The organism is Rhodococcus huquni (assembly GCF_055231055.1).
Genome location: NZ_JBUYWE010000001.1, coordinates 115,344 through 229,975 on the forward strand (window position 1 = coordinate 115,344; position 114,632 = coordinate 229,975).

Annotated in this window: 109 protein-coding genes and 2 tRNA genes (2 of these 111 cut by a window edge); 77 read left to right on the top strand and 34 right to left on the bottom strand. The window is 64.9% G+C overall.

The features are described from left to right. The 3 genes in view from ACZI8R_RS00540 to pcaD are tightly spaced (at most 47 nt apart) and all read right to left on the bottom strand, a layout consistent with a single transcriptional unit that may run on beyond the window. Nucleotides 1-1,124, bottom strand: partial view of an acetyl-CoA C-acetyltransferase gene (locus ACZI8R_RS00540; RefSeq protein ID WP_463377616.1) — the 5' portion only. It extends 88 nt beyond the left edge of the window; the window shows 1,124 of its 1,212 coding nt (coding positions 1-1,124); it begins with the start codon at nt 1,122-1,124; its stop codon lies beyond the left edge, outside the window. A 47-nt stretch (nt 1,125-1,171) separates the two neighbouring features. Beyond that, a complete protein-coding gene (locus tag ACZI8R_RS00545; protein ID WP_463378174.1) occupies nt 1,172-1,963 on the bottom strand; it encodes an IclR family transcriptional regulator in 792 nt (263 codons plus the stop codon). 29 nt (nt 1,964-1,992) lie between these two features. After that, entirely contained in the window at nt 1,993-2,799 is an 807-nt protein-coding gene (gene pcaD, locus ACZI8R_RS00550) for a 3-oxoadipate enol-lactonase (protein ID WP_463377617.1), read from the bottom strand. Nucleotides 2,800-2,892: 93 nt separating this feature from the next. On the opposite strand from pcaD, the gene ACZI8R_RS00555 reads away from it, so the two are divergent. Together ACZI8R_RS00555 and ACZI8R_RS00560 are read left to right on the top strand one after the other, a co-directional pair. Next, nucleotides 2,893-3,642 carry a CoA transferase subunit A gene (locus ACZI8R_RS00555; protein ID WP_463377618.1) on the top strand — a complete coding sequence of 250 codons (750 nt, stop codon included), beginning with the start codon at nt 2,893-2,895 and terminating at the stop codon, nt 3,640-3,642. Continuing rightward, complete coding sequence (locus tag ACZI8R_RS00560; RefSeq protein ID WP_463377619.1) at nt 3,639-4,280, top strand: CoA transferase subunit B; 642 nt, start codon at nt 3,639-3,641, stop codon at nt 4,278-4,280. The genes ACZI8R_RS00555 and ACZI8R_RS00560 overlap by 4 nt, the downstream gene beginning before the upstream one ends. A 7-nt stretch (nt 4,281-4,287) precedes the next feature. Here the strand turns inward: ACZI8R_RS00560 and fdhD are convergent, their stop codons facing one another. Beyond that, a complete protein-coding gene (gene fdhD, locus ACZI8R_RS00565) occupies nt 4,288-5,115 on the bottom strand; it encodes a formate dehydrogenase accessory sulfurtransferase FdhD (RefSeq protein ID WP_463377620.1) in 828 nt (275 codons plus the stop codon). After that, the gene (locus ACZI8R_RS00570) at nt 5,115-7,421 is read right to left on the bottom strand and encodes an FdhF/YdeP family oxidoreductase (RefSeq protein ID WP_463377621.1); all 2,307 of its coding nucleotides are present in this window, start codon (nt 7,419-7,421) and stop codon (nt 5,115-5,117) included. Before ACZI8R_RS00570 ends, fdhD begins: the two co-directional genes overlap by 1 nt. 123 nt (nt 7,422-7,544) lie before the next feature. On the opposite strand from ACZI8R_RS00570, the gene ACZI8R_RS00575 reads away from it, so the two are divergent. The 15 genes from ACZI8R_RS00575 (at nt 7,545) to proB (ending at nt 28,855) form a co-directional block, all read left to right on the top strand. Continuing rightward, a complete protein-coding gene (locus ACZI8R_RS00575) occupies nt 7,545-8,549 on the top strand; it encodes an iron-siderophore ABC transporter substrate-binding protein (protein WP_463377622.1) in 1,005 nt (334 codons plus the stop codon). A 94-nt stretch (nt 8,550-8,643) separates the two neighbouring features. Continuing rightward, nucleotides 8,644-9,252, top strand: coding sequence for a GNAT family N-acetyltransferase (locus tag ACZI8R_RS00580; protein WP_463377623.1), 609 nt, complete (start codon nt 8,644-8,646; stop codon nt 9,250-9,252). Between the two features lie 58 nt (nt 9,253-9,310). Then, a complete protein-coding gene (locus ACZI8R_RS00585; protein ID WP_463377624.1) occupies nt 9,311-11,356 on the top strand; it encodes a S9 family peptidase in 2,046 nt (681 codons plus the stop codon). Between the two features lie 87 nt (nt 11,357-11,443). After that, nucleotides 11,444-12,907 (top strand): wax ester/triacylglycerol synthase domain-containing protein, encoded by a 1,464-nt coding sequence (locus tag ACZI8R_RS00590; protein ID WP_463377625.1) that lies wholly within the window; start codon nt 11,444-11,446, stop codon nt 12,905-12,907. Continuing rightward, nucleotides 12,904-15,210, top strand: coding sequence for a glycerol-3-phosphate 1-O-acyltransferase (locus ACZI8R_RS00595; RefSeq protein ID WP_463377626.1), 2,307 nt, complete (start codon nt 12,904-12,906; stop codon nt 15,208-15,210). The genes ACZI8R_RS00590 and ACZI8R_RS00595 overlap by 4 nt, the downstream gene beginning before the upstream one ends. Then, a complete protein-coding gene (locus ACZI8R_RS00600) occupies nt 15,207-16,643 on the top strand; it encodes an HAD-IB family hydrolase (RefSeq protein ID WP_463377627.1) in 1,437 nt (478 codons plus the stop codon). The genes ACZI8R_RS00595 and ACZI8R_RS00600 overlap by 4 nt, the downstream gene beginning before the upstream one ends. Before the next feature lie 60 nt (nt 16,644-16,703). Continuing rightward, nucleotides 16,704-19,364, top strand: coding sequence for a valine--tRNA ligase (locus tag ACZI8R_RS00605; protein WP_463377628.1), 2,661 nt, complete (start codon nt 16,704-16,706; stop codon nt 19,362-19,364). Then, nucleotides 19,361-20,791: a bifunctional tetrahydrofolate synthase/dihydrofolate synthase gene (gene folC, locus ACZI8R_RS00610; protein WP_463377629.1), complete on the top strand. Its 1,431-nt coding sequence runs from the start codon at nt 19,361-19,363 to the stop codon at nt 20,789-20,791. The genes ACZI8R_RS00605 and folC overlap by 4 nt, the downstream gene beginning before the upstream one ends. Further along, on the top strand, nt 20,788-21,213 hold the full coding sequence (locus tag ACZI8R_RS00615; protein ID WP_463377630.1) for a DUF4233 domain-containing protein: 426 nt from the start codon (nt 20,788-20,790) through the stop codon (nt 21,211-21,213). The genes folC and ACZI8R_RS00615 overlap by 4 nt, the downstream gene beginning before the upstream one ends. A gap of 18 nt (nt 21,214-21,231) precedes the next feature. After that, a complete protein-coding gene (ndk, locus tag ACZI8R_RS00620; RefSeq protein WP_463377631.1) occupies nt 21,232-21,651 on the top strand; it encodes a nucleoside-diphosphate kinase in 420 nt (139 codons plus the stop codon). A gap of 481 nt (nt 21,652-22,132) precedes the next feature. Further along, nucleotides 22,133-25,291: a translation initiation factor IF-2 N-terminal domain-containing protein gene (locus ACZI8R_RS00625; RefSeq protein ID WP_463377632.1), complete on the top strand. Its 3,159-nt coding sequence runs from the start codon at nt 22,133-22,135 to the stop codon at nt 25,289-25,291. A 202-nt stretch (nt 25,292-25,493) separates the two neighbouring features. Beyond that, a complete protein-coding gene (rplU, locus tag ACZI8R_RS00630) occupies nt 25,494-25,805 on the top strand; it encodes a 50S ribosomal protein L21 (RefSeq protein WP_378577566.1) in 312 nt (103 codons plus the stop codon). Between the two features lie 43 nt (nt 25,806-25,848). Beyond that, nucleotides 25,849-26,112, top strand: coding sequence for a 50S ribosomal protein L27 (gene rpmA, locus ACZI8R_RS00635; RefSeq protein WP_463377633.1), 264 nt, complete (start codon nt 25,849-25,851; stop codon nt 26,110-26,112). Between the two features lie 185 nt (nt 26,113-26,297). Next, entirely contained in the window at nt 26,298-27,758 is a 1,461-nt protein-coding gene (gene obgE / locus ACZI8R_RS00640) for a GTPase ObgE (protein ID WP_463377634.1), read from the top strand. Beyond that, entirely contained in the window at nt 27,755-28,855 is a 1,101-nt protein-coding gene (proB, locus tag ACZI8R_RS00645) for a glutamate 5-kinase (RefSeq protein ID WP_463377635.1), read from the top strand. Before obgE ends, proB begins: the two co-directional genes overlap by 4 nt. Here proB and ACZI8R_RS00650 read toward each other — a convergent pair. From ACZI8R_RS00650 to ACZI8R_RS00685, 8 genes are all read right to left on the bottom strand, one after another. After that, the gene (locus tag ACZI8R_RS00650) at nt 28,828-29,643 is read right to left on the bottom strand and encodes a Sir2 family NAD-dependent protein deacetylase (RefSeq protein ID WP_463378175.1); all 816 of its coding nucleotides are present in this window, start codon (nt 29,641-29,643) and stop codon (nt 28,828-28,830) included. The genes proB and ACZI8R_RS00650 overlap by 28 nt on opposite strands. A 56-nt stretch (nt 29,644-29,699) precedes the next feature. Beyond that, nucleotides 29,700-30,626, bottom strand: coding sequence for a D-isomer specific 2-hydroxyacid dehydrogenase family protein (locus ACZI8R_RS00655; protein ID WP_463377636.1), 927 nt, complete (start codon nt 30,624-30,626; stop codon nt 29,700-29,702). A gap of 9 nt (nt 30,627-30,635) precedes the next feature. After that, nucleotides 30,636-31,034, bottom strand: a complete 399-nt coding sequence (locus ACZI8R_RS00660; RefSeq protein ID WP_463377637.1) for an ectoine synthase — start codon at nt 31,032-31,034, stop codon at nt 30,636-30,638. Nucleotides 31,035-31,047: 13 nt separating this feature from the next. Then, nucleotides 31,048-32,310: a diaminobutyrate--2-oxoglutarate transaminase gene (ectB, locus tag ACZI8R_RS00665; protein ID WP_463377638.1), complete on the bottom strand. Its 1,263-nt coding sequence runs from the start codon at nt 32,308-32,310 to the stop codon at nt 31,048-31,050. A gap of 23 nt (nt 32,311-32,333) precedes the next feature. After that, nucleotides 32,334-32,849 carry a diaminobutyrate acetyltransferase gene (gene ectA, locus ACZI8R_RS00670; RefSeq protein WP_463377639.1) on the bottom strand — a complete coding sequence of 172 codons (516 nt, stop codon included), beginning with the start codon at nt 32,847-32,849 and terminating at the stop codon, nt 32,334-32,336. A gap of 153 nt (nt 32,850-33,002) precedes the next feature. Next, complete coding sequence (locus ACZI8R_RS00675) at nt 33,003-35,105, bottom strand: RecQ family ATP-dependent DNA helicase (protein WP_463377640.1); 2,103 nt, start codon at nt 35,103-35,105, stop codon at nt 33,003-33,005. 61 nt (nt 35,106-35,166) lie between these two features. Then, nucleotides 35,167-36,051, bottom strand: coding sequence for a ribokinase (locus tag ACZI8R_RS00680; protein WP_463377641.1), 885 nt, complete (start codon nt 36,049-36,051; stop codon nt 35,167-35,169). Nucleotides 36,052-36,076: 25 nt separating this feature from the next. Continuing rightward, the gene (locus ACZI8R_RS00685) at nt 36,077-37,540 is read right to left on the bottom strand and encodes an MFS transporter (protein WP_463377642.1); all 1,464 of its coding nucleotides are present in this window, start codon (nt 37,538-37,540) and stop codon (nt 36,077-36,079) included. 213 nt (nt 37,541-37,753) lie between these two features. Between ACZI8R_RS00685 and ACZI8R_RS00690 the strand changes: the two genes are divergently transcribed. From ACZI8R_RS00690 to holA, 11 genes are all read left to right on the top strand, one after another. Beyond that, on the top strand, nt 37,754-39,043 hold the full coding sequence (locus ACZI8R_RS00690; protein WP_463377643.1) for a glutamate-5-semialdehyde dehydrogenase: 1,290 nt from the start codon (nt 37,754-37,756) through the stop codon (nt 39,041-39,043). A gap of 34 nt (nt 39,044-39,077) precedes the next feature. Beyond that, nucleotides 39,078-39,980: an AAA family ATPase gene (locus tag ACZI8R_RS00695; protein ID WP_463377644.1), complete on the top strand. Its 903-nt coding sequence runs from the start codon at nt 39,078-39,080 to the stop codon at nt 39,978-39,980. A gap of 11 nt (nt 39,981-39,991) precedes the next feature. Beyond that, nucleotides 39,992-41,452 carry a vWA domain-containing protein gene (locus ACZI8R_RS00700; protein ID WP_463377645.1) on the top strand — a complete coding sequence of 487 codons (1,461 nt, stop codon included), beginning with the start codon at nt 39,992-39,994 and terminating at the stop codon, nt 41,450-41,452. A 64-nt stretch (nt 41,453-41,516) separates the two neighbouring features. Further along, nucleotides 41,517-42,200, top strand: coding sequence for a nicotinate-nucleotide adenylyltransferase (nadD, locus tag ACZI8R_RS00705; protein ID WP_463378176.1), 684 nt, complete (start codon nt 41,517-41,519; stop codon nt 42,198-42,200). 31 nt (nt 42,201-42,231) lie between these two features. Next, nucleotides 42,232-42,639: a ribosome silencing factor gene (rsfS, locus tag ACZI8R_RS00710; RefSeq protein WP_463377646.1), complete on the top strand. Its 408-nt coding sequence runs from the start codon at nt 42,232-42,234 to the stop codon at nt 42,637-42,639. 68 nt (nt 42,640-42,707) lie between these two features. Continuing rightward, nucleotides 42,708-43,286 carry a histidine phosphatase family protein gene (locus ACZI8R_RS00715; protein WP_463378177.1) on the top strand — a complete coding sequence of 193 codons (579 nt, stop codon included), beginning with the start codon at nt 42,708-42,710 and terminating at the stop codon, nt 43,284-43,286. Beyond that, complete coding sequence (gene octT, locus ACZI8R_RS00720; protein ID WP_463377647.1) at nt 43,273-44,064, top strand: diglucosylglycerate octanoyltransferase; 792 nt, start codon at nt 43,273-43,275, stop codon at nt 44,062-44,064. The genes ACZI8R_RS00715 and octT overlap by 14 nt, the downstream gene beginning before the upstream one ends. Before the next feature lie 2 nt (nt 44,065-44,066). Continuing rightward, entirely contained in the window at nt 44,067-44,930 is an 864-nt protein-coding gene (locus ACZI8R_RS00725; RefSeq protein WP_463377648.1) for a DegV family protein, read from the top strand. 71 nt (nt 44,931-45,001) lie between these two features. Then, a complete protein-coding gene (locus tag ACZI8R_RS00730) occupies nt 45,002-45,817 on the top strand; it encodes a ComEA family DNA-binding protein (RefSeq protein ID WP_463377649.1) in 816 nt (271 codons plus the stop codon). Continuing rightward, on the top strand, nt 45,814-47,370 hold the full coding sequence (locus ACZI8R_RS00735) for a ComEC/Rec2 family competence protein (protein ID WP_463377650.1): 1,557 nt from the start codon (nt 45,814-45,816) through the stop codon (nt 47,368-47,370). The genes ACZI8R_RS00730 and ACZI8R_RS00735 overlap by 4 nt, the downstream gene beginning before the upstream one ends. Then, on the top strand, nt 47,324-48,298 hold the full coding sequence (gene holA, locus ACZI8R_RS00740) for a DNA polymerase III subunit delta (RefSeq protein ID WP_463377651.1): 975 nt from the start codon (nt 47,324-47,326) through the stop codon (nt 48,296-48,298). The genes ACZI8R_RS00735 and holA overlap by 47 nt, the downstream gene beginning before the upstream one ends. A gap of 143 nt (nt 48,299-48,441) precedes the next feature. Here holA and rpsT read toward each other — a convergent pair whose 3' ends face one another. Beyond that, on the bottom strand, nt 48,442-48,702 hold the full coding sequence (gene rpsT / locus ACZI8R_RS00745; protein WP_463377652.1) for a 30S ribosomal protein S20: 261 nt from the start codon (nt 48,700-48,702) through the stop codon (nt 48,442-48,444). A gap of 224 nt (nt 48,703-48,926) precedes the next feature. On the opposite strand from rpsT, the gene ACZI8R_RS00750 reads away from it, so the two are divergent. The 3 genes from ACZI8R_RS00750 to ACZI8R_RS00760 all read left to right on the top strand — a co-directional run bounded on the left by ACZI8R_RS00750 (nt 48,927) and on the right by ACZI8R_RS00760 (nt 51,819). After that, a complete protein-coding gene (locus tag ACZI8R_RS00750) occupies nt 48,927-49,700 on the top strand; it encodes an aquaporin (RefSeq protein WP_463377653.1) in 774 nt (257 codons plus the stop codon). 4 nt (nt 49,701-49,704) lie between these two features. After that, a complete protein-coding gene (locus ACZI8R_RS00755; RefSeq protein WP_463377654.1) occupies nt 49,705-50,859 on the top strand; it encodes an adenine nucleotide alpha hydrolase family protein in 1,155 nt (384 codons plus the stop codon). 72 nt (nt 50,860-50,931) lie between these two features. Next, complete coding sequence (locus ACZI8R_RS00760) at nt 50,932-51,819, top strand: SGNH/GDSL hydrolase family protein (protein WP_463377655.1); 888 nt, start codon at nt 50,932-50,934, stop codon at nt 51,817-51,819. A 30-nt stretch (nt 51,820-51,849) separates the two neighbouring features. Here ACZI8R_RS00760 and ACZI8R_RS00765 read toward each other — a convergent pair whose 3' ends face one another. After that, nucleotides 51,850-52,413, bottom strand: coding sequence for a type II toxin-antitoxin system PemK/MazF family toxin (locus tag ACZI8R_RS00765; RefSeq protein WP_463377656.1), 564 nt, complete (start codon nt 52,411-52,413; stop codon nt 51,850-51,852). Between the two features lie 104 nt (nt 52,414-52,517). On the opposite strand from ACZI8R_RS00765, the gene ACZI8R_RS00770 reads away from it, so the two are divergent. The 10 genes from ACZI8R_RS00770 to ygiD all read left to right on the top strand — a co-directional run bounded on the left by ACZI8R_RS00770 (nt 52,518) and on the right by ygiD (nt 61,617). Beyond that, complete coding sequence (locus tag ACZI8R_RS00770) at nt 52,518-53,393, top strand: SGNH/GDSL hydrolase family protein (protein ID WP_463377657.1); 876 nt, start codon at nt 52,518-52,520, stop codon at nt 53,391-53,393. Between the two features lie 87 nt (nt 53,394-53,480). After that, a complete protein-coding gene (gene lepA, locus ACZI8R_RS00775) occupies nt 53,481-55,364 on the top strand; it encodes a translation elongation factor 4 (protein WP_463377658.1) in 1,884 nt (627 codons plus the stop codon). Between the two features lie 21 nt (nt 55,365-55,385). After that, nucleotides 55,386-56,321: an NAD(P)H-dependent flavin oxidoreductase gene (locus ACZI8R_RS00780; protein ID WP_463377659.1), complete on the top strand. Its 936-nt coding sequence runs from the start codon at nt 55,386-55,388 to the stop codon at nt 56,319-56,321. A 9-nt stretch (nt 56,322-56,330) separates the two neighbouring features. Beyond that, a complete protein-coding gene (locus ACZI8R_RS00785) occupies nt 56,331-56,522 on the top strand; it encodes a hypothetical protein (protein WP_463377660.1) in 192 nt (63 codons plus the stop codon). 144 nt (nt 56,523-56,666) lie between these two features. Next, nucleotides 56,667-56,753: an Ms4533A family Cys-rich leader peptide gene (locus tag ACZI8R_RS00790; protein ID WP_463378178.1), complete on the top strand. Its 87-nt coding sequence runs from the start codon at nt 56,667-56,669 to the stop codon at nt 56,751-56,753. A gap of 196 nt (nt 56,754-56,949) precedes the next feature. Further along, the gene (locus tag ACZI8R_RS00795; protein ID WP_463377661.1) at nt 56,950-57,984 is read left to right on the top strand and encodes a sulfate ABC transporter substrate-binding protein; all 1,035 of its coding nucleotides are present in this window, start codon (nt 56,950-56,952) and stop codon (nt 57,982-57,984) included. 91 nt (nt 57,985-58,075) lie between these two features. Continuing rightward, entirely contained in the window at nt 58,076-58,858 is a 783-nt protein-coding gene (gene cysT / locus ACZI8R_RS00800; protein WP_463378179.1) for a sulfate ABC transporter permease subunit CysT, read from the top strand. Next, nucleotides 58,855-59,661 carry a sulfate ABC transporter permease subunit CysW gene (gene cysW / locus ACZI8R_RS00805; RefSeq protein WP_463377662.1) on the top strand — a complete coding sequence of 269 codons (807 nt, stop codon included), beginning with the start codon at nt 58,855-58,857 and terminating at the stop codon, nt 59,659-59,661. The genes cysT and cysW overlap by 4 nt, the downstream gene beginning before the upstream one ends. Then, nucleotides 59,658-60,671 carry a sulfate/molybdate ABC transporter ATP-binding protein gene (locus ACZI8R_RS00810; protein WP_463377663.1) on the top strand — a complete coding sequence of 338 codons (1,014 nt, stop codon included), beginning with the start codon at nt 59,658-59,660 and terminating at the stop codon, nt 60,669-60,671. Before cysW ends, ACZI8R_RS00810 begins: the two co-directional genes overlap by 4 nt. 70 nt (nt 60,672-60,741) lie before the next feature. Continuing rightward, on the top strand, nt 60,742-61,617 hold the full coding sequence (gene ygiD / locus ACZI8R_RS00815; RefSeq protein WP_463377664.1) for a 4,5-DOPA-extradiol-dioxygenase: 876 nt from the start codon (nt 60,742-60,744) through the stop codon (nt 61,615-61,617). Between the two features lie 42 nt (nt 61,618-61,659). On the opposite strand, the gene ACZI8R_RS00820 is transcribed toward ygiD, so the two are convergent. From ACZI8R_RS00820 to ACZI8R_RS00845, 6 genes are all read right to left on the bottom strand, one after another. Then, entirely contained in the window at nt 61,660-62,547 is an 888-nt protein-coding gene (locus ACZI8R_RS00820) for a universal stress protein (RefSeq protein WP_463377665.1), read from the bottom strand. 91 nt (nt 62,548-62,638) lie between these two features. Continuing rightward, complete coding sequence (locus tag ACZI8R_RS00825; RefSeq protein ID WP_463377666.1) at nt 62,639-63,394, bottom strand: sirohydrochlorin chelatase; 756 nt, start codon at nt 63,392-63,394, stop codon at nt 62,639-62,641. Nucleotides 63,395-63,410: 16 nt separating this feature from the next. Further along, the gene (locus ACZI8R_RS00830; protein WP_463377667.1) at nt 63,411-64,733 is read right to left on the bottom strand and encodes a sulfate adenylyltransferase subunit 1; all 1,323 of its coding nucleotides are present in this window, start codon (nt 64,731-64,733) and stop codon (nt 63,411-63,413) included. 2 nt (nt 64,734-64,735) lie between these two features. Next, the gene (cysD, locus tag ACZI8R_RS00835; RefSeq protein WP_463377668.1) at nt 64,736-65,683 is read right to left on the bottom strand and encodes a sulfate adenylyltransferase subunit CysD; all 948 of its coding nucleotides are present in this window, start codon (nt 65,681-65,683) and stop codon (nt 64,736-64,738) included. Beyond that, nucleotides 65,680-66,420: a phosphoadenylyl-sulfate reductase gene (locus tag ACZI8R_RS00840; protein WP_463377669.1), complete on the bottom strand. Its 741-nt coding sequence runs from the start codon at nt 66,418-66,420 to the stop codon at nt 65,680-65,682. Before ACZI8R_RS00840 ends, cysD begins: the two co-directional genes overlap by 4 nt. Continuing rightward, entirely contained in the window at nt 66,417-68,120 is a 1,704-nt protein-coding gene (locus ACZI8R_RS00845; RefSeq protein WP_463377670.1) for a nitrite/sulfite reductase, read from the bottom strand. The genes ACZI8R_RS00840 and ACZI8R_RS00845 overlap by 4 nt, the downstream gene beginning before the upstream one ends. A 386-nt stretch (nt 68,121-68,506) precedes the next feature. Between ACZI8R_RS00845 and hemW the strand changes: the two genes are divergently transcribed. Further along, a complete protein-coding gene (gene hemW, locus ACZI8R_RS00850; RefSeq protein WP_463377671.1) occupies nt 68,507-69,700 on the top strand; it encodes a radical SAM family heme chaperone HemW in 1,194 nt (397 codons plus the stop codon). Between the two features lie 3 nt (nt 69,701-69,703). On the opposite strand, the gene ACZI8R_RS00855 is transcribed toward hemW, so the two are convergent. Further along, complete coding sequence (locus tag ACZI8R_RS00855) at nt 69,704-70,021, bottom strand: type II toxin-antitoxin system VapB family antitoxin (protein ID WP_463377672.1); 318 nt, start codon at nt 70,019-70,021, stop codon at nt 69,704-69,706. Nucleotides 70,022-70,229: 208 nt separating this feature from the next. Here ACZI8R_RS00855 and hrcA point away from each other — a divergent pair, with 208 nt between their 5' ends. The 4 genes from hrcA (at nt 70,230) to ACZI8R_RS00875 (ending at nt 74,043) form a co-directional block, all read left to right on the top strand. Next, nucleotides 70,230-71,273, top strand: a complete 1,044-nt coding sequence (hrcA, locus tag ACZI8R_RS00860) for a heat-inducible transcriptional repressor HrcA (protein ID WP_463377673.1) — start codon at nt 70,230-70,232, stop codon at nt 71,271-71,273. An 83-nt stretch (nt 71,274-71,356) separates the two neighbouring features. Beyond that, nucleotides 71,357-72,511 (top strand): molecular chaperone DnaJ, encoded by a 1,155-nt coding sequence (gene dnaJ, locus ACZI8R_RS00865; protein WP_463377674.1) that lies wholly within the window; start codon nt 71,357-71,359, stop codon nt 72,509-72,511. Between the two features lie 4 nt (nt 72,512-72,515). Beyond that, a complete protein-coding gene (locus tag ACZI8R_RS00870; RefSeq protein ID WP_463377675.1) occupies nt 72,516-73,277 on the top strand; it encodes a 16S rRNA (uracil(1498)-N(3))-methyltransferase in 762 nt (253 codons plus the stop codon). A gap of 10 nt (nt 73,278-73,287) precedes the next feature. After that, entirely contained in the window at nt 73,288-74,043 is a 756-nt protein-coding gene (locus ACZI8R_RS00875; protein ID WP_463377676.1) for an alpha/beta hydrolase family protein, read from the top strand. On the opposite strand, the gene ACZI8R_RS00880 is transcribed toward ACZI8R_RS00875, so the two are convergent. Next, on the bottom strand, nt 74,008-75,624 hold the full coding sequence (locus ACZI8R_RS00880; RefSeq protein WP_463377677.1) for an MFS transporter: 1,617 nt from the start codon (nt 75,622-75,624) through the stop codon (nt 74,008-74,010). The two genes, ACZI8R_RS00875 and ACZI8R_RS00880, sit on opposite strands and share 36 nt — an antisense overlap. A 133-nt stretch (nt 75,625-75,757) precedes the next feature. On the opposite strand from ACZI8R_RS00880, the gene ACZI8R_RS00885 reads away from it, so the two are divergent. The 6 genes from ACZI8R_RS00885 (at nt 75,758) to ACZI8R_RS00910 (ending at nt 81,161) form a co-directional block, all read left to right on the top strand. After that, nucleotides 75,758-76,447: a TetR/AcrR family transcriptional regulator gene (locus ACZI8R_RS00885; protein WP_463377678.1), complete on the top strand. Its 690-nt coding sequence runs from the start codon at nt 75,758-75,760 to the stop codon at nt 76,445-76,447. 125 nt (nt 76,448-76,572) lie between these two features. Next, entirely contained in the window at nt 76,573-77,571 is a 999-nt protein-coding gene (locus ACZI8R_RS00890) for a PhoH family protein (RefSeq protein WP_463378180.1), read from the top strand. A gap of 36 nt (nt 77,572-77,607) precedes the next feature. Continuing rightward, nucleotides 77,608-78,153 carry an rRNA maturation RNase YbeY gene (gene ybeY / locus ACZI8R_RS00895; protein ID WP_463377679.1) on the top strand — a complete coding sequence of 182 codons (546 nt, stop codon included), beginning with the start codon at nt 77,608-77,610 and terminating at the stop codon, nt 78,151-78,153. Between the two features lie 23 nt (nt 78,154-78,176). Continuing rightward, a complete protein-coding gene (locus ACZI8R_RS00900) occupies nt 78,177-79,511 on the top strand; it encodes a hemolysin family protein (protein ID WP_463377680.1) in 1,335 nt (444 codons plus the stop codon). Between the two features lie 57 nt (nt 79,512-79,568). Continuing rightward, the gene (era, locus tag ACZI8R_RS00905) at nt 79,569-80,486 is read left to right on the top strand and encodes a GTPase Era (protein WP_463377681.1); all 918 of its coding nucleotides are present in this window, start codon (nt 79,569-79,571) and stop codon (nt 80,484-80,486) included. A 42-nt stretch (nt 80,487-80,528) separates the two neighbouring features. Further along, complete coding sequence (locus ACZI8R_RS00910) at nt 80,529-81,161, top strand: pyridoxamine 5'-phosphate oxidase family protein (RefSeq protein ID WP_463377682.1); 633 nt, start codon at nt 80,529-80,531, stop codon at nt 81,159-81,161. 31 nt (nt 81,162-81,192) lie between these two features. Here ACZI8R_RS00910 and ACZI8R_RS00915 read toward each other — a convergent pair whose 3' ends face one another. Together ACZI8R_RS00915 and ACZI8R_RS00920 are read right to left on the bottom strand one after the other, a co-directional pair. After that, nucleotides 81,193-81,777, bottom strand: a complete 585-nt coding sequence (locus ACZI8R_RS00915) for a TetR/AcrR family transcriptional regulator (RefSeq protein WP_463377683.1) — start codon at nt 81,775-81,777, stop codon at nt 81,193-81,195. Between the two features lie 19 nt (nt 81,778-81,796). After that, the gene (locus ACZI8R_RS00920) at nt 81,797-83,245 is read right to left on the bottom strand and encodes an amidase (RefSeq protein ID WP_463377684.1); all 1,449 of its coding nucleotides are present in this window, start codon (nt 83,243-83,245) and stop codon (nt 81,797-81,799) included. A 248-nt stretch (nt 83,246-83,493) separates the two neighbouring features. Here ACZI8R_RS00920 and ACZI8R_RS00925 point away from each other — a divergent pair, with 248 nt between their 5' ends. The 10 genes from ACZI8R_RS00925 to ACZI8R_RS00970 all read left to right on the top strand — a co-directional run bounded on the left by ACZI8R_RS00925 (nt 83,494) and on the right by ACZI8R_RS00970 (nt 94,341). Next, a complete protein-coding gene (locus tag ACZI8R_RS00925; RefSeq protein ID WP_463377685.1) occupies nt 83,494-84,276 on the top strand; it encodes a DUF998 domain-containing protein in 783 nt (260 codons plus the stop codon). A gap of 227 nt (nt 84,277-84,503) precedes the next feature. After that, on the top strand, nt 84,504-84,602 hold the full coding sequence (gene kdpF, locus ACZI8R_RS00930; protein WP_463377686.1) for a K(+)-transporting ATPase subunit F: 99 nt from the start codon (nt 84,504-84,506) through the stop codon (nt 84,600-84,602). After that, on the top strand, nt 84,602-86,317 hold the full coding sequence (kdpA, locus tag ACZI8R_RS00935; protein ID WP_463377687.1) for a potassium-transporting ATPase subunit KdpA: 1,716 nt from the start codon (nt 84,602-84,604) through the stop codon (nt 86,315-86,317). The genes kdpF and kdpA overlap by 1 nt, the downstream gene beginning before the upstream one ends. Then, nucleotides 86,314-88,416 carry a potassium-transporting ATPase subunit KdpB gene (kdpB, locus tag ACZI8R_RS00940; protein WP_463377688.1) on the top strand — a complete coding sequence of 701 codons (2,103 nt, stop codon included), beginning with the start codon at nt 86,314-86,316 and terminating at the stop codon, nt 88,414-88,416. The genes kdpA and kdpB overlap by 4 nt, the downstream gene beginning before the upstream one ends. A 4-nt stretch (nt 88,417-88,420) precedes the next feature. Further along, a complete protein-coding gene (locus ACZI8R_RS00945) occupies nt 88,421-89,071 on the top strand; it encodes a potassium-transporting ATPase subunit C (RefSeq protein ID WP_463377689.1) in 651 nt (216 codons plus the stop codon). Between the two features lie 7 nt (nt 89,072-89,078). Next, nucleotides 89,079-91,610: a DUF4118 domain-containing protein gene (locus ACZI8R_RS00950; RefSeq protein ID WP_463377690.1), complete on the top strand. Its 2,532-nt coding sequence runs from the start codon at nt 89,079-89,081 to the stop codon at nt 91,608-91,610. Next, nucleotides 91,607-92,287, top strand: coding sequence for a response regulator (locus ACZI8R_RS00955; protein WP_463377691.1), 681 nt, complete (start codon nt 91,607-91,609; stop codon nt 92,285-92,287). The genes ACZI8R_RS00950 and ACZI8R_RS00955 overlap by 4 nt, the downstream gene beginning before the upstream one ends. A 74-nt stretch (nt 92,288-92,361) precedes the next feature. Continuing rightward, on the top strand, nt 92,362-93,177 hold the full coding sequence (gene recO / locus ACZI8R_RS00960; protein WP_463377692.1) for a DNA repair protein RecO: 816 nt from the start codon (nt 92,362-92,364) through the stop codon (nt 93,175-93,177). Next, nucleotides 93,143-93,952, top strand: a complete 810-nt coding sequence (locus tag ACZI8R_RS00965) for an isoprenyl transferase (RefSeq protein WP_463377693.1) — start codon at nt 93,143-93,145, stop codon at nt 93,950-93,952. Before recO ends, ACZI8R_RS00965 begins: the two co-directional genes overlap by 35 nt. Then, nucleotides 93,949-94,341 (top strand): YbjN domain-containing protein, encoded by a 393-nt coding sequence (locus ACZI8R_RS00970; RefSeq protein ID WP_463377694.1) that lies wholly within the window; start codon nt 93,949-93,951, stop codon nt 94,339-94,341. The genes ACZI8R_RS00965 and ACZI8R_RS00970 overlap by 4 nt, the downstream gene beginning before the upstream one ends. 63 nt (nt 94,342-94,404) lie before the next feature. Here the strand turns inward: ACZI8R_RS00970 and ACZI8R_RS00975 are convergent, their stop codons facing one another. Further along, nucleotides 94,405-94,950, bottom strand: coding sequence for a TetR/AcrR family transcriptional regulator (locus ACZI8R_RS00975; RefSeq protein WP_463377695.1), 546 nt, complete (start codon nt 94,948-94,950; stop codon nt 94,405-94,407). A gap of 119 nt (nt 94,951-95,069) precedes the next feature. Here ACZI8R_RS00975 and ACZI8R_RS00980 point away from each other — a divergent pair, with 119 nt between their 5' ends. Further along, a complete protein-coding gene (locus tag ACZI8R_RS00980; protein ID WP_463377696.1) occupies nt 95,070-96,029 on the top strand; it encodes an alpha/beta hydrolase in 960 nt (319 codons plus the stop codon). Nucleotides 96,030-96,067: 38 nt separating this feature from the next. On the opposite strand, the gene ACZI8R_RS00985 is transcribed toward ACZI8R_RS00980, so the two are convergent. Together ACZI8R_RS00985 and ACZI8R_RS00990 are read right to left on the bottom strand one after the other, a co-directional pair. Then, complete coding sequence (locus ACZI8R_RS00985) at nt 96,068-96,487, bottom strand: Fur family transcriptional regulator (RefSeq protein ID WP_463377697.1); 420 nt, start codon at nt 96,485-96,487, stop codon at nt 96,068-96,070. A gap of 5 nt (nt 96,488-96,492) precedes the next feature. Next, nucleotides 96,493-96,858: an ArsR/SmtB family transcription factor gene (locus ACZI8R_RS00990; protein WP_463377698.1), complete on the bottom strand. Its 366-nt coding sequence runs from the start codon at nt 96,856-96,858 to the stop codon at nt 96,493-96,495. A gap of 196 nt (nt 96,859-97,054) precedes the next feature. Here ACZI8R_RS00990 and ACZI8R_RS00995 point away from each other — a divergent pair, with 196 nt between their 5' ends. Next, nucleotides 97,055-98,446, top strand: a complete 1,392-nt coding sequence (locus ACZI8R_RS00995; RefSeq protein WP_463378181.1) for a glycine--tRNA ligase — start codon at nt 97,055-97,057, stop codon at nt 98,444-98,446. A gap of 49 nt (nt 98,447-98,495) precedes the next feature. Here the strand turns inward: ACZI8R_RS00995 and ACZI8R_RS01000 are convergent, their stop codons facing one another. Together ACZI8R_RS01000 and ACZI8R_RS01005 are read right to left on the bottom strand one after the other, a co-directional pair. Next, nucleotides 98,496-98,822, bottom strand: coding sequence for a DUF1330 domain-containing protein (locus tag ACZI8R_RS01000; RefSeq protein ID WP_463377699.1), 327 nt, complete (start codon nt 98,820-98,822; stop codon nt 98,496-98,498). Continuing rightward, on the bottom strand, nt 98,819-99,181 hold the full coding sequence (locus tag ACZI8R_RS01005) for a nuclear transport factor 2 family protein (protein ID WP_463377700.1): 363 nt from the start codon (nt 99,179-99,181) through the stop codon (nt 98,819-98,821). Before ACZI8R_RS01005 ends, ACZI8R_RS01000 begins: the two co-directional genes overlap by 4 nt. Before the next feature lie 133 nt (nt 99,182-99,314). Here ACZI8R_RS01005 and ACZI8R_RS01010 point away from each other — a divergent pair, with 133 nt between their 5' ends. Beyond that, complete coding sequence (locus ACZI8R_RS01010) at nt 99,315-100,109, top strand: helix-turn-helix domain-containing protein (RefSeq protein ID WP_463377701.1); 795 nt, start codon at nt 99,315-99,317, stop codon at nt 100,107-100,109. On the opposite strand, the gene ACZI8R_RS01015 is transcribed toward ACZI8R_RS01010, so the two are convergent. Then, nucleotides 100,110-102,143, bottom strand: a complete 2,034-nt coding sequence (locus ACZI8R_RS01015; RefSeq protein ID WP_463377702.1) for a TPM domain-containing protein — start codon at nt 102,141-102,143, stop codon at nt 100,110-100,112. A gap of 69 nt (nt 102,144-102,212) precedes the next feature. Here ACZI8R_RS01015 and ACZI8R_RS01020 point away from each other — a divergent pair, with 69 nt between their 5' ends. Genes ACZI8R_RS01020 through dnaG form a run of 3 tightly spaced genes read left to right on the top strand, consistent with a single transcriptional unit; the run spans nt 102,213 to nt 106,144 of the window. Further along, nucleotides 102,213-102,899 carry a YdcF family protein gene (locus ACZI8R_RS01020; RefSeq protein WP_463377703.1) on the top strand — a complete coding sequence of 229 codons (687 nt, stop codon included), beginning with the start codon at nt 102,213-102,215 and terminating at the stop codon, nt 102,897-102,899. 7 nt (nt 102,900-102,906) lie between these two features. After that, the gene (locus ACZI8R_RS01025) at nt 102,907-104,202 is read left to right on the top strand and encodes a deoxyguanosinetriphosphate triphosphohydrolase (protein WP_463377704.1); all 1,296 of its coding nucleotides are present in this window, start codon (nt 102,907-102,909) and stop codon (nt 104,200-104,202) included. 19 nt (nt 104,203-104,221) lie between these two features. After that, the gene (dnaG, locus tag ACZI8R_RS01030; RefSeq protein WP_463377705.1) at nt 104,222-106,144 is read left to right on the top strand and encodes a DNA primase; all 1,923 of its coding nucleotides are present in this window, start codon (nt 104,222-104,224) and stop codon (nt 106,142-106,144) included. A 15-nt stretch (nt 106,145-106,159) separates the two neighbouring features. Here dnaG and ACZI8R_RS01035 read toward each other — a convergent pair whose 3' ends face one another. Then, nucleotides 106,160-106,408: a hypothetical protein gene (locus ACZI8R_RS01035; protein WP_463377706.1), complete on the bottom strand. Its 249-nt coding sequence runs from the start codon at nt 106,406-106,408 to the stop codon at nt 106,160-106,162. 137 nt (nt 106,409-106,545) lie between these two features. On the opposite strand from ACZI8R_RS01035, the gene ACZI8R_RS01040 reads away from it, so the two are divergent. Continuing rightward, a tRNA-Asn gene (locus ACZI8R_RS01040) sits at nt 106,546-106,618 on the top strand. Between the two features lie 71 nt (nt 106,619-106,689). On the opposite strand, the gene ACZI8R_RS01045 is transcribed toward ACZI8R_RS01040, so the two are convergent. Continuing rightward, entirely contained in the window at nt 106,690-107,313 is a 624-nt protein-coding gene (locus tag ACZI8R_RS01045) for a hypothetical protein (RefSeq protein WP_463377707.1), read from the bottom strand. Between the two features lie 199 nt (nt 107,314-107,512). On the opposite strand from ACZI8R_RS01045, the gene ACZI8R_RS01050 reads away from it, so the two are divergent. Together ACZI8R_RS01050 and ACZI8R_RS01055 are read left to right on the top strand one after the other, a co-directional pair. After that, nucleotides 107,513-108,082: a GIY-YIG nuclease family protein gene (locus tag ACZI8R_RS01050; protein WP_463378182.1), complete on the top strand. Its 570-nt coding sequence runs from the start codon at nt 107,513-107,515 to the stop codon at nt 108,080-108,082. A 138-nt stretch (nt 108,083-108,220) separates the two neighbouring features. Beyond that, nucleotides 108,221-108,297: transfer RNA gene (locus ACZI8R_RS01055), tRNA-Ile, on the top strand. 5 nt (nt 108,298-108,302) lie between these two features. Here the strand turns inward: ACZI8R_RS01055 and ACZI8R_RS01060 are convergent. After that, nucleotides 108,303-108,848 carry a YdeI/OmpD-associated family protein gene (locus ACZI8R_RS01060; RefSeq protein WP_463377708.1) on the bottom strand — a complete coding sequence of 182 codons (546 nt, stop codon included), beginning with the start codon at nt 108,846-108,848 and terminating at the stop codon, nt 108,303-108,305. A gap of 103 nt (nt 108,849-108,951) precedes the next feature. Between ACZI8R_RS01060 and ACZI8R_RS01065 the strand changes: the two genes are divergently transcribed. The 6 genes from ACZI8R_RS01065 to ACZI8R_RS01090 all read left to right on the top strand — a co-directional run. Further along, on the top strand, nt 108,952-111,213 hold the full coding sequence (locus tag ACZI8R_RS01065) for a glycoside hydrolase family 3 C-terminal domain-containing protein (RefSeq protein ID WP_463377709.1): 2,262 nt from the start codon (nt 108,952-108,954) through the stop codon (nt 111,211-111,213). Between the two features lie 25 nt (nt 111,214-111,238). Beyond that, nucleotides 111,239-111,757, top strand: coding sequence for a DinB family protein (locus tag ACZI8R_RS01070; protein WP_463377710.1), 519 nt, complete (start codon nt 111,239-111,241; stop codon nt 111,755-111,757). A 74-nt stretch (nt 111,758-111,831) separates the two neighbouring features. Continuing rightward, nucleotides 111,832-112,959 (top strand): NDMA-dependent alcohol dehydrogenase, encoded by a 1,128-nt coding sequence (locus ACZI8R_RS01075; RefSeq protein WP_463377711.1) that lies wholly within the window; start codon nt 111,832-111,834, stop codon nt 112,957-112,959. Nucleotides 112,960-112,980: 21 nt separating this feature from the next. Next, complete coding sequence (locus ACZI8R_RS01080; protein WP_463377712.1) at nt 112,981-113,823, top strand: serine hydrolase domain-containing protein; 843 nt, start codon at nt 112,981-112,983, stop codon at nt 113,821-113,823. Nucleotides 113,824-113,952: 129 nt separating this feature from the next. Continuing rightward, nucleotides 113,953-114,462 carry a DUF3145 domain-containing protein gene (locus ACZI8R_RS01085; protein ID WP_463377713.1) on the top strand — a complete coding sequence of 170 codons (510 nt, stop codon included), beginning with the start codon at nt 113,953-113,955 and terminating at the stop codon, nt 114,460-114,462. A gap of 55 nt (nt 114,463-114,517) precedes the next feature. Then, on the top strand, nt 114,518-114,632 hold the beginning of the coding sequence (locus tag ACZI8R_RS01090) for a hypothetical protein (protein WP_463377714.1). Its footprint extends 242 nt past the window's final position; the window shows 115 of its 357 coding nt (coding positions 1-115); the start codon lies at nt 114,518-114,520; its stop codon lies beyond the right edge, outside the window.

Consider the following 114,632-nt stretch of genomic DNA (forward strand, 5'->3'; position numbering starts at 1 on the left):
TCCCGGAGGAGAGTCGCCAAGATGCGGCCGCCGGTGGCGCCGACCGGGTGTCCCAGTGAGATTCCGGAGCCGTGTGGGTTGAGCCGCTCGTCGGTGGGTTCGATCTTCCACTCGCGCAGTACCGAAAGCGTCTGGGCGGCAAAGGCTTCGTTCAGCTCGATGATCCCCATGTCGTTCAAGGTCAGTCCGAGTCGGCCCAGCGCGGCCGCGGTGGCAGGAACCGGTCCGATGCCCATCGTGCGTGGTGCCACCCCGGCCACCGCCCACGACGCGAGTCGCGCCAACGGTGTGAGGCCGAGTTGCTCGGCCTTCTCCGCGGTCGTGACGATGCAGATCGCGGCGCCGTCGTTCTGACCGCTTGCGTTGCCGGCCGTCACGGTTGAATCGGGGTCGATCTTTCCGCGGATCGCCCGGAGTTGCGCGAGTGATTCGGCGGTGGTGTCGGCGCGGGGATGCTCATCCGTGTCGATCACCGTCGACGTGCCCTTTCGTCCGGGCACCGTGACCGGAACGATCTCCTCGGCAAAGACGCCGGAGTTCTGAGCCTTCACTGCGCGGGCATGTGACTGCGCGGCGAGCGCATCCTGGTCGACGCGGCCGATGGAGTACTCCGCACGCAGGTTCTCTGCGGTTTCGATCATTCCGCCGGGGACCGGAAAGTTCTCACCGCCTGCCGTCACTCGTGCGCGCGCGAGTCGATCTGCCAACTGGACTCCGTCTCCGCGGATTCCCCAACGAATAGTGGGATTCGCGTAGAACTCCGCCTGACTCATGGATTCGGCACCGCCCGCGAGAACCAGGTCGTTCGCGCCGGAGGCGACGTGCATGGCCGCGGTGATGACTGCTTGGAGTCCCGAACCGCATCTGCGATCCACCTGCATACCCGGCACGTCGATACCGAGGCCGGCGTCCAGGGCCGCGATCCGGCCGATCGCCGGAGCTTCGCCGCCGGGCGAGGCCTGACCCAGGATCACGTCGTCGATCTGGGCGCCGTCGATGCCTGTCTTCTCGACGAGGGCGGTGATGACGGCCCCGGCAAGCCGCTGGGGAGAAATATCCTTGAACACACCACCGAACCGTCCGACCGGGGTCCTGAGTGGTTCGCAGATGACGATGTCGCGCATGGGGTGCCTTTCCTGGTGCAGTGAGTGACGAGCCGGGCGGAGGGACGTCAGCGGTTGACGATGGCGAGATCCTGTCCGATTTCTGCGGCGGCGGACTGTACCGCTGGGACGAACTCGGAGTGCAGCCGATCCATCGTGTAGCGGGCCGCGTGTGTCGATATATTCACAGCCGCAACGGTATTCCCTGCCAAGTCGCGAATCGGTGCGGCCATCGATCGCAGTCCTGCCTCGAGTTCCTGGTCGAGGATGCAGTAGTCGTTTTCGCGTACCTCGAGGAGTGTGGACCGCAATCCTTCGCGGATCGTGACCGTGTGATCCGTGAGTGGCTGTAGTTCGAGACGGGTGAGGTACTCGTCGAGTTCGTCGTCGGGCAACCCGGCCAACAGCACCCGGCCCATCGAGGTGGCGTACGCCGGGAAGCGAGTCCCGATCGTGATGGCCACCGTCATGATTCGGCGGACCGGGACACGCGCGACGTAGACGATGTCGTCGCCGTCGAGGATCGACACCGACGAGGACTCGTCGACCTGGCGACTCAGCTTCTCGAGGATCGGCGTCGCGACTTCGGGAAGCGAGAGGCTCGACAAATAGGAGTAGCCCAGTTCGAGAACGCGTGGGGTCAGCCAGAACTGGGAGCCGTCGGTGTCGACGTACCCGAGTTCGGAAAGGGTCAGCAGGAACCGGCGAGCTGTCGCCCTGGTGAGTCCGGTGGATCGCGCGACCTCGCTGAGGGTCTGGCGTCGGCGGTCGGAATCGAAGCACCGCACGACGGCAAGACCCCGTGCCAACGACTGCACGTAGTCGGACGAGCCGGGGGCGCGTTCGACGCCTGCTTCGATTGTGGATTCGATCTTCTCGTCTGTGTTGTTCACGACTTCTCGCCGTCCCTGCTCGGCGTGCGCGCGTCGAAGTGAGCGCGGAGGAGTTCGGTGACGCGGGTCGGCTGCTCCAGATTCGGGAGATGGGCCGCGGGGGAGAGAACCTCGAAATGGGCGTCTGCGATTCCGTCGGCCAGCACCTGCATGACCGAAGGTGGTGTGGAGGGGTCTTCTTCGCCGGCGAGTACCAGCGTCGGCGCCGCGATCAGTCCGAGGTCGGCAGCGAAGTCCCAGTCCGAAAGCGCCTCGCAGCACGAGGCGTATCCCTCGTTGGACGTCGCGGCGATCATGGCGCGGTGGCGGGCCACGAATTCGGGGTTCTCGGCGGCGAATCCGTCGGTGAACCAGCGGTCCACGACCGCGTCCGCCAGCGATTCCGTGCCGTCGTTGCGCGCGACCGCTGCACGGTCGATCCACCCCTGCGGTTCGCCGAACTTCGCGGCCGTGCAGAGCAGGCTGAGGGTGCGGATGCGCGAGGGTGAGTGGGCGGCCAGCCACTGGGCGACGGCACCGCCGAGCGACAACCCGACGATGTGCGCTTCGTCGATGTCGAGCGAATCCAGGACGGCGAGGACGGCCTCGGCCAGCGTGGCGATCGTGCACCGACCCTCGGGGAGCGGTGACCCGCCGTGTCCTGGATGGTCGATCGCAACGACGCGAAAGCGGTCCGACAATCGCTCCACCTGTGGCGCCCACATGGAGAGGTCGGATCCGAGCGATCCGAGCAGGATCACCGCGGGTGCGTGTGCCGCTTCGTCGCGAGGGCCCGTCGCTTGGCTCGAGAGTGTCACCGTCATCGATCTGTCTCCTTCTGCCGGGTTCGGCAAGCCGATCGTGTTCGCAATGCGTAACTATGTTCATATCACGAACATCAGTGTATTCTGGCTCTCATGGTCAACAAAGTCTTCGCGTCCGCGGCGGAAGCGGTCGCCGATCTTCCCGACGGAGCCTCGCTCGCGGTCGGCGGATTCGGCCTGGTCGGGATCCCGTCCGTACTCATCGATGCGATCCTCGAACAGGGCGCCACCGATCTGGAAACGGTCAGCAACAACTGCGGAACCGACGGATTCGGCCTTGGCCGATTGCTCGAGAACCGTCGCATCCGTCGCACCATCAGCTCGTATGTCGGTGCGAACAAGGAGTTCGCACGTCAGTACCTCAGTGGTGAACTGGACGTGGAGCTGACCCCGCAGGGCACGCTGTCCGAGCGCATGCGCGCCGGCGGCGCCGGAATCCCCGCCTTCTACACGCCGGCAGGTGTCGGGACCCAGGTCGCCGAAGGCGGATTGCCCATTCGCTACGACGGCGACGGCGGAATCGCGCTCGCGAGCAAACCGAAGGAGACCCGCGAGTTCGACGGGCAGAGTTACGTCCTCGAACGTGCAATTCGTACCGATTTCGCCCTGGTACACGCCTGGAAGGGCGACCGCCACGGCAACCTCGTTTTTCGCGAGACCGCGCGCAACTTCAACCCGGATGCGGCAGGTGCCGGACGGATCACCATTGCTCAGGTCGAGCATCTCGTGGAGCCGGGAGAACTGGATCCGGCGCAGGTGCACACACCGGGGATCTTCGTTCAGCGAGTGGTCGAGGTCGGCCCCCAGGAAACCGGTATCGAGAACAGGACGGTGCGAGCATGAGCTGGACACGTGACGAGATGGCTGCGCGAGTAGCCGCCGAACTCGAGGACGGGCAGTACGTCAACCTGGGCATCGGCATGCCCACCCTCATCCCCGGTCACATCCCGGACGGTATGGACGTGATTCTGCACTCCGAGAACGGTGTGCTCGGCGTCGGGCCGTATCCCGCAGAGGACGAAGTGGATCCGGAGTTGATCAACGCAGGCAAGGAGACGATCACCGTACTGCCGGGCGGCGCCTTCTTTGCTTCCTCCGACTCGTTCGCGATGATCCGGGGCGGCGCGGTGGACGTCGCGGTCCTGGGTGCGATGCAGGTGAGCCGGCACGGCGACCTTTCGAACTGGATGGTCCCGGGCGCGATGGTCAAGGGCATGGGCGGCGCAATGGATCTCGTGCACGGCGCGGGCATGGTGATCGTGATGATGGATCACGTCACGAAGAAGGGCGAACCCAAGATCCTCGAGGAATGCACACTCCCGTACACGGGCAAGGGGTGCGTGCAGAAGATCGTGACCGACCTGGCGGTCATCGACGTGACGCCGGACGGCCTCGAACTGATCGAGACCGCGCCCGGCGTGAGTGTTGCGGAAGTTCAGGCGGCGACCGGCGCGACTCTGCGTGTATCCATAGCTGTCTGACCGACGGTCACACGGCGATCTCCAGTCGCTCGGTGTGGGTGTAGACGTTCATCGAGTCGCCGCGGAGAAACCCGACCAGCGTCAGGCCGCACTCGTCCGCGAGGTCCACGGCGAGCGAGGACGGTGCAGATACGGTGGCCAGGACAGGAATCCCGGCCATGGCCGCCTTCTGTACCAGCTCGAACGATGCCCGACTGGTCACGACGAGCACGGTGTCCGCGAGCGGTAGACGCCCTTCGCGTACGGCCCACCCGAGAACCTTGTCCACGGCGTTGTGCCGTCCCACGTCCTCGCGCAGCACCAGTAGCGCGCCGTCGGCAGTGAACAATCCGGCGGCGTGGAGGCCACCGGTGGAGTCGAAGCCGCGCTGGCCGCGGCGCAGCGTCACCGGCATCTCGGAGAGCGTGGTGGTGTCGACGGACAGGGTGGCATCGCGCGGTGGGAACGGCAGTCTCTGTCGAATTTCTTCGGCAGATGTCTTGCCACACACCCCACATGCCGAGTTGACGACCGATCGACGACGCTGTGATTCGGGCAACGACCTGCCGTCGGCAAAGTCGACGTCGACGACGTTGTAGGTGTTCATTCCGTCGGAATCGACGCCGTCGCAATAGCGAATCTCGGAGATGTCCGAGCGGTTGTGAACGAGACCCTCCGCGAACAACGATCCGTGCACCAGATCGATGTCCGCACCCGGTGTGCGCATCGTGACGGACAGGGAGCGCCCCCCGATCCTGACTTCGAACGGCTCCTCAACGGCCAAGGAATCGGGGCGAGCCGACGAGCCGTTCGCCGTCACCCTGACGATCCGGCGTCTGGCGGTGACCCGGCCCATCACGAACTCCTTTCCAGGCGCACGACGACTGCCTTCGAGACCGGAGTGTTCGAGTGCCGCGCCACATGATCGAGCGCCACGAGCGGGTTGGTCTCGGGGTAGTACGCCGCCGCGTTGCCGCGCGGTGTGTCGTAGTGGACGATGCGGAAGTCCGTCACTCGGCGTTCCTGAATCGAGCCGTCGTCGGCCGGCCACTCCGACACCACGTCCACGAGATCGCCGTCGTGGAAGCCGAGTTCGGCGATGTCCTCGCCGTTGACGAGAATGACACGCCGGCCACCCGAGATTCCGCGGTAACGATCGTCGAGTCCGTAGATGGTGGTGTTGTACTGGTCGTGGCTACGGATCGTCTGCAAGATCAGACGACCGGGGGGAGTGGGTATCCATTCGAGGTCGTGCACGCCGAATGCGGCCTTGCCGGTCGGAGTGTCGAACTCGCGGGCATCGCGTGGCGGGTGCGGGAGACCGAACCCGTCCGGTTCACGGACGCGGCTGTTGTAGTCGGAGCATCCGGGCACGACACGAGCAATCGAGTCGCGGACCCTGTCGTAGTCGTCCTCGAACGGCTGCCACGGTACGGGGTGATCGGCGCCGAGCAATACCCGCGCCAGCTGGCAGACGATGGCGACCTCGCTGCGCAGGTGGTCGCTCACCGGGTGTAGTCGACCGCGGGAGAGATGCACCATGGACATCGAATCCTCCACCGAGACCACTTGTTTGCCGCTCGCCTGCACGTCCAGATCTGTTCGGCCCAGCGTCGGAAGGATCAGTGCGGTGCGACCGTGGACCAGGTGGCTTCGGTTCGGTTTCGTCGAGATCTGCACCGTGAGTTCGCAACTCCGTAGGGCATCTTCCGTGAGGGCGGTGTCGGGGGTTGCCTCGACGAAATTGCCACCCATGGCCATGAAGACTTTTGCGCGGCCGTCACGCATCGCCCTGATGGCGTCGACAGTGTCGAATCCGTGACGGCGCGGGGTCGTGATGGAGAACTCGCGGTCGAGTGCCTCGTGGAAGCTCTCGGGCATCTGCTCCCAGATGCCCATCGTGCGATCGCCCTGAACGTTCGAATGTCCACGCACCGGGCATACACCGGCGCCGGGTTTTCCCATCATCCCGCGCATCAGCAGGATGTTCGTCGCTTCGCGGATCGTTGCCACGGCGTGGGTGTGCTGGGTCAAGCCCATGGCCCAGCAGATGACGGTTCGCTCGGAACGGGCAAGGTCGCGTGCGGTGTCGAGCAGTTGGTCGAGCGTGAGACCGGTTGCCTCCAGGACGGTGTCGAGGTCGACATCGCCGACCTGCGCCTCGTACTCGTCGAAGCCGGTGCAGTAGTCGTCGACGAACGTGCGATCGACCACCGTGCCAGGTGCAGATCTCTCCATGTCGAGGAGAAGTCGGCCGAGGCCCTGGAACAGGGCGAGGTCACCGCCGAGCCGGATCTGTAGGTATTCGTCGGCGATGTCGACGCCGTTGCCGACGACTCCCTTCACCTTCTGGGGATCCTTGAATCGCAGCAGGCCGGCCTCGCGAAGCGGGTTGATGGCGACGATTCGTGCGCCGCGCTCCTTCGCCTTCTCGAGTGTCGACAACATGCGTGGATGATTGGTCCCCGGATTCTGCCCGGCGATGAGAATCAGGTCGGCGTCCTCCAGATCGGGAACGGTGACCGACCCCTTCCCGATTCCGATGGCGTCGGTGAGAGCGGTGCCGGAAGACTCGTGGCACATGTTCGAGCAGTCCGGCAGATTGTTGGTTCCGAAGCTGCGAACCAGAAGCTGATATGCGAAGGCGGCCTCGTTGCTGGTGCGGCCCGACGTGTAGAACACGGCCTCGTCGGGATCGTTCAGCGACTTCAGGTGGTCGGTGATCAGGCGGTACGCGTCGTCCCATTCGATCGGCTCGTAGTGACTCGCGCCCGGCCGCAAGACCATCGGGTGGGTGATTCGGCCCTGTTGCCCCAGCCAGTAGCCGGTTCGCTCGGACAACTGCTGCACCGAGTGCTCTGCGAAGAACTGTGGATCGGCAGTGCGAAGTGTGGCTTCCTCCGCGACGGCCTTCGCTCCGTTCTCACAGAACTCGGCCGGCTTTCGGTGGCCGGGTGTCTCGGGCCACGCGCAGCCGGGACAGTCGAAGCCATGACGCTGATTGAGACGGACGAGCGTGCGGGAAGTGCGCACTGCGCCCATCTGCTCCAGTCCCCGTTTCAACGACACGAGGACCGCGGGTACGCCCGCCGCGTAGTCCTTCGGCGGTCGGACGACCAGCTCGGTTTCGTCGATGTCGTCGGTGGGGCCGTGATGTGACATGCCTCCATACTGCCTCCCGAACCGTGACGGGCCGCCCCCATCCCAGAGGTTTGTCGATTAGTGTCGCTCGACGTAGGCGTACCGGATTGCAGAGAGGCTCGTCGAATGGCTGGCGTGGGACACATGAACACCTCGAATCGGCAGAGTTCGTTGAGTCGGCGGGGGTTCCTCGTGGCTTCGGGTGGTGCCCTCCTCGCGTTCGCGGCGGCGTGCAGCAGTGACTCGGGCAACGGCGGTAGCGGGGCAACGGGTGCGACGATCGAGCACAAGTACGGCTCGACCGAGGTGCCTGCCGACCCGCAGCGGATCGTGAGTGTCGGCTACAACGATCAAGACACCGTTCTGGCGCTCGGCGGAACGCTGGTCGGCACGTTCGACTGGTACGGCGACTACCCGAACGGTCTGTGGCCTTGGGCGCAGGAGGCGGCCGAGGGGCAGAAGCCGGAGATCGTGGCGGCGGCGTCGGGTGGTATCGATTTCGAGAAGGTGGCCGTCGCCGCGCCGGATCTGATCGTCGCCACGTATTCGGGCCTCACCAAGGCCGAGTACGACAAGCTGAGCGCGATTGCGCCGACTGTCGCACAACCTGCTCAGTTCGCCGATTACGGCGTGCCGTGGCAGGACCAGACGTCGATTCTCGGTGACGCACTCGGGAAGAGCAGCGAGGCGGCGGAGCTTGTGGCCTCGGTCGACGGAGACTTCGAGAAGGCAAGAGCCGCGAACCCCGCATTCGCGGGCAAGACGGTCCTGGTGGGCGCACTGAAGGGGCCAGGGCAGTTCGGGGTCTACGGGGCTGCGGACCCCAAGGTGCGCTTCTTCAACGAACTCGGATTCGTCAATCCGCCTGTGCTCGAACAGATCACCGGGAACTTCGCCGAGATCAGTACAGAGCAGCTCTCGTTGGCGGAGGTCGACCTGCTGGTCTGGTATGCGGGTGGCGGATTCGGAGACAAGCTTCGCGCGGAGCTCGACAAGACACCGCTCTACCAAGAACTACAGGTGGTGAAGGACGGGCGCACCATCGTCCTCGAAGACGAAGCGGCCGAGGCGATGACCTGGAGCACAGTGCTCAGCCTCCCGTATGCGCTGAACGAAATCCCGCCCCGAATCGTGCCCCTGCTTTCGTGACTCGGACGAACGGAACATTCGTGCGGTTGGACCGGACGTGCGTCGCGTTCGTCCGAGGAGTGCGGTGACGATCGGCTCGCTGTAGGTTCGGCGCATGGGAATCCGAGTGCGACCCGCAGACCGGGCCGACATTCATGGATTGTCTCGTGTACTCGCCGAGGCGTTCGAGGACGATCCCGTGATGGCCTGGCTGTTGCCTGATCCGAAAGACCGCGCGAAGCGGCTCGCACGCCTGTTCTCGGCCGTTACCCGTCATCACCACATTCCTCGAGGTGGGGTGGAGGTCGCCACCGACGAGACAGGTGTGATCGGCGGAGCAACCCTGTGGGACCCGCCGGGTGGGTGGCGTCAGTCGTCCTGGTCGAGTCTCGTGATGTTGCCGTCGATCGTGTGGGCGCTGGGCAGTCGAATCCGAGCGGAGGGTGAATTCGATCGCATGCTCGAGCGCGTCCATCCGGAAGAACCGCACTGGTACCTCGACACGATCGGAACGGGCGCGGTCGCACGCGGCGGCGGATACGGGACGGCCCTGATGTCTTCGAGGCTCGAGCGCGTCGACGCAGAAGGATCTGCGGCCTATCTCGAGTCGAGCAAAGAGGCGAACATCCCCTATTACGAGCGGTTCGGCTTCACTGTCACCGGGGAGGTCCCCTTGCCGAGAGGCGGCCCCGTCCTCCACTCGATGTGGCGCCGGGCTCGCTGAACGCGCGGCATCCTGGCGGATGGCCGCGTTGCCGCGTCCGACGTGATACCAACGAAGCGTGAATCCGATTCCCGAACTTCATGCCGGTACGCCCTTCGACGACCTCGACGATTACCTCGCACTCGGACGGATCAGCGGTTTGGCGCTCTCACCCGACGGTGAACGCCTCGTGGTCGCGCAGGCAGTCCTCGACACGGACGCCACCAAATACGTCACCGCGCTGTGGGACGTGGACGTCTCGGGTGAGCGCGAAGCGCGGCGAGTGACGTGGGGGAGTACCGGCGAATCGGGTGCGGCGTTCACGCCGTCGGGGGACCTACTGTTCTTGTCGGCGAGAAAGGGCGGGGCGGAGGAGGATCCGCCCACCGCAGTGTGGTGTCTGCCCGCCGGTGGCGGGGAAGCACGACCGGTGCTTCGCCCCGGCGGTGGCGTGAGCAGGGTGGTTGCCGCCCGACGGTCGAGCCTGGTCTACGCGACGGTCTCGAAGCTGGGTTCGGAGGTCGGCTCCGACGACGACGAACGGATACGGACCGAACGCAAGGACAAGAAGGTGTCCGCGATTCTGCACACGGGATATCCGGTGCGGCACTGGGACCACGATCTGGGGCCGGCCGCGCCGCACCTGTTGGTGCTCGACCTCGAGGCGGAAGCCGAGTCTGCCACGGATCGACCGGCCACGGATCTCACCCCGGGTGCCGGAGTGGCGCTTCGTGAGACATCGTTCTCGGCGAGTCCGGACGGTTCGTTCCTCGTCACCTCCTGGACGAAGCCGGGGCCGCTCGGTTCTCTCAGGCAGGTATTGGTGCGGGTCGACGTGGCGAGCGGTGAACGGACAGTCCTCCTGGAGGATCCGGCCGCGGACCTGACCGACCCCGTCGTATCGCCGGACGGCACTCGGGTCGCCTACCTCCGTGAGTCCGATTCGTCGCCGGATTCGGCCCCTCGGGTGACTCTGCACCAGATGGAGTTCGAGTCCGGTCGGGTCACCCCGACAACCGAGGGATGGGATCGGTGGCCGACGTCGGCGACGTGGTTGCCGGACGGTTCCGGCCTCGTCCTCACCGCCGACGACGGCGGTCGCGGCCCGTTGTACCTCGTGCGGGAGGGGGAGACTCCCCGACGATTGACAGCGGACGATGCTGCCTACACGGACGTGCATGTATCACCGGACAGCAGTGTTTTCGCGTTGCGCACCTCCTACGAACGGCCACCACACCCCGTCCGAGTGGACATCGCCACCGGTGAGGTCGTGGAACTCCGGTCGCCGGCCCCGGCCCCGGAGTTGCCGGGATCTCTGACCGAGATCACGGCTGCTGCACCGGACGGCACCCCGGTGCGGGCCTGGTTGGCGCTACCGACGGGCGCTGCGCAACATGCGCCGGTCCCGTTGGTGTTGTGGATACACGGTGGTCCGCTCGGCTCGTGGAACGCCTGGTCCTGGCGCTGGTGCCCCTGGCTGTTGGTCGCGAAGGGCTACGCGGTGCTCTTGCCCGACCCGGCACTGTCCACCGGATACGGCCAGGAGTTCGTCGAGCGTGGATGGGGGCGGTGGGGCAAAGAGCCGTTCACCGACCTCATGGCAGTGACGGACGCCGCGGTGGCGCTCCCGGAGATCGACGAGAATCGTACGGCCGCGATGGGTGGTTCGTTCGGCGGGTACATGGCCAATTGGGTTGCCGGGCACACGAACCGATTCAAGGCGATCGTCACCCATGCCAGTCTGTGGGCGCTCGATCAGTTCGGGCCGACCACGGACGCGGCGTGGTACTGGCAGCGTGAGATGACACCAGAAATGGCCGTGGAGAACTCACCGCACCTGTACGTCGCCGACATCTCCACACCGATGCTCGTCGTTCACGGCGATCGCGACTACCGCGTTCCGATCGGCGAGGGGTTGCGTCTTTGGTACGAGCTGTTGTCGGAGTCCGGGCTGCCCGCCGACCAGGACGGCGAGACGGTGCATCGCTTCCTCTACTTCCCGGACGAGAACCACTGGATCCTTTCCCCGCAGCACGCCAAGGTCTGGTACCAGGTGGTCGAAGCGTTTCTGTCGGAGCACGTCCTCGAGGAACCCGCCTCGATGCCGGGTTCGCTTCTGGGGTGAGCGTCGGCATCGATGAAAGGGTGCGGGTTCGCGCCGATGGGTCCAGACTGTGATGTAGGTCACTGACGGATTTCAGGGAGGGCGGCCATGCCCGCAGGCGAACAGATGTTGCCGCCGAGTGCGGTGGACGTGGACCTCTCCGGACTGACGTGGGGCGCGGACCGATCCATGTCCGATCTCGAGACCGGTATGTGGCGGATGGAGGAGGCTCGGCCGCAACTGAGGACCCCGATCGTTGCTGTCGACGTTCTGGATCGGCCACCCGATTGGGATCGTCTCGTGGCCGCTCACGAGTGGGCATCTCACATCGTTCCCCGAATTCGGATGCGAGTGGTCGACGCCGTCCCTTGGTTCGCGAACCCTGTGTGGTCGGTCGACCCGGAGTTCGACCTCGATTTCCATCTTCGACGAGTGCGCCTGCCGGAGCCTGCGACGTTCGATCACGCACTGCGTATGTGCCGACACCTCGCAACCGAACCGTTCGACAAGGCCCGCCCGCCCTGGAGCGCGATGCTCATCGAGGGACTCGACAACGGAAAGGCCGTCTACGTCGCCAAGACGCACCACAGCATGACCGACGGTCTCGGCGGAATCGCATTGATGACGTTGCTCCACAGCCGTCGTGCGGAACCGACTCCGGAGAAGCCGGACCGTCCGCCACCGGAGGGTGAGACGACGTCGGCCTGGTCCGTCTGGTCATCGGAAGTCGGGAAGGAGTTCGTGGCCACACCCGGGCGAATCGGTGGATTCGCGCGCGGAGCCGTCCGGATGGCGGTGTCCGCGGCCACCGCACCGTCGGCTTTCCTGGGCGACGTCTGGGACTATGCGAATTCGGTGCGTCGGGTCGCGACGCCGCCGCCCGGAACCGGGTCGGAGCTGATGGCCGCACGCGGCCTCGGCCGGTGGTTCGGGGCACTCGAAGTGGGGCTGCCGGACCTCAAGGCCGCCGCTCGGACCGTCGGCGGGTCTGTGAACGATGCCTACGTGGCCGCACTGCTCGGCGGTGTCGGGCGATATCACGAATTGCTCGGTCGTCCGGTCGTGTCGATTCCCGTCGGCATGCCGATCAGTGTGCGCTCGGCGTCGGACAGTATGGGCGGCAACCACTTTGCGGCCGCGCGATTCGCCGGCCCGGTCGGAACCCACGACCCTGTCGAAAGAATGAAGAAAGTTCGGGCCATCGTGGTGGGGCTCCGCGACGAACCGGCGTTGGGAGTACTCGATGCGATCGCTCCGCTGCTGGTCCGCGTGCCCACCCGTCTCCTCGCGAGTTGGTATCTGTCGCAGTCGACCGCGATCGACCTGCAGGCCAGCAACGTGGCGGGCGTACCGGTTCCGGTCTATCTGGCAGGCGCCCGGATCGAGCGAATGTTCCCCTTCGGTCCGGTACCGGGGTGCGCGGTGATGGCGACCCTGGTGTCGCACTCCGGGGTGTGTTGCATCGGCGTCAATCTCGACACCGCGGCGGTCACGGAACCCGCACTGTTCATGCGTTGCCTTCAGGAAAGCCTCGACGAGGTCGTCGAGCTCGGACGAAAGGGTGAACGATGACGGTTCACGCTGGGAGTGTCACCGACGGTGCGGAGGATGCCGGCGGACGACGGGTGTATCTGACAGAGGCGATGTCGGATGCGGAGGTCGACGTGATGAGTCGTTGGCTCGGTAACCACGCAGACGGCAACGGGAGTGCGCCGAGGGTCGTTCCGGTGACCGATGTCGCGCTCGCCGAGTTGGTTCGGGGCGGCGGCGACCCGTTGCTGACGCCGGTTCGAGTGGTGTGGTTGCCCGACACGGGCGGTGAACAAAGCGATCACTGGCTGCGCGGCGCGCTGTCCAGGCGTGATCCCCTGCATCCAGGTCGCACCGCGCAGCGTCGACTGCTCGGCGCGGTTCCCGAGCGTTGCCGGGTCCTCGAGGGTGAACCTGCCGCACTGAGCGATCTCGAGCATCGTCTCGAGGAGCACGGCGGCGGATCGTTGCCCCGTTTCATTCGCCGCCAGGCAGCGCTCGCGCTCGAACGGGCCGAGAGGTCGTTGTTGGGTACCCAGTACAAGGTCTCGCGTTTCGTGGTCGAGGACATCGTCGAGAGCCGGCGCTTCCGGGACGGTACGCACGACCTCGCCACGAGATTGAAAGAGAATCCCGCACAGGTGGAGTCGCGTGCGCGTGCGGCACTCACCGAGATGGTCGCCGCACAGAGTCGGCGGGCGATCGCGATCTGGGATCAGCTGGGACGCTACTTCTCGAGGGCGTACCGGCTCGACGTGAACACCACCGGCTTCGACGAGTTGCGGCGCCTGAACGAGCATCACTCCCTGGTGTTTCTCCCGAGTCATCGGTCGTACCTGGACCCGCTGGTTCTGCGGCCGGCGCTCGTCGCGAACGATCTGCCGCTCAATCACGTGATGGGTGGGCTCAACGTCAGCTTCTGGCCGATCGGCCCGATCGGCAAGCGCAGCGGCACCGTGTTCATTCGCCGAAAGATCGAGGGCGACGACGTCTACAAGTGGTCGCTGCGGGAGTACATGCACTACCTGATCGGCAAGCGCTTCAACCTGGAGTGGTACATCGAGGGCGGTCGTAGCCGGACCGGCAAGCTTCGGCCACCCCGATACGGCCTGCTCACCTACCTCGCGCGTGCGTTGCGTGACAGTGAGGGCGTGGATGTGTATCTCGTTCCGGTGTCGATCACCTACGACCAGTTGTACGAGGTGTCGGCGATGGCAGCCGAGGCGCACGGAGAGGCGAAGAGCAAGGAAGGGTTGAAGTGGCTGCTGGGCTATGTCCGTGCACAAGGTGAACGTCACGGAGTGGCGCATGTCGCGGTCGGGCGCCCCATCTCGTTGGCACAGCGCCTGGGTCAAGAGGCAGACACGAAGCTCGCGGTCCAGAAGACCGCCTTCGAAGTGTGTCACCGCATCAACGAAGTCACCCCGGTCACGGCATCGTCTCTGGTGATGATGGGCTTCCTCGGCATCGAGGATCGGGCGCTCACGGTGGCGGAGTTGCAGGCGATTCTCGGCCCGATGGTTGCGTACATCACCGCGCGGGGGCTACCGACTGCAGGCGACGTGGACTTGACGAATCCGCAGGTCATCCGAACTGCAGTGCAGACTCATCTCGATTCGGGTGTTCTGAAGAGCTTCGGGTCCGGCGACGAGCGAGTGTTCTACCTCGGCAGGAATCAACATCTCGTCGCGGCCTTCTTCCGTAACACCACGATCCACTTTCTCGTGGTGCGCGCGATCGCCGAGATGGTGCTCGCCGCGGCGAGCGAGGACCGTTTCGCCGATCCGTTGGCACAGGGATGGGCGGAGGCATTACGGCTGCGGGACCTGCTGAAGTTCGAGTTCTTCTTCGGTGAGAAGGAGGAGTTCCGTGCGGATCTGCGTTCCGAACTCGCGTTGATCGAGCCGAATTGGGACCGTTACGTCGGCGACGAAGGTCATGCCGCCTCGATGATGTCCGCGGTCGTTCCGTACCTGGCCCATCGCGTGCTTCAACCTTTTCTCGAGGCGTACCTGGTCGTCGCCGACCAGCTGTCGAAGTGCCCACTGGAAGTGGATTTCGACGAGGAGCGGTTCATGATCGACTGCTTGGAACGGGCCGAGGAGTACCGCCTGCGGCAACAGATCTCGAGCACCGAGTCCATCTCGGGTGAGTTGTTCTCGACTGCTTTGCGGCTGGCTCGCAACAGGGGCGCCGTCGACCGCCGACCCGATGCCGACGACGATGACTCGCTGGAACTGCGTCGGCGCGAATTCGCCCAGGAGATCCGGCAGACGGTCGATCGAGTACGCCGAATTCGTACGTTGGCCAACGCGCGACTCGGGAAGATCGGGGGTGACCGGTGACCTCCACGGTCGAGGGTCTGCATGCGGCCATCGCTGCAGCACCGCCCGGGCGTGGAACGGTCGCGGCGTTCGACCTCGACGGCACGCTGATCAGCGGGTACTCGGCCAGTGTTGTGTACCGAGACCGATTGCGGCGCTTCGATATCGGTGCAACAGAACTGATGCGGACGACGGGCGCCGCCGTGGACACCCGCCTGCGAGGCGCGGACGTCGGAAAGCTCATGGGAATCGGCATCCTGTCCCTGGCGGGCAGGCTGGACGACGATCTGCTCGAATGGGGCGAAAGGTTGTTCCGGCACGAGATCGCGGGGATGATCTATCCCGAAGTCCGCGGACTGCTCGCGGCGCATCGACGGGCTGGTCATCAGGTGGTGATGGCTACCTCCGCCACGCCGTATCAGGCGCTCTCGGTGGCGGCCGATCTCGATATCGACGACGTCCTGTGTACTCAGCCGGAGATCGTCGACGGAATGCTGAGCGGGCGTCTCGCCGGCCCACCCTTGTGGGGGCCCGTGAAGGCCGAAGCGCTACGCGAATACCTGAGTGATCGCGACGCCGACTCCCAGCGCGCATTCGCGTACTCGAACGGATTCGAAGACGTTCCGATGTTGGAGTCGGTAGGACACCCGGTAGCACTCAATCCCGACCGGAGACTGACGCAGCGGGCGAAGACCCGAGGCTGGACGGCGGTCCGTCTGCGGGAGCCGCAGCGCGGTGCGACGTTGGGATCGACGATCAGGACTGGCCTCGCGATCGGTGCCCTCATGTCCACCGCCGCCGGCGCCGCGGTGGTGGGCGTGTTGACCGGTGATCGTCAGCGTGCGGCGAACCTGACCGGCACCTTCGGACCCGACATCGCTCTGGCGGTCTGTGGGATCGACGTGCGAGTGTCGGGGCGCGAGAACGCCTGGCGGCAGCGGCCGGCGGTCTACATGTTCAACCACCAGAGTTCGTTGGATCTACTCGTGGTGGGCAGTGTGATCCAGCGAGACGTGACCGGAGTGGCGAAGGTGGAAGCGTCCCGTGACCCCCGCTTCTTTCCGCTCGGTGCGCTGCTCGACGTGGCGTACATCGACCGATCGAACAGCACCCGGGCGAGAGCGGCCCTGGCTCCGGCGGTGGAGAAGCTGAAGTCGGGAATCTCCCTGGCGATCGCACCGGAAGGAACGCGCACTCCGACCCCGAAGGTCGGACCGTTCAAGAAGGGCGGATTCCATCTGGCCATGCAGGCAGGCGTGCCGATCGTGCCGATCGTGGTGCACAACACCGGCGAGTTGCTGTGGCGCAATTCTCTGGTCGCACATCCGGGCACCGTCGACGTCACGGTCCTCGAACCCGTCTCCACGGAAGGGTGGGTGGTCGACGACCTCGACCGGCACGTCGCCGAACTGCGCGCTCGATTCCAGGCCGTCATCCACGACGGACACAGATAGCCGCGCAGGCGACCCACTCCCGGGAGTTCCGAGTCAGGGGCATTCATTAGACTCGGACGCGTGACCAGTGCAGCATCAGAGAACCCGAAGACGCCCGCGGACGACCTTCCGAAGAGCTGGGACCCCAGCGCGGTGGAGGCGGACCTCTACCAGGGTTGGGTCGATGCGGGATACTTCCGCGCCGACCCCGCCAGCGACAAGCCCGGGTATTCGATCGTGCTGCCGCCTCCCAACGTCACGGGCAGCCTCCATATGGGGCATGCGCTGGATCACACCCTCATGGATGCACTCTCGCGCCGCAAGCGCATGCAGGGTTACGAGGTGTTGTGGCTGCCCGGCATGGACCACGCGGGTATCGCGACCCAGTCTGTGGTGGAGAAGCAGCTCGCGGCGGAGGGCAAGAAGAAGGAAGACCTCGGCCGCGAGGAGTTCATCGACAAGGTCTGGCAGTGGAAGGCCGAGTCGGGCGGAACCATCCAAGGCCAGATGCGCCGAATCGGCGACGGCGTCGACTGGAGCCGTGACCGCTTCACCATGGACGACGGCTTGTCGCGGGCAGTGCAGACCATCTTCAAGCGGATGTACGACGAAGGCTTGATCTACCGCGCCGAGCGCCTCGTCAACTGGTCGCCGGTGCTGCAGACCGCCATCTCGGACATCGAGGTGAAGTTCGAGGACGTCGAAGGTGAACTGGTTTCCCTCCGATACGGGTCCTTGAACGACGACGAACCGCATGTGATCGTGGCGACCACCCGTGTCGAGACGATGCTCGGCGACACCGCGGTCGCGGTGCATCCCGAGGACGAGCGGTATGCGCACCTGATCGGCACGACCCTCGAGCACCCCTTCACCGGCCGGCAGATTCCGATCATCGCCGACGCGTACGTGGACCCCGAGTTCGGAACCGGCGCCGTGAAGATCACGCCGGCCCACGACCCCAATGACTTCGAGATGGGCGTCCGGCACAACCTGCCGATGCCCACGATCATGGACAAGACCGGCAAGATCGCGGATACCGGAACGCAGTTCGACGGCATGGACCGGTTCGAGGCCCGCGTCAAGGTTCGTGAGGCCCTCGCCGACCAGGGGCGTGTCGTCGCGGAGAAGCGACCGTATCTGCACAGCGTCGGACACTCCGAGCGCAGTGGTGAATCGATCGAGCCGCGCCTGTCGCTGCAGTGGTGGGTCAAGGTCGAGTCGTTGGCGAAGGCTGCGGGCGATGCGGTGCGTGACGGCGAGACCGTGATTCACCCGACCAGCCAGGAACCGCGGTGGTTCGACTGGGTCGACGACATGCACGACTGGTGCATCTCGCGTCAGCTGTGGTGGGGACACCGCATCCCGATCTGGTACGGCCCGAACGGCGAGGTCGAGTGCTTCGGCCCCGACGAGACGGCGCCCGCCGGCTGGGAGCAGGACCCCGACGTTCTCGACACCTGGTTCTCGTCCGGCCTGTGGCCGTTCTCGACGATGGGGTGGCCGGAAAAGACTCCGGAGCTCGAGAAGTTCTACCCCACAAGCGTTCTCGTCACCGGCTACGACATTCTCTTCTTCTGGGTCGCACGCATGATGATGTTCGGCACCTTCGCCTCTTCGGACGACTCGGTTCCGGGGCAGGTTCCGTTCCGTGACGTGTTTCTGCACGGGCTGGTACGTGACCAGCACGGGAAGAAGATGTCCAAGTCGCGGGGCAACGGCATCGATCCGCTCGACTGGGTCGACCGTTTCGGCGCGGACGCGCTGCGGTTCACGCTGGCGCGCGGGGCCAATCCGGGCAGTGACCTCTCAGTGGGGGAGGACCACGCTCAATCGTCGCGGAACTTCGCGAACAAGCTGTTCAACGCGACCAAGTTCGCGCTGATGAACGGTGCTGCGCCGGCGCAGCTTCCGAACCGAGACGCACTCACCGATGCGGACCGCTGGATCCTCGATCGGCTCGAACAGGTGCGGGCGAACGTGGACGTCGCGTTCGATCGTTACGAGTTCAGCAAGGCCTGCGAGGCGCTGTTTCATTTCGCCTGGGACGAGGTGTGCGACTGGTACCTCGAGATCGCCAAGGTGCAGTTCGCCCAGGGCGAGACGGTGGCGGCCAACACGAAGTCGGTACTCGGCAATGTGCTGGACGACCTGCTCCGACTGCTGCACCCGGCGATCCCGTTCGTCACCGAGACTCTGTGGAAGGTGCTGACGGGCAAGGAGTCGATCGTGGTGGCCGACTGGCCCACCGCGAGTGGGGTGGCCACGGATTCGTCGGCGGCGCAGCGCATCGAAGACATGCAGCGCCTCGTCACCGAGGTGCGCCGTTTCCGTAGCGATCAGGGGCTCAAGCCTTCACAGAAGGTGACCGCGGTCGTTCACGGAATCGAAGGCGGTGACCTCGTCGACCAGATGCCCACGATCACGTCGCTTGCTCGCCTGAAGGATCCCGAAGGTGATTTCACCGCGACGGCCGCGGTCGAGGTGCGACTGTCGAAGGGCACGGTGACCGTGGAACTCGACACGTCGGGCTCCGTCGACCTCGGTGCCGAGAAGGCGCGTCTGGAGAAGGATTTGGGGGCAGCCCAGAAGGAGCTGGCCGGTACCGACGCAAAGTTGTCCAACGAGGCGTTCCTCGCGAAAGCGCCGGACGCAGTGGTGGCGAAGATTCGCGGACGCCAGCAGGTCGCGGGCGAAGAGATCGAACGCATCACGGCTCGACTAGGGGAGCTGGGGAACGTATGAGCAGCCCGGAGTCCGTTCCCGACCAGCCCGCGACACCGGTCGATCTGGCCGAGCTCGCCCTCGTCGAAGCCGAGCTCGACAAGCGTTGGCCCGAAACGAAGATGGAGCCGTCGCTCGCGCGCATCTCTGGGCTGATGGACATCATCGGATCACCCCAGAAGAGCTACCCGTCCATTCACATCACCGGAACCAACGGCAAGACTTCGGTGGCGAGGATGGTCGATGCGCTGTTGCGCAGCCTGCATCGGCGCACCGGCAGGACCACCAGCCCACATCTGCAATTGGCGACCGAGCGAATCAGCATCGACGGTAAGCCGATCTCGCCGCGTACGTACGTGGACACGTACCGCGAGATCGAGCCGTACGTCCAGATGATCGATCAGCAGTCCACGGAGGCCGGGGGACCGGCGATGAGCAAGTTCGAGGTGCTCACCGCTATGGGATACGCCGCCTTCGCAGAAGCCCCGATCGACGTCGCGGTCGTGGAGGTGGGGCTCGGTGGCCGATGGGACGCCACCAACGTCATCGATGCTCAAGTCGCAGTCGTCACGCCTATCGGCCTCGATCACGCCGAATACCTCGGCGACGACGTTGCCGAGATCGCGGCGGAGAAGGGCGGGATCATCAAGAAGCCCCGCGAAGATCCGCTGGCGCCGATCGAAGCCGTCGCGATCATCGCCGAGCAGACTCCGGAAGTGATGGACGTCCTGCTGCGTCGCGCAGTCGAGACCGAGGCCGCCGTGGCGCGTGAGGGCGCAGAATTCAAGGTGCTCGCGCGGCAGGTCGCCGTAGGTGGTCAGCAGCTCGAGCTACAGGGACTCGGTGGGGTGTACACCGATGTGTTCCTTCCCCTGCACGGCGAGCACCAAGCGCGCAACGCGTCCTTAGCGCTCGCTGCCGTGGAAGCGTTCTTCGGGTCCGGACCGGATCGACAGCTGGACGCGGACGCGGTGCGCGAGGCATTCGCGACGGTGACCAATCCGGGCAGGCTCGAGCGCGTTCGCAACGCACCGACCGTCTTCCTCGATGCGGCCCACAATCCGCACGGCGCCAAGGCGTTGGCGTCTGCGCTCACTGCCGAGTTCGACTTCCGCAAACTGGTCGGTGTCGTGAGCGTGATGGGGGACAAGGACGTGGAGGGAATCCTAGCCGCGTTGGAACCCGTTTTCGACGAACTGGTGGTCACCCACAACGGTTCGCCGCGTGCGATGGAGCTCGAGGATCTGGCGAACCGGGCGGTCGCGCGGTTCGGCGACGAACGTGTGGTGGTCGCCGACAATCTCGCTGATGCTCTCGAAACCGCCATCAGATTGGCGGAGGAGGTCGGCGATCCGGGAGAAGCAGTGTCGGGTGCCGGCGTCGTCGTCACGGGTTCGGTGGTCACAGCGGGCGCTGCTCGCACACTATTCGGAAAGGATCCGGCGTGAGCGAGACCCAGAACCCCGGTGATGATGCAGCCGCGCAGAGCGGACAGTTCGCACCACCGACGAAGGATCCGTGGAAGGGATTCCGTGGAGTCTGTGCCGGCACGCTCGTCCTCGAGGTGATCGTCGTCCTGCTCGCGCTTCCGGTGGCCGCGACTGTCGGCGGGGGACTGTCGTGGTTGTCGATCACGTACATCGTCGTCATGGCGCTGGCCATGGTCGCCGGCGCCGGCCTTCAGGGGAAGCCCTGGGCGATGAAGTACAACCTCGTCCTTCAGGCAGCGATGATCGCCGGTTTCCTCGTGCATCCGTCGCTCGGAGTCCTCGGAATCATCTTCGCGGGCGTGTGGGCGTACCTCCTCTACCTGCGCAAAGACATCACCCGCCGGTCGGAGCAGGGCCTGCTTCCCGGGCAACGCGACTGACCCTCTAGGCTCTCTGCCGTGACTGAGCGCACCCTTGTACTTATCAAGCCCGACGCTGTTTCGCGTGGTTACGTCGGAGAGATCCTCTCCCGCATCGAGCGGAAGGGGCTCACGATTGCAGCTCTCGAGCTGAAGACCGCGTCGCAGGACGTCGCGGCGAGCCACTACGCGGAGCACGCGGAACGTCCCTTCTATCAGAGCCTTCTGGACTTCATCACGTCCGGCCCGCTCGTGGCGGCCGTTCTCGAAGGCCCCCGCGCGATCGCCGCGTTCCGGCAGCTCGCCGGTGGCACCGATCCCGTGGAGAAGGCCGCCAACGGCAGCATTCGTGGTGACCTCGGCCTCGAGACGCAGCAGAACCTCGTTCACGGTTCCGACTCCGTGGAGTCGGCAGAGCGTGAGATCGCACTCTGGTTCCCGGGCTTCGCTCCGGCCTGAGCGGCAGTTACCTGTTTGACCTGCTGGTCCGTGGCCAGCAGTCGATTCGAAGTCAGCGGTCCCACCCGTACCGATGCGGTGCGAGTGGGACCGAGCTGTTCGATCCAGTGAGAACATTCGGTGCGCCGTTGTCATGGACCCCGCCACCGGTGTGGGATACTGAGGAAGGTCGAAGCACAATTCGAGCTAGCCGTGCATTCGACCGGGTGGCACCTCGCCGCGATGCCCTTCATCGCTGCACACCGTCAACGGGAAGTACCCGGGCGATGCGCACGCTGGATGATCAGGCGCTCGCGTAGAGGGTGAACGCCATCCGCAAGGCGCCACGTGGAGTGCAGTGCTAACGGACACTGCCGGTCGCGTGGAGCGAGACCAGACAATCTCGCGCTCACATCCCGGGCGTGAGTACACACACTGCGCCCTCGCGTGGCCGCGTGACACTTCGAAGGAAGTGGACGCGCCCGGGGGCTGAGGAGACTACGTGGCCGAACTAGAGCCGCCCACCACTTCGGTTGCTGCCGGAAGCGAGACCCCCGAGCTTCCAGCGAAGATTCGAGTGCACGCCCTTGCGAAGCTGCTCGGTGTGACGAGCAAGCAGGTCATAGCCGAGGCGGCGAAGCTGGGTACGGAGCTGCGCAGCGCTCAGTCGAGCGTGCTGAAAGACGCGGCCGAACAGATCCGCACGGCACTCGTGGCACCGGCCGCGGCCGACGCACCGGCGGAGTCCGGTGTCTCGGAGCCGGTCGCCGAGGCTGCGGCTGCGCTCGGTGCACCCACGTCGGACCCGGTTCCGGCCGCCGAGCCTTCGCTGTTCACTCCGCCCCCGGCGCAGGATCGGTCCGTCGAGTCGGCGCCTTCCGGAGAAGCTTCTTCGGGAGAGCCCGCTGCCCAGGTTCCACTCTTCCTCCAGCCCGACCTCGAAGCCGCGCCACGTCGACGCCGGAGCAGTCGCGCCGCTGCTGCCCCGAGTCGGGCTGCGGGGGAAACTGGCACCGCCTCCTCCGAGGACGACGCGAGTGATTCCGAGAAGCCGAAGTCGACGGCCGGCCCCGCGCGTACGCCAGACGGAGGCAAGTCCGAAGACACCGACAAGTCCGAGGACGACGAGCGGACCGACAGCGACCGCGCCGAGAACGACGACGATCAGCCGAGGCGTCGTCGTCGTGGACGGCGCGGGCGTGGACGCGGCCGCGGCGAGCAGACGGGCGAGGACGGCGGCAACGACTCCGACTCCGAATCGGGCGACGCGTCGAAGAAGGCGGATTCCGACTCGAAGAACGGCGGTAAGGCCCAGAAGCAGTCTTCCGAAACCGCTGCCGACGCTCCGGCCGAGTCCAAGGATTCGGACAAGAGCGACAAGAGCGCAGACGGTGATTCGGAGTCGTCGAGCACGGACTCCGGTGACGGCGAGTCGGCTGACGGCAATCGGCGTCGGCGCAGGCGGCGTCGTCGCAAGTCCGGCGGCGATTCGTCCACGGATTCGACCTCGGAAGACGATCCGCCGAACACCGTCGTTCACGAGCGTGAGCCGCGGAACAAGAACCGGTCGAAGGACGAAGTTCAGGGAATCACCGGTTCCACCAGGCTCGAGGCCAAGCGTCAGCGGCGTCGTGACGGGCGGGACGCGGGACGCCGTCGCCCACCGATTCTTTCCGAGTCCGAGTTCCTCGCCAGGCGCGAATCCGTCGACCGCGTGATGGTCGTCCGTGACCGCATGGGTAGCGGGCAGCCGCACGCGACCACACAGGTGGCCGTGCTCGAGGATTCGGTGCTGGTCGAGCACTTCGTGACGACTTCGTCGTCGGCGTCGATGGTCGGCAACGTGTATCTGGGCCGCGTGCAGAACGTGCTGCCCAGTATGGAAGCTGCGTTCATCGACATCGGCCGTGGCCGCAACGGCGTCCTGTATGCGGGCGAGGTCAACTGGGAAGCGGCAGGACTCGGCGGCCACTCGCGCAAGATCGAGCAGGCGCTCAAGCCCGGCGATCAGGTTCTGGTTCAGGTCAGCAAGGACCCCGTGGGTCACAAGGGTGCTCGTCTGACCACCCAGATCAGCCTCGCGGGCCGCTTCCTGGTCTATGTGCCGGGCGGTACGTCCACCGGCATCAGCCGGAAGTTGCCGGACACCGAACGCAAGCGGCTCAAGGACATTCTCCGCGAGATCGTGCCCGCGGATGCAGGCGTGATCATTCGCACGGCATCGGAAGGTGTCAGCGAGGAAGAACTCGCTCGTGACGTGGCACGTCTGCAGAAGCAGTGGGCAGACATCGAAGAGAAGTCCGCCAAGGCCGACGCCGGTAAGTCCGGCAATCCGCAGGCGCTCTACGAGGAACCCGATCTGCTCGTGAAGGTGATTCGCGACCTCTTCAACGAGGACTTCACCAAGCTGGTCATCGAAGGCGACAAGGCCTGGTCCACCGTTCACACCTACATCGAGTCGGTGGCGCCCGATCTGCTTCCGCGACTCGAGCAGTACACGGCGGAGGGCAGTAGCGTCGACGTCTTCGCTGCGCACCGGATCGACGAGCAGTTGGCGAAGGCGCTCGACCGTAAGGTGTGGTTGCCTTCCGGCGGAACGCTGGTGATCGACCGTACCGAGGCCATGACCGTCGTCGACGTCAACACCGGAAAGTTCACCGGGGCCGGCGGCAACCTCGAAGAGACCGTCACTCGTAACAACCTCGAAGCCGCGGAAGAGATCGTGCGGCAGATGCGGTTGCGTGACATCGGCGGAATGATCGTCGTGGACTTCATCGACATGGTCCTCGAAGCGAACCGCGACCTGGTACTTCGTCGTCTCACCGAGGCCTTGGGCCGTGACCGGACTCGTCACCAGGTTTCCGAGGTGACGTCGCTCGGACTGGTGCAGATGACGCGAAAGAAGCTCGGTACGGGCTTGGTCGAGGCGTTCTCCACCAACTGCGAGCACTGCCACGGGCGCGGGATCATCGTTCACGCCGACCCCGTCGAGGTGAAGCCGCAGGAAGACTCCGGCTCGCGGTCCGGCTCCGGCAGTTCACGCAAGCGACGTGGACGGGACAAGAACTCGAACCAGGCGGACACCAACGGTCAGTCCGCGAGCAACGAGACGTCGGCGCAGGCCGCGACCGGCGACGCGACGGTGAAGCGAGCACACCCCGTTGCACTGGCGATGGCGCACCATGTGCACGACGAGGCGAAGTCCGACGAGGGCGAACCAGGTGTCGAGACGGCAGCCGCTGTCGACGAGGCTGCGCTCGTTCCGGAACCCGTGGCCGCTGCCGGGGTGCCTGCGGAACACGCTGTCGAACCCGTCGAGGATCCTGCTGCGCATGTGGCGGAGCCTGTCTCCGTCCCGGAGACTCCGGCTTCCGAAGGGGAGCCCGTGTCGGACACATCTTCGCAGGAGAAGCCGCGTCGGCGGAGTCGGCGTGCCTCTCGATCGGCCTCCGCTCCTGCGGGAGAAGGAGCGGCCGAAGGCACCGTCGTCGTGATTCCGGCCTCCGAATCGGTTCCCGAGTCCGAGCCCGCGGCCGAATCTCCGGCGCCCGTCGAGGAAACGACCTCGGTTTCAGTACCGGCCGTCCCGCCGCCGGCGCGTCCGCGCCGTCGTCGGGCCGCGGCACGACCTGCAGGACCACCGGTCGACGGCGACAACTGAGCGGGTCCGGACCGTTAATTTGTTTCGACCGGTTGCCGTCCTGTAACCTTGACCAGTCGCTCCCCGGCGATACTGCTCCGCTGTGCCTACAGTGCACGCGGGCTTCAGCCGGAGGGGCAAGCACACCAGACCAGTCGCACTGCATCGAAAGCCTCGAGGCAGCGGTGCGAGCAAGTTCGAAGAAGCAAGGGGTAGCCCTCCGATGGCAACGTACGCGATCGTCAAGACCGGCGGAAAGCAGTACAAGGTCGCTGTTGGTGACCTCGTCAAGGTCGAGAAGATCGAGGGTGAGCCCGGCACTGCTGTCTCGCTTGCTCCGGTTCTCGTCGTCGACGGTTCCGAGCTGACCACCGACGCCGCCAAGCTGGCAAAGGTGTCGGTCACCGGCGAGGTTGTCGAGCACACCAAGGGCCCGAAGATCCGCATTCACAAGTTCAAGAACAAGACCGGTTACCACAAGCGTCAGGGCCACAGGCAGAAGCTGACGGTCCTCAAGGTCACCGGTATCAAGTAACTAATTCTTCTTCAGCTGATTTCACCCGAGGAGGGTCAACAACATGGCACATAAGAAGGGTGCATCCAGCTCCCGTAACGGTCGCGATTCGAATTCCCAGCGCCTCGGCGTGAAGCGTTTCGGTGGACAGGCCGTCGGTGCGGGAGAGATCCTGGTTCGCCAGCGCGGAACCCACTTCCACCCGGGCGTCAACGTCGGCCGCGGTGGCGACGACACTCTGTTCGCTCTCGCTCCCGGTGCCGTCGAGTTCGGCACCAAGCGTGGACGCAAGACCGTGAACATCGTTCCGGCGGCGGCAGAGGTCTAGTCCTGCCGCGAGTGCGTACCGTCCCGACCGTATGAGGTCGGACGTTTCAAGCTCCCAATAGGGGCGGACCTGGGTCGAAATACCCGGTCCGCCCCTATTGTTTGTTTATACGTCTGTGCATTCGCAGACGTTTCGTTCCAGAGTTTTCAGACAAGATCGATTGGCTGAGGAAGGATCCGGCAGTCATGTCCCGATTCATTGACCGCGTTGTGCTGCACGTCAGCGCAGGAAAAGGCGGCAATGGTTGCGCCTCCGTCCACCGAGAGAAGTTCAAGCCGCTCGGTGGCCCGGACGGTGGGAACGGCGGACGCGGCGGCGACGTGATCCTCGAGGTCGACGGCAATGTGCACACGCTTCTCGATTTCCACTTCCACCCCAACGCCAAGGCGACCAAAGGCACCCAGGGGATGGGCAGCAATCGTGACGGCGCCCAGGGCGACGACCTCGTTCTGAAGGTTCCGGACGGCACGGTCGTTCTCGACAAGAGCGGGAACTTCATCGCCGACCTCGTGGGAATCGGCACCCGCTTCGAGGCCGCACAGGGTGGCCGCGGCGGACTGGGAAACGCGGCGCTCTCTTCCAAGGCGCGCAAGGCTCCCGGCTTCGCGCTGCTCGGTGAAGACGGCATCGAGCGCGATCTGGTGCTCGAGCTCAAATCGGTAGCCGACGTCGGTCTCGTGGGTTTCCCTTCGGCGGGAAAGTCTTCCCTGGTCTCGGTGCTCTCTGCTGCCAAGCCGAAGATCGCCGACTACCCCTTCACCACGCTGGTTCCGAATCTGGGCGTGGTGTCCAGCGGCGACACCACCTTCACCGTGGCCGACGTGCCGGGTCTGATTCCCGGTGCAAGTGACGGCCGCGGACTGGGACTCGACTTCCTGCGGCACCTCGAGCGCTGTGCGGTGCTCGCCCACGTCGTCGACTGCGCCACCCTCGAGCCCGGCCGCGATCCGATTTCCGACATCGACGCGCTCGAATCCGAACTGGCGGCCTACAAGCCCGCGCTCTCCGGCGATTCGAGCCTCGGCGACCTGGCGGATCGTCCGCGCATCGTGATTCTGAACAAGGCGGATGTGCCCGAGGCCGCCGAGCTGGCAGAGATGGTCACCCCGGACCTCGAAGCGCGCGGATGGCCGGTCTTCACGATCTCGGCCGTGAGTCGGGACGGCCTGCGGCCATTGACCTTCGCGCTGGCTTCCATGGTGGAGGCCTACCGCGAGGCTCATCCGAAGGCGGAGCCGAAGCGCCAGGTCATCCGTCCGGTGGCCCGCAACGAGTCCAGCTTCGAGGTGTTCGCCGATCCGGAGGTGCCGGGCGGATTCGTCGTTCGCGGCAGCCGTCCGGAGCGCTGGATCGCACAGACGCAGTTCGCGAACGACGAGGCAGTCGGATACCTCGCGGACCGGCTGGCTCGGTTGGGCGTGGAGGACGCGCTGGTCAAGCAGGGTGCAGAGCCCGGATGCTCGGTCACGATCGGCGACGTGAGCTTCGAGTGGGCACCGCAGACTCCGGCCGGCGTCGACCTCACTCGGACCGGTCGCGGCACGGATGCGCGATTGGACCAGGTCGACCGAATCGGTGCTGACGAACGTAAGCACGCACATCGAATTCGTCGCGGTCTCGAAGGCCTCGATCCCGACGAAGGATGAGCGTCACCCGAGACACGGTGGCGTCGGCGCACAGTATCGTCGTCAAGATCGGTTCGTCCGCTCTGACCAGCCTCGTGGGTGGGCTCGACGTCGGCAGGCTGGATCGGCTGGCGGACGCCATCGAAGCGCGCATGCGTTCCGGATCCGACGTCGTGGTCGTCTCGTCGGGAGCTGTGGGTGCCGGGCTTGCCCCGCTCGGCCTGAGCAAGCGTCCCCGGGATCTCGCAACCAAGCAGGCGGCGGCGAGTGTCGGCCAGCTGGCGTTGGCGCATGCCTGGGGGACGTCGTTCGCGCGGTACGACCGCACGGTCGGTCAGGTACTACTCACCGCGGACGACATCGCTCGTCGTGCGCAACACCGTAATGCGCAGCGGACTCTCGACCGGCTGCGCGCGCTGCACGCCGTTGCCGTGGTCAACGAGAACGACACCGTCGCGACCACCGAATTGCGATTCGGTGACAACGATCGGCTTGCGGCGTTGGTGGCTCACCTCGTGGGGGCCGACGCGCTCGTCCTGTTGTCGGACGTCGACGGTCTCTACGACGGGGACCCACGCAAGGGCAACGCGACGATGATTCGTGAGGTTGCGAGCCCCGAAGATCTCGATGGCGTCGTAGCCGGTTCCGGTGGCGCATTGGGTACGGGTGGAATGGCCTCCAAACTGTCCGCTGCGCGACTGGCGGCGGATGCGGGCGTTCCCGTGCTGCTCGCCGCCGCATCGGAAGCAGAAGCGGCATTGCGAGACGCGAGTGTCGGAACGGCGTTCAGCGCGCGCCCGACCCGGTTGTCCTCCCGCCGGTTCTGGGTGCGCCATGCCGCAGACGAGAGCGGCGCGGTGCATCTCGACGAGGGTGCGGTTCGCGCCGTGGTGCAGGGCAGGCGTTCGCTACTGCCTGCGGGGATCACAGCGGTGACGGGCACCTTCTATTGCGGCGACGTCGTCGCACTCGTCGGCGCGCAGGATCGGCCGGTGGCGAGGGGAGTGGTCTCGTACGATTCGCACGAGATTGCGCAGATGCAGGGCCGATCCACTCGTGAGTTGCCTGCCGACATGCAGCGGCCGGTCGTTCACGCGGATGATCTCGTTCCCATCTGACCGAGGGAAGCGACTGCCGCGGTCAGCACCTCGGATGTTCCCGCATCGATTGTGAGCGTGGCGAATTCGTCTCCGCGGGTCGTCCCGCGGTTGACGATGACGATCGGCGTTCCCTGCCGCGCGGCGCGCCGGACGAAACGTAGTCCCGACATCACGGTGAGGGAAGAACCTGCGACAACCAGCAGGTCCGCTTCGTCGACCATCGCGAACGCTGCCTCGACCCGCCACTTCGGTACCGATTCACCGAAGTAGACGATGTCGGGTTTGAGGATCCCGCCGCAGTTCTCGCAGTCGACCATGACGAAGTGCTCGGTCTCGGAGATCACGGCATCGGCATCGGGTGCGATCTCGACACCTGTCGAGGCGGTGACGGTTCGAGCGAAGTCGGGGTTGGCACGTTCGAGGCGGCCGGCCAGAGTCACCCGCGAGATCAGGTGATCACAGGTAAGGCAGCGGACCTGCGCGTAGCAGCCGTGGAGATCGATCACACGCCGACTGCCGGCCTTGGTGTGCAGAAGGTCCACGTTCTGCGTGATCACGCCGTTGACCAGGCCCTCGCGTTCGAGTGACGCCAACGCTCGGTGACCGCGGTTGGGTCGTGTCGAATCCATGTGCCGCCAGCCGAGATGATTTCGGGCCCAGTAATGTCGGCGAAAGGCCGAGTCGCCGACGAACTGCTGGTAGGTCATCGGGGTGCGAGGTGGCGAATCCGGGCCGCGGTAGTCGGGAATCCCGGAATCGGTGGACATACCGGCACCAGTCAGCACGCACGCGGTGCGCCCCCGCATCAACGCGACGAGGGACTCCACCGAGACGGGGTATTCCACGGACACGGCAGCCTCCGTCAGTAGCCGACCACCGGATCGATTCGTGCGGCGAGCGGCTCGCCGGCGACGAACCGGGCGACGTTGAGTGCGACATGCTCTGCGAAAGCAGGCGGGCGCACGGCGGGTGGGTTCGAATCGTGCGGCGTCACGATCACGTTGGGGAGAGTCCAGAGAGGATGGCCGTCGGGGAGAGGTTCGGGTTCGGTCACATCGAGGCCTGCGCCGCCGATCCTCCCGTCGCGCAGTGCGTCGACCAGAGCGTCGGTGTCGACGAGGGTCCCACGCGCCACGTTCACGACCCATGCGTTCGACTTCATCTGCGCGAGTTCGTCTCTGCCGACCAGGTGATAGGTCGCAGTGGTCGCGGGTGCAGCGATCACGAAGTGGTCGGCGCGCGACCACACCTCGTTCAGGCGACTTGTCGGAAAGGTTGCAATCGCACCGGGTACCGGACTTCCCGATCGATTCACTGCAATGGTGTTCGCGCCGAGAGCAGCAAGCATCGGCACCAGCGCTCGCCCGATTCCGCCGGCGCCCACGATGGCAACCGTGGTCCCGCGCAACGTTCCCACGCGGTGGAACAGTTCCTGCTGGCTCCACGTCGTTGCCGCGAGGTGGGCGGGGAGGGCCCGGACTCCTGCGAGGAGCAGTGTGAGTGCGTGTTCGGCGACGGTCGCAGCGAAGGCGCCGGCCGCGGACGTCCAGGTGACGCCGGCCTCGCCGGTCACGACGCCGGCATCGAACCAGTCCTCGATCCCGGCAGCCGGGAGTTGGACCCATTTGATGCCGGCGGGCAGTTCGCGCGGAAATTCGTCGGCTCCACCTGCCCACACGAGTGCATCCGCGGATTCGAGTGGTGCGACAACGGCCCCGCCCCGGACCACTGCTTCGGTGAGCAGCGGGTCCGGGGCGGGGCCGAGTGCAATCTTTGTCGTGGCAGACATGCCCCGACGTTACGCGGGTTCCTCGATGAGCGGGTAGACACCGTTCTCGTCGTGAACCTCACGTCCGGTGACCGGCGGGTTGAACACGCACAGCATCCGCATCTCGGTGTCCGGCTCGACGCGGTGACGCTCGTGGCCGTTGAGGAGGTACATCGAACCCGGAGCGAGATCGTAAGTCTTGTCGTTGTCGAGATCGACCAACTTGCCGGTGCCCTCGACGAGCCAGACGGCCTCTACGTGATTGGCGTAGTGGAACAAGTTGACCGATCCGGCCTTGATGACGGTCTCGTGGAACGAGAAGCCGACCTTGTCGCCGCCGAGGACGATTCGCTTGCTGCGCCAGTTTCCGTCTTCGCTCGCGACGTCGCGGTCGGTGCCGGTGATCTCTTCGGTGGTACGAACAATCATGTGGTGGTCCTTTCTAGCTGCAAACCTGGATGGTGGCTTCGGACAGGATCGACAGTCCCTTGTCGAGTTCGTCCTCGGTGATGGTCAGCGGCGGGAGAAGCTTCACAACCTCGTCGGACGGGCCGGAGGTCTCCGCGAGCAGGCCCTCGTCGAACGCGATCTTGCAGACCTTGCCTGCGTCGTCGGCGTTCGCGAACACGAGTCCCTGGATGAGGCCGCGGCCGCGGGTCGAGACGTTGTCCGGGAACTTCTCGGCAAGTGCCGTGAACGCCTTGCTGATGCGCTCACCCTTGACGGGAGTCTCCTTCGCCAACTTGTCGTCCGACCAGTAGTTGTCGAGAGCCGCGGTGGCCGTCACGAAGGACGGGTTGTTGCCACGGAAGGTGCCGTTGTGCTCGCCGGGGCCCCACACGTCGAGTTCACGCTTGAAGAGCGTGAGGGCCATCGGCAGGCCGTAGCCGCCGATCGACTTCGACAACGTGACGATGTCGGGCTTGATGCCCGCGATCTCGAACGAGAAGAACGGGCCGGTGCGGCCGCAACCCATCTGCACGTCGTCGACGATGAGCAGGATGTCGCGCTCGGCACACAGGTCGGCCAGTGCGCGCAGCCACTCGGGACGAGCAACGTTGACGCCGCCCTCACCCTGAACGGTCTCGACGATCACGGCGGCGGGACGATTCAGGCCACTGCCCGAGTCGTCGAGCACGCGGGAGAACCAGTGGAAGTCCTCGGTGACACCGTCGAAGTAGTTGTCGAACGGCATCGGTGTCGCGTGGACCAGGGGGATGCCGGCGCCGGCGCGCTTCATCGAGTTGCCGGTCACGGACAGGGCGCCGAGCGTCATGCCGTGGAAGGCATTGGTGAAGTTGATGATCGACGAGCGGCCCGTCACCTTACGCGCGAGCTTCAGTGCGGCCTCGACGGCATTGGTGCCGGTGGGGCCGGGGAACTGGACCTTGTAGTCGAGGTCACGCGGCTGCAGGACGTTCCGATCGAACGACTCGAGCAGATCGCGCTTGGCCGGCGTGTACATGTCCAGGCCGTGCGTGATTCCGTCCGAGGCGATGTAATCGAGCAGGGCCTTCTTCAGGATCGGGTTGTTGTGCCCGTAGTTGAGAGCACCTGCGCCGGCAAAGAAGTCGAGGTACTCACGACCGTTCTCAGCCTTGATCCACGACCCCGAGGCCGTGGTGAACACTGCGGGCCAACCGCGGCTGTAGCTGCGAACCTCGGATTCGAGCTTCTCGAAAATACTGTTATCGACTGCATTCATTGTTGTGCATTCCTCCGGGCGTGCTAATCGCCGATTGTGTACAAGTCTTCGGCTTCGTGGCCATCGGGAAAATTCTCGGGCGCGAACAAATCCGTCCGAGTGATGGTCGTGTCTCGACGGCGGGCCAGTGCTGTGAACAGTGCGATCGATGCCTCGTTGTCGGGGCTGATCGTGGTCTCGAGATGCGTCACCCCATCCGGGGCGAGGCGATCGAGAAGCTCACTGAGCATCCGGCCGGCCAAGCCTTTGCCGCGCTGGTCGGCGTCTACGGCAACCTGCCAGACCATCAGGACGTGGGGGGCGTCGGGGCGTCTGAACCCCGTGACGAACCCTACGACCCGGTCGTCGACAACCGTGACAACCGACGAGCGGCTGAAATCTCGGCACCACAGCAGGTAGGCGTAACTCGAATTCAGATCGAGTACTTCCGTATTCCTGGCGATCTCCCAGAGCCGGACTCCGTCTGCGATCTGTGGGCTGCGAAACAACACCGCGTCCGGCGCGGTGGTCGGGTTAGCACTCTTTTGATCAGGCGTCATTGGAAATACGAACGTAACAACGATCGGTGTCGATTTCATCTACCGTTCCGAATTGGACACCCCAGACCCGAGAGTCCTGCAGGTGAGACGGGGGATGTGATCTACGCCACATTCTACCCTGCTCGGACCTCTTCAGCTGTGTGCTCACCGCGCTCACCGAGGGCTGGCGAGCGCGAACGGAAGCACGCTGTCGGCTCCCGCTTGCCTGATCGTTCGAGCCGCCATCGTCAGCGTCCAGCCGGTGTCGGTCATCGCGTCGACGAGGAGGACCGGCCCCGTCGCTTCCGTGATGCTGTTCGGCACCTCCCAGGCGCCTACCAGGCCGGCCACTCGATAGGCCGAGTTCGCGGCGGAGACGCGGGGGTGTCCAGGAGTCAGGTGCAGGGTGCCCAGGTCCTCCAGTCGCCCGAGTCCGGCCAACGCGGCACCGAGCGAGGCCGACAGCTGAGGGTGGGTGGGCGATTCCACAGCTATCACCGATGTCGGTCGCTGGGCCCAGTCCCACGACGCAAGCACACCGACGCATGCGCGCACGACCTCGTCCGGCACGGGGCCGTCTCCGGCGTCCAACAACGCCCTCAGCTTCTGGCCCCACCCGAGATCGGACAATCGCCCCAGAACGCGCCCGGCCTCCGGGCCGTCGGTGATCTTGCCCGACAGATCGACGCCGAGTTTGGTGAGCCCGGTAGGCCACTGCTTTCGGGGCGGCAGATCCACACCTGGTCGTTCCAGTCGCGATCGGGTGTCGTCGAGGGCGCCTTGTTCGACGGTCGTGTCGTGAATCGTGCCGGTGCAGTTGTCGCAGCGCCCGCATCCCGGGCTCTCCGCGGACAGGCCGGGATCGTCGAGTTGCCCGCGGAGAAAGTTCATCCGACAGGTGGTGAGCGTCTGGTAGTCGAGCATGGCCTGCTGTTCGGCCTCACGGGCATTCTCCAGTCGCTCATAGCGCTCGGCGTCGTATTCCCAGTTCTGCCCAGTGGAGATCCAGCCGCCCTTCACCCTGCGCACGGCGCCGTCTACGTCGAGCACCTTGAGCACCATCTCCAAACGGGTGCGCCCCAGCTCGACGAGCGGTTCGAGCGCCGGGGTCGATTGTGGACGGGTGTCGTCCAGGACCTCGATGACGCGGCGGACGACGGGTTCACGTGGAAACGCGACCGACGCGAAGTAGCTCCAGATCTGACGATCCTCGGCGCCGGGCAGCAGGATCACCTCTGCGCGTTCCGTCGCACGCCCGGCACGGCCCACCTGCTGGTAGTAGGAGATGGGGGAGGACGGTGCGCCCAGATGGACGACGAAGCCGAGGTCCGGTTTGTCGAAGCCCATACCCAGTGCGGAGGTTGCGACCAGCGCCTTCACCTTGTTGTCGAGCAGGTCTCTTTCGAGGCTCTCGCGTTCGGTCGCGTCGGTCTGCCCCGTGTACGCGGCAACGGTGTGCCCCTGATCCGTGAGAAGGGTGGCAAGGTCGCGGGCCGCGGACACGGTGAGCGCATAGATGATTCCGGACCCGGGGAGTTCGCCCAGTCGATCGCAGAGCCACGCCGCACGAGCGGTGACCTCCGGTATCCGCACCACCGAGAGGCGGAGCGATTCCCGTTCGAGTCCGCCACGCAGTACCAGGGTCTCTCCGCCGCCCACTCCGAGTTGGGTGGAGACGTCCTCCACGACGCGGTCGTTCGCTGTGGCGGTGGTGGCGAGGACCGGAATGCCGGTCCCGAGTTCGGCGATCAACGTCTTGATTCGCCGGTAGTCCGGACGGAAGTCGTGACCCCAGTCCGATACGCAGTGCGCCTCGTCCACCACGACGAGGCCTGCGTCGGACGCGAGCGAGGGGAGGACGGTATCTCGGAAATCCGGGTTGTTCAATCGCTCCGGGCTGACGAGGAGCACGTCGAGTTCGCGTGCGGCAACCCGCCGATGGATGTCGTCCCACTCGGTGACGTTGCCCGAGTTGATAGTGGCGGCACGAACGCCTGCACGATCCGCTGCCTCCACCTGATTTCGCATGAGGGCGAGAAGCGGCGAAACGATGACGGTCGGGCCGTGACCGGACGCGCGCAGCAACTTCGCGGCAATGAAGTAGACGGCCGATTTTCCCCAGCCCGTGCGCTGAACCACCAGGGCTCGGCGGCGCCCGACGACGAGGGCCTCGATGGCAACCCACTGATCTTCGCGGAGCCGCGCATCCGGACCTGCCAGCTCGCGAAGGATTCGTTCGGCTTCGTCCCGAAGGTCGGGTGCGGTAGCAGTCGTCATGTGCCCCATGGTGCACGACACGGCCGACACAAGCGTTCGGCACGGGCACGCTGCGAAGCCGTCAGGCGAGTGCAGCCTCGATTTCGGATCGGTGGGGCGCGGATGCGCCTGCGCCGTGTTCGGTGGTGGCAAGAGCTCCCGCAGCACAGGCGAACTCGAGCGCTGTCCGTGGCCCGCAGGCCCACCGCACGGCGAGTGCCCCGGTGAAGGCGTCACCGGCGCCGGTCGTGTCCACGGTGGCGACGGTGGGAGAGGGCACACGAAGGTGTTCGCCGTCGGCGCCACGATGAACGGCACCGTCACGTCCACGGGTGGTCACCACGTGAGGTACGCGGTCGGCCGACGATCCGAGGGCACGTGCTTCGGACTCGTTGACCACGAGCACGTCGACGCAGGCGAGAAGAGCGTCTGGGAGATCCCGGACCGGGGACGGGTTGAGCACCACGATCGTGTCGTTCGCTCGTGCATGTTGCGCCGCCGCGACCACTACGTTCACGGGAATCTCGAGCTGGCACAACAGGATGTCCGCCGAGGCGATGGCAGCGAGGTCTGCGTCGCCCAACTCGACGAGGGCGGAGTTGGCGCCCGCGACGACGACGATGTTGTTCTGCCCGGATTCGTCCACGACGATGACGGCGACACCACTCGGCCCGTCCACCTCGCGGAGGCCGGTGACGCCGACCTGCGCATCGACGAGGGACCGGCGGAGTTCGGCGGAGAAGCTGTCCGATCCGACAGCACCGACGAAGTCGACGGCGGCGCCGGCGTGGACTGCTGCGACGGCCTGGTTGGCCCCTTTGCCGCCGGGCCGGGTGGTGAACGATTCACCGAGGACGGTCTCGCCCGGAGTGGGGAGACGAGTCGTCGTGGTCGTCAGATCCATGTTGATACTGCCGACCACGACGACTCGTGGCGGGTTCGACGCTGTACCGGGTGAGTCGGGCATGTGCCGAGGCTAGCCCGGACTCGGGTCACTCGACGAGCGTGCTGTCTCCGCGCGGCTTGCGTGCCTTCTTGGCCATGAGGATGCGGCTGCGTCGGATGATGCGGCGCGCCTCCTTCTCGGTCGAGACCGCAGGCGGCGAACCGTCGAGCGGGCGACGAGCAGTTTCCTTGATCATCAGAACCGTGATGGTGCCGATCACCGCCGCGACCATCATGTATATGGGTGCGACCAGGTCGCTGTCCGTCGCATCGGTGAGGGCAGTGAGTATCAGTGGAGTGGTCCCGCCGAAGATCGACACGGCCAGGTTGTAGCCGATCGCGAGTCCGCCGTAACGAATCCCGGTCGGGAACAGGGCCGGCAGAACCGACGGGAACACGCCGACGAACATCAGCAGCAGTCCGCCGAGGATCGCCAATCCGACGAAGATCGTGAGGTAGTGCCCGACACCGATCAGCAGGTACGCGGGCAGCGACAGCAAGAAGAATCCGATGAAGCCCGTCAGCAGCAGCGGCTTACGTCCGACCTTGTCGGAGTACTTCCCGACGAACGTGATGGCCGCCATCATCAGGACCATCACGATGATCATCAGGACGAGGCCGTGCGACTCGTCGTAGCCCAGCGTGTTGGTGAGGTACGTCGGCATGTAGCTGAGCAGGCCGTAGTGAGCAATGTTGTACGAGGCGACCAGCAGGATGCACAACACCAGCGGACGCCAGTTCTCGACGAGGGTCTCCCGGAGCTTCTTTCCGGTCGACTCCGACGCCATCGAGTCCTTCTCCGCCTTCTCCATCTGCTGGAAAGCCGGTGTCTCTTCGAGCTTCAGTCGCAGGTAGAGGCCGATGAGACCGAGCGGGCCGGCGATGAGGAACGGAATGCGCCATGCCCAGTCGACCAGGACCTCTTCGCTCGCCACCGTGGTGATGATCGTGACCAGGCCGGCAGCGGCCGCGTAGCCCGCGAGGGTGCCGAACTCGAGGAAGCTCGCGAAGTATCCGCGACGCTTGTCGGGTGCGTACTCCGCGACGAAGGTGCTGGCACCGCCGTACTCGCCGCCGGTGGAGAAGCCCTGGATGAGGCGAAGCACGACCAGCAGGATCGGCGCGGCGATGCCGATGGATCCGTAGCTCGGGATGAGGCCGATCAGGAAGGTGCTGCCGGCCATCATGATGATGGTGGTCGCGAGGACCTTCTTGCGGCCGATCCGGTCGCCTAGCGGACCGAAGAAGAAGCCGCCGAGCGGACGGACGATGAACGCTGCAGCGAAGATCGCGAACGTGGACAGCAACTGAGCGGTGCCGTTGACGTCAGGGAAGAAGACCTTGCCGATCGTCGTCGCCAAGTAGGCGTAGACACCGAAGTCGAACCACTCCATCGCGTTGCCGAGCATCGTGGCTTTGACGGCTCGCTTGACGGCGGATTCGTCAGTGAGGGTGACGTCGCTGGATTCCGCTATCTCTTCTGCAGTGATCTGTTGATCTGGTGCATTCATAGGTTGTGCGCTCCCCAGCGCAGTCATCGATCGAAACGGGGCACGTACCTGATGCACGCATCTTTTCGTTGCCCATTTCGCGATGTGGTCGCGTGCTCCGCGACCGTCAGTCAAGTCCGTTACGTTAGCAAAGGAAGAGGTCGAACGCTTGCAAGCCCGCGTCCTCACGGTGGCGTCGATGCCGACGATCACGGGCGTGGATAGGCTGTGACCATGACTTCAGTGTCCGCACCCACCAACGCATCCGCTGTAGCCTCGGGCGACGACACGCGGGAGGCGGTACACGCCGCCGCGCGACGGGCGCGGGTCGCTGCCCGGTCTCTCGCCCTGCTCACCACGGCCGAGAAGAACGCAGTGTTGGGCGCTGCCGCGGACGCCGTGTCGGCTGCCGAGAAGGAGATTCTCGAAGCGAACGCTGCGGACATCGACGCGGCCCGTGCTGCGGGAACCGAGGAGTCCCTGCTGGACCGGCTGCGATTGACGCCCGAGCGCGTCGCGGGAATCGCATCGGGACTACGGCAGGTGGCGAAATTGCCGGACCCGGTCGGCGAGGTGCTGCGTGGGTCGACCCTGCCCAACGGGCTGGAGCTGCGGCAGCAGCGGGTTCCGCTCGGTGTCGTCGGGATGGTCTACGAGGCTCGCCCCAACGTGACGGTCGATGCGTTCGGCCTGGCTCTGAAATCCGGCAATGCGGCGTTGCTGCGCGGTTCGTCGTCCGCTGCCGTGTCGAATGCCGCACTGGTCGAGGCGTTGCGGGGCGCGCTGGCGGCCCAGGGCGTATCCGAGGATGCGGTCCAACTACTGCCGAGCAACGATCGTTCGAGCGTCACACACCTGATTCAGGCTCGCGGCCTCGTGGACGTGGTCATTCCGCGTGGGGGCGCCGGTCTGATCGACGCCGTCGTCCGGGATGCGAAGGTTCCGACGATCGAGACCGGTGTCGGCAACTGTCACGTCTACATCCACTCCGACGCCGACATCGACGTCGCGGAGCGGATCGTGATCAATGCCAAGACTCGACGACCGAGCGTGTGCAATACGGCCGAGACGGTGCTGGTCGACGCTGCGATTGCCGACGCCGTGGTTCCGAAGCTGCTGCAAGCGTTGCAATCGCACAGTGTGACCGTGCACGGCGACCTGCCAGGCACGGTGCCCGCGACCGACTCGGACTGGTCGCAGGAGTACCTCACTCTCGACATCGCGTTGCGAGTCGTGGACGATCTGAACGCGGCGGTCGAACACATCGATCGGTACGGGACGGGCCACACCGAGGCCATCGTCACCACCGACCTGGCCGCGGCACGTGAATTCACCACGCGAGTCGATGCAGCTGCAGTGATGGTGAATGCGTCGACCGCTTTCACGGACGGCGAGCAGTTCGGGTTCGGTGCAGAGATCGGGATCTCGACACAGAAGCTGCATGCGCGCGGACCGATGGGGTTGACCGAGCTCACCTCCACCAAGTGGATCGTGTGGGGAGACGGCCACATCAGACCTTCGTAACAGAAGGTCGCGCATCAAATTTCGAGGAGCAACCGTGGATCGAGCACTACCGACGACACGGCCCCTGTTCGCGAACGTCGACGACGTCGTGGCGAGGCTGGCGAAGACCGGATACATCGCAGACAAGGCGACGGCCACCGCAGTCTTTCTCGCAGACCGGCTGGGGAAGCCGCTCTTGGTGGAAGGTCCCGCCGGTGTCGGCAAGACCGAACTGGCTCGGGCAGTTGCACAGACTGCCAATGCCGAACTCGTCCGCCTGCAGTGCTACGAGGGAGTGGACGAGGCGCGGGCCCTGTACGAGTGGAACCACGCCAAACAGATTCTGCGTATCCAGGCGGGCGGAAGCGACGGCGTCGCGTGGGACGACGCCAAGCTCGATGTGTTCTCGGAGGAGTTCCTCCTGTCGCGTCCGTTGCTCACCGCGATTCGCAGGGACGGGCCGACGGTGTTGCTCATCGACGAGACCGACAAGGCCGACGTGGAGATCGAGGGTCTCTTGTTGGAGGTGCTCAGCGACTTCGCTGTCACGATCCCCGAACTGGGCACGATCAGTGCCCAGCGGAAGCCGTTCGTCGTGCTGACGTCCAACGCCACCCGTGAGCTGTCGGAAGCGCTCAAGAGACGCTGCCTGTTCCTGCACCTGGACTTTCCCGACGCGGACCTCGAGCTGAGAATCCTGGCCAGCCGCGTGCCCGAACTGCCCGAACGAATCGCCGAGCAACTGGTTCGCACCATCAGGGTGTTGCGGGGGATGCAGCTGAAGAAGACCCCGTCCGTTGCGGAGACCATCGATTGGGGGCGCACGCTGTTGGCTCTCGGTCTGGACACCTTGACCGACGACACGCTGGACAGCGATACGGTCCGCGACACCCTCGGCGTCATCTTGAAGCATCGATCCGACCAACAGCGCGCCGCCGCCGAGCTTCGACTGAACTGAGGGTCGCGCACATGGGAGTTACTGGAAGATCTGCTCGTTTCCGGGCACACGGACCGGCCGCCCCCAACGGCCTGACCGGTCATCTGGTCGGGTTCATCGAGGCGCTGAGGGCGCGCGGGATCGGCGTCGGCCCGTCGGAGACGGTGGATGCGGGCAAGGTGATGGCCGTCCTCGACCTGCTCGATCGTGAGGCGCTACGTGAGGGTCTGGCGTGCGCCGTCCTGAGGCGGCCGACGCACCGCTCGACCTTCGATGCCCTGTTCGACCTCTGGTACCCGCGGGCCGTCGGACTACGGTCGAGCGGAAAGATCGACACGTCGTTGCCGCGGACCGACGACGGGGAAATCGACATCCAGGCGCTCCGCGAACTGATTGTCGAACTGCTGGTCGACGGTTCCCCCGAAGCCGTCGAACTGACCGAACTGCTCACCACTCAGATGGTCGAGGAACTGGGCAGGTACCAGTCGACCAACGGGCCGTCGTTCTCCGCCTACCAGGCGTTGAAGGACGTGTCGCCCGACACGCTGTTGAAGAAGATTCTCGACGGCCTGCTGGGCGCGACGCAGGACGGGGACGAGCCGCCGCACGTGGACGAGCATCGTTCCGAGATTGCGCGACGCACCGCGGCCTCGAGGATCGCCGACTTCCGGAAGATGATCGAATCCGAGACCAGAAGGCGTTCGGCGGAACATCTGGGTAAAGAGCGTGTCGCCATTCACGGCGTCCCCCGATTGGCCGAAGAGGTCGACTTCCTTCGTGCCTCGGACTCCGAACTCACCGCGCTCCGTCGAAACGTCACCCCGCTGGCGAGGCTGCTGGCCAGTCGCCTCGCCGTTCGTCGAAGTCGTAGTCGCGCGGGAGTGATCGACCTGCGGCGTACCTTGCGAAAGTCGATGTCCACGGGCGGCGTTCCGATCGATCTGGTGCACCGCAAGCCGAAGACCGCACGACCCGAACTGGTCGTCCTCTGTGACGTGTCCGGGTCGGTGGCCGGCTTCAGCCACTTCACGCTGTTGCTGGTGCATGCCCTGCGGGAACAGTTCGCACGTGTGCGGGTGTTCGCCTTCATCGATACCACCGACGAGGTGACGCGGTTCTTCGACGCGGGTGCAGACCTGGGCGTCGCAATGTCGCGAATGATCCGCGAGGCCGATCTGGTGAGCTACGACGGACACTCCGATTACGGCAACGCGTTCGGAGTCTTCGCCGAGCGATTCGCGCACAGCGTCACCAGCCGTAGTTCGCTGCTGATCCTCGGTGACGGCAGGAACAACTACCGCGATCCCAACACGGCTGCGCTCGCTCAGCTCGCGTCCGTTGCAAGGCACACGCACTGGCTCAATCCCGAGCCGGCGGGTCAGTGGGGGACGGGCGACTCCGCCATCGAGTCCTATCGCGAGATCGTCAGCATGCACGAATGTAGGTCCGCCCAGCAGTTGGCGGCGGTGGTCGCCGGGTTGCTTCCGGTGTGAACACGTAAGCTCGACACTCGTGGAACAAGGAACGAACGTCACTCGCCTGCGCCGACTCGGCGTCATGGGCGGCACGTTCGATCCGATACACCACGGCCACTTGGTGGCGGCCAGCGAAGTGGCCGACCGTTTCGGCCTCGACGAGGTCGTGTTCGTACCCACCGGCAGGCCTTGGCAGAAGGAAGACAAAGAGGTCAGTCCGGCCGAGGACCGGTACCTCATGACAGTGATCGCGACAGCATCCAACCCGCGGTTCTCCGTGAGCAGGGTGGACGTCGATCGCGAGAAGGTGACCTACACGGTGGACACCTTGCGCGACCTGCGAGCCAAGCATCCCGACGCCGAGCTGTACTTCATCACCGGCGCAGACGCACTCGCCAGCATCCTGTCCTGGCAGGACTGGGAAGAACTGTTCTCTCTCGCCAAGTTCGTCGGTGTCTCACGCCCCGGCTTCGACCTGCACACCGAACATCTTTCGGGTCATCTGGACGACCATCCGAAGGACGCGGTCACGTTGATCGAAGTTCCTGCGTTGTCGATCTCCTCGACGGAATGTCGTCGCCGGGCGTCGCAGGATCGGCCGGTCTGGTACCTCGTCCCGGACGGCGTCGTGCAGTACATCTCGAAGCGAGATCTGTATCGCCCACAGAACTCGCAACGAATGGACGGGGCCGTAACCATGTCGGAACCTGCGACCGACCCGTCCACCGCCACCGCCACGCCACATGGCACCCCGCACCAACCCTGAGTCGTATCTCGGCAGAACTGGAGAAATTCGAGTGAGCGCATCCACCGAAGCCATCGAGGTGGCACGCATCGCCGCCGTCGCGGCCGACGAGAAGCTGGCGTCCGACATCGTGGTGTTGGATGTGTCCGAACAGTTGGTGATCACCGACTGCTTCGTCATCGCATCCGCGCCCAACGAGCGGCAGGTGAACGCCGTGCTCGAGAACATCGAGGACCGCTTGCGCGAAGCGGGACACAAGCCCGTGCGTAGAGAGGGAACCCGCGAAGGACGTTGGGCACTTCTGGATTTCGTGGACGTGGTCATTCACGTGCAGCACGACGACGAGCGCAACTTCTATGCGCTCGAGCGCCTCTGGAAGGACTGCCCGCAGGTCGAGGTGGAAGGTATCGGCGACAACCGGCCCGCACAGTCCGCGGACGAAGACGACTCCGGGCAGTGATCGGGGCCGGCGTACGCCGACTGGTCCTGTTGCGACACGGCCAGACCGAATACAACGCCGACAACAGGATGCAGGGCCAGCTCGACACCGAACTGTCGGACGTGGGCAGGGCCCAGGCGCGAACTGCAGGCGGCGTGATCGGCGCGCTGTCTCCGATCGCCATCGTCTCTTCGGATCTTCGGCGTGCATTCGACACTGCAACCGAGGTCGGCGAGCGCGCCGGAGTGTCCGTGCAGATCGACGAACGTCTACGCGAGACGTGCCTCGGTGAGTGGCAGGGAAAGACTCACCTCCAGGTCGATGCCGAGTCCCCGGGTGCTCGGGCTAGGTGGCGAGGCGACGCGACGTGGGCGCCACCGGGCGGTGAGAGCCGCATCGACGTGGCGCGGCGAAGCAGGCCCGTCGTGGAGGAACTTCTCGAGAAGCACCAGGATTGGGGCATCGAGCCGGTTGTCCTCGTCGCACACGGTGGTCTCGTGGCCGCATTGACGGCAACACTCCTGGACCTACCCACCGAGAAGTGGCCGGTTCTCGGTGGCCTCGGCAACACGAGCTGGGTGCAGCTCAGCGCCCACGGTGCAGACCGGCCGGAATGGCGACTCGACGTGTGGAACGCCTCAGCGAGTGTGGCCGATGACATCCTCTGACCTGAACACGAACGACAAGACGGCCAAGCCCGTTCTTCTCGTGCTCGGCGACTCACTGGCCTACTACGGGCCCGAAGGTGGTCTGCCGTCCGATCATCCACGCATCTGGCCGAATATCGTCGCCGAACGGCTGGGCTGGGACGTGGAACTGGTGGCGAGGATCGGCTGGACGAGTCGTGACGCGTGGTGGGCGCTGACCCAGGATCCCCGAGTGTGGTCGTCGGTACCGAGAGCGGGCGCCGTCGTGTTCGCGGTCGGAGGCATGGATTCACTGCCGTCACCACTGCCCACAGCACTGCGTGAGCAGTTGCGATACATCCGTCCACCCGCCGCGCGGCGGGTCGTGCGAGCGGCCTACCAGTGGTTGCAGCCGCGACTCGCGCCGCTCGGGTGGCCGGTGGCGCTCCCGCCGCGACTGAGTGTCGAATACCTCGAAAGTGCCAGGGCGGCGTTGGCGTACATGCGCCCGGAACTGCCTGTCGTCGGGACGCTTCCGTCGGTGCACCGAAGCGAAGCGTACGGCGGTGTTCATGCCGGTCGCCCTGCCGCGGAGACTGCGATCACGGCCTGGGCCGCGAAGACCGGAGTTCCATTGGTGGATCTGGCTCGGGCGGTGCGAGCGAACATCGAGTCGGACGACGCGAACCCCGACGGGATTCATTGGGGTTGGGACGCGCACGTGGAGGTGGCCGAGGCGATGACCAGGACCCTCCGACAGCTTCAGGAAGCGGAGTCGGACCCGGACGACGATGCCGTTGCCATGAGCGGGGGGCGATAGTCGTGCCGGTCGTCGTCGTCACCGATTCTTCGGCCTGCCTACCCCTCGACCTGGTCGAGCAGTACGGGATCGAGGTCGTGCCGCTCCACGTTCTCGTCGGTGATCACGACTACCGCGACGGTGTCGACGACATCGACCTGGACGCGGGTCCGATCACGACGTCGGGCGCGTCTCCCGAAGCATTACGGGAGGCGTACAGCGCGGCCTTGGCGCGCAGCGGCGGGGACGGTGTGCTCGCGGTACATATCTCGCGGCAACTCTCCGGTACCTGGAATGCGGCCAGAACTGCCGTCGAAGACTTCGACGGGTCGGTTCGGATCGTCGATTCGCAGTCCGCGGGTATGGGTGTCGGATTCCCGGTCCTCGCGGCGGCCCGAGCTGCGGACGGCGGAGCAAGTCTCGGCTCGGCATACCGGCATGCAGTGGAAGCGGCCGCGCACACGAGTGGCTTCTTCGTCGTCGACCGCTTGGATCATCTCCGCCGAGGTGGCCGAATCGGCGCTGCCGCAGCCCTGCTCGGAACTGCACTGGCCATGAAACCCGTTCTGCACGTTCACGATGGAAAGTTGACGCTGAAGGAGAAGACTCGAACGTCGACGAAGGCGTTGGGGCGACTCACGGAAATCGCGGTGTCACAGGTGGGGCAGGCTCGGGTGTCCGTCGCGGTGCATCATCTGTATGCGCGGGACCGCGCGGACGACCTCGTTCGTCGCCTGACAGACCGGATCCCGACGATCGATGAGATCTTCGTGACCGACTTCAGTGCCGTCCTGGGTGCGCACGTGGGTCCGGGCGCCGTCGGTGTGGCGCTCGTTTCGCACCCCGGAGAATCGGCTCGATCGTCGGATTCGTCCACAGGTCCCTGACAATCCACAGGGCGGTGCGACGGCTGCTTTTCGCCGTGGGACAGAGACCGTGATCTCGTAACGTCGCCGGCATGGGGGACAGCGAAACAGATCGGCACTCTCTCCGTCTCGAGGCGCACGAGTCCGGCGCTGCAGATTCTGTCGAAGTGTTCGACACAGCGGATTGGCCACGTCTGGACGGAAATGCCGACGGACGAGCGCCCTGGATTCCGCAGCGGTGGCGCACGACTCGGCTCGATCCGGGAGTTCACGGTGCGAGCGTGCTGGTGGCAGTAGGTGCCATCGCACTCGTGGTCGTGTTCCTGTTCGTCTGGCAGGACCGACCGGTTGCGCAGGCGGTGCCGCCGTTGCCTGCCGTGGAGAAGTCCACGCCGGTGACGGCTACGGCGTCGGCAGGCGCATCGCCTACGGCCGATACCGATGCACCTCGAACCGAGTTGGTGGTCAGTGTGGTCGGCCTCGTTCACATGCCGGGTCTCGTGCATCTGCCGGACGGTTCGCGTATCGCCGATGCTCTTGCCGCTGCGGGAGGTGTCCGCACCGGCGGGAACACGTTGGCGCTCAACCTGGCTCAACGACTGGCCGACGGTGATCAGGTGGTGGTCGGCGTCGATGGCGGCGATCAACCCACGACTGCCGGCCCGACGAGCGCCGGAGGCGCGGGAGCAGGAGCTGGGGCCGGGGTCGGCTCGGCTTCGGTCGTCGATCTCAATACTGCCGACCAGTCGGAGTTGGATTCGCTACCCGGGGTGGGGCCGGTCACCGCGACAGCCATCCTGGAGTGGAGGAACGCGAATGGAAAGTTCACTTCGATCGATCAGTTGGGGGAAGTCGACGGGATAGGACCCGTTCGGCTGGAGAAGCTCCGAGATCTGGTCGCGGTGTGACGTCCGGCCTGGACGCGCGCCTGGTTCCCTACGCCTGCACGTGCTGGGGTGCAACGCTTGTCGGCATGGTCGGGGGCTCACGGGCTGCGCTGCTCGCTGCAGTGGTGATGTCGGCGTCGTCGATGGTGGTGATGTGCATTCGACGGCGCGTGAGGTTCGGATGCGCCGCCGCGGTCACTCTTCTATTGGGTGCGCTGGTCCTCGTCGGAATCGGGGTGCAGGTACGCGCGGTGGAGAACCATCCACTCACGTCCGGCGCCGTGGATCGCGCACAGGTGACTTTGATCGGAGCGCCGATGGAGGATCCTGTGGCACTGCGATCGGCAGGCTCGGGCGGATGGCAACAAGTACGTCTACGAATGCGGCTGGAAGAGGCGCGTCTCGGGAACCGGGTGGTTCGAGTCGGTGGAGTCGTCACCGTGTTCGCACCGGCGGGCGGTTGGTCCGATCTACTCCCGGGGCAACGGACGGAGTTCGCCGGGAAGCTCGACGTGCCGAGCCGACACGATCTGACCGTGGCCACGGTCAGAGCGAAAGGTGCCCCTCTGCAAGTCGATTCGCCGTCCTGGTATCAGCGTTGGGCCGGGGTCGTGCGTGAGAGGTTCGCGCTTGCTGCGGAGCGGTCGTTGCCACCGGATCAGGCCGGACTGTTGCCGGGATTGGTCGTGGGGGACACGTCGGGGCTCGACCAGAATGTGGTGGACGCATTCAAGACTGCGGGTTTGACCCACCTGACCGCGGTGTCGGGGGCGAATGTGTCGATAGTCCTTGGTGCAGTCCTGCTGGTCGCACGCGGGCTCGGTGTCGGACCTCGAACCACCGCGCTGCTCGCATTGCTGGCGTTGGTGGCGTTCGTGGTGATCGTGCGACCGTCGCCGAGTGTCCAGCGTGCGGCCGCGATGGGATCGGTCACGATCCTGGCAATGGTCACGGGGCGTGGTCGACAAGCACTGCCGGCGTTGTCGGGTTCGGTCGTCGTTCTGCTGTTGCTGTACCCGAGCTTGGCGGTGGACTTCGGATTCGTGTTGTCCGTCGTGGCGACCCTGGCTCTCGTCGTGTTCGCGCCGGGCTGGTCCGAAAGACTCCGCGCCCGTGGTTGGCCGCGCGCGGTCGCGGAGGTAGTGGCCGTCTCGGTCGCGGCCTTCGTGGTGACGACTCCGGTGATCGCCGCGATGGCGGGCACCGTGAGCGTGGTGTCCATCGTCGCCAACATTCTGGTGGCCCCGGTGGTGGCTGTGATCACGATCGTGGGTGGGGTGACTGCGCTCGTCTCGGTGGTCTCGATCCCGTTGGCAGAGTGGGGAGCCCGCTCGGTGACTCTGCCGCTGTGGTGGCTCCTGACCGTGGCGGACCGTTCTGCTCGGATGCCGGGTGCGATGGTTACGGTGCCCTCCGGATTCGCAGGTGCGGGCCTCGCGCTCGGTGTGCTGTCGATGGTTGTCGGAGGGTGCACTCTGATGCCCGCCCTGGTTCGGTGGTGTCGGGACGACGTGGCACGATCGTCTGGTGCCCCAGTCCGATCACACCGACCAGCTCCACCTCGTGCTCGGTGACGAAGAGTTTCTGATCGAGCGTGCCGTCGCGAAGATCGTCGCGGACGTACGTGAGTCCACCGCAGTGTCGGCGGGCGCAGACGTACCGGTCACGCGCCTGCGCGCGGGGGATGCCACACCCACCGAACTTGCCGAGCTTCTGAGCCCGTCGTTGTTCGCCGAAGACCGCATCGTCGTGCTCGAGGCGGCGGGGGAGGCCGGGAAGGACGCGGTAGCGCTGGTTCAGGACGCCGCGGCCGATCCGCCGAGTGGCATCGTGATGGTGGTTCTTCACTCCGGCGGAGGTCGCGCGAAGGCGCTCGCCGGCGCACTCGAGAAGTCGGGTGCCGTCGTGCATCCCTGTATCAAGCTCAAGCAGGGCGAACTGGTCGGATTCGTTCGCGCAGAGTTTCGCGAGCACAAGGTTCGGGTCGGACCCGATGTGGTGCAGACCGTCCTCGACAGTGTGGGTTCGAATCTGCGCGAACTGGCAGCAGCGTGTTCGCAATTGGTAGCTGACACCGGGGGACGCGTCGATGTTCCGGCGGTTCGCCGCTACTACTCGGGTAAAGCCGAGGTCACCGGATTCGAAGTCGCCGAGAAGGCGGTCGCGGGGGACAGTGCCGGCGCTCTCGAATCGCTTCGGTGGGCGATGCTGCGCGGGGTGCCGCACGTGTTGCTCGCCGACGCACTCGCAGACGCAGTTCACTCGATAGCCCGCGTGGCTCCGGTGGGTCGCGCGGATCCGTTCAGAATCGCGTCCGAACTCGGAATGCCGCCGTGGAAGATCAAGAAGACACAGGCCATCGTCGGTGGCTGGACACCGACCACCGTGGGCGAGGCGTTGCGGATCGTCGCGGCCCTCAACGCCGATGTGAAGGGTGCAGCAGCAGATCCTGACTATGCCGTCGAATCTGCCGTCCGGAAGGTTTCCTTACTGCACCGATAGACCTATCGAAATAGACCTATCGAAATAGACCTATCGAAACTGCACCGGTGGGTCTAGGGAACGTTCTACGACGGCCGCTCGACCCACGGCAACGGCCGCCGATCCCTGGAAGGGATCAGCGGCCGTTGCCGTGGAAAGAGGTGTCAGGCCTTCTGGGCAGCCTTCGCCAGAGCCGACTTCTTGTTCGCAGCCTGGTTGGCGTGAATGACGCCCTTGCTGGCTGCCTTGTCGAGCTTGCGGCTGGTCGCGACGAGGAGCTCGTTGGCCTTGTCCTTGTCACCGGCCGCCGCAGCCTCGCGGAACGAGCGGATCGCCGTGCGCAGCGAGGACTTCACCGACTGGTTGCGCAGTCGGGCTGCCTCGTTGGTACGGATCCGCTTCACCTGGGACTTGATGTTGGCCACGCGTAAAATCCTGTCGTCTTAAGCTGGTTTCGGTCTAGAAATCTTTGGGCGCACATATGCACCGACAGACGAGGCTACCAGTGTTTGCTGGTCGATCTCAAACCGGCGTTCGAGGTGCGACGCCCGATTCCGGTGTGGGCCTCGCGCGCCTTGCGTAATGTTCCTTCTCGAGGTTCGCGAAAGTGCAGGATATACAGCCGTTTCCTTCCCAGAAGGTGGGTGTCATGTCTCCAACCGCGCAAGAGTTCGTCGAGGTCGAGGAATTCTCCGATCTCAAGAAGTACATGGCCGAAGCGATCGGCACCTTCGTGTTGGTGCTCTCGGCGGTGGGTACCGCGGTCTTCGCCGGCCAGAAGGTGGGCAACCTGGGTATCGCCCTGGCGTTCGGTCTCACCCTGTGCTTCCTGGTGTACGCCATCGGGCCCATTTCCGGGTGTCACGTCAATCCGGCTGTCACCATCGGTCACTTCGCCCTCGGTCGATTGTCGGCGGCCAAGGCCGGAATCTACATCGTCATGCAGATCATCGGCGGTTTGCTGGCCGGCATCACGGTGTTCGCGGTGGCGCAGAGTCTGCCCGCCTACAACCGTGCTTCGGACGGCCTCGCGGCCAACGGGTGGGGCGAGCACAGTCCGTCGGCCGTGAAGGGGCCGTTGGGGGGAATCATCGAGAACGGGTACGGGATCGGTGCGGCGATGATCATCGAAGTGCTGCTCACCGGACTGCTGGTGTTCGTCATTCTCGCCTCGACCGACCAGATCTCGGACCTGCCACTTGCCGGCGTATCCATCGGCTTCACGTTGGTCGTTGTTCACCTGGTTGCCATCCCGATCGACAACACTTCGGTGAACCCTGCCCGTAGTATCGCGGTCGCTCCGTATCAGGATGGCGCACTGGCACAGCTGTGGCTTTTCGTCGTCTTTCCGCTGATCGGAGGCGTGCTGGGCGCGTTCGTCTATCGTGCGTTGTTCGGCAGGTTCGACCGACTACGAAGTTGAGGTTATGGGAATCCAGGTCACTCCGCGGGCAGCCGACGACAACACGATCGAGGCCGTGTTCTCGGTCGACGGCAACGATTTCACGGTGCGCACTTCGGCCACCACGTCATTGGACAGTTCGGGAACACCGTGGCTGCCGCCCAGCATCGTTGTTGCGGGGACAACGGGGAAGCGGCTGGACCTGGGCGGTTCCGTCGACCCTGTGGCGTTGTCGGGCGGCGAGAAGGCCGGCGAACTCCTCCGTTCGTGGTACCCACAGATGTCACGCGCCGACGTACACGCAGAGGAAGCAGCTACCGAATTGCCCGACACTCGCGGTGTCGGATGCTTCTTCAGCGGTGGGCTCGATGCGTTCTATTCCGCACTGAAGAACCAAGACGAGATCACCCACCTCATCCTCGTCCACGGTTTCGACATCGACCCCCGTCGCCAGCGGCCGTACGACCGGATTTCGAGCAACGCCAAGAAGGTTGCGGCCGAACTGGGGGTGGAACTGATCGAGGTTCGGACGAACCTGCAGTTTCTCCACGTCAAGTACGGGCACAATTGGGCCAGCGCCGCGCACGGAGCGGCGCTGGCACATGTGGGGCTGCTGCTTTCGCAGCATTTGCGCAAGGTGATCATCGCGTCCTCGTTCGAGGTGGGGCGTCGAGACCCGCACGGCAGCCATCCGGATCTCGATCCGCTGTGGTCGAGTGGCAACCTCGAACTCGTCCAGGACGGCCTCGAATCCAACCGCGTCGCGAAGGCCGACGCGGTCAAGGACAACGACCTGGTGGCGCGGTACCTGCGCGTGTGCAACCTCAACACCGACGACGAGTACAACTGCGGTCGGTGCGAGAAGTGCATCCGCACCATGGTCAATCTTTACGTCGTCGGCGGACTGGAGCGGAGCGAATCGCTGCCGCGCCGAATTCCGATCGACCGGATGAAGCAGATGCACGTGCGACCGGGTGGATTTCGTTTCGTCCAGGAGAACCTGGACGAGATGCGTGCGCGCGGAGTCGATGATCCCGAATTGGAAGCAGCGCTGGTAGGGATCCTCGAACGTAGCCCGCGTCAGCAGCAGTTCCTGAAGTATCGGTGGCTCCTTCTCGAGATCGCACCGAAGCTGCCCGGAGCCCTCTTTCGGATATTCAAGCACTGGTTGAAGAACTGAGCAGGCATGATGTGAGCTTCGACGGCCGCCGGTGGTGGCCACGGTGACTTGGGAAACGGGAGCTTCGGGGCAGTGGAACACATAACGGGCAAAAGAATGTTCGCGGCGGCCGCGGCGGTCTGCATCGCAGTGACGGTCGCGTCGTCGTCGGGTGTCGCTTCGGCCGACGAAGCCGCGCACGACGGACCTAGTTACGTCGCGCTCGGAGACTCACGTGCCTCCGGCCCGTTCGTCAACGCATCGTCGCACCGCGATCTGTGCCTGCGGTCGGCTGATCTGAACTATCCCGCTCAGCTCGCGGAGATGGTCGGCGCATCGACGTTCACGGACGTGACGTGTTCTGGGGCGAAACCGGAGCACGTCACCGACAAGGCCCAGTTCGTGGGTACCAGATTCGCACCACCGCAGATCGAATCGCTCGCACCCGACACCGAGCTGGTGACGCTGAGCATCGGCGGCGGTGGATCGAATCACCTGCCGGTATCTGTCCGGTGTGCGATTCCTGCGCCCGGGCTCGATTCGGGATGTCGGAACAATCCCGTTGCCGAACGCCTCGCCGTCGAGGGCATCGACAAGATGCGCCCGCTCGTGGACGCCACGGTCGGCGCGATCGTGGACAAGGCGCCGGACGCAGAGGTGTACATCATCGGGCACGGCGGTTCCGTCGGGCTGCGAAGCTGCTGGCCCAACATGCCGATCTCGCCCGAGGACGTCGTGTGGCTGCACGACTACTTCGAACGGTTCAATCAGATCTACGTCGACGCGGCAAAGAAGTACGGAGCTCACTACGTCGACATCGCGAAGGCGACGGTCGACGGTGGCCACGATGCGTGCGCGCCGACAGGGGAGCGGTGGTTCGAGGGAATCGTGCCGCAATCACCGGCCGAACCGGCTCACCCCAATGCTCTTGCGATGACGGCGATTGCCGAGCTCGTCGCCGCCGATACGGCGACGAGCTGACAACTGCCTTCCTGCGAGAAGATCAGCGGGTCATGACCAACTGAAGTCCGAGCGCAGACGCTGTGCGACGGTGTCGAACTTCTGTCGCTCCATGATCGCGCCTTCGCGCCTGATGCCGTCCTCGGGAACGTCGAGGACGCGGTCGAGGCGTAGCCAGCTGGGGCGTCCTTCCGCGTCCCAGCTGCCGGAGCCGATCGAGAGCCAGCCGGGCTGGCCGTCCCGCTTCGACTGAGACGACAGCATGAGCCCGAGGAGCGTTCGGCCGTCGCGGCCGACCACGAGTACCGGCCGGTCCTTGCCCTGGGACGGATCGTCCTCGTAGGCGACCCAGGTCCACACGATCTCGCCGGGGTCGGCTTGGCCGTCCAGTGCGGGCGTGTACTCGATTCGACGGGCGCGGTGCGCAGTCGGCACCGAGGTCCCGGCGACGGGCCGCCCTGGTGTGGGGGCGGGGCCGTCCGACTTGGATCCGGTGAGCGTCCGTCCGGCGCGATCGAGCGCGCCGGACCTCTGCAGTTGTCGAAACAGCTGCGGGCCCTGAGACACCGCGAGTCGGCCCAGCTTCTTTCCGATAATGCTCCACGTGCTTGCCATGGTGTTCGAGTTTAGTCGGCGCGCACGATCGGGCCCGGATGCGGCATGATCTCCGAGTGAGACGACCGCGACCGGCGGATCGGCGAAGCGGGAGTGGGCACGAGATGTCGAAGATCGCGCGGTGGCGAGTCGGAGCGATGACATTGTGTGTGGTCGCGTCGGGCGGAGTCTCGGGTGTGGCCACGGCGGCACCCGCGGACCACGAAGGCCTGAAGTATGTGGCGCTCGGTGATTCGAGAGCTGCGGGACCGTTCATCGACACGCCCTCGCACAAAGATTTCTGCATGCGCTCGGACCAGAACTACGCCTCGAAGCTGGCCAGGCAGATCGGTGCGTCGGAGTTCGTGGACGTCTCGTGCATCGCGGCGAAGGTCGAGAACGTCATCGACACCCCGCAGCGGATCGGAACCACCACCGCGGCACCGCAACTGGAATCACTGGATCCCGACACCGACCTCGTGACGATCAGTATCGGCGGCGTCGGGTCCAACCACGTCGTGATCACCAGGGAGAGCTGCGCCACTCCGCTACCGACCGTCGACCGCCACTGCCGAGACGACGCGGAGGTGGAGCAGAAGGTGGTCGATGGCATCGCGAAGGTCGCTCCCGAGATCGACCGGGTGATCGGTGCCATCGCCGCGAAGGCACCCGACGCGCAGATCGTGATCGTCGGGCACGGCGGTGCTGTGGGCAACCGCGGGTGCTGGCCGTCGCTTCCGTATTCGGACGGGGACGCGAAGTGGCTGGTCTCGTACTTCGAGCGGTTCAACCAGGTGTACGTCGATGCTGCAGCGAAGTACGGCGCCCACTACATCGACATCGGCAGCGCCACCGTCGAGGGTGGGCACGACCCGTGCGCGGCGCCAGAAGACAAGTGGTTCGAGGGTCTGATCCCGACCGATTCCGCTCAACCCGGACACTTCAACGAGCGCGGTATGGCGGCCGTCGCGGACATGATCGTCGACGAATTGGGAGCCTGATTCGTGGACGTGTCGGTCCACCTGCTGCGAGCCCGTGACACCCAGCTGTCTGTAGGGGTTCACCTTGGATATCCTGACTGGTGACAGTTGACCCGAAACCGGGTCGGTGCCGGTCCAGGTAAGGGGTTCCCCATCAGCAGCTTCGCAGACAAGACGTTCACGGATCCTGCGCAGATCCGGAACTTCTGCATCATCGCCCACATCGACCACGGCAAGTCGACGTTGGCCGATCGCATGCTCCAGCTCACCGGAGTGGTGGAGGAGCGGCAGATGCGCGCGCAGTATCTGGATCGCATGGATATCGAACGTGAGCGCGGAATCACCATCAAGGCTCAGAACGTTCGTCTGCCGTGGACCGTGGACGGTGAAGAATTCGTCATCCACCTGATCGACACACCGGGTCACGTCGACTTCACGTACGAGGTGTCCCGCGCTTTGGAGGCATGTGAAGGCGCGGTTCTCCTGGTCGACGCTGCACAGGGCATCGAGGCGCAAACTCTCGCCAACCTCTATCTGGCGATGGAGAAGGACCTCACGATCATCCCGGTGCTCAACAAGATCGACCTTCCCGCCGCGGATCCGGATCGCTACGCGGCCGAGATCGCGCACATCACCGGCTGCGAGCCCGAGGACGTGCTGCGGGTGTCGGGCAAGACCGGCGTCGGAGTGACGGAGCTGCTGAACGAGGTGATCAAGCAGGTTCCCGCTCCGGTCGGGAACGCGGACGGCCCGGCGAGGGCGATGATCTTCGACTCCGTGTACGACGCCTACCGCGGCGTCGTCACCTACGTCCGCGTCGTCGACGGACGCATCTCGCCGCGCGAGAAGATCACCATGATGTCGACCGGTGCCACACACGACCTGATCGAGGTCGGCATCATCTCGCCCGAGCCCAAGGCCAGCGTCGGGCTCGGGGTCGGAGAGGTCGGCTATCTGATCACCGGTGTGAAGGACGTCCGGCAGTCCCGAGTGGGAGACACGGTCACGGCTGCTCGTCACGGTGCCGAAGAGCCCCTGGTCGGCTACCGAGACCCGAAACCGATGGTGTACTCGGGGCTCTACCCACTCGACGGATCCGATTACCCGGTACTGCGCGATGCGCTCGACAAGCTTCGCCTCAACGACGCCGCGCTCGCCTACGAACCGGAGACCTCCGTGGCTCTGGGCTTCGGCTTCCGATGCGGATTCCTCGGGCTGCTCCACATGGAGATCACCCGTGATCGCCTCGAGCGGGAGTTCGGACTCGACCTCATCTCGACCTCGCCCAACGTGGTGTACCGCGTCGTGATGGAAGACGGCGTCGAACAGGTGGTGACCAACCCCTCGTACTGGCCCGAAGGCAAGGTTCGGGAGGTTTACGAGCCGATGGTCAAGTGCACGGTGATCGCGCCCAGCGAGTTCATCGGCGCGATCATGGAGCTGTGCCAGAGTCGCCGCGGCGACCTTGCCGGCATGGACTATCTGTCGGAGAGTCGCGTCGAACTCCGCTACGACATTCCGATGGGCGAGATCATGTTCGACTTCTTCGATGCGTTGAAGTCGCGGACGAAGGGCTACGCGAGTCTCGACTACGAGGAAGCCGGTGAACAGCAGGCCGATCTCGTGAAGGTGGACATCCTGCTTCAGGGCGAGGCAGTCGATGCGTTCTCGTCGATCGTGCACCGCAGCGCTGCCGGTGCCTACGGTGGCAAGATGACGTCGAAACTTCGGGAGCTCATCCCGCGTCAGCAGTTCGAGGTGCCCATCCAGGCGGCGATCGGTTCGAAGATCATCTCCCGCGAGAACATTCGGGCGATCCGAAAAGACGTGCTCGCCAAGTGCTACGGCGGCGACATCAGCCGTAAGCGCAAGCTGCTCGAGAAGCAGAAGGAGGGCAAGAAGCGGATGAAGACGATCGGCCGGGTCGAGGTTCCGCAGGAAGCCTTCGTGGCCGCATTGTCGTCCGACGCACCGGAGAAGCCGAAGAAGTAGTACGACGAGATTGGGGACATCGTGGCGATCGACACCTGGCTGACCCGGACCCTCGGCATCGAGCATCCGATAGTCGGTGCGCCCATGGGTGGCAGAGCCGGCGGCGCCTTGACCGGTGAAGTGTCCAAGGCCGGCGGGATCGGCATGCTCGGTGCCGCGCGGTACGCCACACCCGAGTGGGTCGCCGCCGAGGTGGCGACGGCTCGTGACATCGGTGGCGACACCTTCGGGATCGGGCTCATGACGTGGGCGCTCGATGACGACGATTCGTTGCTCGGCACGGCCCTCGAGCAGCGTCCGAAGGTGGTGTCGCTGTCCTTCGGTGACCCGGCGCCGTACGTCGCACGGGTCCACGACGCCGGGGCCCTGGTGATGTCGCAGATCAACTCGCTCGAGGACCTCCGGGTCGTCGAGGCCGCAGGAGTCGATGTCGTGGTGGCGCAGGGCGGGGAAGCGGGCGGACATACCGGTCGGATCTCGACGTTGCCGTTGCTGCAGGAAATTCTCGAAGAGGCCACCCTCCCGGTCCTGGCGGCCGGCGGGATCGCGACCGGCCGGGGGCTGGCTGCAGTTCTGGCTGCCGGTGCGGAAGGTGCGCTCGTCGGTACGGCCCTGCTGGCCAGTCCGGAGACGGTCGGTCCGGACTACGCCCGAGACCGAGTGGTGGCGGCGAGCAGTGCCGACACGGTGTACACCTCGATCTTCGACCGAGCGCGTAGTCAGCCGTGGCCGACCCGTTGGGGTGGTCGAGCGCTGACCAACGACTTCACCTCGAGGTGGCACGACGCCGAAGCCGACGAGTCCGCGCTCGCGGCCGCCTACGATCCCGCCGACCCGAACCTCGGCGTCGTGTACGCCGGGGAAGCGGCCGGTCTGGTTCGTTCGTCACGGCCCGCGGGCGAGATCGTCAGGCAGATCGGGGAACGGGCCGACGAGTTGCTCGGGCGCTTTCGATAGGCTGGCGACATGGAACAGACGGCCGGGTGGTGGGACGGCTTCGAATTGTGGGTCGCCGGCCTGCCCTTCGTGCCGCAGGTGGCCCTCGTGCTGTTGGTCGTGGTGCCGTTGTGCCGCGGGATCGCCTGGTTGTTGGATCGCGGTCTCGCCGCGGTGTTCGTGCTACTTCGACGAGATGCGTCGAAAACGGAGGATCGGTAGATGCCGCGCTCACGAGTGACACTGGCGCTGATAGGTCTCTTGATTCTCGTCGTGGTTGCCTGGTTGCTGACCCTCTGATCTCGGGTCGGGCCTGCTCTTGTCTCGAATCGGGCTAGGGAGTCCGGTTCTGCTAAAGTCACCGACGTGTCCAACACCTCCGCGCACCAGGTCCGCCACGAATTGGCGTTGATCGCAGTCGGAATGTTGGCTGTCGCAGACATCGACTGTTGATGCCGACTCTCGTGGTGAGCTGACCCGTCTCGGTCGATCCTTCGGCCGATCGACGCGCCCTCGCTCTCGATTCTGCTGCGGATGTCCGGTTGCACCCTGCCGGACCGCGCTCGATCGGCCACACCATCAACCCCTCGGTATCTCCTCACCAGTTGTGACGGCTGCATCGTCAGCCCCTCCGAAAGGCATTTCCGACATGAGACGACGTTCTCGTCTGTTGATCACCGCACTGGCAGCAGTGAGTGCGGTGACGTTGAGTGCCTGCAGTGGCGGCTCCAGCGACACCGTGGGCGCCGAGTCGCAGGACGGCGGTGACGGCAGCGGTGGAAATATCAGCCTCTTCGCCTATGCCGTTCCCAAGGTCGGCTTCGACAAGTTGATCCCAGCGTTCGAAGCCACGGAAGCGGGGGAGGACGTCCAGTTTCAGCAGTCCTACGGAGCGTCCGGCGATCAGTCCAGGAAGGTGAAGGACGGCGCGAGCGCGGATTTCGTCAACTTCTCCGTCCAGCCGGACATCACGAGGCTCGTCGACGCCGGACTGGTTGCAGAGGACTGGAACAAGGACGCATACAGCGGCGTGCCGTTCGGGTCCGTCGTGACGATGGTGGTGCGCGAGGGTAATCCGAAGGGAATTCGAGACTGGGACGACCTCCTGAAGCCCGGCGTCGAGGTGGTGACCCCCAACCCGTTCAGTTCCGGATCGGCGAAGTGGAATCTGTTGGCGCCCTATGCTGCCAAGAGCGACGGCGGCAAGAACGAACAAGCGGGTCTCGACTACGTGAAGCAGTTGGTCGACGATCACGTCCGGATTCAGCCGAAGTCCGGTCGCGAAGCGACCGAGGCGTTCCTTCAGGGCTCGGGCGACGTCCTGCTCAGCTACGAGAACGAGGCGCTGTTCATCGAGGACAACGGCGATCCTGTCGAACACGTGACTCCCGCACAGACGTTCAAGATCGAGAACCCGGTCGCGGTCCTGCAGAACAGCGCGAATCTCGAGAAGGCGAACGCGTTCAAGGACTTCCTGTACACGCCCGAGGGCCAGCGGCTGTGGGGAGAGTCCGGGTTCCGTCCGGTGGATCCCGAGGTCGCCAAGGAGTTCGCGGACAAGTTCCCCGCGCCCGAGAAGCTCTACACGATCGCGGATCTCGGCGGTTGGGACACTGTCGACGGTTCACTGTTCCAGAAGGACGTCGGATCGATCGCCCAGATCTACGACGGCGCGACCAAGTGATGGTGTCGTGACCGTCCGAGAGTCGGCGGGCGGCGCCACGAAGAGTCCCACGCGCGGCAAGCGAAAGAAGCTCGCGAGGGTCACCGGAACGGTGGGGCCGGTGGGGATCGGAATCGCCACACTGTGGTTGAGCGTGATCGTCCTGCTGCCGTTGGCGGCGCTCACGGTGGCGTCGTTCGAAGACGGTGTCGGCGGGTTCGTCGACGCGGTGACTTCGCCTGTCGCTCTGGCCTCGTTGCGGGTGACCGTGCTGGTGTCGGCTGTCGTCGCCGTGATCAACGTGGTCATGGGGACGCTGATCGCTTGGGTTCTCGTTCGTGACGAGTTTCCCGGGAAGCGGGTCGTCAACGCACTGATCGACCTGCCGTTCGCCCTTCCGACGATCGTGGCGAGCATCGTGCTGCTTTCTCTGTACGGGCCGGACAGCCCGATCGACATCCAGCTCAACGCAACTCAGCCGGGACTGGTCGTCGCACTCGCCTTCGTCACCCTGCCCTTCGTCGTTCGATCGGTACAGCCGGTACTGATCGAGCTGGACCAGGATGTCGAGGAGGCAGCGGCGTCGCTCGGTGCGAACAATTTCACGATCTTTCGTCTGGTCGTCCTCCCTACGCTGGCGCCGGCCATTCTGGGCGGAGCCGGACTCGCTTTCGCCCGAGCGATCGGTGAATACGGATCGGTCGTGCTCATCGGCGGCAACATTCCACGAGAGACGCAGGTGGCGTCGCAGTACATCCAGCAGCAGATCGAGATCGATCGTCCCGTGAATGCTGCCGCGGTGTCCGTGGCGCTGCTCGCGATCGCGTTCGTCACGCTGTTCGTTCTCCGCGTCCTGGCGAGCAGGAACACACGACGTCAGGAGCAGGACTCGTGAAGACGTCGACACCGACGAAACTCGTGCTTCGCACGGTGGGGTTGCTCTACCTGTTCGGGCTGTTGCTCGTGCCGATTCTGTTGATCCTGTTCCGGACCTTCGAGAACGGCATCGGGGCGTTCATCGATTCGATCAGTACCCCTGCGGCGATCTCGGCTCTCAATCTGTCACTTCTCATCGTGGCCATCGTGGTTCCGATCAACGTGGTGTTCGGTGTCGTCACCGCGTTGGCGTTGGTGCGCGGCAGGTTTCCCGGGCGCGGCGTGATCCAGGCAGTCGTCGATCTTCCGTTCGCGGTGTCGCCGATCGTGGTGGGCGTGTCGCTCATCCTCTTGTGGGGCGTGAACGGCTGGTTCGGTGGGCTCGAGTCGGCGGGGTTCCAAGTCATCTTCGGGTTACCCGGAATGGTGATCGCCACGATCTTCGTGACCCTTCCGTTCGTCGTGCGAGAGGTCGAGCCGGTTCTGCACGAGATCGGTGACGAGCAGGAACAAGCTGCGGCCACCCTGGGCGCATCCAGATGGCAGACGTTCTGGCTGGTGACCTTGCCGGCAATTCGGTGGGGCCTGACCTACGGGGTCGTACTCACGGTGGCTCGGTCGCTGGGCGAGTTCGGTGCCGTGATCATGGTGTCGTCCGGGTTCCCGGGCGTCTCGCAAACCCTGACACTGTTGGTTCACGCCCGCTACATCGACGACCACAACACTTTCGGCGCCTACTGTGCCGCAACGCTGCTCATGGGTATCGCATTGATCACCCTGCTTTTGATGACATTGCTCGACCGGAAGAGGAGTACGACATGATCACCGTCACCGGAGCGAGCAAGAACTACGGGGATTTCGCTGCCCTCGACGACGTCACGATCGACGTACCTGCGGGCAGTCTCACGGCTCTGCTCGGCCCCAGTGGTTCCGGCAAGTCGACGTTGTTGCGGGCGATCGCCGGCCTGGAGAATCTCGACACCGGAGTCGTCACCATCGGTGGCAACGACGTGACCGGCATCGCGCCGCAGAAGCGCGACATCGGTTTCGTCTTCCAGCACTACGCGGCGTTCAAGCACATGACGGTCCGCGACAACGTCGCCTTCGGGTTGAAGATTCGCAAGCGGCCGAAGCCCGAGATCGCCAAGCGCGTCGACGAGTTGTTGGAGATCGTCGGCCTCGACGGGTTCCAGCATCGATATCCCTCCCAACTGTCGGGAGGCCAGCGGCAACGGATGGCGCTCGCGCGGGCGCTGGCGGTGGATCCACAGGTGCTTCTGCTCGACGAGCCGTTCGGCGCGCTCGATGCGAAGGTCCGTACCGATCTCCGAACGTGGTTGCGTCGCCTTCATGACGAGGTGCACGTGACGACCGTTCTGGTCACCCATGATCAGGAGGAGGCACTCGATGTCGCCGACCGGATCGCGGTCATGAACAGTGGCCGCATCGAGCAGGTCGGGGTGCCTGAAGACCTCTACGACCGGCCGGCAAACCACTTCGTGATGTCGTTCCTCGGTTCGGTAGCGAAGTTGAACGGTCAGTTGGTCCGGCCGCACGACATTCGTCTCGGCCGCGATGCCGGTCTCGCCTCGGCGCAGGAGTCGGGCACCGCCGTATCCCTGGGCATCACACGGGCCACGGTGCAACGCGTCGTGCATCTCGGTTTCGAGGTGCGGGTCGACCTGAAGAACGAGGCGACCGGCGAACTCTTCTCTGCGCAGGTGACACGAGGAGACAGTGAGGCATTGCAACTGGCGGAAGGGGAGACCGTGTACGCACGGGCTACCAGGACACCGCAACTTCCCGAAACTGCGGTGACCGCGGGGGCCTAGCACGAAGCGGCGCACTCGTTCGGCCGGATCTGGTCCTAGTATCGGGACGACACCGACTCGGAGGTACCCGATGGACAACGTCACCATGCCCGCGGCCTTCCTTGGTCACGGCAACCCGATGAATGCGCTGGAATCCAATCGCTACACCACGGCCTGGGCCGCGTTCGGAAGGTCGGTCCCGCGTCCGCGCGCAATACTGGTCGTCTCCGCGCACTGGTACACCAACGCCACCGCGGTCACCTCCATGACGCGTCCGCGCACGATCCACGACTTCTACGGTTTCCCGCAGGATCTTTTCGACGTCGAATACCCGGCGCCCGGCGCGCCCGAGATCGCCGAACTCGTCGCCGACGTCGTCGAACCGACTTGGGTCGGGCAGGACGTCGACAGCTGGGGGATCGATCACGGCACGTGGTCGGTGCTCGTCCACGCGCTCCCCGACGCCTCGATCCCGGTGGTCCAACTGTCGCTCAACGCGTTCAAGGAGCCCGAACGGCACTTCCGCCTCGGCCGCAAGCTCGCGGAGCTGCGCAAGCAGGGGGTCCTGATCATCGGCAGCGGGAACGTGGTCCACAATCTTCGGGCCGTCGACTTCGCGCAGCCGGATACCGGCTACGACTGGGCCCGGCGTTTCGACGACGCCGCCCGAGAGTTGCTCGCGGACGACCCGAGCCGCATCCTGTCGCTCGACGCCCATCCCGACTACGACAAAGCCGTCCCCACCCCGGACCATTACCTGCCACTGCTCTACGTCGCCGGGTTGGCCGACACGACGCCGCTCGACGTGTTGATCGACGGCTACGCGGCCGGCTCATTGTCCATGACCTGTTACTCGCTGGGGCTCGACCCCGCGACGGTCGCGGAGATCGGTGGCGGAGGTACGGAAGGCGCCGACCGAGCAGCCGACCTCCCCACGGGGTTCCCTGCGTTGGACTCCAACATCTAGGGATGCGCTGATTCATTCGGTGCCGGCACCGGTCGACGTCGATCAACCTTCGCGGCAGATGAGGATGGGGCACCAGGCACGGTGGATGAGCGCTTGGCTCGTCGAACCTACGACGGAGGCCATGAACGGGCTGCGGCCGTGGCTTCCCACGACGATCATGCGAGCTTCGGCGGAGTGTTCGAGCAGGACCTTGATGGGGCCGCCGCGCTGAACGCTGCGGGTGACTTCCACGTCGGGGTACTTCTCGGACCAGCCGGCGAGTGCTTCACCGAGGACCACGTTCTCGTGGTCCTCGGTGGGGGCCCAGTCGGTGAAGCGTCTGGCTTCGGAGTACCCACCGAGCGACGAGTGCTCCGACCACGTGTGAACTGCTACGAGTGGAGCCCCGAAGAAGGACGCGAACTCGAACGCATGTGCCACCGCCATGTTGCTGAGATCGCTGCCGTCGACACCCACGACGATGGGGCGTTCGTCGGAGGCCTCGGATACCACCGGTCCACGCCACACCACGACCGGGCATTTGGCATGGTTCGCGACGCGCACGACGTTCGAGCCGACGAACACCGACTGCATCTCGGTGGTTTCTGCCGGGCCGAGTACCACCATGCGCGCAGTCCGTGACATGTCGACCAGGGCTTTGGCCGGAGGTCCTGGGCGAATACGTCGTTCGATGGTGAAATCTGCCCGCCCGTCCCGGATGGCGTGCTCAGCCGCATCGAGGAGTGCGTGACTTTCCGGGTCCGAGTCCCTGGTGACAACCTCGTCGTCGCCCAAGGATGCGAGATCGCTCCGCCCGCGGACGATATGGGTGAGGTACAGGGGCTCGCCGAATCGTGCGGCGGCGGAAATCGCCCAACGTGCCGCGTCCACGGCGCTGTCGGACCCGTCGATGCCCGCCACGATCCCATGCCGAATCGGTGCTGTGGTCATGATCATCTCCTAGCCTTGCTTCCAGTCTGGGCCAGACCGGAACGTCCGCGCTAGTGCAGATGTCGAGGAGGCGGAGCGGCGGGCCGAGCCGTCAGGCCGACAGCGTGGTATCCGCCTCGAGGAAGAGAGCAGGTTCGTCGAAGCGCTCGAGCACCACGTCGACGAGGGCGGCATGCGCGCCGATCGGGGCAGCGAACACGGCATGGGTCGTCGCGGCTTCGGCGGCTGGACCGAGTCGGTCGGTGAGCAGGCCGGGCGCAAGGAACCACGGGGCAATCACGACGCGCTGCGCGCCGGCCGCCCGCAGGCGATCGATTGCCTCGGCGACGTCGGGCGCGGCCGCCGTCGCGAAACAGGTTTCGACGGCGACCCAGTTCGTGCCGACGGTCAAGGACTCGCCGAGCTGCCGGGTGCGTGCGTTGGCGTCCTCGTCGGACGAACCGACCGCCGCGAACGCGACCCCTAGGGTCTTGTCCGATTCCGAACACCCTGCTTCGACTATGCGGTCACGTACCGCATCGAGTAGGCGTGCGTCCCGCCCGAGGACGTCCGATTGGACGACCGTCAACGATGGGTGCTTCGACCGGACTCGATCGAGGATTGCCGGTAGGTCGACGCGGGCATGAAACGCACTGCCGAGCAGCAGAGGCACGACGACGGCGCAGTCGTGACCTTCTGCCGCTACACCGTCGAGTACCTGCTCGACCGAGGGGGCATTGAGGTCGAGAAAGCACAGTCGCACGTCCAGGTCGGGACGACGTTCCCGGATCGCCGCAACGGCAGCCGCGACCATCCGCGCACTGCGCGGGTCGCGACTGCCGTGCGCGACGGCGACCAGTGGTGTCATACCGGGACCAGCATCGTCAGACTGCGGCGCTCTCGCCGAGTTCCACGGCTGCGATCGCATCGCCCACGAGACCGGCCGCAAGGGTGTTGCCGCCTGCCGGGTCGATGAGGAGGAAGCTGCCGGTCTGGCGGTTGACGTTGTAGTCGTCCGCGACGATCGGCTCGGCGACGCGCACCGAGATCTTGCCGATCTCGTTGAGCTCCAAGGATTCCGGCTGCTGGGTCGAGGTCAGTGTCTGCTCGTCGAAACGCTCGACCAGTCCGCCGACGATCGCCTGAGTGGTCCGAGTTCCGTGCTTCAGGAGCAGTCGTGCACCCGGGCGCAGCGGCTTCTCCGCGAGCCAGCACACGGTGGCGTCGAACTCACCGATCGGCTCCGGTGCATCGGCGACGGAGGTGATGGTGTCGCCACGGGAGACATCGATGTCGTCCGCGAGTACCAGCGTGACGCTGCGGCCGGCGTGGGCGGAATCGAGTTCTCCGTCCGCGGTGTCGATCCGGGTGACGGTGGTGCGCACGCCCGAGGGCAGCACGACGACCTCGTCGCCGGTGGTGACCTCACCTGCCGCCACCTGACCCGCGTACCCGCGGTAGTCCGGGAACTCCGCAGTCCGGGGCCGGATCACGTACTGCACCGGGAAGCGGAGACCCACGCGATGCGGTTCGGCGTCCACGGGAACCGACTCGAGGTGCTCGATGAGGGTCGGGCCGTCGTAGTACGGGGTGTTCGTGGAGCGCACGGCCACGTTGTCACCGTGCAGCGCCGACACCGGAATCTCGAGTACGTCCTCGGACGCCCAACCAAGCGAGGTGGTCAGTGAGTTGAACTCGGCCGAGATGTCGCGGAACACGGTCTCCGGGTCTTCGACGAGGTCGATCTTGTTCACCGCGAGAACGAGCTTCGGCACGCCGAGCAGCGCCAGAACAGCGGCGTGCTTGCGGGTCTGGGAGATGACGCCCTTGCGTGCGTCCACAAGGAGGATCACGAGCTGCGCGGTCGAGGCACCCGAAACGGTGTTCCGGGTGTACTGCACGTGACCGGGCGTATCGGCGAGCACGAAAGTGCGATTCGGCGTCGCGAAGTAGCGGTAGGCGACGTCGATCGTGATGCCCTGCTCCCGCTCGGCCCGCAGTCCGTCGACGAGAAGAGACAGGTCGGGGGTGTCGAGCCCGCGATCCACGGATGCCCGTGTCACGGCGTCGATCTGATCTGCGAGCACCGACTTGGTGTCGTAGAGCAACCGGCCGACGAGGGTCGACTTTCCGTCGTCGACGCTTCCGGCGGTGGCCAGGCGGAGCAGCTGAGTGCCCTCGGCGATCTGTGCGTTCGTCTGGCTCATGATCAGAAGTAGCCCTCTCGCTTGCGGTCTTCCATGGCCGCTTCGGAAACTCGGTCGTCGCCACGGGTGGCGCCGCGTTCGGTGAGGCGTGATGCCGCGACCTCGTCGAGAATTGCCGCGTTGTCGTCGGCCTCGGACAGCACGGCACCCGTGGTCGATCCGTCGCCGACGGTGCGGTAACGCACGGACAGGGTCTGCAGCTCTTCGCCTTCGGCCGGGCCACCCCACACACCGGGGGTCATCCACATGCCGTCGCGCTGGTACACCGGGCGCTGGTGGGCGTAGTAGATGCTCGCCAGTTCGACGTCCTCACGGGCGATGTAGCGCCAGATGTCGAGCTCTGTGAAGTTGCTGAGCGGAAAGACTCGCACCTGTTCGCCCGGGGAGTGCTTGCCGTTGTACAGATTCCAGAGTTCCGGGCGCTGCTTCTTGGGATCCCACTGGCCGAATGCATTGCGGAGCGAGAAGATCCGCTCCTTGGCGCGGGCTCGTTCCTCGTCGCGGCGAGCGCCACCGAACACCGCATCGAAACGGTTTTCGGAGATCGCGTCCAGCAGCGGAACGGTCTGGAGTGGGTTACGTATCCCGTCCGGACGCTCCGTCAGGCGGCCGTCGGCGATGTAGTCCTCGACCTTCGCGACGTGCAGACGCAGGTTGTACTTCTCGACGACGTGATCGCGGAAGTCGAGTACTTCCTGCAGGTTGTGGCCGGTGTCCACGTGCAGCAGCGCGAATGGCAGCGGTGCGGGCCAGAACGCCTTGATCGCAAGGTGCAGCAGAACGGTCGAGTCCTTGCCGCCCGAGAACAGGATGACCGGACGCTCGAACTCGCCCGCGACCTCACGGAAGATGTGGATCGCCTCGGATTCGAGGGCGTCGAGGGTGTCGAACCGGTTGCCGTCCAATCGAGGACGCGCGGCCAGGTCGGTGAGAGTGCTATCGATTGTCATGAGGCGTGCAACCCGCATTCTGTCTTGGCCCGACCGGCCCAGCGACCGCTGCGCGGATCGCTGCCGGGGGCAGGCTTGCTGGTGCACGGAGCGCACCCGATGGACGGATAACCTTCGTCGACGAGTGGATTCACGAGGATCGAATGCTCGTCGATGTAGGCCTGCATTTCTTCGTCCGACCATGCGGCGATCGGGTTGATCTTCACCAGCCCGAATGCGTCGTCGAACGAGATCAGTGGAGCGTTGGCGCGAGTGGGGGATTCCACCCGGCGGATGCCGGTGACCCACGCCTGATAGCCGCTCAGGGTGTTCTTCAGCGGCGCGACCTTGCGGAGCGCGCAGCAACGGTTGGGGTCACGGGCGAAGAGATCCTTGCCCTCGGCCGCATCCTGCTCCGCGACACTGTTCGCGGCTCGCGCGTTGATGACGTTCACGCCGTACACCTGCTCGACTGCGTCCCGCGTGCCGAGAGTCTCGGCGAAGTGGTAGCCGGTGTCGAGGAACAGGACGTCGACACCGGGGTGGGTCTGCGCCGCGAGGTGGACGAGTACGCCGTCCTGCATGTTGGACGCGACGATGTATCCGCCGCGATCGTCCGCCGTTCCGGCAGTTTGCGTGCCGAAGTTGTCTTCGGTCCAGCGCAGCAACTCCTGTGCCGACGCACCCGCCATCTCCTCGGCGCCGCGCTCGGCGAGAGCGCGCAGCTCGTCCTGTGTGGCTGTCGCGAGGTCTGTCATCGCAAGTCCTCCTCGTCTGCGCGGACGACCCACTGTGCGAATCGCTCGCCCTCGTCCTTGTTCTTGATGAAGTTGCGCACCAGGCGCTCCACGTAGTCCGTCACTTCGTTTCCGAGCACCTTGTGCTGACGTAGCTTGCGGCCGAAGGCGTTGTCGAACCCGAGGCTGCCACCGAGATGAACCTGGAACCCCTCGACGTGGTTTCCCTCGCCGTCGTCGACGAGCATGCCCTTGAACCCGATGTCCGCGACCTGGGTACGGGCGCAGGAGTTGGGGCAGCCGTTGATGTTGATGGTGATCGGAACGTCGAGCTGAGAATTCAGTTCCTCGAGACGTGTCTCGAGCTCCGGCACCAGAGCCTGTGAACGACTGCGGGTTTCGGTGAACGACAACTTGCAGTACTCGAGGCCCGTGCACGCGATGAGGTTTCGGCGCCACCGCGACGGACGCGAAGTGAGGCCGACAGCCTCGAGATCCGAATCCAAGCCGGCGATCTTGTCCTCTGGAACGTCGACGATCACCAGCTTCTGGTAGGGCGTCAGCCGAACGGAGTCGCTGCCGACCTTGGTCATCGCGTCGGCGAGTGCGTCGAGAATCGTGCCCGACACGCGGCCGGAGACCGCGGAGAAGCCGACCGCGTTGAGGCCGTTCTTCTGCTTCGTGACGCCGACGTGGTCGATCGGGTGCGTCGGAGCGACAGGTGCCGGCCCGTCGATGAGGGGCCGCTTCAGGTATTCCGTCTCGAGCACCTCGCGGAACTTCTCGATGCCCCAGTCCTTGATGAGGAACTTCAGACGCGCCTTCGAACGGAGGCGGCGGTAGCCGTAGTCACGGAAGATCGCGACGACGCCTTCCCAGACGTCCGGGACCTCGTCGAGCGGAATCCAGGCGCCGGTGCGCTTTGCAAGCATCGGGTTGGTGGAGAGTCCGCCGCCGACCCACAGATCGAATCCGGGGCCGTGCTCGGGATGGTTCACACCGACGAACGACACGTCGTTGATCTCGTGAACCACGTCCTGGAGGCCCGAGATGGCGGTCTTGAACTTCCGGGGGAGGTTCGAGTACTCGGGATCGCCGATGTAGCGGCGCTTGATCTCCGCCAGTGCAGGACGGGCGTCGATCACCTCTTCGGTGGACAGACCGGCGAGTGGGGAGCCGAGCATCCCACGAGGGCAGTCGCCGCACGCTTCGGTGGTCTGCAGGCCGACCGCTTCGAGTCGACGCCAGATTTCTGGAATGCTCTCGATCTCCACCCAGTGCAGCTGAATGTTCTGCCGGTCCGAGATGTCCGCGGTGTCGCGCGCGAATTCCTTGGAGATCCCGGCGATGGTCCGTACCTGCTCGGTGGTGAGCTCGCCGCCGTCGGTGCGGATTCGCATCATGAAGTACGAGGCTTCGAGGATGTCGATGTTGTCGTCACCGGTCCAGGTGCCGTCGTATCCCTGCTCGCGCTGGGTGTACAGGCCCATCCAGCGGAAGCGTCCTCGAAGATCACCCTTGTCGATGCTGTCGAACCCCGACTTCGAGTAGATGTCGAGGATTCGCTGCCGGACGTTCAGCGGGTTGTCGTCCTTCTTGGACTGCTCGTTGGGGTTGAGCGGCTCGCGGTAGCCGAGTGCCCACTGTCCCTCGGCCCGGCGCTTGACGGGCTTGGCGCTCCGGGCGGGGGCGGGGGCTGGGGCGTCGGTAGTCGACGTCATGGGAGTACTCCTGGATCTCACGATGCACCGGTCCGGGGCCGAGGAGGAGGGCTGGTCCTCGTCGGGTCGTCCATGTCCGGCCGGATGTCGGAAAGAGCGTGACTGGCGGGAAGGGCTGAGGCTGCGCTGATCTACTGCGCGTCGAGACGGCTGATCGATCTACTACGCGACGAGACGTCGACACGCACAGCTGCAGACACGCTTGAGATCGACATGGCGTCGCGCCACGAGTCGTACCCCAGGTCCAGTCATGCGACCTATTGTGCCACGTCAGATCGGTTACTCGAAGAGCGGGACGTATTTCCACCGTTTTTGGGGGAAATGTCACACGTTCGCAGTCGACGGGTGGCGGAATCGTGGGGAGCGAGGCTGGGAGACTGGTGGACGTGAACGTATCGAGCACCCGATCATCCCAGTTCCGTCTTCCCGAATGGGCGACGGAAGGAATCGGCACCCGGCCTTTCGGGATCTACGTCCACGTCCCGTTCTGCGCGACTCGCTGCGGATACTGCGATTTCAACACCTACACGGCAGGTGAACTCGGTACGTCCGCGTCCCCCGAATCGTGGCTGGAAGGTCTGCGCCGGGAACTGGCCGCTGCCGCCGAGGTCACCGGTGCGCCCGCCGTCGACACCGTGTTCGTAGGGGGCGGCACGCCGTCGCTGCTCGGTGGAAACGGTCTGGCGGATGTCCTGTCCGCGGTGCGCTCGAACTTTCCGGTCACGAATGCGACCGAGGTCACGACGGAGTCGAATCCGGAATCGACGTCCCCCGAATTCTTCGACGAACTCCTGGCCGGCGGGTTCACGCGAGTCTCTCTGGGCATGCAGTCGGCGGCGCAACACGTTCTGCGGGTTCTCGATCGAACCCACACGCCCGGGCGGGCGGTGGCGGCGGCTCGCGAAGCCAGGGCCGCAGGTTTCGAGCACGTCAATCTCGATCTGATCTACGGGACGCCCGGCGAGCGTGACGAAGATCTCCGGGCTTCACTCGACGCAGTTCTCGAGGCCGAGGTCGATCACGTGTCCGCGTACGCGCTGATCGTGGAGGACGGGACTGCGCTGGCGCGCAAGGTGCGGCGCGGTGAGTTGCCGTCACCGGACGACGACGTATTGGCCGCTCGCTACGAAATGATCGACGAACGCCTCGGACGTGCGGGCTTGAGCTGGTACGAGGTTTCCAACTGGGCCCGAGACGACGACGCAGCGTGCCGCCACAATCTCGGCTACTGGGACGGCGGCGACTGGTGGGGATTCGGACCGGGCGCACACAGCCACCTCGGCGGAGTTCGCTGGTGGAACGTCAAACACCCGGCGCGCTACGCGGACGAACTCGCGGCCGGAAACCTGCCGGTGGGCGGCAGCGAAGAACTGACCGCAGCGGACATGCACGTCGAACGAGTGATGCTCACCGCTCGGCTGCGTACCGGGATCCCGATGTCGGATCTGAGGCCGGACGAGGTGCTTGCGGCCGACCAGTTGGTGCAGGACGGTCTGTTGGTGCGTGGTGGCGAGAGTTTCGTGCTGACCGACCGTGGACGTCTGCTCGCCGACGGTGTGGTTCGTACCCTGTTGACGTGACCGTCAGCCGGTGACGACACCCGGCATCTCGTCGTAGTCGAACACCCGTGCATGCAGCACGATCCGGTTTCTGAGCGCTGAACGAACGGCACGATGCAGCCCGTCCTCCAGGTACAGGACGCCCTGCCACTGCACGGCATGCGGAAACAGATCGCCGTAGAACGTGGAATCTTCCGACAGCAGCCGATCCAGTTCGAGCACCTTCGTGGTCGTCACGATCTCGTCGAGGCGAACCTGCCGTGGCGGAATCTTGGACCAATCGCGTAGCGACAAACCGTGCTCGGGGTACGGCTTGCCGTCGATCACACCTTTGAAGATCATCGAACACCCTCGAAGCTCATCGAATCCTGAATCCGCCCTGATCGTATTGTTCGGCTTGTCGTTGCTCGGTCCTGTGTCGAGGGGAGCGGTCACCACAGTAAGGCCTTGCCCGGATGTGTGCCGTCGGGCCATTAGACTGGAACGAGGCGGCACGAACGCCCATGGCGTCGTGCGTGGGTTCGGAGCGATATGGACGGAGGTGGTGAGTGTGTCGAGTACGGACGATCGTCGGTTCGAGGTGCTGCGCGCCATCGTCGCGGACTATGTCTCCACCCAGGAACCGGTCGGTTCGAAGGTGCTGGTGGACCGTCACAACCTCGGTGTCTCGAGTGCGACGGTCCGTAACGACATGGCGGCCCTCGAGAGCGAGGGGTACATCGCACAGCCGCACACGAGTTCCGGTCGGGTTCCCACCGACAAGGGGTACCGACTCTTCGTGGACCGCATCGCGGACGTGAAGCCACTGTCGTCGGCGGAACGACGCGCGATCCTCGAATTTCTCGAGAACGGTGTCGACCTCGACGATGTTCTTCGTCGCGGCGTGCGACTGTTGGCGCAGCTCACCCGCCAGGTTGCGGTGGTGCAGTACCCGACGCTGTCGGCGTCCTCGGTCCGCCATCTCGAGGTGGTCGCACTGACTCCAGCGCGCCTGTTGCTGGTGCTCATCACGGATTCGGGACGCGTCGACCAACGCATCGTCGAGTTGGGTGACGTGATCGACGATGTCGATCTCGTGCGATTGCGCACACTGCTCGGCGTGGCTCTGGAGGGCAAACGCCTCGCTGCCGCGTCGATCGCCGTGTCCGAACTCGCAGAGGAGGCGCCCGACGATCTGCGGGATGCCGTCATCAGGTCGGCGACGGTCCTGGTGGAGACCCTCGTGGAGCATCCGGAGGATCGACTGGTGCTTGGTGGGACTTCGAACCTGACCCGTAACGCCGCGGATTTCCCGGGGGTCAGTGGATTCCCTGGATCCCTGCGTTCGATCCTCGAGGCACTCGAAGAGCAGGTGGTCGTCCTCAAGCTTCTTGCTGCCACTCAACAGGCCGGAACCGTCACGGTGCAGATCGGTGAGGAGACGAAGGTCGAGCAGATGCGCGGTACGTCCGTCATCTCGACCGGTTACGGTGCGGCGGGCACGGTGCTGGGCGGAATGGGTGTGCTCGGGCCCACTCGAATGGACTATCCGGGAACAATCGCGTCGGTGGCCGCCGTTGCGAAGTACATCGGCGAGGTACTCGCCGAGAGGTAGATCGATCGCGGCGGAGGGCCCCGACGGGCTGTCGAACGAATCGTGAGTAAACACAAGTAGTAGAGAAGGACGAGAGACTCAACGTGGCACGGGATTACTACGCAACGCTCGGCGTCGACCAGAAGGCGACCGACCAGGAGCTCAAGCGCGCTTACCGCAAGCTTGCTCGGGAACTACATCCCGACGTGAACCCCGACGAGGCTGCGCAGGCCCGGTTCCGGGAGATCTCCACCGCCTACGAGGTGCTGTCGGATCCGGAGAAGCGTCGCATCGTCGATCTCGGCGGCGATCCGCTGTCGCAAGGCGGTGGAGGCGGCGCAGGAGCCGGATTCGGTGGGGGATTCGGCGGCGGACTCGGTGACGTTTTCGAGGCGTTCTTCGGTGGCGGCGGGGGAGCCGGACGTGGCCCCCGAGGCCGAGTGCAGCCGGGTGCGGACTCGCTTCTGCGTACCAAGCTCACGCTCGAGGAGTGTGCGACCGGTGTCAGCAAGCACGTCACGGTCGAGACCGCGATCCTGTGCGACAGCTGTACCGGAGCGGGCACGAACGGAGATTCCAAACCTGTCCGTTGCGAGACCTGCAACGGTGCCGGCGAGGTTCAGTCCGTTCAGCGGTCGTTCCTCGGTCAGGTCATGACGTCGCGTCCGTGCCCGACGTGTCGTGGCGCCGGCGAAACCATCCCCGACCCCTGCCACAAGTGCGCAGGCGACGGTCGGGTTCGTGCTCGTCGCGAGATCACGGTGAAGGTTCCGGCAGGCGTGGCCGGAGGAATGCGTATCCGACTCGCCGCACAGGGCGAGGTCGGTCCCGGCGGCGGACCCGCCGGCGATCTCTACGTCGAGATCGTCGAGCAGCAGCACGAGGTGTTCGTGCGAGACGGCGAAGATCTGCATTTCACGATTCGGGTCCCGATGGTGGACGCGGCGCTCGGCACCAAGGTCACCTTCGAATCCATCATCGACGGACCCAAGGAGATCGACGTCGACGCAGGCACCCAGCCCGGAGCGGTCACCGTCGTGCGTGGCTTCGGCATGCCGAAGTTGCGATCGGGTGTTCGTGGTGACGTCCACGCGCACCTCGACGTGATCATCCCGTCCAAGCTCGACGGCAAGGAAGCCAAGTTGTTGCGTGAGCTCAAGGATCTGCGCGCACGGGACGAGGCGGAGGTCGTCACGACGTCGTCCCAGCACACGGGCGGGCTGTTCTCTCGTCTGCGCGAAGCCTTCAGCGGACGATAACGGCGTGGCAGCGACGGTCTTCTACCTCGATCCGCTTCCAGAGTCCGGGCAGACGGCCGTCCTCGACGGGCCCGAAGGGCGGCATGCCGCCACGGTCCGGCGGATCGGCGTGGGGGAGCGTCTGCTGCTCTCGGACGGACGCGGCGAGATCGCCGACTGCGAGGTGATCGCCGCGGCGAAGGATCGTCTGGAGTTGTCGATCGTGTCCCGACGCGCCGTGACGCCGCCGAGCCCGTCGGTCACCTTGGTTCAGGCCCTGCCCAAGGCCGAAAGGTCCGAGCTTGCCGTCGAACTCGCCACCGAAGCCGGTATCGACGCGATAGTGCCCTGGCAGTCTTCGAGGTGCGTGGCCCGTTGGGAAGGCCCGAAGGTCGCGAAGGGCGTGACTCGCTGGCGCAACGCAGCGAAAGCCGCCGCGAAACAGTCGAGGCGGGCGGTCGTTCCGGACGTCGCCGACCTGCACAAGACGTCGGATGTGGTGACGCTCGCGCGTGAAATCGTTTCTCGGGGTGGGAAGGTGGCTGTGCTGCACGAGTCGGCTACCGACACCATCTCGGCTCTCGGTCTTCGCGATCTCTCCGAGCTGATGCTCGTCGTCGGCCCGGAGGGCGGCTTGTCGGACGACGAGGTCGCTGCGCTCGTGGCAGTGGGGGCGTCGCCCGTGCTGCTCGGGCCTCAGGTCCTGCGTACCTCCACGGCGGCTGCGGTCGCGCTCGGCGCCATCGGCGTTCTCACCGACAGGTGGGGTCTCGGCCCGGTCCGTTAGCGTGATGCGCGTGCCGAGAACACGCATCGAATACGGCCGAGAGCCGCAGCAGTTCGGACATCTCTATGTCCCGGACGAACCGGCCGCCGACCCCGCGCCGGTCGTCATGCAGATCCACGGCGGCTTCTGGAGCGGCGACTATCACCTGAATCTCGGAACTCGCTTCGCGCTGGACCTTGCTCGTAGGGGCGTGGTGGTGTGGAACATCGAGTACCGGCGATTGGGGGCGGGTGGGGCCTGGCCCGAGATATCCGCGGACGTAACTACCGCGTGGGAGGCGTTGTCGGGCCCGGTCGCGGCGGCCGCACCCGTGCGGCTCGACCTCGATCGTGCCCGTGTCGTCGGCCAGTCTTCCGGTGGACAGCTCGCGGTATGGCTTGCAGGACAGGATGTCTCACCTCGCCCTGATCGTGCAATAGCCCAGGCGGGTGCACTGGATCTGGCTTCCGCTGCCGAGCGTGGCCGCAGAATCAGCTACGTCGAGGAGCTCTTCGGTGTTCCCTTCGACGAGAATCCGGACCTGTACCGTTCGGCGTCTCCGCTCCACCGATTGCCTATCTCTGTTCCCGTGACGTGTATCCACGGCACGGAAGACGTCCAGGTTCCGGCGATCGTCGGCAGTGGATATCGAGACGCTGCCGTCGCCGCGGGGGACGAAGTGGACCTCCACCTGGTAGAGGGCGAGGACCACTTCGCCTTCCTGAAGCCGGGCACCGAATGCTGGCGACGCTCACACGAGGTCGTGCTCGACGGACTCCTGCCCTGACATCGACGACGCGCGGCCGGGGAGTACGAAGGCGACCACGATCGCTCCTACCGCGAGCATTGCGCCACCCACGGCGCCGGCCTGTGTGATGGCGCCGGCGAACGCGTCACCGGCCGCGGCGAGCATGGGTTCTGCTTGCGACTGTGCGAGCGGGTTCTTCGCCAGTTCCTCTGCGACCAGGGCGGCGCCGCCCACGGAGTCGCCGGCAATGGCCACGGCTTGGTGCGCCTGTTCGGCCTGCGGTCCACCGAGTTGACCGAGTGGCAGTGACTCGAGGAAGCCGGCGATGCCGTCCTTGTAGTTCGTAGCGAGGACGGAACCGAGGACAGCGATTCCGAGCGAGCCGCCGAATTCGATGGCGGTGTCGTTCAGTCCGCCCGCTGCGCCGAGATCGTGCTCGGGGAAACTTCCCATGATGGCATCGGTGGCGGGCGAGACCGCCAGGCCGATCCCCACTCCGATCAGGACCAGGGAGATCAGAAACGTGCCGTAGCCGGATGTTCCGTCCACCTGCAGCAGTGGCAGGGTGCCGACGGCCGCCAATGCCATCCCGGAGGCGATGACGACCCGGGTGCCCGCGATGGCGGCGATCCGGCTGCTCATGGCCGACCCGACCGAGACTGCTGCGGCCAACGGAAGCAGCCTGACGCCCGTCTCGAGCGGTCCGTATCCGAGCACGAACTGAAATTCCTGCGCGATCGTGTAGATCACTCCGAATGCGGTGAGGAAGAGCAGGAGAACGGCGAGCGAGGCGCCACCCACGGTGCGGTCACCGAGCTTCCGAACGTCGAGGAGGGGGCGAGGATGTTCGAGTTCCCAGGCCAGGAAGAGCAGCGCCGCGACGATCGATCCAAGTCCGCTGATGATGGTCGACGAACTGATTCCGAAGTGGAATCCGTCGATGATCGCGTAGACGAGACCACCGATGGTGGCTACCGACAGCAGACCGCCGATCCAGTCGATGGGTCCCTGGCGTTCGGATTTCGACGGCGGAACGAGTGTCAGTGCCGCCACGACGGCGACGGCCGCGATCGGCACGTTGATGAGGAAGGTCGAATTCCACGATCCGGACTCGAGCAGCCAGCCGGCCAGCAGCGGTCCGAGGGCGATCGCGAGCCCTGATGTGGCAGCCCACACGGCGATGGCGCGACCGCGTTCCGCTCGCGGGAACGTGGCGACGAGGAGGGACAGTGTCGCCGGCATGATGATCGCGGCGCCCACTCCCATCACGATTCGGGAGGTGACCACGAACTCGGTGGTGTCGGCGAGACTGCCGAGCACTGCGCCGACGCCGAAGACGACGAGGCCGGTCACGAGCGCGCCGCGGCGGCTGTATTTGTCGCCGATCACACCGAACAGCAACATCAGCGCTGCGTACGGAACGGTGTAGCCGTCGATCACCCACTGCAGGTCTGCGCTCGACAAGCCGAGATCCCTGGTCATGGCGGGTGCCGCGACGATGAGCGCAGTGTTGGCCATGACCACGATGAGCAAGCTGAGGCACAGCACCCCGAGGGCCGCCCACCGCCGCGGATAGGGGCTGTTCATGCGCGATACGGGTTCGTTCGCCAATAACACCATCGCGGTTCCTCCTCGTTCGAGAGATCTAATTGCACATCCATGTGCAACTTAAGTAATTGCACGCTGGTGTGCAACTATTGTTGTCGTGGATCACAGGCGATCTCGCCGGTGCAAGCTGTGGTGAGGAGGTGTGATGGGTAACGAGGGGAACACGCCGTCAGGGCTGGCACGGTCTAGCGAACAGCGGCCGCAGCGTCGGCATGCGCGCGCGAATCGGGTGGCGATCGTGGAGTCCGCCATCGTCGCGCTCGCGTCCGATCCGGACGCCAGCATGGAAGAGGTGGCGAAGGCTGCCGGGGTGGTGCGGCGAACCGTGTACGCGCACTTCCCGAGTCGTGCGGACCTGATGGAAGGGATTGCGCAGGAAGCGTTCTCCGAGTTGATGGCGGCGGCCGAGCAGGCGCTCGTGGACTGGTCGGATCCGGCATCCACCATGGCGGAACTCAGCTTGCGGATCTGGCCGGTCGGCGATCGCTTCCGCCTGTTGCTGTCCAGTGCGAGAAACGAGATCGGTGACGATCGAATTCACGCTCTTCTCGGACCGATGCGGAGCCTGATTTCCGGAATCGTTGCGCGCGGCCAGGAGGTCGGAGTCTTCTCGGACTATCTGCCGGCCGACTTGTTGGTCACCACGGGCGAGGCGTTGACGATGGGCCATCTCGAGCAGGCGAACCGTGGTCTCGTGAACGACCAGGGTGAGACCTGCGCGATCACAGGTCTCGTCCTTCTCGGTATCACCCCCGAACGTTCTGGAGAGGTGGTCGCCCGCGCCGCGGCTCGGCTGTCCGTGAACACAGCGGGCACGACGGACCGCGAGCGTTAGACTTTGGTCAACGGTCGCAGTGTGGTGCTGCGGCGAAGACCCCGGAAGAAGGCCACATTCCTCAAGTGAGTGACGCAGAACAGTATCGCGAGACGCCGCCTTCGGAGCGCGTTGTGACGTCGACGATGGATCTTGCCCCCGACTCGGTGATGCCCCTCCTCGGATCTTCGGACGAAAATCTGCGAGCCCTCGAACGGGTGCTGGATGCCGATGTGCACGTTCGCGGGAACACGGTGACACTCACCGGAAAGCCCGCAGACGTGGCGCTCGCCGAGCGGGTCCTCGCGGAACTCGCCTCCATCGTCTCGCGCGGTAACCCACTGACCCCTGACGCGGTCCGACGGACTGTGGGGATGCTGACCCAGGGTGTGGGCGAATCGCCGGCAGAAGTGCTGTCGCTCGACATCCTGTCGCGCCGGGGCAAGACGATCCGGCCGAAGACCCTCAATCAGAAGCGCTACGTCGATGCGATCGACGCGAACACCATCGTCTTCGGGATAGGCCCCGCGGGCACGGGCAAGACCTATCTCGCGATGGCGAAAGCAGTGCAGGCACTGCAGCAGAAGCAGGTCACTCGCATCATTCTCACGCGTCCCGCAGTGGAAGCAGGGGAGCGCCTGGGATTCCTGCCCGGCACGCTGCACGAGAAGATCGATCCGTATCTGCGTCCGTTGCACGACGCACTCCACGACATGATGGATCCGGAAGCGGTTCCGAAGCTGATGCAATCCGGCGTGATCGAGGTGGCACCCCTCGCGTACATGCGTGGTCGCACTCTCAACGACGCCTTCATCATCCTGGACGAGGCACAGAACACCACGGCCGAGCAGATGAAGATGTTCCTGACCCGCTTGGGCTTCGGGTCGAAGGTGGTCGTCACCGGCGACGTCACCCAGGTGGACCTTCCCGGCGGCGCGCGCTCGGGGTTGCGTGCGGCCACCGAGATCCTCGGGGGCATCGACGACATTCACTTCGCAGAACTGAACAGCAGCGACGTCGTCCGGCACCGGCTGGTATCGGACATCGTCGACGCGTACTCCCGGTTCGAAGAGAACCTCGAGAGCGACAGCCTCGGGAATCGCGCACAACGACGGTCGGCGCATGCGCGTTCTCCGCGGCGGTAGTGTGAGCGGCGCGCACAACCAGGAGGAACTGCAGTCATGAGCATCGAAGTCTCGAACGAATCGGGCATGGACGTCTCCGAAGGAGAGCTGATCAGTGTTGCCCGTTTCGTGATCGCGCGGATGGACGTTCATCCCGCCGCGGAGCTGTCGATGGTGCTGGTGGACTCCGCGGCCATGGCGGACCTGCACATGCGGTGGATGGACCTTCCGGGGCCGACCGACGTGATGTCGTTCCCGATGGACGAACTCGAGCCGGGCGGCAGGCCCGACGCGCCGGACCCCGGCCCTTCGATGCTCGGTGACATCGTGCTGTGTCCCTCGTTCGCGGCGGATCAGGCAGACAAGGCCGGACACCCACTTGCGCACGAGTTGGCACTCCTCACCGTGCACGGTGTGCTCCACCTCCTCGGCTACGACCACGCCGAGCCGGAGGAGGAGAAAGAGATGTTCGGCCTCCAGAACAGGCTGCTCGAGGAGTGGTACGACGATCTTCGCCGCGCCGAGCGTGATGCCGCACTCGCGGCCCGCGACCAGAAGCTACTGGGCAAGACCGGTTTCTTCGACGGTACGGACCCCCGCTAGATGTCCATGCTGGAGGCCGGCCGGTGAGCGACGCGATTCCGCTGATCGTTCTCGCTGTCGTTCTCGTCCCTCTCGGAGGCGTGTTCGCGGCCGTGGACTCGGCCCTCAACACGATCTCGTCCGCTCGCGTGGAAGAGATGGCCAAGGACGGACGAGCGGGTGCCGCGCGTGTGGTTCGAATCCTGGGGGATCGGCCGCGCTACGTGAATCTGATGGTGCTGTTGCGCATCCTGTGCGAGATCACCGCGACAGTCGTGTTGGCCGGCGGCCTCAGCGATCTCATCTCGCCCATGTTGGCGCTACTCGTCACCGCGGTCGTCATGGTGCTCGTGGACTACGTGGTCATCGGTGTGGGTCCGAGAACGTTGGGACGGCAGCACGCGTACTCGATTGCGTTCGCCGCGTCCCTGCCGCTCCACATCATCGGGGTGGCGCTCGGTCCCGTGAGTCGGCTTCTGATTCTCATCGGTAACGCGATCACGCCGGGTCGAGGCTTTCGCAACGGACCCTTCGCGTCCGAGATCGAACTTCGTGAACTCGTGGACCTCGCACAGGAACGTGGCGTGGTCGCGGACGACGAACGCCGGATGATCCAATCGGTGTTCGAACTGGGAGACACCTCGGCCCGCGAAGTGATGGTTCCGCGAACCGAGATGGTGTGGATCGAATCGGGCAAGAGTGCCGGACAGGCCACGTCGCTGGCGGTTCGAAGCGGTCATTCCCGTATTCCGGTGATCGGCGAGAACGTCGACGACGTTCTGGGCGTCGTATATCTCAAAGATCTGGTGCAACAGACTTATCACTCGCGTGACGGCGGGCGCAGCGTACGGGTCGATGCTGTCATGCGGCCTGCGGTGTTCGTTCCCGATTCCAAGCCGTTGGACAGCCTGCTCGCGGAGATGCAGCGCGACCGCAATCACATGGCGGTTCTCGTGGACGAGTACGGCGGCATCGCCGGCCTCGTGACGATCGAGGATGTTCTCGAGGAGATCGTGGGCGAGATCGCCGACGAGTACGACGAGGGCGAGACTCCACCGATCGAGGACCTCGGCCGAGACGAGTACCGCGTTTCCGCGCGCCTCCCGATCGAAGACCTCGGCGAACTGTACGACATCGAGATGACCAACGACGAGGTCGAAACGGTCGGCGGATTGCTCGGTCACGTACTGGGCAGGGTGCCGCTGCCAGGCTCGGAGATCACGGTCGACGGTCTGGTTCTCGTCGGTGAGGGTGCAAGCGACGTTCGGGGTCGGGTACGGGTCCACACGGTGCTGGCTCGCCGAGCGCCGTCGCCCGAACCAGAAGAGGTGGAAGGCGGCTCGCGCCCGATGAGAGCCGAGGACGACGAAGTCCGATGAGAGTCGAAGCGCGACCGACCCGCGCACATGCCGATGGACCTGTGATCGAGGAGTGACATGAGTGAGACCGAGTTCCGTTCCGGATTCGTCTGTTTCGTCGGTAGGCCGAACACCGGCAAATCGACGCTGACGAATGCCCTGGTCGGAAGCAAGATAGCCATTACCTCGTCGCGCCCACAGACGACTCGGCACACGATCCGTGGGATCGTCCACCGCGACCACGCACAGCTGATCCTGGTCGACACCCCCGGACTGCACCGGCCACGCACCCTTCTGGGACAACGACTGAACGACCTCGTCCAGGGCACGTACTCCGAGGTCGACGTGATCTGCCTGTGTATCCCGGCGGACGAGACGATCGGTCCTGGCGACAGATGGATCGTTCAGCAGGTACGGCAGATCGCACCGAAGACGCAGATCGTCGGCATCGTCACCAAGATCGACAAGGTCGGCCGAGATGCGGTCGGTAAGCAATTGCTCGCAGTCTCGAAGCTGTTGGGCCCGGAGGCGGAGATCGTTCCGGTGTCGGCCACATCCGGTGAACAGGTCGAACTGCTCGTGGACGTGCTCGCGGAGCAGATGGAGCCCGGGCCGGCTTTCTATCCCGACGGTGAACTCACCGACGAGCCCGAGGAAGTCCTGATGGCCGAGCTGATTCGTGAGGCCGCGCTAGAGGGACTCGGCGACGAACTCCCACATTCACTCGCGGTCGTCATCGAGGAGATAATTCCGCGCGAGGGACGTACGGAGAAGCAGGGGGAAATGCTCGATGTCCACGCTCTGCTGTATGTCGAGAGGCAGAGTCAAAAGGGGATCATGATCGGCAAGGGCGGGGCACGCCTACGCGACGTCGGGACGAAAGCCCGCGGTCAGATCGAGAAGATTCTGGGCACCAAGATCTTCCTCGAACTGCACGTGAAAGTGGCAAAGGACTGGCAGCGCGATCCGAAGCAGCTGGGCCGCTTGGGATTCTGAAAAGGTCTGGCTCGCGGCGCGTGAGCGCCGCACAATCGACGAGTGGACGCAATCAAGAGATACCCGGAACGGGCCCGAACAGAGCGAACCGAGCTCGATACCGTTCTCGACAGCTGCCCGATGGGCACGCTCGCGACCGTCGTCGATGGTCTTCCTTGGGTGGTGCCGATGCTCTTCGCCCGTGACGGCGACCGAGTTCTGCTGCACGGATCGACCGGAGCGGGCGCGCTGAGACAGGTGGCCGAAGGTGCGCCGGCGGCTCTGTGCGTGACTCTGCTCGACGGCATCGTGGTCGCAGACACTCTGTTCGATTCCTCCGCGAACTACCGGTCGGCGGTGGTTCGCGGAAATCTGGTCACGCTCGGCGAAGAGGATTCACGGAATGCACTCGACGCCTTCTCCGACGCGATGATTCCCGGTAGAAGTCGGGAAGTTCGTCGACACCGAAGCAAGGAAGTTGCCGCAACAATGGCACTCGCACTGCCGATCGAACCCGGGCAGTGGACCGTCAAGGTACGTGATGCCCCGCCAGGGGAGCCCGAGCAGCCGAGTGACGTCTGGGCGGGAGTGGTACCGATGCATTCGGTCGTCGGCGATCCGGTCCGGGCGCCGTGGGTGCCCTCGGATACGCCGGTGCCGGGGTCCGTCGCGCGTCTCGTCGCGGAAGGACCCTGATCTCAGCGTGCGGGCCCCCGGGGCCCGCACGTCATCCCTGCGGATCGAGTGCTGCCGCGACTGCCCCGCGCAGAAGCAGGAGAAGGGCCGCCGCGATGTCCTGATCGGCACTCCCGGTGGCAAGCCGGCGAAGTTGGAGACCGGCGATCATGCCCACGACGTTCTTGACGACGGACGCGGCATCCGGCACACCGAGGGCGGTGAGGATGGCGAGGGTCAGCTCGTCGTACGCGGCAAAGCAGTCCGCTGCCGAATCGTGCAGGGAATTGTCGCGACCGGCCTGGATGAACAACTCGAAGGGCGCGATACGTTCGGCCGAGAAGGCGAGGTCTTTGACGATTCTGTCGGTCAGACCGGCCGCGTCCTCGAAGGTCAGACCCTTGTCTCGGTATTGGTCTGCGATGTCCGTGATGCGCTGGGTCTCGTCGGCGACGAAACTGGTCAGCGCAGATTTGAGCAGCTCGGACTGACTCGGAAAGTGATATGTGATCGATCCGAGGGAGACCTGTGCACGTGCCGCGATGGCACGGTTGGTCAGCGCAGGTATTCCGTCCGTGCCCACGATGTGCAGGGCCGCGGCGAGGATCTTCTCCCGTGCCCCCGTCGAAACGCTCACGGTTGCCCTCTCGTTGTTGCTACCACCACTGTTGCGGCGTGTTTCGTTCCCAGTGCAGGACCGATTCGAGTTGTGACGCTACCGAAACCAGCATGGGTTCCGAGTTGTCGTGACCCATCAGCTGAACGCCGATGGGCAACCCGGATTCGGTGAACCCCGCCGGGACGTTGACGCTCGGCCACCCGAGGACGTTCCAGGGCCAAGCGTAAGGGCACACCGCGGTGATGACCTTGTCGGTTTCCCACGAGGTAGCGCCGTCGATCGCATCCACGCGTGGCGGCGGGGTCGCCGTCGTGGGTGCGAGGACTATGTCGTAGTCGTCGAAAATCGCACCGATCCGGCGGCGCATTCGCGGTTCGGCGGCTCGGGTGGCGCGTAGGGGGAGTCCCTTCATGATGCGCCCGTTACGCGCGTTGCGACTGGTGCGCGGATCGGCCAAGGTCGGATCGGGGTAGGTGCGCAGCCAATCGTCGAGCCCCGACATGGATCGTGGGAGGAAGTTGAGCCCGAACATGATTCCGTAGGCCGGATCGTCGACGACCACCTCGTGCCCCAAGCCGCGGAGTGTTCGTGCTGTCGACCAGACAGCGGCGCGAATCTCCGGGTCGAGCTTCGTCGGCGTAGCGGTGAACGGGATGCGCAGTGACAGCGCGATCCGGAGCTTGCCAGGGTCTCGTCCGACGGCATCGCTGACGGTCACCGGCTCGGGTGCGTGGATGTCGCCGGCGTGGTTTCCTGCCGCGACGTCGAACAACAGCGCTGCGTCCGCCACTGTTCGCGCCAGCGGACCGTTGACGGTGAGGCCGTAGAAGGCCTCGGCATGCGGCCAAGTGGAGATCCGGCCGCGCTGAGGCTTGATGCCCACGAGATTTGTCCAGGAGGCAGGAATGCGGACCGATCCGGCACCATCCGATCCGACGGCGGCGGCAACGAGTCCACCGGACACTGCCGCGACGGCGCCGCCGGACGAGCCACCCGGCGTGTGGTTTCGGTTCCACGGATTACGGGTGTATCCGAAGTCGCCGCTGGTGAGTGGCCACTGGCCGAGTTCGGGTGTGTTCGTCTTGCCCACGATGATCGCGCCCGCCTCGCGCAGGCGACGCACCAGTTCCGAGTCGGCGGCCTTGGGCGGGAAGTTTCCGGGTGCGCCGAATGCGGTCGGCTCGCCCGCGACGTCGACGTCGTCCTTGACGGCCATGGGAACCCCGAGGAGGGGGAGACGCTCACCGGCCGCCAGTCGTCGGTCCGCTTCGGCTGCCTCCGCGAGTGCCTTCTCCCGGCGAATCACTTTGAACGCATTGAGAGTGGACTGGCTCGCCTCGATACGTTCGAGAGTGGCGCGGGTCGCCTCGGTGGAAGTGATTTTTGCGGATGCCAGGTCGGACACCTGATCCACGAGAAATGGCGCATAAGTTTCGGCGCCGGTGATTTCGTCGAGTTCCTGATCGCTCGTGTGCTCCGTGCTCATTCCCGCCCCTTCGGTCGTTGTTCGTTCGAACGAACAGTACCAGCGGGGGAGTGGTGCATGCCACGCCTGTCCGTATCGTTCGAAATGTCCCCCGGTGCGTGTCGTGGGTAACACGAGTCCATTCGGTGAGGTCAGGGCGTGTTGTCGAACCGGCCGGCCTATGGATTGGATAACGAACGGGTAACGCCCCGGCGTCGAGCCGGGTAGCGTGGTTCGAGATTTTCATGAACGACCGGCGGAAGCAGGGTATGGATACTGACGACATTCGACTACTCGTGGGCAGTCTTCTATGGATTCTCGCGGTGGGATATCTGGTGTCGGAAGCGCTGACAGCGGAGGCGTGGTCGACGCCGTACAGCTATGTCCACAACTCGATCAGCGACCTCGGCGTCACCGATTGCCTGCAGGTCTGTTCGCCGCTGCACTGGTACATGAACATTTCGTTCGTCGTCATGGGATTGCTGATGACGGCCGGGGCCGTACTGCTGCGCCGACACATTCCGCGCAGGCGGCCGCGCCGCTGGGCCGTCGGGTTGGCAGTCGTGATCGGAATGAGTACGGCGGCTACCGGGTTCTTTCCTGCGGACGCCAACCCCATCGGACACTTCGTTGCGGTATTGCCGGGATTCGTCGGCAGGCATGTACTCCTGATCATGGTCGCCTGGGTGCTGTGGCGGCGAATGCGGTGGACGGCGGTCTGGACGACGGTGTGCGCGCTGATCGGACTGGTCGGCGGTGCTGCGCTCGCCTTCCCGGACGCGTACTTCGGACTCACCGAACGTCTGGTGCTCTACCCGTTGCCCATCTGGATGGTCGTCGTCGGTACGGCGGTGTTCGTGTCGGTGATCCGGCGGACTCCGTTGTTTCGATCGACTGTCTTCGGTTGGCGAGTCCTGTTCCATCGGGCTGCCGATTCGATTCCGCGACCTGCACCCGCGTTCGCGCATCTGCGTCTGACGCTGCACGATGTCACCGATCTCGCTTGTCCTGCGTGCGCGGCGCCTGCCACCGCGTCAGGAAAGCGTCAATGACTCCGGATCGGACGTAAGAGGGCCGTAAGTACGGCGTTCCAGGGCACGAGAGTGAGCAACCCTTGAACTGCGCCCCCTGAAGTGGTGGGTGTCAGTGCTGCGATGACTCGCAGTCTTCATGACTCGAAGAGGGTTCTCATGGCCGATCTGGCCTTCGTTGCTCTCGCGCTGGGTGGATTCCTCGTGTGCGCGCTCGTCCTGCGAGTGGTGCAGACAGGGCGCGCGCGATGACGGTTGCGGGAGTGACGACCGTTGTCCTCGTCGCCATCGTTGCGGCACTCGTCGTCTACCTCCTGATCGCGCTGACCGACCCGGAGCGATTCTGATGACGCCGGCACTGGCGGCCGGATTGCAGATCACCGTCGTTCTCGTCGTTCTTGCAGCGGCATATGTACCGGTGGGCGACTACATGGCGCGAGTCTACGAATCGAGGCACAACTCGAGAGTGGAGTCGGTGATGTACCGACTGTGCCGTATCAATCCACACACCGATCAGACCTGGTACGGGTACGCGGGCAGTGTGTTGGCATTCTCCGCGGCGAGTGTGTTCTTCCTCTACACCCTCCAGCGCATTCAGGGAGTACTGCCGCTTTCCGGGGGGCTCTCCGGGGTCAGTCCTGCCGTGGCGTTCAACACCGCCGTGTCGTTCGTGACCAACACCAATTGGCAGTCGTACGCGCCGGAGACCACGATGAGCAATCTGACTCAACCGGTCGGGCTCGCCGTGCAGAACTTCGTGTCCGCAGCGGTGGGAATGGCTGTCGCGGTGGCGTTGATACGCGGGTTCGTCCGGGTATCTCGTGGCGGCGAGATCGGCAATTTCTGGGTGGACCTCACCCGGGGCAGTCTGCGTATTCTGCTGCCCTTCTCCTTCGTCATCGCGCTGATCCTGCTGAGTCAGGGTGTGATCCAGTCCTTCCATTCGAGCTTCGCATCCACCGGTCTGGACGGCAACGCGGTCGGCAACGCCCTCGCGCCGGTCGCCTCGCAGGAAGCGATCAAGGAACTCGGAACCAACGGGGGCGGGATCCTCGCCGCCAACTCGGCGCATCCGTTCGAGAATCCGACGCCGCTCAGCAACAGCGTTCAAGTTATTGCGATGCTATTGATTCCGGTCGCGCTCACCCGAACATTCGGCACGATGGTCGGCGACCCTCATGACCGAACAAGCGTGGTGTCCGGGCACCGGCAGGGCCTCACCCTGCTCGCAGTCATGGGCATCCTGTGGGGATCCTTCCTCGCCGTCACACTTGCAGCGGAGTCGGGGCAGCGCGGCGTTGCCGCCAATGCGGCGGGCGCCATGATGGAGGGCAAGGAAGTTCGGTTCGGGATCCCGAGTACCGCGCTGTTCGCCGTGACCACCACCGGGACGTCTACGGGCGCGGTGAATTCGGCACATGACAGTCTCTCGCCGCTCGGCGGCGGAGCCGTCCTTCTGAATATGCTGCTGGGGGAGATCGCACCCGGCGGCGCAGGCAGTGGCCTGTACGGGATTCTCGTTCTCGCCCTGATTGCAGTTTTCGTCGGTGGCCTACTCGTCGGCCGGACGCCGGAGTATCTCGGAAAGAAGCTGCGGCAGCGTGAGATCACGCTCGCCGCACTGTCGGTTCTGGTGATGCCCGCGCTCGTCCTGGTCGGCACCGGAATCACCGTGATTCTGTCCTCGACCAGCGGTTACCAGGGGAACGGCGGCGCCTCTGGAAGTCCCGGATCCATTCACGGCTATTCGGAGGTGCTGTACGCATTCGCCTCGGCCTCCAACAACAACGGCAGTGCGTTCGGCGGCTTGACGGTGACCAGCGACTGGTTCCAGACGGCGCTCGGTCTGTGCATGTTGTTCGGTCGGTTTCTGCCGATCATCTTCGTCCTCGCACTCGCCGGGTCGCTGGCATCTCAGAAGAAGGCGGCTGTCGGTGCCGGGACCTTGCCGACCACCGGCCCGATGTTCACCGGTCTCCTCACCGGCACCGTCGTGCTCGTCGCGGCATTGACCTTTTTCCCTGCTCTCGCGCTGGGACCGATCGCGGAGGCCCTGCAATGAGTGTGAACGTGACCTGTGATCCGAAGAACGAGGAAGCGACGGTACCCGGCACCGACCACGACTCGTCGCCGGTGAAAGCGGGAATCTTCAGCCCGGCGCAACTGGTGACTGCGCTACCGAGCGCCGTACGTAAGCTCGACCCTCGACACCTCGCCCGCAACCCGGTGATGTTCGTGGTGTTCGCCGGCGCCGTTGTCTGCACCGTAATGGCGGTGGCCGACCCGACGGTGTTCTCCTGGGCGGTCGTCGCCTGGCTGTGGTTCACCGTGTTGTTCGCGAACCTGGCGGAGTCGGTGGCGGAGGCGCGAGGAAAGGCGCAGGCAGGCAGTCTGCGCAAGGTGAAACGGGACACCGTCGCCCACCGAATCACGTCGAATGACCGGATGGAATCGGTGTCCGGCACCGAATTGACCGTCGGAGACCTGGTAGCCGTGGAGGCGGGGGAGGTGATCCCCGGTGACGGAGATGTAGTCGAAGGCATTGCGAGCGTGGACGAATCTGCGATCACCGGTGAGTCCGCACCCGTCGTCCGCGAGTCCGGAGGTGACCGTTGTGCAGTCACCGGAGGGACGATCGTGCTGTCCGACCGGATAGTCGTTCGCATCACCTCGGCCCCCGGACATTCGTTCGTGGACCGCATGATCGCTCTCGTGGAGGGAGCGGCGCGGCAGAAGACCCCCAACGAGATAGCCCTGAACATTCTGCTGGCGTCGCTGACCATCATCTTCCTGCTGGCCGTTGTCGCCATCGGCCCGATGGGCTTGTATGCGGGCCAGGCTCAGGACCCGATCAAGCTCATCGCATTACTCGTGTGTCTCATCCCGACCACGATCGGCGCACTGTTGTCGGCAATCGGCATCGCCGGCATGGACCGGCTGGTGCAGCGGAACGTGCTGGCGATGTCGGGCCGGGCGGTGGAGGCCGCCGGCGACATCGACACATTGTTGATGGACAAGACGGGCACGATCACGTTCGGTAATCGGCAGGCCACGGCGCTGTATCCGGCACCGGGAGTTTCCGCCATCGAGTTGGCCAGGGCCGCAAGGTTGTCGAGCCTCGCCGACGGGACTCCCGAGGGGCGCAGCATCGTCGATCTGTGCGCCCGGGAATTCGCGCTGGACCCGGCGCGGTCCGAGGATGAGCAGGAGGCGGAGTTCGTCCCGTTCACGGCGCACACTCGGATGAGTGGACTCGACATCGACGGCACTCGAATCCGCAAGGGCGCGAGCGACTCGGTGCTGGCCTGGGCCGAGGCGCTCGGTGGGCGAGCAGTGCCTGCGGTCACCGAGCTCGTGAGCCGGATCGCGGAGGCCGGTGGAACACCGCTGATGGTCGCCTCCGCCGACGGCGACGCGGCGACCGTGCTCGGTGTGATCGCCCTGTTGGACGTGGTGAAGCCCGGTATGGCACAGCGGTTTGCGGAATTGCGCGCTATGGGCATCCGCACGGTGATGATCACCGGCGACAACCCGGCGACCGCGAAGGCCATCGCGGCCGAGGCCGGAGTCGACGATTTCATGGCCGAGGCGACCCCCGAGGACAAACTCGCACTGATTCGAAAAGAACAGGAGGACGGAAGGCTCGTCGCGATGACCGGGGACGGAACCAACGATGCGCCGGCGCTGGCTCAGGCAGATGTCGGCGTGGCGATGAACACGGGAACCTCGGCGGCGAAGGAAGCGGGGAACATGGTCGATCTCGACTCGGATCCCACCAAGCTCATCGAGGTGGTGGAGATCGGCAAACAATTGCTGATCACCCGCGGGGCGCTGACCACGTTCTCACTCGCGAACGATCTGGCCAAGTACTTCGCGATTCTCCCCGCCCTCTTCAGTGGAATCTATCCGCAACTGAACACGCTGAACGTCATGCGCCTGGCCACTCCGGAGTCGGCAATCCTGTCGGCGGTGATCTTCAACGCCGTCGTGATCGTCGCGCTCATTCCGTTGTCGCTCAAAGGTGTTCGATACCGCCCGTCGTCGGCCTCGAAGTTACTGGGCCGCAACCTTTTGATCTATGGACTCGGCGGCGTCATCACTCCGTTCATCGGCATCTGGCTCATCGACCTGATCGTTCGTCTCGTTCCCGGAATTGGGTGATCCCATGCGATTTCTCATCGGTCTGTTGCGTCAGACCTGGGCAGGACTTGTCGTCCTGCTCGCACTCACCGCAGTCCTCGGTGTGCTCTATCCGCTCGCTGTGTTCGGGGTGAGCAGGATCGGCGCCGGGTCCGCCGAAGGATCCGCGGTTCGCGACACCAACGGATGCGTCGTCGGAAGCGGATTGGTCGGTGTCGACCCACAGGTGCCGGCCGGACACCCGGATCCCTTCTTTCACAACCGTGTCACCGGGTCGGTGGCCGAGCAGGATCCCTTCTCCCCGGGTGATCCCGCCACCGCTCTGCCTACGAACCAGGGACCGAGCAGCGAAATCCTGGCGACATTCGTGTCCGATCGTCGCGCGGCGATCGCGACCCGAGAAGGAGTCGACCCCGGCGTTGTCCCGGCCGACGCGGTCACCGGATCCGGCTCGGGCATCGATCCGGATATCAGCCCAGCGTATGCGGCGTTGCAGGTGCAGAGGGTGGCTAAGGTGAACGGCGTCGGCGAGGCCGAGGTTCGGCAGCTCGTCGACGAGAACACTCAGGGAAGGCAGCTCGGCTTCCTCGGCGAGGCGCGGGTGAACGTGCTCGAACTGAATGTGGCACTTGGTCTGACCGGACCTGGGTGCACGGCATCGCAGACGGGTGGATGATGGCGAGGTGAGTGGTCCCGAACCGGACGCCCCGCGCCGGAACGCCGAGCGCGGTGAGCTGCGCATCTATCTGGGTGCCGCGCCGGGTGTCGGTAAGACCTTTGCGATGCTCGGTGAGGCGCACAGGCGGCTGGAGCGCGGATGCGATGTGGTGGCCGCGGTTGTGGAGACCCACGGCCGCGACCGCACGGCGGCGCAGCTCGGTGACCTCGAGGTGATCCCGCCCAAGGTGATCGCCTACCGAGGCACGCTCGGCCGGGAACTCGACATCGGTGCGGTACTTGCCCGCAGGCCGGCGCTGGCTCTCGTCGACGAGCTCGCGCACACGAACACACCGGGCAGCGTGCACGAGAAGCGCTGGCAGGACGTCGAGGTGCTTCTGGCCGCGGGGATCGATGTTCTCTCGACGCTCAATGTCCAGCATCTCGAAAGCCTCAACGACGTGGTCCAGCGGATCACCGGAGTGGTCCAACAGGAGACCGTTCCCGACGAGGTGGTTCGCGCCGCCACCCAGGTGGAGTTGGTCGACATCACGCCGGAGGCATTGCGGCGCAGGCTGTCCCACGGAAACATCTATGCGGCCGAGAAGGCCGATGCGGCGCTGAGTAACTATTTCAGGACAGGGAACCTCACCGCGCTCCGCGAGCTCGCGCTGCTGTGGGTGGCCGACCAGGTGGATGCCGCACTTGCGAAATACCGTGCGGAGAACAAGATCACCGATACCTGGGAAGCCCGGGAACGGGTGGTGGTCGCGGTGACGGGTGGACCGGAGTCGGAGACGCTGGTTCGTCGAGCGAGCCGGATCGCCTCGAGAGCCAGTGCCGAGCTGATCGTCGTGCACGTCGTGCGTGGTGACGGTCTCGCAGGCGTTTCGGCGCCGGAGATGGGCAAGGTGCGCACGCTCGCAGCCAGCATCGGGGCGAGCCTGCACAGCGTTGTCGGCGACGATGTCCCGGCGACTCTGCTCGATTTCGCGCGGACCGCGAACGCGACGCAACTGGTGCTCGGTACGTCGCGACGCACACGATGGGCGCGGATCTTCGACGAGGGCATAGGTGCGAGCGTGCTGCACCGGTCCGGGCCGATCGACGTACACATGGTGACGCACAGTGAGTCCCACCGTCCGCGGCGGTTGTCACCGATGGGTTCCCGTGCACACACCGCGATCGCCTGGATCGCCGCAGTCGTCGTACCATCGGTGGCCACCCTGGTGATGAGTGCTGTCGACCACTGGCTCGGCCTGAGCGGTGAAGGTGCTCTGTTCTTCATCGTGGTCCTACTCGTTTCCCTACTCGGCGGTGTGGTCCCCGCAGCGTTCTCCGCCTTGATCTCGGGTCTGTTTCTCAACTACTTCTTCACGTCGCCGGTGGGGAGTTTCACCATCGCCGAGCCGGACAACTTCATCACCACCGTCGTGCTGCTCGTAGTCGCAGTGGCCGTTGCGGTGCTGGTCGATGCAGCAGCGAAGCGTGCCCGGGAAGCTCGCATGGCATCGCAGGAAGCCGAGTTGCTCGCGCTGTTCGCCGGGTCCGTATTGCGCGGGGCCGACCTGGACGCACTGCTCGAGAAGGTGCGGGTGACCTACGGTCAGGATTCGGTGAGCGTGCTGCAGCGGGGCCACGGAACGATGGGATCCGTGGGTCCGCACCCACCGGTCGGCGTCGAGGACGCCGACACTGTCTGCGAAGTGCAGGAAGGTGAATATGCGCTCGCGCTGCGCGGCAGTGAACTGCGTGCCAGGGACCGTCGTGTGCTGCTCGCTGTCGCCAATCAAGCGGTGGGGATGATCCGTCAGGCCGAGCTTGCACAGGAAGCGGGACAGGCGGAGTCGTTGGCAGAAGCAGATCGGCTGCGGCGCTCGTTGCTGTCCGCCGTCAGTCACGATCTTCGAACTCCGCTGGCGGCGGTCAAAGCCGCTGCGTCGAGCCTGCGCAGTGACGAGGTCGAGTTCTCCCCGGAGGACACTGCCGAACTGCTTGCGACCATCGAAGAATCGGCCGATGTACTGACCTCGTTGGTCGGCAATCTGCTGGATTCGTCCCGACTTGCGGCGGGTGTGGTGACCCCGACGCTACGACCGGTGTATCTGGACGAGGTCGTGCACCGGGCTCTGGTGGGTCTGGGAATCGGTGGCCGGACCGGGTCCCGAGCTCGGGAGAGGGTTGAGGTCGACGTCGGAACGGTGACGGCCTTGGCTGATTCGGGCCTGCTCGAGCGGGTGCTCGCGAATCTGATCGACAACGCCCTCCGCTATGGCGACGACTCCATGATCCGGGTTGGTGCCGCGGCAGTGGGAGACCGCGCGGTGGTCACCGTTGCCGACACGGGGCCGGGAATTCCGCGTGGGCGGGCAGAGGAGATGTTCGCGCCGTTCCAGCGGATCGGGGACCGCGACACGACCACCGGGGTCGGTTTGGGACTCTCGGTCGTGCGCGGATTCGTCGATGCAATGGGCGGGACGATCAGCGCCACCGACACCCCAGGAGGTGGCCTGACGATGGTTGTGGAGCTGGCGGGGGCGGGAGAGGTGCAGCCATGACACGGGTTCTCGTTGTCGACGACGAACCGCAGATTCTCCGTGCCCTGCGGATCAACCTGAGCGTGCGCGGATACGACGTGGTCACGGCGGCGTCCGGATCAGCCGCCTTGCGTGCCGCGGCCGAAAGGCCACCGGACGTGATCGTGCTCGACCTGGGGCTTCCCGACATGGACGGGACAGAAGTTCTCGCCGGTCTCCGCGGGTGGTGTTCGGCGCCGGTGATCGTTCTGTCGGCACGTATCGATTCTGCGGACAAGGTGGAAGCCCTCGACGCCGGTGCAGACGACTACGTCACGAAGCCATTCGGAATGGACGAGTTCCTGGCGCGGGTGCGTGCGGCCGACCGTCGGGCGAACGCCGTCGCCGACACGAGTGAACCGGTCGTGGAGACGGAATCGTTCACCGTCGATCTCGCAGCCAAGACCGTGCGGCGGGCCGACTCGGAAGTGCACCTCACCCCGACCGAATGGGGAATGCTCGAGATGCTGGTGCGGAACAAGGGGAAACTCGTGGGCCAGAGGGAACTGCTGCAGGAGGTGTGGGGTCCGGCGTACGCCACCGAGACACACTATTTGCGGGTGTACCTGGCGCAGCTCAGACGCAAGCTCGAGGACGACCCGTCACATCCGCGCCACCTCGTCACAGAGGCCGGAATGGGGTACCGGTTCGTCGTGTGACTCGATCGGGGCGGGACTTCGGACGCACCGAACACCTGCCGGGCGATGTCGGTGCCTCGTGAGAGACTGAGCCGGTGAGGTTGTACAGGGACAATGCGGTAGTGCTTCGCCAGCACAAGCTGGGCGAAGCCGATCGCATCGTCACGCTTCTCACTCGTCAGCACGGCTTGGTCAGAGCAGTGGCAAAGGGCGTCCGGCGAACCAAGTCCAAATTCGGTGCGCGGCTCGAGCCCTTCGCGCATATCGACCTTCAGCTGTATCCGGGGCGCAACCTCGACATCGTCACCCAGGTACAGACGGTGGATGCCTTTGCGACGGACATCGTGGACGACTACGGCCGGTATACCACGGCATGCGCCATCCTCGAGACCGCAGAACGTCTCGCCGGTGAGGAACGGGCGCCGGCCCTGCAACTCCACCATCTCACCGTGGGCGCACTTCGCGCAGTGGCACAACACCAGCGCTTGCCGGAGCTCATTCTGGACGCCTTCTTGTTGCGGGCCATGGGATACGCAGGTTGGGCGCCGGCTCTCGATGAATGTGCGCGCTGTGCGGCCCCCGGTCCGCACCGTGCCTTCCATGTCGCGGCAGGCGGTGCGGTGTGCGTGCATTGCAGGCCACCCGGAGCAGCGACACCGTCGCCCGGGGTCCTCGATCACATGGACGCGCTGTATCGCGGCGAATGGGCCGGAACCGAGGTGACCCCACCGGCACTTCGCTCGCAGGCGAGCGGTCTCGTGGCGGCCCATCTTCAATGGCATCTCGAACGGCAGTTGCGCACCTTGCCGCTCATCGAACGGGCGCGTCCCCATGCGGCGGTAGGTGAGCAGGATCGGGTCAGGCAGGATGGGGAGCGTGATTCGACGACGCGAACCGCGAGCACCGCGTGACTCCGGGCCCGATCGGGCGGTACGCCCACCGGACCCGCACCCCTCCGGTGCCACACCCCCGAAGCTGCAGACAGAACTGATTCCGCGCCACGTCGCACTCGTCATGGACGGCAACGGTCGATGGGCTCAGGAACGTGGTCTTCCGCGGGCCGCCGGGCACGAACGTGGCGAAGCCGTTTTGATGGACACCGTGTGCGGCTGCATCGATATGGGCGTCGAGTGGTTGTCCGCGTACGCGTTCTCGACAGAGAACTGGAAGCGCAGCCCAGAGGAAGTGCGCTTCCTCATGGGATTCAACCGCGACGTGATCAGACGTCGCCGAGACGAGATGCACGAGATGGGGGTGCGAGTTCGTTGGGCCGGCCGTCGCCCGAAGCTGTGGCGAAGCGTGATCAAGGAACTCGAGATCGCCGAGGAGATGACGAAGCACAACACCGTCATGAACCTGACGATGTGCGTCAACTACGGCGGACGCGCCGAGATCGCCGACGCAGCACGCGAAATCGGCCGGAGGGTAGCGGCGGGCACCCTCGATCCCGAGAAGATCACCGAGGCGACCATCGGCCGCTATCTCGACGAGCCGGACATGCCCGATGTCGATCTCTTTCTCCGGCCTTCGGGGGAGAAGCGCACCTCCAACTTTCTGCTGTGGCAGTCGGCCTACGCCGAAATGGTCTACCAGGAGAAGCTCTTTCCTGATTTCGACCGACGTGATCTGTGGGCGGCCTGCGTCGAGTTCGCGTCCCGGGATCGTCGGTTCGGGGGCGTGAAATGACGTCGGAAGAGTTGCAGGACCGGGCATCCCGAGCACTCGCGAACTTCGTGTCGGTCGACACCGCCGACGATGGATCGCTGGGGTTCGAATTCGCGGGTGCCTTGTGCTCGCTCAGCGCGATGACGTTGTCCGACGGCCTCGACGTGGTGTCGTTGACGTGTGTACTCGCGTGGGATCGTCCGATCAGTGCGGCACTGCACAAGCGGGTGGCCGAACGTAATCAATCGGTGCAGTTCGGGTCGGTGGCGCTGTTCGCGCACGGCCGGTTCGGCGATGTCATTCTGCGATACACGTTCCCTGCGGCGGGACTGAGCGAAGAGGCTCTCACCACCATGTTGTTGCTCGTGTTGTCCGGGGCTGACACGGCGAGGCAGGGTTTGTTGCCGTAGGGTACGCCGAATCCCTTCGAGGGGTCGCCGGTCCAGCTGGCTCGGATTCAGTTCGAACCAGTGCTACTGCGCCGGAACTGCGCGGAGTAGGACGTCGAGGATCGCGCGATTCTGCGCCTCGGACCGCTGGTGAGTCAGCATGCTTTCGACGACGGACACGATCACCTGTGTCATGGGCTCGATGTCTTCCGGCGGTACACCGACTTGCTTCAGTTCCAATGAGGCCCATTGCTCCCACCGAGCGTGAAAAGTGTTGTGCCACTGATCGATCTGAGGCGAGTGAGCACTGCGGGCGTGCACGGTGTCCACGAGGCGGTGGTATCTGGAGAGTTCACCCACCACCCACAGGATGCGATCGGCGAGCGGTAGACGGCTCAGTGCCGTGAAGCTCGCGAGAGTTCCGGAGTGAACTTCGTCGAGCACACCGATCAGCAGTTCGTCTTTGTCGCGGAAGTACCAGTAGATGGTGTTCGCGGTGACCCCAACGGCACCCGCAATCTTGCCCATCGTCGTGTTGTCGTAGCCGTCGTCGGCGAACAACGCCATTGCGGCGGCGACGATCTCGGAGCGCTTCTCGGCGTGATCGACGGGGGTGCGGTTGCGCGGCATGCGCCGATTCTATCTTGATCGTCGTTCAAGACGCTGCTACCGTCTCCTTGAATGTGAATCAAGACGACTTGGCTCGAGCGGCCGGGTCGTGAGCCGCACAGCGAACGGAAGACATGGACATGACCTCGAGCGCGAGCGGTACCGGCGAGTACTCGCGTAGTGATGAATGGTTCGTCTCGGAGGGGCTGCGCTGCGCTGTTGCGGTGTTCCGTCCAGCGAATGCCGGAGCGAACAGACCGGCCGTCGTGATGGCCCATGGGTTCGGTACTCCGCGCGCTTTCCGTCTTTACGCCTACGCGGACGTGTTCGCACGTGCGGGATATATGGTCCTGGTCTTCGACTACCGACATTTCGGCGAAAGCGAAGGCGAGCCGCGTCAGCTGCTCGACATCTCGAAGCAGCATCAGGATTGGCGTAATGCAGTGTCGTACACCCGATCTCTCGACGGTGTCGCCGGTCGTCGCATCGTGGGTTGGGGCACGTCGTTCGCGGGTGGGCACGTTCTCACCCTGGCGGGAACGGGCGAGGACTTTGCCGCGGTCATCGCACAGGTACCTCACGTGAACGGGATTGCGGCCGTTCGTGCAACGGGACTGCGGAACGCGCTGCGCGTTTTGCCGTCGGCCCTGCTCGATCAGGCGCGCGCAGCGCTCGGGCGGTCACCTCGCTACATCGACTCCGTTGGCCGGCCCGGGGACCTGGCGGTCATGACCTCACCGGACGCCATGGACGGCAGGGACCGACTGATGAGCGCATCGAGCCTGAGCGGCGGCGAGTATCCCGAGACCGTCGCTGCGCGGATCTTGCTTCGCATCGGCCTGTATTCCCCTGGCCGTACCGCTGGCTCGATCGCATGCCCCACTCTGGTGCAGATCATGGCCGACGACGCTGTCACGCCGGCATCGGTGGCAATCAAGGCAGCGCTGAAAATCAAGGACGCTACCGTGCGCATTCACCAGGGAGGCCATTTCGATCCGTACGTCGAACCGATGTTTCCGATCGTCGTCGACGAACAGTTGTCTTTCCTGCGCAGGGTGGTTCCCGTTTCGGGTCGGAACGATTATTCGTCGGACTCGTAGGCATCCCGGTCGTGCCGGGTCCTTCGGTTCTTCGAGTTCTATTTCGATGTGCACTCGCGACACAGGCCGAAGATCTCGACCGTGTGGCTGATGTCGCTGAAACCGTTCGAGTCGGCGACCGACTGCGACCATTGTTCGACGGTGGGGCCTTCTACTTCGACGGTGAATCCGCAGTCCCGGCACACCAGGTGATGGTGATGCCCGGACGAACACCGGCGATACACGGATTCGCCCGTGTCGGTACGTAGAACGTCCACGGTGCCGGAATCGGCCAGTGCCTGCAGGGTTCGGTAGACCGTGGTCAGACCGATGCCTTCCCCGCGCTTGCGAAGCTCGTCGTGAAGTTCTTGCGCCGAGCGAAACTCCTCGATGTCGTCGAGTAGTGCCGAGATGGCGCTTCGCTGTTTGGTGGAGCGCACACCCACTTCGGCCGGCGCTCGTCGCGTCTGCTGGGGCAAGAGTTCTATCCTTCCTCGGCGTGGGCGACGGCGTCGACGACGATGTGCGCCAAGTGGTCGTCGACCAAGCGGTAGAGCACCTCGCGGCCGTTCCGTTCACCGCGGACGACGCCGGCCGCCTTCAAGACACGAAGGTGTTGACTGATCAGAGGTTGGGTGACGCCCAACGCGCCCACCAATTCGTGTACGCATCGTTCGGATTCGTGTAGTTGAAGCACGATCGCGATACGCACCGGCGCGGCGAGAGCGCGGAGCAGGTCACCGGCCGCGATCAGGGTTTCCTTCGCGGGGACGGGGGCTGCGGAGGCGGTGTCGAAGGGGTCGTGAGAATGCGGATCCACGTGGAGCTCACCAGTTCCGGTCACGCTCATGGTGATACCCCTTCGTTGTGCGGACGCCGAGCAGCAATCCGACCCTACGGCACGCTATTGCAAACCGATTCCATTTTGATATGCACGTTTGCGCATGTCAACCGGGCGCCTGAGAACGAGAACTACGGACAGATAGGCTGGTTCCCGAAATGCGCAAGTGAACCATGCATCTATTACCCAGATGGAGAGCAGTCGAGTGGCCCCCAAGTCCAAAGTAGAAACCGTCGTCAACCTCGCCAAGCGGCGTGGCCTGGTCTTCCCGTGCGGTGAGATCTACGGCGGTACCAAGTCCGCATGGGACTACGGTCCGCTCGGCGTAGAGCTGAAGGACAACATCAAGAAGCAGTGGTGGCGCAACATGGTCACCAGCCGTGAAGACGTCGTCGGTCTCGACTCCTCGGTGATCCTTCCTCGCGAAGTATGGGTTGCTTCCGGTCACGTCGGGGTGTTCAACGACCCGCTGGTCGAGTGCCTCAACTGCCACAAGCGTCACCGCCAGGATCACCTCCAGGAGGCCTACGCGGCGAAGAAGGGCCTCGACAACCCGGACGACGTCTCGATGGACGTGCTGGGCTGCCCGGATTGCGGCACGGTCGGAAAATGGACCGAGCCGCGCGACTTCAACATGATGCTGAAGACTCATCTCGGCCCCGTGGAGAGCGAAGAGGGCATGCATTACCTGCGCCCGGAGACGGCGCAGGGCATCTTCGTGAACTTCGGCAACGTGCTGACCACCTCGCGCAAGAAGCCGCCGTTCGGAATCGGCCAGATCGGCAAGAGCTTCCGCAACGAGATCACGCCCGGCAACTTCATCTTCCGCACCCGCGAGTTCGAACAGATGGAGATGGAGTTCTTCGTCAAGCCGGGTGACGACGAAGAGTGGCACCAGTACTGGATCGACTACCGGATGGACTGGTACACGGGTCTCGGAATCGACCGCGACAACCTGCGTCTGTTGGAACACCCGGAGGACAAGCTTTCGCACTACTCGAAGCGGACCGTCGACATCGAGTACCGCTTCCACTTCCAGGGCAGCGAATGGGGCGAGCTCGAAGGCGTTGCCAACCGCACCGACTTCGACCTGTCCACGCACTCGAAGCACTCGGGAACCGATCTCAACTACTACGACCAGACGACCGGCGAGCGGTACACGCCGTACGTGATCGAGCCGGCCGCCGGGCTCACCCGCTCGCTGATGGCGTTCCTGGTGGATGCGTACACCGAGGACGAGGCGCCCAACGCGAAGGGCGGCGTCGACAAGCGCACGGTCCTGCGTCTCGACCGGCGGCTCGCTCCGGTGAAGGCTGCGGTTCTGCCGCTGTCTCGCAACGCGGATCTCACACCGAAGGCGAAGGATCTGGCCGCTACGTTGCGCCGGAACTGGAACGTCGAGTTCGACGATGCCGGAGCCATCGGCCGCCGCTACCGCCGTCAGGACGAGATCGGTACCCCGTTCTGCATCACCGTGGACTTCGACACTCTCGACGACCACTCCGTCACGGTGCGCGAGCGTGACTCGATGGCGCAGGAGCGGGTGGCCTTGGATCAGGTCGAGGGTTACCTGGCCCAGCGGCTCATCGGCTGCTGACGAACACACCTACGAGGGCGGGCACCGAAACGGTGCCCGCCCTCGGGCGTCAGGCCAGTATGTCGGTCGCTCGGTGTGGTTGATCGACTCCGTCGATCAGGAATACGGTCCCGTCCGAATTCTCGGCCCGGAGCGGGATGATCTCTCGATACTCGGGCGAGTCGTACCAGCCGGTCGCGCTTGTCCTGCTGGGAAATTCGATGACGACGAGGTCGCCCGTCCACGTTCCCTCGCGCACGTCGGGTGACGCTCCGTGGACGATGAATCTGCCGCCGAACGGCGCCAGCGTCGCGTCGATTCGTTCGAGGTACTCGACGATGTCGTCGCCCATCGTGATGTTCCGAAGATGCCCCACCGCATAGGTTGGGGTGCTCATGTGGGCACCTGATCGAGAAAGCCCAGCACCGAGCTCAGGCGGCCGTCCGAATCACATTCGGCCACATCGAATCCGACGATGACCGGCTCCTCGCCGGGCTTGCCGAGATGCCAGCGGAATCGTGCCACGTCGTGGTGCGCGTCCACCGGACCCGCCAAGCTGAACTGCAGACCTGCGAATTGTGACTGCACTCCGGCGATCATGTCGCCGATCGCGTGGGGGCCGTCGGCGACACCCAGCGGATCTACGTAGCGGGCCTCGGGCGACCAGTACCGGGTGAGGAGTTCGCGCCGATTGGCCTCGTTCGTCTCGTTCCAGGTCTCGATGTATCTACCGGCGAGTTCGTCGAAACGCGTCATGATCAATCCTTTCGGTCTTACCATCGCACTCGGCGGCGATGCGGTGTGAAGACCACATTGCGCTCGGAATCTCGGTTAGTCGATTACCTCGGAGGTAATCGCAGCGGTAACCCCGACTGGCTACGTTGGAGCCATGACGACGACCGAGACGGCTGCTCCCGTGGGTGTGCTGCTGCGACAGTGGCGTGAACTACGTCGCCTCACGCAGTTGGGGCTGGCCTCGAAATCAGGAGTGTCCGCCCGACACCTCAGCTTCGTCGAGAACGGACGATCGCTCCCGACCAAGACCATGATTCTGCGCCTGTCCGAATGCATGGAAGTCCCTCTGCGCCAGCAGAACACTCTTTTGTTGGCGGCAGGCTACGCACCTGAATTCTCCCGTCACGCTCTGTCGGATACGCCGATGGCGGCGGTCAGTGACGCGATCGATCGAATCCTTTCGGCGCACGAGCCCTTTCCCGCGGTGGTGGTCGACCGCGAGTGGGATCTGGTCGCGGGCAACGATGCGATCGGCGTGCTGATCGAAGGAGCCGCACCGCACCTGCTCGAACCGCCGGTGAACGTCCTGCGGCTGAGTCTGCATCCGGACGGCATGGCGCCGCGTATCGCCAATCTGGGGGAGTGGCGGGCCCACTTGCTCGAAAGGCTGTGGCGTGAGGTGGAGACGACCGGAGACGCGACACTGTCGGATCTCTACCGGGAGCTGTCTGCATACCCGGGCGGGAAGGGAGGAAGTATCGGCCGAGGGCCCGCCCTCGTGGTGCCGTTGCGGTACCGGGTGGGCGACACCGAGATCTCGATGTTCAGCACCACCACCGTATTCGGGACGCCGCGGGATGTGACGCTGTCCGAGATCGCGATCGAGGCCTTCTATCCGTCCGACGCCGAGTCTGCGGCATTCTTTCGGGAACGGGCAGCCCGAAGCTGATCAGAAGCGGCCGCCACCGCCGATTCGACCCGAGCTGCTCGGCCCACCGAACGATCCGGGACCGCCACCGAAGCCGCCGCCGAAGCCCCCGCCACCGAAGCCACCGAAACCGCCCCTACGGCCACCTCTCATGCCGCCGCGAAGCACGCTGTCGATGAGAATGCCGCCAAGAACGGCCCCTGCGGTACCGGTACCTCCGCCACGTCCGGGACCCTGCCGCGACTCCCACTGCCGAACGTCGTTCTGAGCCGCGCTGAGTGCGCGGGTCGCCAGGCTCGAGGCCGCTCGGGCGTGCTGGAACGCCTTCTCTGGATCGCTTTGTGCGAGCTGCCGGGCGGCATCCAGGTGGCGCTGTGCCTCGGTGAGACGAGTACGGGCCTCCGCGCCGACGGCTCCACGACGGGTCGACACGAAGTCCGAGGCCGTAGTCACCTGAGACTGGGCAGCGGTGATCTCGCGGTCGAGACGTTGAATCGCTTTGTCCGCTTCTTCTTTCGTCGCCTTGGCGTGGTCGAGTGCGGCGTCGAGCTCTGCGTCGGCCTCGACGATTGCCGAAAACGCGCCAAGAGGATCGGAGCTCTTCGTCGTGTGGGCGGTGGCGAGTGCGGATTCGGCGCCTGCCTTCGCCTTCGTGAGACGGCCACCGCGCTGCTTCGTGTACTGCCCTGACGCGTCTATGCCGCGTTGGAGATCGGTGACCGCTTCGGGCAGTGTCGCTATCGCATGGCGAATGTTCTCGGCGGCGTGGTCGACTGCGTCGAGAAGTGACTGTGCCTGTGCGATCGCGGATTCGGCCGAGCGAATTGCAGTGACCGCGGGGCCTTGTTTGCCTGCGGGCAACGCCAGCGTGTCGCGGCCGTGCTCGATCGACTGCTCCGCGAACTTCAGACGCTCGCCGGCCATCTTCACGTTGTCGGTGATCGGCGCAAGCGATTCGGCGGGGAATTCGGTGCGTAGCTGGGTCAGCGTTTCGTCGGAGTCAGGAATGCGAACCGATACCCCGACGACCTTCTGGGTGAGCTCGTCCAAACGATCGCCGGCGTTGATCAGAAGATTGCGCAAACCGTCGAACTCTCGAACCTGGTCCTCGAGTTCGCGGTCCGCGCGCCCACACGACGAGATGATCTCGATGAGCATGTCGCGTTTCTGTGCGGGTGTCTCCGGGATCGCGTCGTCGAGGCGCTGCTGGATCTCGAACGCGGAGACGAGCGCCGAGCGGGCTCCGTCGAACGCCTTGGTGAACGGCTCGACCGCCGTGTCTCCGAACTCTCCACGGGCCAGGTCGAGTTCTTCTTGGCTGGTTCGGACTGCGTTGTCCGTCTCCACCAGGACCGCCCCGGCGCGCTGTTCGAGGGTGGGAAGGTCGAGTGCCGCCAGTGCTGCAGTGTCGTTCGGGTCGATGTTCTCGGCCGCCCGGGCTCCCGCCTTCACCCTGTCGGCTCGGCGCTTGCGGGAGTAGAGCGCGAGACCGCCTGCGCCGACGACGATCACGCCGCCACCTACGAGCAACGTGCCGGGCGACATGCCACCGCTCGAACTCATCGCGTCGTCGAGACCGCCGGCGGTAGCGACCGCAGCGCCGGACCAGTCCTCTTCGCGTAGCGCGGGTTCGACAGCGTCCACTCGAATGGAGTCCAACTCGGACGGGGTGACGTCCTTCATCGCCGATGAAGCGCTCAGGTAGTAGGCACGGTCGACGGTGGCTATCGACAGCAGGACGTCGCGGTCGCCGAGGCTCGATGCCTCCGCCGTCCGGGTCGACCACGATTCCTCCGACAGGCCGTCGAAGTCGGTGACGTACGCCACCCAGAGTCGAATCTTGTGATCGGCGTACAACTGGTCGATCGCACCCTGTACGTCGTCGAGCTCGCTCGAATTCAACGCTCCGACGGTGTCCGTGATCTGCCCAGGTAGGCGAGACGGAGCGTCGGCCCCGGCGACGGCAGGAGAGGCAGTGAAGGACAGAAGTGCCACAAGGAAGGCTGCGGCAGTTCCCGCGATGAGTCGACGGGCAGCCTGCGATGCGGATGACATGGCATCGAATCTATCGGTTGTGGCGAGTCCAGACGGTGGCACCCGGCGCGGAACTGGCAGAATTGTGGAGTGAATTCAGAGTTCGACCGTGACACCGTTACGTACAGTTCTGCGCGCAGCGGCTTCTTCGACGGCCTCCTGCGATGGGTACGCCGCCTCATAGTGGGAACGCTCCTGGTCGGGATCGTGCTCGTAGCCGGAACTGCAGTCCGGGTCTGGCAGGTCGCGCGGACCGACGACAAGTCGGCTGCGGACGCCATCGTGGTGCTCGGAGCGGCCCAATATGCGGGCACGCCCTCGTCCGTTTTCGCGGCTCGTCTGGAGCAGGCGTACAAGTTGTTCGAGCAGGGTGTGTCCCCGCGCGTGGTCACCGTCGGCGGCAAGCAGGAGGGCGACGAATACACCGAGGCCGCCTCCGGCAAGAATTACTTGATCGAGCGGGGCGTGCCTGCCGACAGCATCACAGCGGTGGAAGTGGGCTCGGATACCTTGCGGAGCATCGAGGCGGTCAGCGACGAGATGGCGTCCCAGGGACTGAATACCGCGGTGCTGGTGAGTGACCCGTGGCATTCGCTTCGCACTCGGACCATGGCCCGTGACGCGGGGCTGGATGCTTGGACGGCGCCCACGCGGCAGGGGCCGGCGGTGTTCACTCGTGACTCGCAACTGCACGGAATCGCCCGCGAAACCGGCGCACTGATCTGGTATCAGCTCACGCATTTCTCCGCGGACTTCCCCTACACGGCAGGGCAGTGATCGTCAGATGAGCAATTCTCCTTCGTCGCGCGGTGTGTACACCGAGCACGACGTCGAACGCCGCGTGTCGGAGTCGGCCAAGCGCGCCGCACTGCCGGGGGCAGGTCAGGACGCGGCGCACCGTCGCACGGACTTCTCTCGTGACCGCGCACGTGTCCAACATTCGGCGGCGCTGCGCCGACTCGCGGACAAGACTCAGGTCGTCGGCCCGCGCGATGGGGACACTCCGCGTACCCGCCTCACGCATTCCATCGAGGTCGCACAGATCGGCCGTGGCATCGCGGAGGGGCTCGGCTGCGACCCCGACCTCGTCGATCTGGCAGGTCTTGCCCACGACATCGGGCATCCGCCCTACGGACACAACGGCGAGAAGGCTCTCGACGAGGTGGCGCAGTCCTGCGGCGGATTCGAAGGAAACGCGCAGAATTTGCGAATCCTCACGAGCCTCGAGCCGAAGGTGCTCGACGGCTCGGGTGCCAGTGCCGGGCTGAATTTGACCCGCGCCGCTCTCGATGCGGCAATCAAGTACCCCTGGACTCGTCCGAGGCCCGGTGCCAAGTTCGGCGCCTACGACGATGACGCGGACGTCCTGGCGTGGGTTCGTTCGGGCGCGCCGGAGGGGCGCCAGTGCCTCGAAGCACAGGTGATGGACTGGGCCGACGACGTCGCGTATTCGGTGCACGACGTGGAAGACGGCGTCATCGCGGGGCGAATCGATCTGCGGTCGCTGGCCGACCCTGTCGAGCAGCGCGCACTCGCGACGCTTGGGGCGTCGGAATTCTCCGGCCTGGCGGTCGACGATCTCGTGGAGGCAGCCGAACGGTTGTCGGAGCTTCCTGTGGTGTCCGAGGTCGGGGCGTACGACGGAACCCTCGGTAGTGCGGTTGCGCTCAAGAACCTGACCAGTGAACTGGTGGGCCGATTCGCCACCGCCGCGATCTCGGGCACTCGCGAGGTGGGCGGCGCCGCCGCTTTGACGCGATACGACACGGATCTGGTCGTGCCTCCCGTCGTCGGAGCCGAGGTGGCCCTGCTCAAGACGGTGGCGTTGTATTACGTGATGTCCGACAAGGGGCACAAAGCGCGGCAGGACCGCCAGCGCGACCGCGTGCACCGGGTGGCCGAGTGGCTTCTCACCACGGCGCCTGCCGGGCTCGATCCGCTGCTTCTCCCAGCGTGGGAGACCGCTGCGGACGATTCGGCACGCGTGCGGGTGGTCGTCGATCAGATCGCCTCCTACACGGAGAGTCGACTCGAGCGGGTGGACAAGGCGAGTCTGGGGGCGCAGGCCAGCTGGGGCTGACACGGCCTAGACTGTCGGCGTGCCTGGCAGAATCCCCGATCGTGACATTGCGGCCATTCGCGACCGCACTCGGATCGAGGACATCGTGGGGGAGTACGTCTCCCTGAAACGTGCCGGAGCCGACTCGATGAAGGGCCTGTGTCCTTTCCACGACGAGAAGTCGCCGTCCTTCCACGTTCGCCCGAATCACGGCACCTACCACTGCTTCGGATGTGGTGAAGGCGGCGACGTCTATTCGTTCCTGCAGAAGATCGATCACGTCAGTTTCGTGGAATCGGTGGAGCAGCTCGCCGACAGAGCCAACTACACGATCTCGTACGAGGGTGGCGGCACGTCGGTTCAGCGCGATCGCGGTACTCGTGCCCGGCTGGTGGCCGCGAATGCTGCGGCCCAGGAGTTCTACGCAGCCCGACTGGGCGAGCCGGACGCGCAGGCCGCTCGTGACTATCTGACCGAACGAAATTTCGACGAGAGCGCTGCCCGCACTTTCGGTTGCGGCTATGCGCCGGCCGGCTGGGACAACCTCACGAAACACCTGCTGTCCAAGGGCTTCGAGCTCAAAGAACTCGAAGCCGCAGGGCTCTCGCGAGAGGGTCGCCGTGGTCACATCGACCGCTTTCATCGTCGGCTGCTGTGGCCGATCCGCAACCTGTCCGGCGATGTGATCGGATTCGGCGCGCGCAAACTCTTCGACGACGACACCATGCCCGGCAAATACGTCAACACGCCGGAAACCATGCTGTACAAGAAGTCTCAGGTTCTGTTCGGTCTGGATCTCGCCAAGCGAGATATCGCGAAGGGTCACCAAGCTGTGGTGGTCGAGGGCTATACCGACGTGATGGCCATGCATCTTGCAGGTGTGAAGACGGCGGTGGCGGCCTGCGGTACCGCTTTCGGCGACGACCACTTGTCGATGTTGCGTCGACTCCTCATGGACGACAGCTACTTCCGCGGTGAGATCATCTACACCTTCGACGGTGATGCGGCCGGCCAGGCTGCGGCGATGAAGGCCTTCGAAGGCGATCAGAAGATGGCGGGACAGACGTTCGTCGCCGTCGCGCCTGCCGGGATGGACCCCTGTGAACTGCGTCAGCAGTCCGGTGACGGGGCAGTGCGAGATCTGGTGGCCCGGCGTACCCCGATGTTCGAGTTCGTCGTGAAGTCGATGTTGGCCGAACACGATCTCGAAACCGCGGAAGGCCGAGTGGAAGCGCTCCGCCGAGTGGTCCCGGTGCTGGCTCAGATCAAGGAACCCACCCTCCGGGACAGCTATGCGGTGCAGGTCAGTGGCTGGATCGGCTGGGACGATATCCCGGTGGTTCGCCGTCGCGTCCGCGAGGAGGCCCAGCGTCGGGCGAAGGGTGGCGCTCCGGCTTCGCGTAAACCGGTGCGGGGAGCGCCCGAACCGCAGGAAACGGCCCCCACGGGCATTCAGAGACCACGACCCGGCGATCCCACGCTGTGGCCCCAGCGAGAGGCCATCAAAGCTGCACTGCAGTACCCAGCCATAGCGGGAACCGTGTTCGACTCGTTGCCGGCGGAGACCTTCACACACCCCGCGTACTCGGCGATCCGTCAGTCGATGGCATCTGCCGGCGGTGCAAGCGCGGGACTCGGCGGCGCCGAGTGGCTCGATGCAGTCGGAAGAAGCCTCGACGATCCGGTCACCTCGTCGCTGTTGTCCGAACTGGCAGTCGAGTCGCTGCCGGCCGAGGAGGACACCGTTCCGCGATACATCTCGGGTGTTCTCGCCCGGTTGCAGGAAGTGTGGGTAGGCGAGCAGGTCGCCGAGCTGAAGTCACGGCTGCAGCGGGTATCCCCGGCGACGGCCTCCGACGAATTTCACTCCCTGCTGGGCGACCTCGTCGCCCTCGAGCAATATCGCCGCAGTCTGCTCGACCAGGCCATCGGCGACACCAGTGGCGACGGTCTCGCAGGCTGAGCGTCCGGCCGGTCGCTACTTCTTCTTCAACTGATCCTGCGGCACGAGGATCGTCGTGTCCTCGCTGATCGGGCGCATCGGCTCGAGCTTCGGCTTCGTGCTCAACGAATCGGACAGCCGCTGCCGTGACACCTGCAGCACCTTCTTGGTGGCCGGGCTCGTCGCCACGGCCTTGCTCGCCTTACTGATCTGCTCGTACCGTGCGCGTCCAGCACGCGTACCCAGGACGTATCCTGCCGCGATACCGATCAACAACCGCATCATTCCCGCTTCCTCCCGGTGCACATCGATCCCCACCATCCTGCCTGACGGGTCGTTCGGCAGGCGATTTGGTACTCGGGTGGGGCAATAGGCTAAAGTCTTCCAGGCAACGCCGGAGACGGCGAGGCACCGAAGGATAATCCCCTGTAGCTCAATTGGCAGAGCTTCCGACTGTTAATCGGACGGTTGCTGGTTCGAGTCCAGCCGGGGGAGCACACGAGAAGGGCCCGTCGACATTCGTCGGCGGGCCTTTCTCGTTCAATCCTGGTTGTCCGCGGATCAGCTCAGTTGTATCGCTCGCACAATGTGCCCGTGATGTAACCCTGTTCGCAGCCGTGTTGGGTCTGAATATCTCCGCTCGTCGGTTCCTCGCCGCAGGCGAGACCACAACGCTCGTAGCCGTGGACGACTCCGTCGCCGTTGCGGTCCTCCGATGCGATATACGGGTAGCCGCCGCCAGGGTTCGGATTCTGCGGTACGTCTTGAATGCAGGCGGGATCTGACCCGGAGGATGTTCCATCGGTGTAAACGGCGGTCTGGGGGTAGTCGCAGTACCACAGGACTTTTTCGGTCGAGTCCGGAGGCGGAACGTCGCAGGCCGCTTCGTATCCGCTCGTGCCGTCGGAGTAGAGCGCAGTTCCTGATTGATAGAGGGAAGGGTCGCCGCAGTCGAATGTGACCGTCGTCGGCGCAGTTTCGGGTTCCAACATCGCTTCCGTTTCATCCGTCGACAGCGGACCGGACTGCGGTGAGGTCGGTGAAGCTGGCTGGGGACTGTCCGTTTTCGCCGTGCTGGGGCTGGCGCTTGGCGTGGTGTTGCTGCTCGGAGCTACATCCGGACCGCCGCACGCGGTGAGGGTGAGGGCAGCGAACGCAGACAGGACGGTGACCACGATCTTGGCTTTCATGCGGCTCTCTTCAAGGACGGCGTGCCTCGGTATCGCTACGAGGAGGGGCGCGCGGTGGGTGTGTGTAGGAGTCATCGGAGTGATGCAGCGTTTCGTTTCGCGTTACCAGCTCTGGTATGACGCTGGCATCGGTCGACCTGTAGTTCTGGAATACGATCCACTCGTGCCCGACATCCATGCGGACTACTTGGCAGCGCCGATGTACACGCGTGCGGAGGTATTGACCAAACCGTGTCCAGTCCCACGTGTCCCCGGTGTGTACGGATGGTGGTTCGCGTCGCCGCCTGCGACAAACATGGACACGACCGGGTGTCACAAGCGAGACGGATTGACGCTCCTGTATGCGGGGATCAGTCCGAGTAAGCCTCCGACCAACGGCAAGACCCCGAGTCGTCAGAGCATCCGTACCCGTATCCGCTATCACTATCGGGGTAATGCCTACGGTTCTACGTTGCGTCTCACCCTCGGTTGTCTGCTCGGTCTTCCGCTGCGGCGGGTGGGCTCGGGCAAACGGCTCCACTTCCACGAGGGGGAATGGGCCCTCGATGACTGGATGCAGACGAACGCGTTCGTCTCCTGGATCCCCCATTCTGAACCCTGGGTACTCGAAGACGAGCTGATCGGAAAGTACGATCTCCCACTGAATCTAATGGGAAATCGGCACAACCAATATCACCCGATTTTGAGTGGTGCACGCGCCATGGCGAGACAAACGGCATTGACGCTGCCGGTATTACCTAACCAAGGGAGGCGGCCACCGTCGAGGTGAGTTGCTCCGCGTAGTTGGAGAGGACTGCGCCGGACGGTGCTCATAGGCCTCTCGATAGGACGGCGATGACTCGCCCGGCTGTGGGTTGGCGCCCGCGTCCCGGTAACATTCGTCGCGCTGCGAGGATTTCTTCGCAATGGGGCGGTAGCTCAGTCGGTTAGAGCCGTGGACTCATAATCCATTGGTCGCGGGTTCGAGCCCCGCCCGCCCCACCAGTATGTCAACCAGCATCGACAAGCTTGCCGCTCTTCGACAGGTCCGGGTCGGTGCATGCAGAGAGGTCGAAGCAGCACGGTCGGCGCTTGCCGGATCGAAGCTTCGAGATTCCGACTTCCACACGGCGCTTGCGGGTTTCGGGGTTCTTGGTGGAGTTGATCCACCGCACCCATTCCCAACGGGCCATCGGCGTGATGCTGTCCCACGCATCGGCGATGTCCGGAGCGGCGTCGAGCGCGTCTTGAAAATCTTCCGGTACGTCGGGCTCGGGCCATTTCTTGGTCGGGCGCACCTCGAGCGTCACTGGATCTCCGTCGTCCAGGGCGAGGGTCCGGCGCAGCTTGTCGTCGATGGCGAGCCAGTGCCCCTTCATTCCGTCCGGTTCCAGGACGGTGTCGAAGGACTCTCCGTTCAATACCGCCTCGACCGCAACCTGTCCGCGCGAGGGCAGCTGTGCGCTCGCCTCGTCCGGGAACCTCAGGATCGTTGCATCGCCGATCGTCTGGACGCGTCCGTCGAACTCGATCGGCTTCGGTGTCTTGTCAGCCATGTACCCAGCGTAATTGCGGTTGACGAAGCAGGCTTCTCGATTCCTGATCGGATCGTGGGCGATCCGTAACCTGGGTATCAGCTACGACTGATCACCGGTCACGATGACGAACGGAGAATTCACGATGGTCGACTCGCCCTGGACCGCCGGTCTCACCACCGAGGAAAAGGCCTCACTGACCAGTGGCAAGAACTTCTGGGAGACGGAGGCCGTCGAGCGAGCCGGTATCGACTCGATCTTCCTGACCGACGGGCCCCACGGTGTGCGCAAGCAGAACGAGAGTGGCGACAATCTCGGCATCGGCGACAGCGTTCCCGCCACCTGCTTTCCGCCGGCGGTTGCACTGGGCTCCACCTGGGACCCAGAACTCCTCGAACGAGTCGGTGCCGCCCTGGCCGCGGAGGCCAAAGCGCAGCACGTCGGAGTCCTGCTCGGTCCCGGAATGAACATCAAACGGTCGCCGTTGTGCGGGCGCAATTTCGAGTACTTCTCGGAGGACCCCATCCTCGCCGGCCGTCTTGCTGCTGCGTTGGTCGACGGGCTCCAGAACCACGGTGTAGGCGCGTCCGTCAAGCACTTCGCAGTGAACAACCAGGAGACCGACCGGCTCCGGGTGAGCGCCGACATCGACGAGAGGCCGTTGCGCGAAATCTATCTGCGTGGGTTCGAGCATGTGGTTCGCCGGTCGTCGCCGTGGACGATGATGTGCTCGTACAACCGAATCAACGGCACCTATGCCTCGGAGAATCGATGGCTCCTCACCGACGTTCTTCGTGGGGAATGGGGATTCGACGGAGCGGTGGTGTCGGACTGGGGCGCGGTGTCGAACAGGGTGGCAGCCCTGGAAGCCGGACTGGACCTCGAGATGCCGTCGAGTGGCGGCGCCACCGATCAGCAGGTCGTCGAGGCGGTCGAGTCCGGCAGGATCGAGGAGTCCGTTCTCGATACTGCGGCCGGTCGCGTCCTCGGCTTGGTCGACCGTGTTCGGGCGAACACGTCGGACGGTGGACCGTTCGACGTAGACGAACACCACTCGCTCGCCCGTGAGGTTGCCGGACGCAGCATCGTGCTGTTGAAGAACGACGGCATCCTTCCGCTCGACCCGGGCGGGAAGACGGGCATCGCGGTGATCGGTGAGTTCGCGAGAAAGCCTCGTTATCAAGGTGCGGGCAGTTCGAAGATCGCTCCGACCCGCCTCGACAATGCCCTCGACGAGATCCGAGCCCTTGCCGGTTCGCGCGAGGTGTCGTTCGCGCCAGGATTTTCTCTCGACGAAGCGGAAACGAACGGCGCCGATCTTGTGGCGGATGCAGTGAAAGCAGCCGCGGCAGCAGATGTCGCGGTGGTATTCCTCGGGCTTCCGGAAGATGCCGAGTCGGAGGGATTCGATCGTGAACACCTCGAGTTGCCGACCGAGCAGACGGACCTGCTGAGGGCAGTGCTCGAAGCGAATTCTCGGGTTGTCGTCGCTCTTTCCAACGGCAGTGTCGTCAGGATGGCGGATTGGGCCGAAGATGCTTCGGCCATCGTGGAGGGTTGGCTACTCGGCCAGGCCGGCGGTGGCGCAATCGCCGACGTGCTGTTCGGGCAGGTCGACCCGTCCGGGCGCCTGACCGAGACGATTCCGGTACGGCTCGAAGACACTCCTGCCTATCTGAACTTTCCTGGCGAGGCCGGCCACGTCCGCTACGGGGAGGGGCTCTTCGTCGGATACCGCCACTACGACGCCAGAGCGCTTCCGGTCAGCTTCCCGTTCGGACACGGCCTGTCCTACACCAGCTTCGAGTACTCCGGCATCGCCGCGCGGCCGACCGACGAAGGTATCGCCGTCTCGGTCACGGTCCGCAACACCGGGAATCGGGACGGGCGCGACGTCGTCCAGGTGTACGTCGGCGTCCCGGAATCGTCTGTGATGCGTCCCGAGCAAGAGTTGAAGGCATTTACGAACGTGTTCGTCCCCAAAGGGGAAGCGAAGACGGTGACGATCGATGTCGCCCGCGAGGATCTGTCCTACTTCGATGTGTCCCTGTCTCAATGGGTCCTCGAGACCGGTGACTATCGGGTATTCGTCGGTGCGTCGTCACGGGATCTTCGTGGCGAAGTGGCCGTGTCGATCGAGGGCAACGAACCGATGCCGATTCTGTCCGAGGAGTCGACGATCGAGGAGTGGCTGAGTCACCCCGTCGGTGGGGATCTGCTGCGCGATGCGATGAAGGAGGCCGGGCCGACGATGTTCGACGACCCGGATCTGCTGAAGATGATGGGTTCGATGCCGCTGAACCGCGTCGCGGCGTTCCCCGGAGCGCCGGTCGACTCGGAGCAGTTGCATGATCTCGTACGGAAGGTCGAGGAGGCTCGCGACTAGAGCTACCCGGAATACGATCGAGCGCATGGCGATCACCCCTGACGGCAAGGACTGGACGTGGGTCGTCGAAAGCCGCTGCCCGGAGTGTGGCTTCGACGGATCCGCGATCGAGTTCGAGCAGATTCCCCCGATGGTGCGAGACAACGCCGCACGGTGGCCCGAGGTATTGCGCCGCCCGGATGTTGCCGTACGACCGAATCCCCAGACCTGGTCGGCGTTGGAGTACGCCGCGCACGTCCGCGACGTGTTCGGCGTGTTCGAAACGCGCGTGCGGTCGATGCGGGTCGAGGACGATCCACTGTTCGAGAACTGGGATCAGGACGCGACCGCAACTGCCGAGCGATACGACCTGCAGGATCCGGACGTCGTTGCGCGTGACCTGGTCTCGTCAGGCGAGCGAGCCGCACGGGCCTTCGAGGTGCCGGTTGCGGAGCGGGAGAGAACCGGTCGTCGGAGCAACGGGTCGGTCTTCACCGTCGACACCTTGGCGCGGTACTTCGTCCACGATCCGATTCATCATCTCCGCGACGTCGGAGTTGTGTAGAACCTGTTCCAATTTTGATGGTTTGTGTCTATCGTCACATTCACGGATGTGCACATGTGACGAAGGGCTGGTCGATGAAAACCAAGGGCGCCATTCTCTGGGGACTCAACGAACCGTGGTCGGTCGAGGAGATCGAGGTCGGTGACCCGCGTACGGGCGAGGTCCAGATCCGGATGGAAGCGGCCGGGATGTGCCACTCCGACCACCACCTCGTCACCGGCGCCACTCCGATGCCGTCCTTCCCGGTGATGGGCGGTCACGAAGGCTCCGGCGTGATCACAGCGGTGGGTCCGGAGGTACACGACCTCGAAGTCGGCGATCACGTGGTCCTCTCGTTCATCCCCGCCTGCGGACGGTGTCCCGCGTGCTCGGCAGGTCATCAGAACCTCTGTGACCTCGGGATGGGCCTGTTGAGCGGTCTGGCCATCAGCGACGGGACCTACCGGATACAGGCTCGCGGCCAGGACGTCATCCCGATGTGTCTGCTGGGAACCTTCTCGCCCTACATGACGGTCCATGAGACCTCCGTCGTGAAGATCGACAAGGACATCCCGTTCGAAGTTGCCGCGCTGGTGGGCTGCGGTGTCCCGACCGGCTGGGGGTCAGCGACGCGAGTCGCAGAAGTACGGCCGGGGGAGTCCGTGGTGATCATGGGCGTGGGCGGCGTCGGGATGAGCGCGTTGCAGGGCGCAGTGGCGGCCGGCGCGCGTCAGGTTTTCGCGATCGATCCGGTCCCGTGGAAGCGGGAGCAGGCCCTGAAGTTCGGAGCGACTCACGCCTTCGAGAGCGCTGCTGCAGCAATCGAGCCGATCATCGCGCTCACCGAAGGACGAATGGCGCAGAAGTCGATCATCACGGTGGGGGAGATGCGGGGTGAATACATCGAGGAGGCGCTGATCCTGACGAGCAAGGCGGGCCGTTGCGTGGTGACCGCGATGGGCCACATGGCCGACATGGACGTCAAGCTCAACATGTTCCTGTTCTCGATGCTGCAGAAGGATCTGCAGGGAAACATCTTCGGCGGCGGCAACGCCCGGACCGATGTTCCGAATCTGCTGGCCATGTACAAATCCGGACAGCTGAACCTGGACGACATGATCACGCGCACGTACAGCCTGGAAGAGGTCAACGACGGCTATCGCGACATGCTCGACGGCAAGAACATTCGCGGGGTGATCCGTTACAGCGACGCCGATCGCTGACGGCTCTCGTAGGCTGTCGGCGTGGACAGCGTCGAATCGAACTCCCTCAGTCGAATTGCACAGTGGCCGGTGGACAACGCAGCCGCGTGTGTCGTCGATGCATCGGGAGCGATCTCGTCGTACGGCGGTGTCGACAGGGTGTTTCCACTGGCCTCGGTGACGAAACTGCTTGTGGCCTACGCGGTCCTGGTTGCCGTCGAAGAAGGTGCAGTCGAACTCGACCAGTCGGCAGGCCCCGAAGGCTCGACGGTGCGGCATCTGCTCGCGCACGCGTCAGGGCTCGCGTTCGGCGAACACACCGTCCAGGCGCCGCCGGCAACGAAGCGGATCTATTCGAGTGCGGGCTACGAGGTGCTGGCGCAGTTGGTGGCCGACGAGTCCGGCATCGACTTTCCCGACTACCTGCGAGAGGCCTTGTTCGAGCCGCTCGGAATGAGCACCGCTGCGCTGACGGGCTCCGCGGGGCACGGGGCGCAGGCGTCGGTCTCGGACCTCGCACGTTTCTCCTCGGAGTTGCTCGAGCCGTCCCTGATTGCCGCACAGACCTTCGAGGCCGCCACGTCCGTGCAGTTCCCCGGTCTCGACGGGCTGTTGCCGGGCTACGGCCGTCAGCGGCCCAACGACTGGGGCCTCGGATTCGAACTCCGGGATTCGAAGAATCCGCACTGGACCGGGGACACGAACTCGACGGCAACCTACGGACACTTCGGCCAGTCGGGCACATTCCTGTGGGTCGATCCGGCGGTGAAGACGGCGTGCGTCGTGCTCACGGACCGTGATTTCGGGGACTGGGCAAAGCCGTTGTGGTCCGAGGTGAGCGACGCGGTGGTCGAAGAACGCCGCATGGAAAAACACACATCCTGACACAAAATTCTCGCCAACCACTGGCGCAACACGGCTAACACGAGGCACACTGGTAAATCGAGTGCTCCGCAGCATGTCGACAGAGGTCGTTGGGGAAGACGTCCCTCGTCGAATTGCAGGAGGCTCAAAGTGCGCGCATTGAATCAGTTCGCGGACGTGACGACCGGTGTGGTCTACATCCACTCGTCGCCCGCCGCGCTGTGTCCACACATCGAGTGGGCGCTGACTGCCACTCTCGACAGTCGTGCCGATCTGAAGTGGGCTGCGCAGCCGGCTTCCAGCGGGGTATTGCAGGCCACGAGCGACTGGGTGGGGCCGGTAGGGACCGGGGCACGCCTGGCGAATGCGCTCCGAGCCTGGCCGATGCTGCGTTTCGAAGTCACCGAGGACGCCAGTGAGGGCGTGGACGGCGAGCGGTACAGCCACGTCCCCGGGCTCGGCCTCTGGCATGGATCCACGAGCGCCAACGGCGACGTGGTGGTCGGCGAGATGCGTTTGCGGGCCATAATGTCGGCTGGCGGAAATGTCGCCGCAGAATTGGACCGAGCGCTCGGCTCCGAATGGGATGCAGCTCTCGAGCCGTTCCGGAGCGGCGGCGAGGGCGCAGAGGTCACCTGGCTGCCCCGGCAGGTCGGCTGAAACGGGCTACTACTCAGTCGCGATACACCGATCGACACCGGCGAGGGGCGTACCGATGAGAATGTCGAAGGCAGCAGCGGCAGTCGCAGCAATGGCCAGCGGATTGAGCCTGGCATTGGCGCCGACAGCGTCTGCGACCGACCCAGCTTTCCCGGACGACCCCTATGGCT

What these genes read in the sequence shown, in the direction of transcription:
- ACZI8R_RS00575 (WP_463377622.1), top strand. Translation starts at nt 7,545, where the DNA reads ATGAACACCTCGAATCGGCAGAGTTCGTTGAGTCGGCGGGGGTTCCTC.
- ACZI8R_RS00885 (WP_463377678.1), top strand. Translation starts at nt 75,758, where the DNA reads ATGGGTAACGAGGGGAACACGCCGTCAGGGCTGGCACGGTCTAGCGAA.
- ACZI8R_RS00560 (WP_463377619.1), top strand. Translation starts at nt 3,639, where the DNA reads ATGAGCTGGACACGTGACGAGATGGCTGCGCGAGTAGCCGCCGAACTC.
- ACZI8R_RS00675 (WP_463377640.1), bottom strand. Translation starts at nt 35,105, where the DNA reads ATGACGACTGCTACCGCACCCGACCTTCGGGACGAAGCCGAACGAATC.
- proB (WP_463377635.1), top strand. Translation starts at nt 27,755, where the DNA reads ATGAGCGTCACCCGAGACACGGTGGCGTCGGCGCACAGTATCGTCGTC.
- ACZI8R_RS00855 (WP_463377672.1), bottom strand. Translation starts at nt 70,021, where the DNA reads ATGATCTTCAAAGGTGTGATCGACGGCAAGCCGTACCCCGAGCACGGT.
- ACZI8R_RS01070 (WP_463377710.1), top strand. Translation starts at nt 111,239, where the DNA reads ATGGCGATCACCCCTGACGGCAAGGACTGGACGTGGGTCGTCGAAAGC.
- ACZI8R_RS01060 (WP_463377708.1), bottom strand. Translation starts at nt 108,848, where the DNA reads ATGGCTGACAAGACACCGAAGCCGATCGAGTTCGACGGACGCGTCCAG.
- rpmA (WP_463377633.1), top strand. Translation starts at nt 25,849, where the DNA reads ATGGCACATAAGAAGGGTGCATCCAGCTCCCGTAACGGTCGCGATTCG.
- ACZI8R_RS00570 (WP_463377621.1), bottom strand. Translation starts at nt 7,421, where the DNA reads ATGTCACATCACGGCCCCACCGACGACATCGACGAAACCGAGCTGGTC.
- ACZI8R_RS00890 (WP_463378180.1), top strand. Translation starts at nt 76,573, where the DNA reads ATGGATCTTGCCCCCGACTCGGTGATGCCCCTCCTCGGATCTTCGGAC.
- ACZI8R_RS00555 (WP_463377618.1), top strand. Translation starts at nt 2,893, where the DNA reads ATGGTCAACAAAGTCTTCGCGTCCGCGGCGGAAGCGGTCGCCGATCTT.
- ACZI8R_RS00680 (WP_463377641.1), bottom strand. Translation starts at nt 36,051, where the DNA reads ATGCCCGACTCACCCGGTACAGCGTCGAACCCGCCACGAGTCGTCGTG.
- ACZI8R_RS01010 (WP_463377701.1), top strand. Translation starts at nt 99,315, where the DNA reads ATGACGACGACCGAGACGGCTGCTCCCGTGGGTGTGCTGCTGCGACAG.
- ACZI8R_RS01035 (WP_463377706.1), bottom strand. Translation starts at nt 106,408, where the DNA reads ATGATGCGGTTGTTGATCGGTATCGCGGCAGGATACGTCCTGGGTACG.
- ACZI8R_RS00845 (WP_463377670.1), bottom strand. Translation starts at nt 68,120, where the DNA reads ATGACGTCGACTACCGACGCCCCAGCCCCCGCCCCCGCCCGGAGCGCC.
- ACZI8R_RS00990 (WP_463377698.1), bottom strand. Translation starts at nt 96,858, where the DNA reads ATGAGCGTGACCGGAACTGGTGAGCTCCACGTGGATCCGCATTCTCAC.
- kdpF (WP_463377686.1), top strand. Translation starts at nt 84,504, where the DNA reads ATGACGGTTGCGGGAGTGACGACCGTTGTCCTCGTCGCCATCGTTGCG.
- kdpB (WP_463377688.1), top strand. Translation starts at nt 86,314, where the DNA reads ATGAGTGTGAACGTGACCTGTGATCCGAAGAACGAGGAAGCGACGGTA.
- ACZI8R_RS01015 (WP_463377702.1), bottom strand. Translation starts at nt 102,143, where the DNA reads ATGTCATCCGCATCGCAGGCTGCCCGTCGACTCATCGCGGGAACTGCC.
- ACZI8R_RS00770 (WP_463377657.1), top strand. Translation starts at nt 52,518, where the DNA reads ATGTCGAAGATCGCGCGGTGGCGAGTCGGAGCGATGACATTGTGTGTG.
- ACZI8R_RS00945 (WP_463377689.1), top strand. Translation starts at nt 88,421, where the DNA reads ATGCGATTTCTCATCGGTCTGTTGCGTCAGACCTGGGCAGGACTTGTC.
- ACZI8R_RS00755 (WP_463377654.1), top strand. Translation starts at nt 49,705, where the DNA reads ATGGGAATCCAGGTCACTCCGCGGGCAGCCGACGACAACACGATCGAG.
- ygiD (WP_463377664.1), top strand. Translation starts at nt 60,742, where the DNA reads ATGGACAACGTCACCATGCCCGCGGCCTTCCTTGGTCACGGCAACCCG.
- ACZI8R_RS00810 (WP_463377663.1), top strand. Translation starts at nt 59,658, where the DNA reads ATGATCACCGTCACCGGAGCGAGCAAGAACTACGGGGATTTCGCTGCC.
- ACZI8R_RS00795 (WP_463377661.1), top strand. Translation starts at nt 56,950, where the DNA reads ATGAGACGACGTTCTCGTCTGTTGATCACCGCACTGGCAGCAGTGAGT.
- ACZI8R_RS00685 (WP_463377642.1), bottom strand. Translation starts at nt 37,540, where the DNA reads ATGAATGCACCAGATCAACAGATCACTGCAGAAGAGATAGCGGAATCC.
- era (WP_463377681.1), top strand. Translation starts at nt 79,569, where the DNA reads ATGAGTGAGACCGAGTTCCGTTCCGGATTCGTCTGTTTCGTCGGTAGG.
- ACZI8R_RS00920 (WP_463377684.1), bottom strand. Translation starts at nt 83,245, where the DNA reads ATGAGCACGGAGCACACGAGCGATCAGGAACTCGACGAAATCACCGGC.
- ACZI8R_RS00980 (WP_463377696.1), top strand. Translation starts at nt 95,070, where the DNA reads ATGACCTCGAGCGCGAGCGGTACCGGCGAGTACTCGCGTAGTGATGAA.
- ACZI8R_RS00660 (WP_463377637.1), bottom strand. Translation starts at nt 31,034, where the DNA reads ATGATTGTTCGTACCACCGAAGAGATCACCGGCACCGACCGCGACGTC.
- ACZI8R_RS00655 (WP_463377636.1), bottom strand. Translation starts at nt 30,626, where the DNA reads ATGTCTGCCACGACAAAGATTGCACTCGGCCCCGCCCCGGACCCGCTG.
- ACZI8R_RS01065 (WP_463377709.1), top strand. Translation starts at nt 108,952, where the DNA reads ATGACGAACGGAGAATTCACGATGGTCGACTCGCCCTGGACCGCCGGT.
- ACZI8R_RS01075 (WP_463377711.1), top strand. Translation starts at nt 111,832, where the DNA reads ATGAAAACCAAGGGCGCCATTCTCTGGGGACTCAACGAACCGTGGTCG.
- ACZI8R_RS00825 (WP_463377666.1), bottom strand. Translation starts at nt 63,394, where the DNA reads ATGACACCACTGGTCGCCGTCGCGCACGGCAGTCGCGACCCGCGCAGT.
- cysD (WP_463377668.1), bottom strand. Translation starts at nt 65,683, where the DNA reads ATGACAATCGATAGCACTCTCACCGACCTGGCCGCGCGTCCTCGATTG.
- ACZI8R_RS00925 (WP_463377685.1), top strand. Translation starts at nt 83,494, where the DNA reads ATGGATACTGACGACATTCGACTACTCGTGGGCAGTCTTCTATGGATT.
- kdpA (WP_463377687.1), top strand. Translation starts at nt 84,602, where the DNA reads ATGACGCCGGCACTGGCGGCCGGATTGCAGATCACCGTCGTTCTCGTC.
- nadD (WP_463378176.1), top strand. Translation starts at nt 41,517, where the DNA reads ATGGGCGGCACGTTCGATCCGATACACCACGGCCACTTGGTGGCGGCC.
- ACZI8R_RS00690 (WP_463377643.1), top strand. Translation starts at nt 37,754, where the DNA reads ATGACTTCAGTGTCCGCACCCACCAACGCATCCGCTGTAGCCTCGGGC.
- ACZI8R_RS00730 (WP_463377649.1), top strand. Translation starts at nt 45,002, where the DNA reads ATGGGGGACAGCGAAACAGATCGGCACTCTCTCCGTCTCGAGGCGCAC.
- ACZI8R_RS01050 (WP_463378182.1), top strand. Translation starts at nt 107,513, where the DNA reads ATGTACACGCGTGCGGAGGTATTGACCAAACCGTGTCCAGTCCCACGT.
- ACZI8R_RS00590 (WP_463377625.1), top strand. Translation starts at nt 11,444, where the DNA reads ATGCCCGCAGGCGAACAGATGTTGCCGCCGAGTGCGGTGGACGTGGAC.
- fdhD (WP_463377620.1), bottom strand. Translation starts at nt 5,115, where the DNA reads ATGGGCCGGGTCACCGCCAGACGCCGGATCGTCAGGGTGACGGCGAAC.
- ACZI8R_RS01025 (WP_463377704.1), top strand. Translation starts at nt 102,907, where the DNA reads ATGAGCAATTCTCCTTCGTCGCGCGGTGTGTACACCGAGCACGACGTC.
- pcaD (WP_463377617.1), bottom strand. Translation starts at nt 2,799, where the DNA reads ATGACGGTGACACTCTCGAGCCAAGCGACGGGCCCTCGCGACGAAGCG.
- octT (WP_463377647.1), top strand. Translation starts at nt 43,273, where the DNA reads ATGACATCCTCTGACCTGAACACGAACGACAAGACGGCCAAGCCCGTT.
- ACZI8R_RS00975 (WP_463377695.1), bottom strand. Translation starts at nt 94,950, where the DNA reads ATGCCGCGCAACCGCACCCCCGTCGATCACGCCGAGAAGCGCTCCGAG.
- ACZI8R_RS01005 (WP_463377700.1), bottom strand. Translation starts at nt 99,181, where the DNA reads ATGACGCGTTTCGACGAACTCGCCGGTAGATACATCGAGACCTGGAAC.
- ACZI8R_RS00830 (WP_463377667.1), bottom strand. Translation starts at nt 64,733, where the DNA reads ATGAGCCAGACGAACGCACAGATCGCCGAGGGCACTCAGCTGCTCCGC.
- ACZI8R_RS00970 (WP_463377694.1), top strand. Translation starts at nt 93,949, where the DNA reads ATGACGTCGGAAGAGTTGCAGGACCGGGCATCCCGAGCACTCGCGAAC.
- obgE (WP_463377634.1), top strand. Translation starts at nt 26,298, where the DNA reads ATGTCCCGATTCATTGACCGCGTTGTGCTGCACGTCAGCGCAGGAAAA.
- ACZI8R_RS00595 (WP_463377626.1), top strand. Translation starts at nt 12,904, where the DNA reads ATGACGGTTCACGCTGGGAGTGTCACCGACGGTGCGGAGGATGCCGGC.
- ACZI8R_RS00650 (WP_463378175.1), bottom strand. Translation starts at nt 29,643, where the DNA reads ATGCGGGGGCGCACCGCGTGCGTGCTGACTGGTGCCGGTATGTCCACC.
- ACZI8R_RS00580 (WP_463377623.1), top strand. Translation starts at nt 8,644, where the DNA reads ATGGGAATCCGAGTGCGACCCGCAGACCGGGCCGACATTCATGGATTG.
- ectB (WP_463377638.1), bottom strand. Translation starts at nt 32,310, where the DNA reads ATGAATGCAGTCGATAACAGTATTTTCGAGAAGCTCGAATCCGAGGTT.
- ACZI8R_RS01045 (WP_463377707.1), bottom strand. Translation starts at nt 107,313, where the DNA reads ATGAAAGCCAAGATCGTGGTCACCGTCCTGTCTGCGTTCGCTGCCCTC.
- rplU (WP_378577566.1), top strand. Translation starts at nt 25,494, where the DNA reads ATGGCAACGTACGCGATCGTCAAGACCGGCGGAAAGCAGTACAAGGTC.
- ACZI8R_RS00750 (WP_463377653.1), top strand. Translation starts at nt 48,927, where the DNA reads ATGTCTCCAACCGCGCAAGAGTTCGTCGAGGTCGAGGAATTCTCCGAT.
- ACZI8R_RS00880 (WP_463377677.1), bottom strand. Translation starts at nt 75,624, where the DNA reads ATGGTGTTATTGGCGAACGAACCCGTATCGCGCATGAACAGCCCCTAT.
- ACZI8R_RS00765 (WP_463377656.1), bottom strand. Translation starts at nt 52,413, where the DNA reads ATGGCAAGCACGTGGAGCATTATCGGAAAGAAGCTGGGCCGACTCGCG.
- ACZI8R_RS00715 (WP_463378177.1), top strand. Translation starts at nt 42,708, where the DNA reads ATGCAGGGCCAGCTCGACACCGAACTGTCGGACGTGGGCAGGGCCCAG.
- ectA (WP_463377639.1), bottom strand. Translation starts at nt 32,849, where the DNA reads ATGACGCCTGATCAAAAGAGTGCTAACCCGACCACCGCGCCGGACGCG.
- folC (WP_463377629.1), top strand. Translation starts at nt 19,361, where the DNA reads ATGAGCAGCCCGGAGTCCGTTCCCGACCAGCCCGCGACACCGGTCGAT.
- ACZI8R_RS00955 (WP_463377691.1), top strand. Translation starts at nt 91,607, where the DNA reads ATGACACGGGTTCTCGTTGTCGACGACGAACCGCAGATTCTCCGTGCC.
- ACZI8R_RS00700 (WP_463377645.1), top strand. Translation starts at nt 39,992, where the DNA reads ATGGGAGTTACTGGAAGATCTGCTCGTTTCCGGGCACACGGACCGGCC.
- ACZI8R_RS00820 (WP_463377665.1), bottom strand. Translation starts at nt 62,547, where the DNA reads ATGACCACAGCACCGATTCGGCATGGGATCGTGGCGGGCATCGACGGG.
- ACZI8R_RS01000 (WP_463377699.1), bottom strand. Translation starts at nt 98,822, where the DNA reads ATGAGCACCCCAACCTATGCGGTGGGGCATCTTCGGAACATCACGATG.
- ACZI8R_RS00840 (WP_463377669.1), bottom strand. Translation starts at nt 66,420, where the DNA reads ATGACAGACCTCGCGACAGCCACACAGGACGAGCTGCGCGCTCTCGCC.
- ybeY (WP_463377679.1), top strand. Translation starts at nt 77,608, where the DNA reads ATGAGCATCGAAGTCTCGAACGAATCGGGCATGGACGTCTCCGAAGGA.
- ACZI8R_RS00785 (WP_463377660.1), top strand. Translation starts at nt 56,331, where the DNA reads ATGGAACAGACGGCCGGGTGGTGGGACGGCTTCGAATTGTGGGTCGCC.